This window comes from Archangium violaceum (assembly GCF_016887565.1).
Taxonomy (GTDB): domain Bacteria; phylum Myxococcota; class Myxococcia; order Myxococcales; family Myxococcaceae; genus Archangium; species Archangium violaceum_B.
In genome coordinates, this window is sequence record NZ_CP069396.1 from 7,588,610 (window position 1) to 7,703,952 (window position 115,343).

Annotated in this window: 88 protein-coding genes and 1 riboswitch (1 of these 89 cut by a window edge); of the genes, 34 read left to right on the forward strand and 54 right to left on the reverse strand. The window is 67.9% G+C overall.

The window, feature by feature from the left end; genetic code table 11:
• From JRI60_RS30100 to gcvA, 3 genes are all read right to left on the reverse strand, one after another.
• Positions 1-52 carry the 5' portion of a DUF1109 domain-containing protein gene (locus JRI60_RS30100; RefSeq protein WP_204219325.1) on the reverse strand. 608 nt of this gene lie to the left of the window's left edge, so 52 of the gene's 660 nt are visible here — the first part of the coding sequence; it begins with the start codon at positions 50-52; its stop codon lies beyond the left edge, outside the window.
• Positions 52-591 carry an RNA polymerase sigma factor gene (locus JRI60_RS30105; protein ID WP_204229152.1) on the reverse strand — a complete coding sequence of 180 codons (540 nt, stop codon included), beginning with the start codon at positions 589-591 and terminating at the stop codon, positions 52-54. Before JRI60_RS30105 ends, JRI60_RS30100 begins: the two co-directional genes overlap by 1 nt.
• Before the next feature lie 104 nt (positions 592-695).
• Entirely contained in the window at positions 696-1,586 is an 891-nt protein-coding gene (gene gcvA, locus JRI60_RS30110; RefSeq protein ID WP_204219326.1) for a transcriptional regulator GcvA, read from the reverse strand.
• A gap of 112 nt (positions 1,587-1,698) precedes the next feature.
• Between gcvA and JRI60_RS30115 the strand changes: the two genes are divergently transcribed.
• A complete protein-coding gene (locus JRI60_RS30115; RefSeq protein ID WP_204219327.1) occupies positions 1,699-2,916 on the forward strand; it encodes an MFS transporter in 1,218 nt (405 codons plus the stop codon).
• Between the two features lie 83 nt (positions 2,917-2,999).
• Positions 3,000-3,929: an alpha/beta fold hydrolase gene (locus JRI60_RS30120; RefSeq protein WP_204219328.1), complete on the forward strand. Its 930-nt coding sequence runs from the start codon at positions 3,000-3,002 to the stop codon at positions 3,927-3,929.
• Here JRI60_RS30120 and JRI60_RS30125 read toward each other — a convergent pair.
• From JRI60_RS30125 to JRI60_RS30155, 7 genes are all read right to left on the reverse strand, one after another.
• Positions 3,892-7,956 carry a protein kinase domain-containing protein gene (locus JRI60_RS30125; RefSeq protein ID WP_204219329.1) on the reverse strand — a complete coding sequence of 1,355 codons (4,065 nt, stop codon included), beginning with the start codon at positions 7,954-7,956 and terminating at the stop codon, positions 3,892-3,894. The genes JRI60_RS30120 and JRI60_RS30125 overlap by 38 nt on opposite strands.
• Before the next feature lie 79 nt (positions 7,957-8,035).
• Positions 8,036-10,840: a cation-translocating P-type ATPase gene (locus tag JRI60_RS30130; protein WP_204219330.1), complete on the reverse strand. Its 2,805-nt coding sequence runs from the start codon at positions 10,838-10,840 to the stop codon at positions 8,036-8,038.
• A 124-nt stretch (positions 10,841-10,964) separates the two neighbouring features.
• On the reverse strand, positions 10,965-11,549 hold the full coding sequence (gene nadD, locus JRI60_RS30135; RefSeq protein ID WP_204219331.1) for a nicotinate (nicotinamide) nucleotide adenylyltransferase: 585 nt from the start codon (positions 11,547-11,549) through the stop codon (positions 10,965-10,967).
• The gene (locus JRI60_RS30140; protein ID WP_204219332.1) at positions 11,546-12,229 is read right to left on the reverse strand and encodes a hypothetical protein; all 684 of its coding nucleotides are present in this window, start codon (positions 12,227-12,229) and stop codon (positions 11,546-11,548) included. Before JRI60_RS30140 ends, nadD begins: the two co-directional genes overlap by 4 nt.
• A complete protein-coding gene (locus JRI60_RS30145) occupies positions 12,226-13,419 on the reverse strand; it encodes an exo-beta-N-acetylmuramidase NamZ family protein (protein ID WP_239469791.1) in 1,194 nt (397 codons plus the stop codon). Before JRI60_RS30145 ends, JRI60_RS30140 begins: the two co-directional genes overlap by 4 nt.
• 13 nt (positions 13,420-13,432) lie before the next feature.
• Entirely contained in the window at positions 13,433-14,659 is a 1,227-nt protein-coding gene (locus JRI60_RS30150) for an adenylate/guanylate cyclase domain-containing protein (RefSeq protein WP_204219336.1), read from the reverse strand.
• 60 nt (positions 14,660-14,719) lie between these two features.
• Positions 14,720-15,418, reverse strand: a complete 699-nt coding sequence (locus JRI60_RS30155; RefSeq protein ID WP_204219338.1) for a hypothetical protein — start codon at positions 15,416-15,418, stop codon at positions 14,720-14,722.
• A 78-nt stretch (positions 15,419-15,496) separates the two neighbouring features.
• Here JRI60_RS30155 and JRI60_RS30160 point away from each other — a divergent pair, with 78 nt between their 5' ends.
• A complete protein-coding gene (locus tag JRI60_RS30160) occupies positions 15,497-17,899 on the forward strand; it encodes an endonuclease MutS2 (RefSeq protein ID WP_204229153.1) in 2,403 nt (800 codons plus the stop codon).
• Positions 17,900-17,930: 31 nt separating this feature from the next.
• Positions 17,931-19,166 (forward strand): MFS transporter, encoded by a 1,236-nt coding sequence (locus JRI60_RS30165; protein WP_239469792.1) that lies wholly within the window; start codon positions 17,931-17,933, stop codon positions 19,164-19,166.
• Between the two features lie 231 nt (positions 19,167-19,397).
• Here the strand turns inward: JRI60_RS30165 and JRI60_RS30170 are convergent, their stop codons facing one another.
• The 7 genes from JRI60_RS30170 to JRI60_RS30200 form a co-directional block, all read right to left on the reverse strand.
• Positions 19,398-20,711 carry a lytic polysaccharide monooxygenase gene (locus JRI60_RS30170; protein ID WP_204219339.1) on the reverse strand — a complete coding sequence of 438 codons (1,314 nt, stop codon included), beginning with the start codon at positions 20,709-20,711 and terminating at the stop codon, positions 19,398-19,400.
• Positions 20,712-20,728: 17 nt separating this feature from the next.
• Positions 20,729-23,734, reverse strand: coding sequence for a glycoside hydrolase family 9 protein (locus JRI60_RS30175; RefSeq protein WP_239469793.1), 3,006 nt, complete (start codon positions 23,732-23,734; stop codon positions 20,729-20,731).
• 127 nt (positions 23,735-23,861) lie between these two features.
• Positions 23,862-26,564 (reverse strand): glycoside hydrolase family 48 protein, encoded by a 2,703-nt coding sequence (locus tag JRI60_RS30180; protein WP_204219340.1) that lies wholly within the window; start codon positions 26,562-26,564, stop codon positions 23,862-23,864.
• A gap of 651 nt (positions 26,565-27,215) precedes the next feature.
• Positions 27,216-28,301: an ABC transporter ATP-binding protein gene (locus JRI60_RS30185; RefSeq protein ID WP_204219342.1), complete on the reverse strand. Its 1,086-nt coding sequence runs from the start codon at positions 28,299-28,301 to the stop codon at positions 27,216-27,218.
• 10 nt (positions 28,302-28,311) lie between these two features.
• Positions 28,312-29,157 carry a carbohydrate ABC transporter permease gene (locus JRI60_RS30190; protein WP_204219344.1) on the reverse strand — a complete coding sequence of 282 codons (846 nt, stop codon included), beginning with the start codon at positions 29,155-29,157 and terminating at the stop codon, positions 28,312-28,314.
• Positions 29,157-30,104 carry a carbohydrate ABC transporter permease gene (locus JRI60_RS30195; protein ID WP_204219346.1) on the reverse strand — a complete coding sequence of 316 codons (948 nt, stop codon included), beginning with the start codon at positions 30,102-30,104 and terminating at the stop codon, positions 29,157-29,159. The genes JRI60_RS30190 and JRI60_RS30195 overlap by 1 nt, the downstream gene beginning before the upstream one ends.
• Before the next feature lie 49 nt (positions 30,105-30,153).
• Complete coding sequence (locus tag JRI60_RS30200) at positions 30,154-31,395, reverse strand: ABC transporter substrate-binding protein (protein ID WP_204219347.1); 1,242 nt, start codon at positions 31,393-31,395, stop codon at positions 30,154-30,156.
• Between the two features lie 261 nt (positions 31,396-31,656).
• Between JRI60_RS30200 and JRI60_RS30205 the strand changes: the two genes are divergently transcribed.
• The 3 genes from JRI60_RS30205 (at position 31,657) to JRI60_RS30215 (ending at position 35,191) form a co-directional block, all read left to right on the forward strand.
• Entirely contained in the window at positions 31,657-32,994 is a 1,338-nt protein-coding gene (locus tag JRI60_RS30205) for a GH1 family beta-glucosidase (protein ID WP_239469794.1), read from the forward strand.
• Between the two features lie 95 nt (positions 32,995-33,089).
• Positions 33,090-34,127 carry a LacI family DNA-binding transcriptional regulator gene (locus tag JRI60_RS30210; RefSeq protein WP_239469795.1) on the forward strand — a complete coding sequence of 346 codons (1,038 nt, stop codon included), beginning with the start codon at positions 33,090-33,092 and terminating at the stop codon, positions 34,125-34,127.
• Between the two features lie 77 nt (positions 34,128-34,204).
• Complete coding sequence (locus tag JRI60_RS30215; RefSeq protein WP_204219349.1) at positions 34,205-35,191, forward strand: lytic polysaccharide monooxygenase; 987 nt, start codon at positions 34,205-34,207, stop codon at positions 35,189-35,191.
• Positions 35,192-35,206: 15 nt separating this feature from the next.
• Here JRI60_RS30215 and JRI60_RS30220 read toward each other — a convergent pair whose 3' ends face one another.
• The gene (locus tag JRI60_RS30220; protein WP_204219351.1) at positions 35,207-36,865 is read right to left on the reverse strand and encodes a M14 family metallopeptidase; all 1,659 of its coding nucleotides are present in this window, start codon (positions 36,863-36,865) and stop codon (positions 35,207-35,209) included.
• 144 nt (positions 36,866-37,009) lie between these two features.
• Here JRI60_RS30220 and JRI60_RS30225 point away from each other — a divergent pair, with 144 nt between their 5' ends.
• Both JRI60_RS30225 and JRI60_RS30230 read left to right on the forward strand, forming a co-directional pair.
• Positions 37,010-37,924, forward strand: coding sequence for an ADP-ribosylglycohydrolase family protein (locus tag JRI60_RS30225; protein WP_204219353.1), 915 nt, complete (start codon positions 37,010-37,012; stop codon positions 37,922-37,924).
• A 249-nt stretch (positions 37,925-38,173) separates the two neighbouring features.
• Positions 38,174-41,401, forward strand: a complete 3,228-nt coding sequence (locus JRI60_RS30230; RefSeq protein ID WP_204219354.1) for a PAS domain-containing sensor histidine kinase — start codon at positions 38,174-38,176, stop codon at positions 41,399-41,401.
• 29 nt (positions 41,402-41,430) lie between these two features.
• On the opposite strand, the gene JRI60_RS30235 is transcribed toward JRI60_RS30230, so the two are convergent.
• From JRI60_RS30235 to JRI60_RS30245, 3 genes are all read right to left on the reverse strand, one after another.
• Positions 41,431-42,849, reverse strand: a complete 1,419-nt coding sequence (locus JRI60_RS30235; RefSeq protein ID WP_204219356.1) for a hypothetical protein — start codon at positions 42,847-42,849, stop codon at positions 41,431-41,433.
• A 323-nt stretch (positions 42,850-43,172) separates the two neighbouring features.
• Entirely contained in the window at positions 43,173-44,423 is a 1,251-nt protein-coding gene (locus JRI60_RS30240) for a linear amide C-N hydrolase (protein ID WP_204219358.1), read from the reverse strand.
• Between the two features lie 168 nt (positions 44,424-44,591).
• Positions 44,592-45,320, reverse strand: coding sequence for a TetR/AcrR family transcriptional regulator (locus JRI60_RS30245; protein ID WP_204219360.1), 729 nt, complete (start codon positions 45,318-45,320; stop codon positions 44,592-44,594).
• Between the two features lie 123 nt (positions 45,321-45,443).
• Between JRI60_RS30245 and JRI60_RS30250 the strand changes: the two genes are divergently transcribed.
• Complete coding sequence (locus JRI60_RS30250) at positions 45,444-46,316, forward strand: SDR family oxidoreductase (RefSeq protein ID WP_204219362.1); 873 nt, start codon at positions 45,444-45,446, stop codon at positions 46,314-46,316.
• A gap of 28 nt (positions 46,317-46,344) precedes the next feature.
• Here JRI60_RS30250 and JRI60_RS30255 read toward each other — a convergent pair whose 3' ends face one another.
• Positions 46,345-47,097 (reverse strand): hypothetical protein, encoded by a 753-nt coding sequence (locus JRI60_RS30255; RefSeq protein ID WP_204219364.1) that lies wholly within the window; start codon positions 47,095-47,097, stop codon positions 46,345-46,347.
• Positions 47,094-48,248: a Kelch repeat-containing protein gene (locus tag JRI60_RS30260; protein ID WP_204219365.1), complete on the reverse strand. Its 1,155-nt coding sequence runs from the start codon at positions 48,246-48,248 to the stop codon at positions 47,094-47,096. Before JRI60_RS30260 ends, JRI60_RS30255 begins: the two co-directional genes overlap by 4 nt.
• A gap of 171 nt (positions 48,249-48,419) precedes the next feature.
• Between JRI60_RS30260 and sseA the strand changes: the two genes are divergently transcribed.
• The 3 genes from sseA to JRI60_RS30275 all read left to right on the forward strand — a co-directional run bounded on the left by sseA (position 48,420) and on the right by JRI60_RS30275 (position 52,824).
• Complete coding sequence (sseA, locus tag JRI60_RS30265) at positions 48,420-49,268, forward strand: 3-mercaptopyruvate sulfurtransferase (RefSeq protein WP_204219367.1); 849 nt, start codon at positions 48,420-48,422, stop codon at positions 49,266-49,268.
• Between the two features lie 23 nt (positions 49,269-49,291).
• Positions 49,292-50,713, forward strand: coding sequence for an RluA family pseudouridine synthase (locus JRI60_RS30270; RefSeq protein WP_239469796.1), 1,422 nt, complete (start codon positions 49,292-49,294; stop codon positions 50,711-50,713).
• 191 nt (positions 50,714-50,904) lie between these two features.
• Positions 50,905-52,824 (forward strand): polysaccharide lyase family 7 protein, encoded by a 1,920-nt coding sequence (locus JRI60_RS30275; protein ID WP_204219370.1) that lies wholly within the window; start codon positions 50,905-50,907, stop codon positions 52,822-52,824.
• A 57-nt stretch (positions 52,825-52,881) separates the two neighbouring features.
• Here JRI60_RS30275 and rnr read toward each other — a convergent pair whose 3' ends face one another.
• Entirely contained in the window at positions 52,882-56,298 is a 3,417-nt protein-coding gene (rnr, locus tag JRI60_RS30280; protein ID WP_239469797.1) for a ribonuclease R, read from the reverse strand.
• 138 nt (positions 56,299-56,436) lie between these two features.
• Entirely contained in the window at positions 56,437-57,792 is a 1,356-nt protein-coding gene (locus tag JRI60_RS30285) for a protease inhibitor I42 family protein (RefSeq protein WP_204219374.1), read from the reverse strand.
• Between the two features lie 237 nt (positions 57,793-58,029).
• Between JRI60_RS30285 and JRI60_RS30290 the strand changes: the two genes are divergently transcribed.
• The 3 genes from JRI60_RS30290 to JRI60_RS30300 all read left to right on the forward strand — a co-directional run bounded on the left by JRI60_RS30290 (position 58,030) and on the right by JRI60_RS30300 (position 60,865).
• Positions 58,030-59,256 (forward strand): molybdopterin molybdotransferase MoeA, encoded by a 1,227-nt coding sequence (locus JRI60_RS30290; protein ID WP_204219376.1) that lies wholly within the window; start codon positions 58,030-58,032, stop codon positions 59,254-59,256.
• A 66-nt stretch (positions 59,257-59,322) separates the two neighbouring features.
• Positions 59,323-59,997, forward strand: a complete 675-nt coding sequence (ribA, locus tag JRI60_RS30295; RefSeq protein WP_204219378.1) for a GTP cyclohydrolase II — start codon at positions 59,323-59,325, stop codon at positions 59,995-59,997.
• A gap of 130 nt (positions 59,998-60,127) precedes the next feature.
• A complete protein-coding gene (locus JRI60_RS30300) occupies positions 60,128-60,865 on the forward strand; it encodes an MBL fold metallo-hydrolase (RefSeq protein ID WP_239469798.1) in 738 nt (245 codons plus the stop codon).
• Positions 60,866-60,889: 24 nt separating this feature from the next.
• Here JRI60_RS30300 and lipB read toward each other — a convergent pair whose 3' ends face one another.
• From lipB to lipA, 4 genes are all read right to left on the reverse strand, one after another.
• Complete coding sequence (gene lipB, locus JRI60_RS30305) at positions 60,890-61,975, reverse strand: lipoyl(octanoyl) transferase LipB (protein WP_204219379.1); 1,086 nt, start codon at positions 61,973-61,975, stop codon at positions 60,890-60,892.
• Positions 61,972-63,390 (reverse strand): ClpX C4-type zinc finger protein, encoded by a 1,419-nt coding sequence (locus JRI60_RS30310; protein WP_204219381.1) that lies wholly within the window; start codon positions 63,388-63,390, stop codon positions 61,972-61,974. The genes lipB and JRI60_RS30310 overlap by 4 nt, the downstream gene beginning before the upstream one ends.
• An 87-nt stretch (positions 63,391-63,477) precedes the next feature.
• Positions 63,478-64,752 carry a dihydrolipoamide acetyltransferase family protein gene (locus JRI60_RS30315; protein ID WP_204219383.1) on the reverse strand — a complete coding sequence of 425 codons (1,275 nt, stop codon included), beginning with the start codon at positions 64,750-64,752 and terminating at the stop codon, positions 63,478-63,480.
• Positions 64,753-64,789: 37 nt separating this feature from the next.
• Positions 64,790-65,728, reverse strand: coding sequence for a lipoyl synthase (gene lipA, locus JRI60_RS30320; protein WP_204219385.1), 939 nt, complete (start codon positions 65,726-65,728; stop codon positions 64,790-64,792).
• A 249-nt stretch (positions 65,729-65,977) separates the two neighbouring features.
• Here lipA and JRI60_RS30325 point away from each other — a divergent pair, with 249 nt between their 5' ends.
• Positions 65,978-66,766, forward strand: a complete 789-nt coding sequence (locus tag JRI60_RS30325) for a DUF72 domain-containing protein (RefSeq protein WP_204219386.1) — start codon at positions 65,978-65,980, stop codon at positions 66,764-66,766.
• Positions 66,767-66,841: 75 nt separating this feature from the next.
• Here the strand turns inward: JRI60_RS30325 and lpdA are convergent, their stop codons facing one another.
• Positions 66,842-68,239: a dihydrolipoyl dehydrogenase gene (gene lpdA, locus JRI60_RS30330; RefSeq protein ID WP_204219387.1), complete on the reverse strand. Its 1,398-nt coding sequence runs from the start codon at positions 68,237-68,239 to the stop codon at positions 66,842-66,844.
• 75 nt (positions 68,240-68,314) lie between these two features.
• Between lpdA and JRI60_RS30335 the strand changes: the two genes are divergently transcribed.
• The 4 genes from JRI60_RS30335 to JRI60_RS30350 all read left to right on the forward strand — a co-directional run bounded on the left by JRI60_RS30335 (position 68,315) and on the right by JRI60_RS30350 (position 73,051).
• A complete protein-coding gene (locus tag JRI60_RS30335; protein WP_204219388.1) occupies positions 68,315-69,466 on the forward strand; it encodes a hypothetical protein in 1,152 nt (383 codons plus the stop codon).
• A gap of 45 nt (positions 69,467-69,511) precedes the next feature.
• Complete coding sequence (locus JRI60_RS30340) at positions 69,512-70,321, forward strand: hypothetical protein (protein ID WP_204219389.1); 810 nt, start codon at positions 69,512-69,514, stop codon at positions 70,319-70,321.
• Positions 70,322-70,389: 68 nt separating this feature from the next.
• Positions 70,390-71,115 carry a WD40/YVTN/BNR-like repeat-containing protein gene (locus JRI60_RS30345; RefSeq protein ID WP_204219390.1) on the forward strand — a complete coding sequence of 242 codons (726 nt, stop codon included), beginning with the start codon at positions 70,390-70,392 and terminating at the stop codon, positions 71,113-71,115.
• Between the two features lie 40 nt (positions 71,116-71,155).
• A complete protein-coding gene (locus JRI60_RS30350) occupies positions 71,156-73,051 on the forward strand; it encodes a ribonuclease R family protein (RefSeq protein ID WP_204219391.1) in 1,896 nt (631 codons plus the stop codon).
• A gap of 2 nt (positions 73,052-73,053) precedes the next feature.
• Here JRI60_RS30350 and JRI60_RS30355 read toward each other — a convergent pair whose 3' ends face one another.
• The 10 genes from JRI60_RS30355 to hisG are packed head-to-tail and all read right to left on the reverse strand — an operon-like array spanning position 73,054 to position 81,772.
• Positions 73,054-74,586, reverse strand: a complete 1,533-nt coding sequence (locus JRI60_RS30355; RefSeq protein WP_204219392.1) for a Ca2+-dependent phosphoinositide-specific phospholipase C — start codon at positions 74,584-74,586, stop codon at positions 73,054-73,056.
• Positions 74,587-74,598: 12 nt separating this feature from the next.
• Positions 74,599-75,213 carry a bifunctional phosphoribosyl-AMP cyclohydrolase/phosphoribosyl-ATP diphosphatase HisIE gene (hisIE, locus tag JRI60_RS30360; RefSeq protein WP_204229159.1) on the reverse strand — a complete coding sequence of 205 codons (615 nt, stop codon included), beginning with the start codon at positions 75,211-75,213 and terminating at the stop codon, positions 74,599-74,601.
• Positions 75,213-75,989, reverse strand: a complete 777-nt coding sequence (hisN, locus tag JRI60_RS30365; RefSeq protein ID WP_204219394.1) for a histidinol-phosphatase — start codon at positions 75,987-75,989, stop codon at positions 75,213-75,215. The genes hisIE and hisN overlap by 1 nt, the downstream gene beginning before the upstream one ends.
• Positions 75,990-76,748, reverse strand: a complete 759-nt coding sequence (gene hisF, locus JRI60_RS30370; protein WP_204219396.1) for an imidazole glycerol phosphate synthase subunit HisF — start codon at positions 76,746-76,748, stop codon at positions 75,990-75,992. It abuts the gene before it with no gap.
• 1 nt (position 76,749) lies between these two features.
• Entirely contained in the window at positions 76,750-77,286 is a 537-nt protein-coding gene (locus JRI60_RS30375; RefSeq protein ID WP_204219398.1) for an imidazoleglycerol-phosphate dehydratase, read from the reverse strand.
• Complete coding sequence (locus tag JRI60_RS30380; RefSeq protein ID WP_204219400.1) at positions 77,283-77,996, reverse strand: HisA/HisF-related TIM barrel protein; 714 nt, start codon at positions 77,994-77,996, stop codon at positions 77,283-77,285. The genes JRI60_RS30375 and JRI60_RS30380 overlap by 4 nt, the downstream gene beginning before the upstream one ends.
• Positions 77,993-78,586 (reverse strand): imidazole glycerol phosphate synthase subunit HisH, encoded by a 594-nt coding sequence (gene hisH / locus JRI60_RS30385; protein ID WP_204219402.1) that lies wholly within the window; start codon positions 78,584-78,586, stop codon positions 77,993-77,995. The genes JRI60_RS30380 and hisH overlap by 4 nt, the downstream gene beginning before the upstream one ends.
• A complete protein-coding gene (locus JRI60_RS30390) occupies positions 78,583-79,623 on the reverse strand; it encodes a pyridoxal phosphate-dependent aminotransferase (RefSeq protein WP_204219404.1) in 1,041 nt (346 codons plus the stop codon). Before JRI60_RS30390 ends, hisH begins: the two co-directional genes overlap by 4 nt.
• Entirely contained in the window at positions 79,620-80,921 is a 1,302-nt protein-coding gene (gene hisD / locus JRI60_RS30395; protein ID WP_204219406.1) for a histidinol dehydrogenase, read from the reverse strand. Before hisD ends, JRI60_RS30390 begins: the two co-directional genes overlap by 4 nt.
• Positions 80,918-81,772: an ATP phosphoribosyltransferase gene (gene hisG / locus JRI60_RS30400; protein ID WP_204219408.1), complete on the reverse strand. Its 855-nt coding sequence runs from the start codon at positions 81,770-81,772 to the stop codon at positions 80,918-80,920. The genes hisD and hisG overlap by 4 nt, the downstream gene beginning before the upstream one ends.
• Before the next feature lie 371 nt (positions 81,773-82,143).
• Here hisG and JRI60_RS30405 point away from each other — a divergent pair, with 371 nt between their 5' ends.
• Together JRI60_RS30405 and moaA are read left to right on the forward strand one after the other, a co-directional pair.
• Positions 82,144-83,478, forward strand: a complete 1,335-nt coding sequence (locus JRI60_RS30405; protein WP_204219410.1) for an HD-GYP domain-containing protein — start codon at positions 82,144-82,146, stop codon at positions 83,476-83,478.
• Positions 83,479-83,645: 167 nt separating this feature from the next.
• Positions 83,646-84,644: a GTP 3',8-cyclase MoaA gene (gene moaA, locus JRI60_RS30410; protein ID WP_204219412.1), complete on the forward strand. Its 999-nt coding sequence runs from the start codon at positions 83,646-83,648 to the stop codon at positions 84,642-84,644.
• An 81-nt stretch (positions 84,645-84,725) separates the two neighbouring features.
• On the opposite strand, the gene JRI60_RS30415 is transcribed toward moaA, so the two are convergent.
• Positions 84,726-85,106 (reverse strand): DUF4870 domain-containing protein, encoded by a 381-nt coding sequence (locus JRI60_RS30415; protein ID WP_204219414.1) that lies wholly within the window; start codon positions 85,104-85,106, stop codon positions 84,726-84,728.
• Between the two features lie 133 nt (positions 85,107-85,239).
• Positions 85,240-87,123, reverse strand: a complete 1,884-nt coding sequence (thiC, locus tag JRI60_RS30420; RefSeq protein WP_343213346.1) for a phosphomethylpyrimidine synthase ThiC — start codon at positions 87,121-87,123, stop codon at positions 85,240-85,242.
• Between the two features lie 35 nt (positions 87,124-87,158).
• Positions 87,159-87,266: riboswitch (TPP riboswitch) on the reverse strand.
• Positions 87,267-87,509: 243 nt separating this feature from the next.
• Here thiC and JRI60_RS30425 point away from each other — a divergent pair.
• From JRI60_RS30425 to JRI60_RS30440, 4 genes are all read left to right on the forward strand, one after another.
• Entirely contained in the window at positions 87,510-87,944 is a 435-nt protein-coding gene (locus JRI60_RS30425) for a CBS domain-containing protein (protein ID WP_204219416.1), read from the forward strand.
• A 21-nt stretch (positions 87,945-87,965) separates the two neighbouring features.
• Positions 87,966-89,306 (forward strand): universal stress protein, encoded by a 1,341-nt coding sequence (locus JRI60_RS30430; protein ID WP_204219417.1) that lies wholly within the window; start codon positions 87,966-87,968, stop codon positions 89,304-89,306.
• A 121-nt stretch (positions 89,307-89,427) separates the two neighbouring features.
• Positions 89,428-89,955 (forward strand): OsmC family protein, encoded by a 528-nt coding sequence (locus tag JRI60_RS30435; RefSeq protein WP_239469799.1) that lies wholly within the window; start codon positions 89,428-89,430, stop codon positions 89,953-89,955.
• A 77-nt stretch (positions 89,956-90,032) separates the two neighbouring features.
• A complete protein-coding gene (locus tag JRI60_RS30440) occupies positions 90,033-91,451 on the forward strand; it encodes a sigma-54-dependent transcriptional regulator (protein ID WP_204219418.1) in 1,419 nt (472 codons plus the stop codon).
• Between the two features lie 7 nt (positions 91,452-91,458).
• Here the strand turns inward: JRI60_RS30440 and JRI60_RS30445 are convergent, their stop codons facing one another.
• The 3 genes from JRI60_RS30445 to JRI60_RS30455 are packed head-to-tail and all read right to left on the reverse strand — an operon-like array spanning position 91,459 to position 94,441.
• Entirely contained in the window at positions 91,459-92,565 is a 1,107-nt protein-coding gene (locus tag JRI60_RS30445; RefSeq protein ID WP_204219419.1) for a sensor histidine kinase, read from the reverse strand.
• Complete coding sequence (locus JRI60_RS30450) at positions 92,562-93,278, reverse strand: response regulator (protein ID WP_204219420.1); 717 nt, start codon at positions 93,276-93,278, stop codon at positions 92,562-92,564. The genes JRI60_RS30445 and JRI60_RS30450 overlap by 4 nt, the downstream gene beginning before the upstream one ends.
• Positions 93,275-94,441 carry a protoglobin domain-containing protein gene (locus JRI60_RS30455; RefSeq protein ID WP_204219421.1) on the reverse strand — a complete coding sequence of 389 codons (1,167 nt, stop codon included), beginning with the start codon at positions 94,439-94,441 and terminating at the stop codon, positions 93,275-93,277. Before JRI60_RS30455 ends, JRI60_RS30450 begins: the two co-directional genes overlap by 4 nt.
• Positions 94,442-94,728: 287 nt before the next feature.
• On the opposite strand from JRI60_RS30455, the gene JRI60_RS30460 reads away from it, so the two are divergent.
• On the forward strand, positions 94,729-95,244 hold the full coding sequence (locus tag JRI60_RS30460) for an OmpA family protein (RefSeq protein WP_204219422.1): 516 nt from the start codon (positions 94,729-94,731) through the stop codon (positions 95,242-95,244).
• A gap of 24 nt (positions 95,245-95,268) precedes the next feature.
• Here the strand turns inward: JRI60_RS30460 and JRI60_RS30465 are convergent, their stop codons facing one another.
• The gene (locus tag JRI60_RS30465) at positions 95,269-95,703 is read right to left on the reverse strand and encodes a hypothetical protein (protein ID WP_204219423.1); all 435 of its coding nucleotides are present in this window, start codon (positions 95,701-95,703) and stop codon (positions 95,269-95,271) included.
• Between the two features lie 163 nt (positions 95,704-95,866).
• On the opposite strand from JRI60_RS30465, the gene JRI60_RS30470 reads away from it, so the two are divergent.
• On the forward strand, positions 95,867-96,931 hold the full coding sequence (locus tag JRI60_RS30470) for an SMP-30/gluconolactonase/LRE family protein (protein WP_204219424.1): 1,065 nt from the start codon (positions 95,867-95,869) through the stop codon (positions 96,929-96,931).
• Positions 96,932-97,260: 329 nt separating this feature from the next.
• On the forward strand, positions 97,261-97,428 hold the full coding sequence (locus tag JRI60_RS30475; RefSeq protein ID WP_204219426.1) for a hypothetical protein: 168 nt from the start codon (positions 97,261-97,263) through the stop codon (positions 97,426-97,428).
• 106 nt (positions 97,429-97,534) lie between these two features.
• Here JRI60_RS30475 and JRI60_RS30480 read toward each other — a convergent pair whose 3' ends face one another.
• Positions 97,535-98,743 carry a hypothetical protein gene (locus tag JRI60_RS30480; RefSeq protein WP_204219428.1) on the reverse strand — a complete coding sequence of 403 codons (1,209 nt, stop codon included), beginning with the start codon at positions 98,741-98,743 and terminating at the stop codon, positions 97,535-97,537.
• Positions 98,744-98,900: 157 nt separating this feature from the next.
• Between JRI60_RS30480 and JRI60_RS30485 the strand changes: the two genes are divergently transcribed.
• Positions 98,901-102,044: a lantibiotic dehydratase gene (locus JRI60_RS30485; protein WP_204219429.1), complete on the forward strand. Its 3,144-nt coding sequence runs from the start codon at positions 98,901-98,903 to the stop codon at positions 102,042-102,044.
• A gap of 27 nt (positions 102,045-102,071) precedes the next feature.
• Here the strand turns inward: JRI60_RS30485 and JRI60_RS30490 are convergent, their stop codons facing one another.
• The 5 genes from JRI60_RS30490 to JRI60_RS30510 all read right to left on the reverse strand — a co-directional run bounded on the left by JRI60_RS30490 (position 102,072) and on the right by JRI60_RS30510 (position 110,123).
• Complete coding sequence (locus JRI60_RS30490) at positions 102,072-104,165, reverse strand: WD40 repeat domain-containing protein (RefSeq protein WP_239469801.1); 2,094 nt, start codon at positions 104,163-104,165, stop codon at positions 102,072-102,074.
• Positions 104,162-105,337, reverse strand: coding sequence for a hypothetical protein (locus JRI60_RS30495; protein ID WP_204219430.1), 1,176 nt, complete (start codon positions 105,335-105,337; stop codon positions 104,162-104,164). Before JRI60_RS30495 ends, JRI60_RS30490 begins: the two co-directional genes overlap by 4 nt.
• Before the next feature lie 28 nt (positions 105,338-105,365).
• Positions 105,366-106,577 carry a hypothetical protein gene (locus JRI60_RS30500; protein ID WP_204219431.1) on the reverse strand — a complete coding sequence of 404 codons (1,212 nt, stop codon included), beginning with the start codon at positions 106,575-106,577 and terminating at the stop codon, positions 105,366-105,368.
• Positions 106,578-108,202: 1,625 nt separating this feature from the next.
• A complete protein-coding gene (locus tag JRI60_RS53620; protein WP_239469802.1) occupies positions 108,203-108,799 on the reverse strand; it encodes a DUF6445 family protein in 597 nt (198 codons plus the stop codon).
• A 199-nt stretch (positions 108,800-108,998) separates the two neighbouring features.
• On the reverse strand, positions 108,999-110,123 hold the full coding sequence (locus tag JRI60_RS30510) for an Ig-like domain-containing protein (RefSeq protein ID WP_239469803.1): 1,125 nt from the start codon (positions 110,121-110,123) through the stop codon (positions 108,999-109,001).
• Positions 110,124-110,769: 646 nt separating this feature from the next.
• Between JRI60_RS30510 and JRI60_RS30515 the strand changes: the two genes are divergently transcribed.
• Genes JRI60_RS30515 through JRI60_RS30525 form a run of 3 tightly spaced genes read left to right on the forward strand, consistent with a single transcriptional unit; the run spans position 110,770 to position 112,799 of the window.
• Entirely contained in the window at positions 110,770-111,225 is a 456-nt protein-coding gene (locus JRI60_RS30515; protein ID WP_204219435.1) for a PadR family transcriptional regulator, read from the forward strand.
• Positions 111,222-111,716 (forward strand): SIP domain-containing protein, encoded by a 495-nt coding sequence (locus tag JRI60_RS30520; RefSeq protein WP_204219437.1) that lies wholly within the window; start codon positions 111,222-111,224, stop codon positions 111,714-111,716. The genes JRI60_RS30515 and JRI60_RS30520 overlap by 4 nt, the downstream gene beginning before the upstream one ends.
• A 42-nt stretch (positions 111,717-111,758) precedes the next feature.
• Positions 111,759-112,799 carry a YncE family protein gene (locus JRI60_RS30525; protein ID WP_204219439.1) on the forward strand — a complete coding sequence of 347 codons (1,041 nt, stop codon included), beginning with the start codon at positions 111,759-111,761 and terminating at the stop codon, positions 112,797-112,799.
• A 12-nt stretch (positions 112,800-112,811) separates the two neighbouring features.
• On the opposite strand, the gene JRI60_RS30530 is transcribed toward JRI60_RS30525, so the two are convergent.
• Together JRI60_RS30530 and JRI60_RS30535 are read right to left on the reverse strand one after the other, a co-directional pair.
• Positions 112,812-113,504: a Coq4 family protein gene (locus tag JRI60_RS30530; protein ID WP_204219440.1), complete on the reverse strand. Its 693-nt coding sequence runs from the start codon at positions 113,502-113,504 to the stop codon at positions 112,812-112,814.
• Positions 113,501-115,306, reverse strand: coding sequence for a flavin-containing monooxygenase (locus tag JRI60_RS30535; protein ID WP_204219442.1), 1,806 nt, complete (start codon positions 115,304-115,306; stop codon positions 113,501-113,503). The genes JRI60_RS30530 and JRI60_RS30535 overlap by 4 nt, the downstream gene beginning before the upstream one ends.
• Positions 115,307-115,343: the final 37 nt, after the last annotated feature.

Sequence of the window (115,343 nt, forward strand, 5' to 3'; positions counted from 1 at the left end):
CGCCACCCGTCCGCGGCTCCTCCCTGAGCAACAGGTCGATGGGCGATTCCATCAGGCGTCCCCCAGCTCGCCCAGCAGCAGCCGGAGCTTCTCGTATCCACGGTGTGCACGCACGCGGGCCGCGCCCACGCGGATGCCTCGCAGCTCGGCGATCTCCTCGAAGGACCAGCCCTCGACCTTGCTGAGGATGACCGCCTCGCGCTGCTCCGGAGGCAACTGCTGCAGCGCGTCCTCGATGCGCTTGCGCATTCCCGGATCTCCCACGCCGGGCGCGACCGACGAGGGCGCGGCGTCGGGCTCCTGGGAGAACGCCTCGCTGTGCTGGCGGCGTCGCAGCGCATCGCGCGCCGCGTTCGCCGCGATGGTCAGCAGCCAGGGCGCGAAGCGGGTGCCCGGCTCGAACCTCCCCCTGGCGCGGATGACCGACAGGAACGTCGTCTGCAGCAGGTCCTCCGCCAGGGGCCCGTCCCGCACCATTCGCGTCAGGAAGCCCTGCACCCGTCCGGAATGCCGGGCGAAGAGGACCTCGAACGCGTCGTGTTCACCGTTGCGGAATCGTTCCATGAGCTCTTCGTCCGTCTGACTCCCCATCCTCGAGCTCACGTACGTTCCACCCCCAAAAACGTTTCCGCGTCCGGCACCGTAGGCCGCTCGGCCCGCAAGGTGGCGAGAAGATTGGGGAAACTGTCCGCCCGCTACCGCGCCGCGCCGAACTGCCGCAGCAGCCACGTCCGGAAGGCGCCCACCTTGGGTTGCCGGTTGCCCCGCGCCGTGGTGAGCAGGAAGTAGCCCCGGCCATCCACGGCCTCACCCGAGAAGGGCCGCACCAGCCGTCCACTCTGGAGCTCGCGCTGCACGAGGGTGCTGCGCGCGATGGCGATCCCCTGCCCCGCCTCGGCCGCGGAGAGCACCGCCGCCAGCTCGCTGAAGCGGGGGCCTCGCGCCGGGTCCACGCCGGTGGCGCCCACGGCCTTCAGCCAGCTCGCCCAGTCGGGCGTGTCGGCGAAGTGCAGCAGGGAGTGCCTCGACAGGTCCGTCACGCTGCGCAGCGGGCGGCCCCCGTGCAGCAGCGAGGGGGCACACACGGGGAACAGCCGCTCCTCGCCCAGCGCGTCCACCACCACGCCCGGCCAGGGGCCCTCGCCGAAACGGATGCTCACGTCCGCCTCGCCCCGGCCGAGCTCCACCTCGTCACGTGAGCTGTCCACCCGGAGATCGATCCACGGGTGGGCCTCGCAGAAGCCGCCGAGCCGCGGCGCCAGCCACCGGATGGAGAAGGCGCGAGGCACGCCCACCAGCAGGGTGGCCGCCGTGGGCTTCGCGTTGACGCGGTCCACCGCCCAGGAGAGGTCCGCGAAGATGCGCGTGGCGCGCTCGGCCAGCTCGCGGCCCCGCTCGGTGAGCTCCAGGCCCCGCCCGACGCGGTTGAACAGCTTGTTGCCCAGGTGCTCCTCCAGGAGGTGCACCTGCCGGCTCACCGCGCCGTGGGTGACGCCCAGCTCGCGCGCGGCACGTCCCATGTGGCCGTGGCGCGCGGCGGCCTCGAAGGCGCGCAGGGCATTGAGGGGAGGCAGGGGCGCGGACATGCGGGGCTCCGGGGGAACGGTGAGAAAAACTCACCACACCCGGGCACCTTAATCGATTGTCGGAACAGGTGCCGGAGCGCATCTTCGCCCGCGACTTCGAGGAGGAACTTCCATGGCGGCGACGATGCGAGTGGCCCTGCCCCGAGACCTGTGGCGGGAGCAGGCCTGGCGGCGCTGGGTGCTGGCGGCGTTCTTCGCGCGACTGCCCGGGACGATGATGACGTTCGCGCTGTTGCTGGCGGGCCGCGAGGCCACCGGCTCCTTCACCTTCGGCGCGTGGATGGCGAGCGCCTGCTCCGTGGGAGCGGCCCTCGCGGCGCCGTGGCGAGGGCGGATGCTGGATCGCGAGCCGCTGCTCGTGGGCCTGCGGCGAGGGCTGCACTGGCAGGCGCTGCTCGCGGTGGGGCTCGGGGTGGCGGCCCTGCTGCACGCACCGGCGCCGGTGCTGCTGGCCGCGTCCCTGCTGCTGGGCGTGATGCCCTCCGGGGTGCAGGGAGGAGTGCGCGCCCTGCTGGCCTCGGTGGCTCCGGCCTCGCGGCTGGAGGCGGCCTTCGCGCTGGACGCGGTGCTCGTGGAGGTGCAGTGGGTGCTGGGGCCGTTGCTGGTGGGAGTGGCGACGGCCAGCGGCGCGCCCCTGCTCGCGCTGGGGATGATGGGGGCGAGCGCGCTCGTCGCGAGCGCACTGAGCCTGGGCCTGCCCGAGCGTGCGCCGGAACCCGCTCCGGTGGCGGTGCGCGAGGGAACGGGGGTGTGGCGCGCGCCCGGTGCGCTGGCGGTGTTCGGCATGGTGGCGGTGCTGGGCGTGAGCTGGGGCGCGCTGGAGGCGGGAATTCCTCCCCGGCTCGAGGAGATGGGAGCGGGCGCCGCGCTGTGGGGCATGCTGGCCGCGCTCCTGTCCGCCGCCAGCGCCGCGGGAGGACTCGGCTACACCCTGCTCCCCGGCGCGAAGGGACGCGAGGAGGGCACATGGCGCGCGAAGCTGCTGCTGGGAGCGTGGGGCCTGCTGCTGCTGCCGCTCGGGTGGATGGCCTCGGTGCACGGGCTGGCCGTGTGGCTCGTCGCGGCGGGCCTGTTCCTCGCGCCGGTGACGGGGACGTTGACCTTCCTCCTCCAGCGGGCGCTCCCGCCCGGGCGACGGGCCGAGGGCTTCTCCTTCTATAGCGCGTGCTGGTCGCTCGGCATCGCCGGGGGCAGCGCGCTGGCGGGAGTGCTGCTCGACGTCGGGGGCGCGCGCCCGGTGCTGGCCACGGCGGCCCTGCTCCCGCTCGGGGCCGTGCTCCTCGTGGCGGGCGTCGTCCTGAGCCGTTTCCGTCCCGTGACACGCGAATAGGTGATTTCCCAGAAATCCTTTGCATCCGGGTTTCGGGCTGTGCATGACTTACCGCGTCACACCCAACCCCCGGGGGGGATTACATGGAAACGCTTCGCAAGGAAGAGACGCGGAAGCAAGCACGCGCGCGGCGCCACGAGCTGAAGGGACGGACCCTTCGCGCCAACGGGTTGAAGTTCTCCGCCATGGAGATGGGAGAGGGGCCGGAGGTCGTCTTCTGCCTCCACGGCTTCCCCGACCATGTGCGCTCCTTCCGTGAGCAGATGCCGGCGCTGGCCGAGGCTGGTTACCGGGTCATCGTCCCCACGCTCCGAGGCTACGAGCCCTCGGCGCAGCCGCGAGATGGCGACTACCACCTCGTGCGCCTGGCGGAGGATCTGCTGGGGTGGATGGACGACCTGGGCGTGCGCAAGGCGCACCTGGTCGGGCACGACTGGGGAGCGGTGATCGGCTACATCGCCACGGCGATGACGCCGGAGCGCTTCCACTCGTTCTCCGCGCTGGCGGTGGCGCAGGTGAAGAACGCGCTCGCGATGTTCGTGCGCAGGCCCGAGCAGCTGCGCAACTCCTGGTACTCGTTCTTCTTCCAGCTGCGAGGCGTGTCGGACGTGGCGGTGAAGTGGAACGACTTCGAGCTCATCGAGAAGCTCTGGCGCGACTGGTCCCCGGGCTGGAAGTGGCCCGAGGAGGAGATGGCGGCGCTCAAGAAGACCTTCCGGCAGCCGGGCGTCCTCCAGGCGGCGCTCGGTTACTACCGCGCCATCTACGCGCTGTGGTCGCCCACCAACTGGCGGACGCACAAGCTGATGCAGTCCACCGTGCGGGTGCCCACGCTCGCGCTCACCGGAGCGAAGGACGGCTGCATGGACACGCGCCTGTTCGACGACATGCGGAAGGAGGACTTCCCGGCGGGCCTGCGCATCGAGCGCCTCCAGGACGCGGGGCACTTCCTGCACCAGGAGAAGCCGGCCGAGATCAACCGGCTCCTGGTGGAGTGGCTCGGTCAGCATTGAGGGAGAACAGAGCCCGCGCCTCCTGGAGATCCACCGAGTCCTCGCCCTCGAATGGGGCGAGGATCCGCTCCAGGAGCCTCCGGGACACCTCCGTCCGTCCCGTGTCCCGCAGCAGGCGGCACAGGCTCACCGTCGCGCGCAGCTCGTAGATGAGGGCCCCCTGCTCACGAGCGACGGCGATGGCACGGAGGAGCTCGTACCGCGCCTCGCGCTCCCGCCCGCTGGCACGCAACAACTCCCCCAGCACGCGGCGCAGCTCGACCTCGAAACCGTGCTCTCCCGTCGTCCACATCAGGACCAGCGCCTCGCGGACCACCGCCAGGCCCTCGCGGTACCGCCCCAGCGTCAGATGCACCTTGGCGAGCATCTCGAGGCAATAGGTCCGCCCGCCCCGGACTCCCTGCGTCTGCCACCGCGCGAGCTCCTGCCTCAGGAGTTCCAGTCCCCGCTGGCCTTGTCCCAGCTCGGCCAGGGCCCAGCCCTGGAGGCACCTCGCCCACGGGGGCCAGAACGACTGACGTCGCTCGCTGGAGATGGCGAGGATCTCCTCCGTCCACCTCGAGACTTCCGCGGCTTCCCGGCGGATCTGACAGGCCATGGCCTCATAGGTCAGCGTCAAGACCAGCAGCATGGGAGAGCCGGTGCGCCGGGCCAATGCCAGCGATTCCCGCTCGAGCTCCCGCGCCCGCGCCAGCCGGCCCGACACCGAATGGGTGCACGAGGCAAGGACGAAGGTCTCCGACAGGAACGTCTCCTTCCTGGGTGGCCCGGAGGTGGGGCGTGTGAGAGCCATCGCGCGCTCGCTGTACTCCAGCGCGGCTCGTGCGTGTCCCCAGTAGGTACAATCGATGGCCATCATCCAGTAGCCCGCCACCGACAGCTCCGGTCTCCGCTGCCGCTCTCCCTGGCGCACCAACAGGCCCGCCAGCTCGTGGCACATCGAGAGCTCCGCTCGTGCCTCGTGATAGGAGAAGAGACTCCAACTGGCCACCGGCACGGAGAGCGGAAGCTTGTCCATGCGGCGTAGCAGCGCCCAGGCCCGGGCATGCGTCCGCGCCACCTCGGGCGAGTCGAAGCCCCACAACAGGGACTGGCAGAAGCCCAGGGTGGCCAACACCTGGAACTCCTCGGCGGGCGCCCAGCGCAACGCGGGCTCCCCACGCGGAGGCTCCAGCGCCCGGGTGAGATGCGCTACCGCCTCCGGGATGGCCATGCGCAGCGTGGCGAGCATTCCAGCCCCGCGCCAGAAGAGGACGGCCAGCGCCTCCTCCCCTCCCTCCGAATAGTGGTGTGCGAGCAACTCGGGCCTGGTCTCCACCACGCCGGGGACCTTCACCTCCAGCACCCGCGCGATGCGCCGGTGGTGCAGCCTCCGCTCGCTCCGAGGCAGGGATTGGTACGCCGCCTCCTGGAAGAGCGCGTGCCGGAACTGGTAGCCGGGCTCGCCCCTCTCATCCACCTTCTCCTGGAGCAATCCCGCCTCCACCAGGTTCGCGAGATCACGCCGCAGGCCCGTGTCCTCCCGGCCCGTCACGGCCGAGAGCAGGGCCAGGGAGAAGTCCCGTCCCACCACCGCTCCCACCTGGGCCAGGGCCTTCTGACGCGAGGGCAGCAGATCCAACCGGGCCAGCAGCAGCTCGTTCAGGGTCACCGGGATGGACGCCACCGCCCCACCCTCCAGCACCCTGCGCGTCATCTCCTCGATGAACAGCGGGATGCCGTCCGTCCTCTCCACCAGCGCCCGGACCGTCTCCTCCGGCAGGGGCGCACCGCGAGCCACCTGCTTCACCAGGGACTCCGCGAGTCCAGCCGGCAGGCGCACCAACGTGAGCGGGTGGAGCCAGGGCCGCGAGGGCCAGGAGGGTTGGAACTCGGGGCGGGCAGTGAGGACGACGAGAACGCGCGCACTCTCGATGCGCTCGAGCAGGAGTCCGAGCAGCTCGAGCCAGGAGGAGTCGGCCCAGTGCAGATCCTCGATGGCGAGGAGCACGGGCCGCTGCCGCGCATCGTGCAGGATCAGCTCCACCAGGGCTTCGTACGTCAGCTCCTGCCGCCGCTCGGGCGTGAGCCGGGACGCCGGGGCGCCCTCGGGCAGGGGCAGTGAGAGGAGCAGGCCCAGCAGCTGCGCGGACTCCCGGGGGAGCTCCATGGCTTCCAGCCGTGACTCCAGCTCCCGCCTGTACCGCTCGGGCGAGTCCTCCGGGGAGAACGGGAGGAGACCCTGGAGCACCTCGGCCATCGGAAGGAGGGCGCTGGCGCCGAACCGGAAGCCGCACTGGAAGCGCGGCCGGGTGGCCCTCTCCGGAGGCACACGCTCGCGCAGTTCCTGGAGGAGCCGGGACTTGCCGATGCCCGCCTCACCCTGGAGCAGGACGAACGCACCCCGCCCGTTCCGGGCCCGCTCCCAGAGCTCCAGCAGCCACCGCAGCTCCCCCTCCCGCCCCACCAGGGGCGTGAGACCACCGGCCATGAGCATCCTGTCGAAACGGACCTGGCCCTCCCACTCGCGCAGCACGCGATGCACTTCCATGCGGACCGGCCCCGCGAGCCCCGGCAGCTCCCGGAAGCCGAGTGCCTCCGTCTCGAAGGCGCCGCGCACCTGCGTCCAGGTCGTCCCGGTGGCGAGCACCTCACCGGGCCCGGCCTGGCTCGCGAGCCGGGACACCACCCGCGAGGCCTCTCCCTGGAGGGCTCGTGCGTCCAGTGCCATCCAGTCCGTATGGAGGCCCACCCTCGCGCCCGGCCCGGTGAGGGGCAGGTGCGGCAACCTCCGGCGGAGCAGCTCCGGCATGTCCCGAACCAGCCGCAGGGCAGCGCGAACCGCGCGCTCCGCGTCATCCTCCCGTACCTGGAGCTGGCCGAAGCAGGCGATCACCTCTCCGCCCATGGACTGGGTGACGGTGCCACCGTGCCGCTGGATGACGTCCGCGCACTCCCGCTGGAAGGCCGTCTCCAGTTCCTCCACGTCCTCCGCGCCGAGCCGCTCCGAGAGTCCGGAGAGGTCCGGCAGCAGACAGGAGAGCAGCACCAGCAACCGGCGCTGCTGGGGCACGGGCCGCGGAGACCCGGCTCCGGGCCCGGCGAGGCGCGCACGCAGCTCGAGGATCACCTCCCGCAGTTCCCGGGCCGTGGGAAGGCGCCGGGCCGGATCCTTGGCCAGCAGGGTCACCACGAGCGACTCCACCTCCCGAGGCACTTCTGGCTGGCGCGCGCGCACCGAAGGCATGGGCTCGCTGGAAGTCACCCGCTCACGCAACTCCATCCACATGGCGTCCGGAAAGGGCAGCTCGCCGGTGAGCATCTCGTACAGCACCACCCCCGCCGCCCAGAGGTCGGTCCGCGAGTCCTGCGCCTCTCCCCTCCACTGTTCCGGCGCCATGTAGCCCGGCGTCCCGGCCCTGGGCAGGTGTGGCGAGTCCGTGCCACTGCCCGCCATCAGGTGCGACAGGCCGAAGTCCAGCAGCTTCACCCCGCCCTGCCGGGTGAGGAAGACATTGCCGGGCTTGAGGTCCCGGTGGACGATGCCGCGCTCGTGGGCGTGCGCCAGACCCGCGGCGATGCCGTCCATGATTTCCAGCGCGCGCGGCACCTCCAGCCGTCGTTCCCGCTTCAGCACCACCGAGAGAGGCGCTCCCTCCAGACACTCCATCACCAGGAAGGGAACAGGGGGCTCTCCGCGCGTGGCACTCCACTCGGACACGTCGAAGATGCGGACGATGTTCTCGTGGTCCAGCCGGGCAATGGCCCGCGCCTCTCGCAGCGCCGCTTCGTCGAAGCCCGTGCGAACCAGGAGGAACTTGAGCGCCACCTCGCGCTGCAGCATCTCGTCCTGGGCGCGGAAGACCTGACCCATTCCCCCGCCTCCCAACCACTCCAGGACATGGTATCGGCGACCCGTCGGGCCTCCGAGCCATCCCCCGGGCACCGGGAGCCGAGGCATTGGCTCGAGCCGCAACTCGCGCAGGAAGGAGTCCTCGAAGTCCGAGGAGACCTCTCGCTCGCCCTCCTGCGTGCTGTCCCTGTTCATCCCGCATCCCCGAGGCACGGCCACTGGGACTCACCCAGTGGCCGTCCTCCAGAATGTAGGGCTCCGGAAGAACCGGGGCTCATCCCACCGTCGCGCGCCGAGGCACGCGCGAAGGGAGCTGTCTGCCGGCTCCCCGCTCCCGACGCGAGCGCTGTGCACGCCGCGAGCGCCACCACTTCTCCACGCTGATGACGGGCAGGACCACGGCCCCCACCAGGGCGCACAGCCCCAGCGCCTCGAGTGTCAGCGGCGCGGTGCCGAACACACGCTGCATGAAGGGCAGGAAGATGAACCCGAGCTGCAGCAGCGCCAGCAACCCGATGCCGAGGTAGACGAAGGGGTTGCTGAAGACGCCGATGCGGAAGAACGAGTCGCGCAGGGAGCGGCAGTTCAGCAGGTAGAACATCTGGAACATGATGACGGTGGTGACGGCCATGGTCTGCGCCTCGCGCAGGGCCATGTCATGGCCCAGGCGAGCAACCTCGGTGTTGTACTCCCAGAGGAAGAGCCCGGTGGCGCCAGCGCACATCAGCACCGCGACCAGCACCGTGCGCATCAGCACGAAGCGGCTGAGCACGGGGGAGTCCGGCCGGCGCGGGGGACGCTTCATCACATCCGGTTCCCGGGCCTCGAAGGCCAACGGCAGTGCGAGCGCCACCGTGGCCACCAGGTTGATCCACAGCAACTGGCTGGGGAGCATGGCCAGCAGGGCCTCGCGCTCACCGTTGATGTGCAGGATGGGGAAGAAGGCCACGCCGACGATGAGGATGAGGGCCAGACCCAGGTTGGTGGGCAGCACGAAGGCGAGCGACTTGATGAGGTTGTCGTAGACGCGCCTGCCCTCCTCCACCGCGGCGGCGATGGAGGCGAAGTTGTCGTCGGTGAGGATGATGTCCGCGGCCTCCTTGGACACGGCGGTGCCGGTGATGCCCATGGCCACGCCGATGTTGGCCTGCTTGAGCGCGGGCGCGTCGTTGACGCCATCCCCCGTCATGGCCACCACGTGGCCCTCCGTCTGGAGGGCACGCACCAGGCGCAGCTTGTGCTCGGGCGCCACGCGGGCGAACACATTGGAGGACGTGGCCGACCCGCGCAGCCGCGCCTCGTCCATCTCCGCCAGCTCCGCCCCCGTCACCGCCCGGCCCCCCTCGAGGATGCCGAGCTGCGCGCCGATGGCCTCCGCCGTCTTCGCATGATCGCCGGTGATCATCTTCACGGTGATGCCCGCGGCGTGGCAGGCCTTCACCGCCTGGATGGCCTCCTCGCGCGGCGGATCGATCATTCCCTGGAGCCCCAGGAGCCGGAAGCCGCCGGCCGCGTCCTCGAGCCGCACGCCCTGCTGCGAGCCTGGAACGGACTTGCTCGCCACGGCCAGCACGCGCATGCCCCGCGAGGCCAGGCGCTCCACCTCCGCGAGTACCGTCCTGGCATCGAGCCCCTCGTGCGAGTCGCAGCGGCGCAGCACCACCTCGGGCGCGCCCTTGAGGAAGAGGGAGCGGGCGCCCCGCTCATCCTCGTTGAGGGTGGCCATGAACTGGTTCTCGGACTCGAAGGGGATGGCATCCACGCGGGAGCGGCGGGAGCGCAGCTCCTCCACGCGCAGCCCGGCCTTCTCCGCGGCGACGAGGAGAGCTCCCTCGGTGGGGTCTCCCGTCAGCTCCCAGGTACCATCCTTGGAACGGACCGAGGCGTCATTGCAGAGCGCGCCGGCCACGAGCAGCTCGCGGGCATCCTCGGGCAGGGAGGCCAGGGGCTGGTCACCGCGGCGCACCTCGCCCTGGGGCGAGTAGCCCACGCCCGAGAGGGAATAGAAGCCGGCGGGCGTCCACAGGGCCTGTACGGTCATCTCGTTGCGGGTGAGCGTGCCCGTCTTGTCGGAGCAGATGACGGTGGTGCTGCCCAGCGTCTCCACGGCGGGCAGCTTGCGGATGATGGCGCGGCGCGCGGCCATGTACTGCACGCCGATGGCCAGGGCGATGGTGACGATGGCGGGCAGGCCCTCGGGGATGGCGGCCACCGCCAGCGTGAGGGCGGCCAGGAGCGACTCGGCCACCGCGTAGCCGCGCAGCAGGCCCACGCCCAGCAGCACGGCGGAGATGATCAGGATGGCGATCGTCAGGTAGCGCCCGATGGAGGCCAGGGCCTTCGTCAAGGGCGTCTGCAGGTCCACCGCCTCGCGCAGCAACTGGGAGATGCGGCCGAGCTCGGTGGCGCTACCGGTGGCAACCACCACCGCCGTGCCCGTGCCATAGGTGACGTGCGTGCCACCGAACGCCATGCTCGTCCGGTCGCCGATGCCCGCGCTCGTGTCGACGGGCGCCACCTTCTTCTCCGAGGGGACGGACTCGCCCGTGAGTGCCGCCTCCTCCACCTGGAGGTTGCGCTCGGCGAGGAGCCGCACGTCCGCGGGCACCTTGTCACCCGAGGCGAGCACCACCACGTCCCCCGGGACGAGCTGCGCGGCGGGCACCGTCACCTTCTGGCCCTCGCGCAGGACGGTGGCGTTCTCCGGCACCATCTGCGTGAGCGCCTCGATGGCCTTGCCCGCGCGGAACTCCTGCACGAAGCCGATGAGGGTGTTGAGCACCACCACCGCGAGGACGATGATGCCGTCCGTCACCTTGCCCAGGGCGATGGCCAGTCCCGCCGACGCGAGCAGCACCCAGATGAGGGGGTTGTTCACCTGGCGCCAGAGCAGCTTCAGGGGGCTCTCCCCGGAGACTCGTTGCAACACATTGGGGCCATGGCGTTCGAGCCGGGCGCGGGCCTCGTGCTCGGAGAGGCCGTCGGGGGTGCCTTGAATGGCTTTCAGCACCGCGTCGGGGGGTAACGCGTGCCAGGGCTGCTGGGACGAAGTCACCGCGGGGGGGTCGTGTGAGTCCATGTCACGCTCCTCGCGGATCAATGTGGGGAGCCCGACAACCCTCGGCCAAAAGAAAATCTGGCCGCTCCCACTTCGAGAAAGACGAAGTGGGAGCTTCAAGCGGAGGAGCGAGGAACCGCCCGGCTCACAGCCCGTAGAGGTGGTGCTCGCGGGCATAGGCGAGCACCGCGCTCGGAACCAGGTCCGAGGGCAGCTCGCCGCGTGACAGCCGCTCGCGGATCTCCGTGGAGGAGACCTCCGCCAGCGGCGGGCCCACGACCTCGAGCGGCGGCTCGATGATCTTGTCGACGCCCGGGTAGCCCGCGCGGTGCAGCACCAGCACGCGCGCCATCCGCCGGATGCGGTCGACGTCCTTCCAGTGCGGCAGATCCTTCAGGATGTCCGAGCCGATGACGAGCGTGTAGCGGTGCTCGGGGTGGCGCGCCTGGAGGAACTCGAGCGTGTCCACCGTGCGCCCGTCCTTGCCCACCTCGCTCTCCACCCGCGAGCACTTCATCCAGCCCGAGGTGTCCCGGCACATCAGCTCGCACATGCGCAGGCGGTGCTCGAACTCCTCGGACACCTTGCCGAAGGGATGGCGGAAGGTGGGCATGAACCACACCTCGTCCACGCCCTGGGTGGCGCGCACGTAGTGGGCCGCCATCAGGTGGCCGACGTGGGGCGGGTTGAACGAGCCTCCGAGAAGCGCGACCTGCACGGGGGGCCTCACTTGATGGTCAGCTTGGAGCGGCGATCCAGCAGGAGCAACTGCGGCTCGAGGATCACCGACCCATCCAGTCGGAAGGCGGAGAAGCGCAGGTTGCGATCCTCGCGCTCCAGCAGGGCGCACGTCTGCTCCGCGGCTCCGGCCAGGCGGCCCGGGGTGAGGAAGTAGCGAGGGCCGATCTGCACCAGCTTCGGCTCGGAGTCCTTGCCGTGGATGAAGACGAGCGCGTTGACCAGGTCGTCCCGGCTCAGGTCGTTTTTGTCATGGACGAGGCAGCAGAGCGTGTCGCCCACCATGTCCAGCATCTTCCGGGGGATGGAGGGATCCCTGTACTGGAGGGAGTCGCGCTCCGGGGTCCGCAGGAAGTGCTCGCGCACGAGCAGCGGATCCTCCTCCAGCTCCTTCAGCGCGTCATCCCCCAGGGACAGCGAGCGCGGGCGGGGCTTCTGCTCGGTGACGGCCAGCCAGCGCGCCACGTCCTGGATGAAGTCCGCCCCCGAGTACTCACGGCCCCCGCGGCTGCGCTCGCGCCGGTCGAGGATCCACTCGTCCAGGTCGGTGTATCGCCCCCCCAGGAAGATGAAGCGCTGTGCGCCCTTGGCCCGCAGCAGCTCATAGGCCGCGTCGAAGGCGGCCAGGTCGCCATGGCTGTCGGACAGGATTCCGATGACGTCTTGGCTCACGAGCCCTGAGCGTACAGCAGGTGACGCTCCCTCCGCTTGGCGAAGTCCCGGGCCTGGGTCTCGAAGCCTTCCAGTAGACGGTCCAGCGGCCAGCCGGCCTCGATTCCCTTGCGCACCTGGTCCGTGCCACAGAGCAGGTCGAAGGCGGGCACGTCGTCCACGAACTCGTAGGCGTCCTCACGCCAGGCGAACTTGCCGCCCCGCCCCAGCTCGTAGAGGGCCTGGAAGATGGCGATGCCCGTGCGCAGGGGCAGGAAGGCCTGCCGGTCCGTGACGTGGATGAAGGCACCGCTGCAGGACTCGCCCTTGTACTTGTCGAAGGTGGGGGTGAAGCCCACGGCGCGGAAGGAGACGCCGGGGAGCTTCTCGCGCTCCAGCCGGGCGAGCAGCGCGTCCGTGTCCACCCAGGGGGCGCCGAACTGCTCGAAGGGGCGGCAGGTGCCGCGGCCCTCGGAGACGTTGGTGCCCTCGCCCTGGCACATGCCCGGGTAGACGAGCGCGGTGTCCGGGGTGGGCATGTTCGGCGAGGGCGGGATGAAGGGCAGCCCGGTGTCGGACCAGAAATGCTCGCGGCGCCAACCTTCCATGGGCACCACCGTCAGCTCGCACCCGAAGCCCTGCTCGTCGTTGAAGAGGCGGGCCAGCTCGCCGGCCGTCATGCCGTGCCGGTTGGGGAGGGAGTACAGCCCCACGAAGGAGCGGTAGCGCTCCCCCACGAGGTTGCCCTCGATGGTGACGCCGTTGAGCGGGTTGGGCCGGTCCAGCACGTAGAAGGGCACCTTCGCCTTGCCGGCGGCCTTCATGGCCAGGGCCATGGTGTAGACGTAGGTGTAGTAGCGGCTGCCCACGTCCTGGATGTCGAAGACGAGCGCGTCCAGCCCCTCCAGCCACTCGGGGCGGGGGGACAGGGACTCGAAGGTGGAGCCGTAGAGGCTGTACACGGGGACATTGGTACGCCTGTCTCGCACATCGTCCACGGCGACCATGTACTGGGCCTCGCCGCGGATGCCGTGCTCGGGGCCGAAGAGGGCCCCCAGCTTCACCCCCGGCGCGCTGGCCAGCAGGTCCGCCAGGTGGCGGAACCGCGAATCCACGCTGGTGGGGTTGACGATGGCCCCCACCCGCTTGCCCTTCAGCGGCGCGAAGCCCTGCTCCACCCAGACATCCAGTCCCGTCTTCACCCGTCTCACGTCTTCCCCCATGTCAGCGGCCGATCCGCTCCAGCGCCTTCTCCGCCTTCTTGCGCGAGTTGCACCCCAACCCCCACAGGGCATCCGGCTCATCGCCCGGGCCACCATTCCTGGCCAGGGCCTCCAGCGAGCCGCGCGCGGACTCCAGCCGGAGCTCGCCCAGCGTGGTCGCGACCTCGGAGCGCACACGGCACTCCTGGTGCTTCAACATGCGGGTGAGCCGCTCCCCGGCCTCGTCGTTCCCGGCCTTCACCGCGACGCGGTAGTGGTCCACCGCCTTGCCGGGCGCCTCCAGGGCCTCGTCGAGCTTGCCGAGGAGCAGGTTCTTCTCCCCCGGCAGCTTCTCCTCGGCGATGAGCTTGCGGGCCTTCTCCGCCAGCTCGAGCTTCTCCTGCGTGGCGGAGGCCTCGGCCACCTCCTCGATGGCGGCCTCGACGGGGCTGGCGCGCAGCACGACGAAGCCGATGCCGAGCAGCAGCAGCACCAGGGCGCCGCCGCCCACCGCCAGGGCCCTGGGAGGGAGCGACAGGCGCCGCCCGGACTTCACAGCCTGGATGACGGTGGCGGCGCGGCTGCCCAGGGCGGCGGCCGTGGCGGCGAGATCCGGGCCCGGCGCGAGCATGGACGAGGGGACGCGCGAGAGCGCCAGGTTGCCGAAGGGGGGCTGCTCGTTCTCCAGCGAGGGCTCGGACGGCAGGTGCACCACGGAGGGTGTCTCCACCCGGTAGGGAGCGCGGGGCACGCGGAAGACACGGATCTTCCCGGGGATGCCCTTGAGCTCGAAGGAGCCCACCTCCTGGGAGGGCACCTCGGCCTTGTTCATGGCCAGGTACACGGCCTCGGTGAAGAACACCTGGCCGGCCTCGGCGATGGACTCCACGCGCGAGGCGATGTTGACGGGCTCGCCGAAGACGTCGTTGGACTCCAGCCGCACCTCGCCCACGTTGATGGCCACGCGCACGTCGAGCCGCTCGGCGTCCGGGACGCCGCGGTTGTACTGCCAGAGCCGGTCCTGGATGGCCATGCCACTGAGGACGGCCTGGGTGGGCGACTCGAAGGTGACGAGGAAGGCATCCCCGATGGACTTGATGATGCGCCCGCCAAACGCCTTGAACACGGGGGCGAGGAGATCATTGTGCGTCCGCAGCAGACGCTGGTTCTCCTCGAGGGTCTGCCGGCTGGTGCGCTCGGTGAACCCTTGGATGTCGGTGAAAACGATGGCGAGGTTGGCGGTCTTCAAGGCGGGCGCAGTGTATGCAGTGGCGCTTTCCGCGCAATCGGACAAGGCGAGAAAGGTTCCCTACCGACGCGAGGGCCTCAGGGGCCGCATCTTCTTCGAGGGAGCGGGCGGTTCCAGGCTCGCTCGCAGCTTCGCGGCCAGCTGGGGCCGGCCGGTGCGCTCGTAGAGCTCGATCAGCCGGCGGATGACCAGGGTGTTGGTCGGCTGCTCGCTCTTGAGTTGTAACAATTCCTTCTCGGCGTCCGGGCCTCTCCCCTGCTCCTCCAGGGCCCGGACGAGCTGTAGGCGCACCTGCACCCACTCGGGGCGGGATCGGGCGAGGTAGCGGTAGTGGAGCTCGGCCTTGAGCCAGTCGCCCAGGGAGGCCCAGAGACCGGCGAGCCGGAAGCGGGCGTCCTCATAAGAGGTTCTGTAGAACACGGCCAGCTCGTAAGACCTGGCCGCGCGCAGGGGTTGGCCGCGCTCCTCCCACAACAAACCCCGCAGGTAGTGGACGCGGGGGTTCTCTGGGGCCATGGCGGAGGCCACGTCCAGGTGGGTCTCCACCAGGTCCAGGTCTCCCCCGAGCTTCAGCAGGAGCCGCGCCGCCTCGAGCCGGGGAAGGGCCTCGGCGGGCCAGGCGCGCACCACGGCCTCCACGGTGGCCAGGGCCGCCGCGCTATCCCCCGCGGCCTCCTGAGACAGGGCCGTTGTCAGGTCCCCGGTGGCGGGGACGTCCATGGCCGCCGCGAGCGTGCCCGCTACCAGAAGCCAGAGCATGTCAGGCAGATAGCAGAGCGCCGCCGACCATCACAATCGCAGTTCCTCTTGACGGCCGACCGGCCGCGCATGAAACCCATGACCGTGCAGATCGCCCAGAGAACGCTCGAGGACCTTGGCTTCGCGGATGTGCTCCGCGCCCTAGCCCATCGCTGTAGGACCGAACCCGGGAGGGAGCGCGCGCTCGCCCGGCCGTTCCTCGACACCGAGGATGAGGTGACGGAAGCCTTGGAGCTGGTCGCCGAGGCACGGCGGCTGGCCCAGGAGCAGTTCTCCCTGCCGCTGGGTGGGGTGACGGACCTGCGGGGCGCGTTGGAGCTCGCCTCGAAGGGAGGCCTGCTGGAGCCCCGGCAGCTCATCGCGTCGGCGCAGTTGCTGTTCGCCTTCGTGCGCACCCGCGAGGCGCTGGAGGAGCGCCAGCACGTGGTGCCCCGGCTGGCGGCCATCTCCCGGCGGCTGCCGATGCTGGAGCAGCTGGCGGTGCGCATCGACCGGAGCTTCGAGGCGGACGGGGAGATCTCCGACCGGGCGAGCCCGGCGCTGCGAGAGGCGAGGGATCGGGTGCGGGGCCTGCACCGGCGCATCAAGGGCTGGCTGGAGGAGAAGCTCCACGACGAGAGCTTCCTGCCGAAGCTGCGGGAGAACTACTACACCATCCGCAACGGCCGGTACGTGGTGCCGGTGGTCTCCAGCTTTCGAGGAGAGGTGCCGGGCATCGTCCACAACGCGAGCCAGACGGGGCAGACGCTGTTCGTGGAGCCCGAGGGGCTGGTGGGGATGGGCAACGACCTGGCCATCGCCCAGTCGGTGGTGACGGAGGAGGAGCGGCGGATCCTCCAGGAGCTGACGAACCAGCTCGGGCGGGAGTCGGACAAGGTGCTCGAGGGCATCGCGGCGGTGGCGGAGCTGGACGAGGTGGAGGCGGCGGCGGTGCTGGCGGGGGACCTGAGGGCCCACGCGCCCGAGTTCAGGGGGGTGGAGAGCCTGACGCTGCTGCGCCTGAGGCACCCGCGGCTGTTGTTGAGGGACACCGAGGTGGTGCCCAACGACGTGGAGATGAAGGGCGAGGCGCGGGCGATGGTGGTGTCGGGTCCGAACGCGGGCGGCAAGACGGTGACGCTGACGGCGGTGGGCCTGTGCGCGCTGATGCTGAGGGCGGGCCTGCCGATTCCGGCGGGCGAGGGCTCGAGGATGCCGCTGTACCGCACGGTGCACTCCACGGTGGGTGACGCGCAGGACCTGTCACAGGGCCTGTCCACGTTCAGCGCGCACGTGGTGATGCTGCGGGACATCACGCTGTCGGTGGGGAAGAACTCGCTGGTGCTCATCGACGAGATCGCCGCGGACACGGATCCGCGCGAGGGAGCGGCGATCGCCATCGCGGTGCTGGAGGAGCTGCTGGAGAAGGGAGCGGTGGTGCTGGTGACCACGCACCTGGAGGAGCTCAAGGCGCTGGCGCACCTGGATCCGCGCTTCCTGAACGCGCGGGTGGGCTTCGATGCGAAGAAGATGGCGCCCACGTACAAGCTGCAGCTGGGCGCGGCGGGAGCGTCGTCGGCGATCGAGGTGGCGTCGAGGATGGGGCTGCCGGAGCACATCTGCACGCGAGCGAGAGACCTGGCGATGAACGCGGGAGGCGCGCTGGCGAAGGCGCTGGCGGCGGCGGAGGAGGATCGGAGGAGGCTGCAGGACGACCTGGACCGGGCGAAGGTGGCGGCGGAGGAGGCCGAGCGGCTGCGTGCGCAGTTGGAGGAGCAGAAGCAGCAGTTCGAGCGGGAGCGCAAGGCGAGGCTGATGCGCTTCAACGAGGAGGTGGCGGCGGCGAGCGACCAGGCGGCGGCGGAGGTGCAGGAGCTGCTGAAGGTGCTGAGGGCGCAGTCGAACGAGAAGGCGGCGTCGGAGGCGCGAGCGCAGCTGCTGCAGCGGGCGGAGGAAGCGAACCAGCGGGCGAAGGCGGCGAGGGCGGAGCTGTTCCAGGTGGAGGCCCCTGTCCCGGCGGAGCTGCGGGTGGGAGCGCTGGTGAGACACTCCGGGCTGAACAAGGACGTGGAGATCCTGGAGCTGCACGGGGACCAGGCGCTGGTGGCGGCGGGCATCATGAAGATGCGCGTGCCGGTATCGGAGCTGTCGGGCTCGCGGACGGCGAAGCCGAAGGACACGAAGTTCCCGGAGCGCAACAAGCAGGCGCAGCAGATCCAGAGGGCGAAGCAGGCGGCACCGGAGGCGGTGGAGGCGACGAACTACCGCTGCGACGTGCGAGGCATGAGAGCCGAGGACGCGCTGGCGGAGGTGGAGTCGTTCCTGGATCGGGGGATGCGCAGTGGAGAGGACTCGGCGCTGATCATCCACGGACACGGAACGGGAGCGCTGCGGCAGGCGATCCGGGACTACCTGGCGGCATCCCCGTACATCCGGATGTTCCGTCCGGGAGAGAACCACGAGGGTGGCGACGGAGTGACGGTGGTGGCCCTGAGGGCCTGAGCCGGCCCGCGAGGAATCCAAGGAGCTCACGGTGGGTGCACTGCAACTGCTGCGCGGTCACCGTGAGTTCCGGGCCCTGTGGTTGGCGCGAGTCATCTCCTTCGCCGGTGATTCGCTCAGCCTGGTCGCGCTCATGCTGCATGTGGCGGACACGACGGGCCAGGCACTGGCGGTTTCCCTGCTGTTGCTCACCGGAGACTTCGCGCCCTCGCTGTTGAGCCCGATCACCGGGGCGATCAGCGACCGGTTCGATCTCAAGCGGGTGATGATCACCTGCGAGCTGGTCCAGGGCGCGCTGCTGCTGCTCATCGCGCTCGCGTTGCCCCCGTTGCCGCTGTTGCTGGCGCTGGTGGCGGCGCGAGCGGTGGCCGGACAGGTGTTCCAGCCCGCGTCCCGGGCGGCGGTGCCGGCGCTGGTGAGCGGTGATGGGTTGGAGACCGCGAACTCCACGCTGGGATTCGGGACGAACGGAGCCGAGGCCCTGGGTCCGCTGCTGGCGGCGGCGCTGTTGCCGCTCGTGGGTATCCGAGGCGTGCTCCTGGTCGATGCGGCCTCATTCCTCGTTTCGGCGGCGATACTCGCATCCATCCGGTCGATGCCGTCGACGCTCGCCGGGGAGTCGAATCCGCCGTCACTCCTCCATCAGGCGAGGAGCGGCCTGGGCTACATCCTGTCGGCGCCCGGGGTGCGGGTGATCGCGCTGGGCTTCTGTGCCGTGGTCGCGTTCAACGGGGTCGACGATGTCGCGCTGGTGCTGCTGGCCAAGGAGACGCTGAGGGCCGGCGACTCGGCGGTGGGGCTTCTGCTGGGCGCGGTGGGAATGGGGCTGCTGCTCGGTTACATCCTGCTGGCGCGTTACGGAGCACGCGCGTCGATGGCGGCGCTGCTGCTCCTCGGGTTCGCGGTGAGCAGCATTGGCAATCTCTTGACGGGGCTGAGTTGGGCCGTCTCCGCGGCGTTCGCGATGCAGGGTGTGCGAGGGGTTGGGCTGGCGGCGATGGACGTCGCGAGCAACACGCTGCTCCAGCGACTGGTGCCGCCGGAGATGCTGGGCCGGGTCTTTGGCAACTTCTACGGAGCGATCGGAGTAGCGGCCGCGTTGTCCTACGTGGGGGGAGGCCTATTACTCGACGCCACCTCGGCGCCGGTGACGTTGCTGATCGCGGGAGTTGGGGGAACAGTGGCAACCCTCGCCACGGCGTTAGCGCTCCCGGCAGCATTGAGAAAAAACAATATCCCCTCTCCCTCTGGGAGAGGGACGGGGTGAGGGTATAAGGATCCCAGGTTGCCCCGGAAACAGACCGCGACTCCGCGGTAGGCACCTGTCCTTCCAAAGCGACTGTGGCCCAACCCGAGCGACCTCACGTCCTTCCTGTTCGGCTTCACGAAATCACCGAGACCCACCCCGGACGAGCAGATCGAGCTCTGGCGAGCTGAGGAACCGACCCTCCTATCTGAGGTGGGTGCGCCTCGACGCACCCACCCCGGAACGTGGCCCTTACGGAGTGGCGCAGAGGGTGCCGTTGAGGATGAATTCGGACGGAACCGGCAGGTGGTGGGCCGCCGGAGCGTTCGCGTTGAACCCGAACGTGACGGAGCCGTTGGGCGGGATGGTACTGGTCCACGCCTCGTTCTCGGCGGTCACCGTGGTGCCCAGCTGGGAGACCTTCGCGCTCCAGCCGTTGGTGACCGTCTGACCGCCGGTGTAGTCCCACAGCAACTTCCAACCGGAGATGGCGCTGGTCCCGGTGTTGGTGATGGTGACGTTGCCGGTGAAGCCGCCGGACCACTTGTTGGGCTCGGAGTATGCGACCTTGCAGTCTCCGGCGGGCGGAGTGGCGGTCGTGGTGAACGAGACCGCCGCCGAGGCGCTGGAGCGGTTGCCCGCGGCGTCACGTGCGACCACGGAGTAGGTGTACGAGGTCGAGGGCGTGAGGCCGGTGAGGAGAACGGTGGTGCCACCGGGCGAGGCCACCCGCTCGCTGGTGGAGCCAACCAGCCGGTACACCTCGTAACCCGTCACTCCCACGTTGTCGCGCGCGGCGGACCAGGTCAGTTGGGCGGTCGTGCCTGTCACGCCACTGACGACGGGCGTGCCGGGCGTAGTGGGCGCCTCGATGTCCGGCTGCTGGCTGCCCCCGTCGAAGACCACGTCGGAGCAGTTGTAGAAGGCCTCCGCGCTGTCCGAGCGCTGCCAGATGGAATAGATGATGTGGCGGCCGCTCTTGCCGGCCGGCAGCTGCGCGGTCCACGTGTACTCGGGGCCCTCCGGGCCGGTGCCGTTGATGGGCGGGTTGGTGACGGTGTCGAAGGGGACCGGCTCCAGGTCGGACCACTTCAGGGGCTGGCTCGGATCCCACCCATCCCGGGTCACGTACTGGTACCAGGTGCCAGGGTGCGGCGCCCAGGCGTTGTACCGGATGGTGATGGTGGAACCGGCCTGCAGTGTGGTGGTGGGCCAGTCCGCGTGGGCCATGTTGTAGGCATCGAAGAGCGCGGTGGGTCCGCACAGCTTGCCATCCGGGATGATCTCCCGGTGCCGGCCGCCCGCGTTGCTGATCAGGTTGCCGAACCAATTCCAGAGCGGGTTCTTGCCACCCTCGGCCACGGCGGCGATGCAGGCGGGGTTGGTGGGTTGCAGATCTCCCCCCTGCCCTCCGGCCTTGCCATCCAGGTAGCAGGCATAGGTCCGGGTCGCGGGGTAGGTCATCCCGCCGTGGGCGAGCGCCGCGTCGAGCGGCGCGAGCATCGCGCCCAGGGTGGTGACACCGATGACAGCGGCACGGGACATTCCAGTGTTAGGCGTTCTCATGGCTCTCTCCTCGATGTTCAAGGCTCGTTGCCCCAGACCAGGACGCCACCGCGGAACACGGTCATCTTGCTCGAGGCGGCGAACGAGGTCTTGGTGGGGTCGAACGAGTAGTCATTGGTTTCGTCGAAGTTGGACCAGTTGCTCTTGTTGAAACGGATCTGGATTTCGCCGGTGTCGCGGCCGGCGGCGATCGAACCGGCACCGGAGGTGAAGCCGAGCTCGACGTAATGCGTGGCACCCGTCTTGGGCGTGGACAGCGCCACCACGGTGGAGGTGATGTTGGCGCAGCCCAGGACGGCGTAGTCACACGCGACCTGGACCGATTCCCCGGAGTCCGGCGTGAAGTAGTAGCGGACCTTCAGCTCGCTGGCGGGAACGCTGGCCGTGCCACCATTGGCGATCTTGAGGTGCGGTCGGATCTGATTGTTGGCCGGCGAGTTGGAGTCGGCATCGCGGTACAGGACCGAGAGGCTGGACGCGGGGGCCTGCTGCGTGGTCGCGGAGGCCTCCACGGACGCGGAAGACTCGTTGCCAGACGTATCGACCGCCGTGAGCTTGAAATAGTAGGGGGTCGAGGCATTCAGGCCGGTGCTGGCGTAGGAGGCCGTCGTGACACCGCTGGCGATCCGGTTGGAGGCGGAGGGAGTGAAGCCGCTCGTCGTGGAGCGGTAGACGTTGTAGCCCTTCAGATCGGCCTCGGTGCCGGCGGTCCAGGTCAGGTTGATCTGGCTGGAGCTGGCAGCGGTGGCCAGCAGGCCCGCTGGAGCGGCCGGCGGCGTGCTGTCCGGGGCGGACGTGGTCGCGGAGGACTGGGAGGAAGCGGAGGACTCGTTGCCGGACGTGTCGACGGCCGCGAGCTTGTAATAGTAGGTGGTCGAGGCGCTCAGACCCGTGTCTGCATAGGTGTTCGCGGTGACGCCGGTGGCGATCCGATTGGAGGCGGAGGGTGTGAAGCCGCTGGTCGTGGAGCGATAGACATTGTAGCTCGCCAGGTCGGACTCCGTGTTCGCGGTCCAGCGGAGGTTGATCTGCGTCGGATTGGCGGCGGAGGCCAACAGACCGACCGGGGGCGCGGGAGGAATCGTGTCGCTCGTGACGGGACCCGGCTCGGAGCCGAAGATCCGGACGCCATTGTCATACACCGGGATGTAGGAAGTCCTGGCCGCGGTGGAGGTCAGGTTCTTGTAGGACGGGTCGTTGGTCGGGTTCCAGGGGATGCCCGCCGGGGTGGCGATGCGGAACTGGGCCTCCTTGCGGTACGCGGACTGTCCACCGGGGTAGATCAGCGTGCCGGTGAAGTCGACCGTGACGTAATAGATGTTTCCGGACCACTGCTTGAGCGGCAGGACCTTCGCACCCTGGCTGTAGTTCATGGTGACGGCCAGGTCCGAGGGCGAACCACCAGCCGAGATGACCTCGGAGAGGTCGACGAAGTACCGCAAGGTGAGCTTGTCGCCCACGCGGGCCGGCCAGGCGGAGATGTTGTGGAGAAACGCCCGGATCTCCGTGAAGTTGGAACCGGACACGTTGATGCCGGCCTCCACGTAGAACTCGTCGGTGTTGGGCGTCTCCCTCTGGGGGAAGGAGGGATCGGGCGTGCCGCCATAGAGGAGGTACATCTTCGCCAGCGCACCGGTGAAGGCGGCGTTGTAGTCCGTGGCGACCTCGTTCGAGACGTAGTTGGAGCGGTCGTCCACGTAGGCATCCGACGCGTCCGGACCGCCGACCAGGGCGCCGTACAGGATGTGCCGGCTCTCGGCGGGGCTGGAGAGGGAGTCGGCCCAGGCGCCGTGCGCGGTGCGGTGGTGCGGGTTGCGGGGAGGATTCACACCGAAGCCCACCACGTAGCTCGAGTTCCGGGGGTTCTCCCCGAGCATGTAGCGGAGCTGCCGGGAGGCGAAGTCACGGTAGCGCGTGGACCGGGAGGGATCGCTGTCGGCGATGTCGTCGGAGTACACGAAGGCCAGGAACGAGGCGTTCGCCGCGTAGCGCAGGCTGCCCCACTGATCCAACCAGGCCAGTCCGCCAGGGGTATAGCGGACCCGCTCGTTGTTGTAGCCGGTGGACCAGTAATCCAGGTTCCGCTCCATGGAAGACTTGTAGACAGCCTTCCCCGTCAGACGGGCGAGCAGCAGCTGGGCACCGAAGTGCTTGTCATCCCAGTTCTGCGTCCACTTGTAGCTCCAGTTGGAAGACTGTCCCTCGGAGCCCCAGTAGGAGGTATAGCCCTCGGCCTTCGTCAGGTAGCTGCTCTCGTTGGTGGCCAGGTACAGCCAGGCGGCGGCCCAGCTCAGCTCGTCCCAATAGCCGCTCCAGGAGTTGTAGTAGGACTGCGCGTCCGTGATGCAGTCCGAGTACTTGCCCCGGTAGGTGTCCGCGAAGGAGAAGAGCTGCCGGGCATGCGTCAGCAGGGTGGCCGAGTAGGCCGGGTCGGACGCCCTGAACACGATGGAGGAGACGGCCATGGCGGCGGCCGTCTCACCGGCCAGATCCGAGCCCGGACAGGAGGCGTCGATCTTGTAGGCGGGCCGGGCCATCTGCATCACCTCGGCCGCTCCCCACCAGGCGTGATCCGTGCCGCCGTGGCCCACCTGGCCATAGAGCTCATTCGGAGCGGTATGAGCCTTGATGAAGTAGTCGTTGACCCAGCGCAGGTTGTCCAGGATGGCGTTCAGCTGTCCGCTCTGCTGATACCCATCCCCATATTCATAGACGGACCAGGCCAGCAGGGTCGCGCTGGCGGCCATGGGAAGGCCGAACTTGACGTGATCTCCGGCGTCGTACCAACCGCCCGTCAGGTCCTTGCCCACGTCGGCGCCGTCCCGCATGCCGGAGTTTCCGCGCCAGCTCACCCGGTTGGTGGCGGGCAATGGACCCGAGCGCTGGGCCTCGTAGAACCAGATGGATTTCTGCAAGGCCTCGCCGTAGTTGAACGTCTCCGCGTGCACGGCCAGCGGACTCACGACGGACGTAAAGCCCATCAGGAGTGCGGCGGGTGTAGCCAGTAAATGCTTGCGCATCATGAATGGCTCCTTCTCAAGGCTGTAGGGTGAAGAAGACAATGGCGCGGCGGCGAGCCGCCCTCCCCCGCCGCCGCGCTGAAAGGAGGAATGCCGCTCGAGGGACAGGAACCCCCGAGCGGCATTCAACTCACTTCACGGTGATGGTGCAGTTCTGGCCTTCCACGCTCACACCGCTGGGCACCGGCTTCGCCCCGCTGTAGTTCGCCACGAAGCCAGCCTCGATGCTGCTGTTGGCGGGAACCGTCGAGTTCCCCTGCGGCGTCACCACGACCGAGCGGCCCGACTTCGTGAAGAGCCCGTTCCAGTAGTTGGCCAGCGTGAAGTCATTGGTGGCCGTCCAGCTGACCTTCCAGTTGGAGATCGGCTGCGTGCCCGAGTTCTGCAGGATGATCCGACCGACGTGACCGGAGCCCCAGTCATTGCTGGTATCCACGGTCAGCGCGCAGGTGGCGGGAGGCGGGATGTCATTGTCGATCTCCGTCGCGTTGACCGACACGCCCGTGTAGCCGCTCGCGGCCAGCCGGAACAGAGAGGTGCCGTGGGTCATGTCCGCGTCCTCGCCCGCCCCGATGGTGACGGTCTGACCCACGTTCCAGTTGGAAGGCGTGAAGGTCAGCGTGGCCGAGGAGGACAGGAACAGATCCGCGTCACCGGAGGCCTTGGTGATGGAGACCGTGACATTGCTCGTCGGCGCCGCGGACAGGCTCACCAGGAAGCTCGTGGAGCCACCCTCGGCCACGTTCAGGTCGCTCGACGAGGCCACGATGGCCGCCGACGTGGAGCCGCCCTCCAGCAGCCGTCCGTAGTCCGCCATGGCCATCGCGATGTCCGCCTGGGCCCAGAAGCGGTGGTAGGTGAACTCGGGCACCGGGCCACCCGCCAGGTAGCTCTGCACCTTCGGCCAGTCCGGATCCTGCTGGTACTTCGGACGCAGGCTGATGAACGTCGAGTTGGAGTTGATCGCCGCGCCCTGGGCGTTCGTCCCGGACCAGCCCGACGGGACGTAGACGCCGTCACCCGTGGTCGGGTTGTAGGCATCGTCGAAGCGCTTGTAGTCCTCGCGCTTCTCGGGGACGGCCACGCCCTTGGGCGTCTGGTAGTTCGCCCACATGCGGTCGAGCAGCTCCTTGGCCAGGGTCTTGGCGGCCGCGTTGCCGCTCTTGGCGGCGTAGAACACCAGCGTGCGCGCGTAGCCGGCGGCGACACCCACGTCGGTGGTGTAGTCCACCACCGTCACGTGCAGGTTGCTGTTGGTGCCCGGGTTGGTGGGATTCCAGGTGTCCGGCTCGCCCGACCACTGCAGGGTGCTCGGAATCTGGTACTTGCCATCCGCGGTGAGCTTCGTGTGCTGGCTGGCCCAGGCCACCCACTTGTCGAGCACCTTCTTGGCCTTGGCATCACCCGTGACGTAGTAGTACTCCGCCACGCGCTGCACCGACCAGGCCTGGAAGCCGAACCACTGGTTGCTCGGCGGGTCGTGGTACACGGGCTGCCAGTCGTAATACATACCGTAGAAGGTCGACGTGCTGGTCGGCTGCCCGTAGCGCCCGTTCCAGCTGTTGGTGGCACCACCCGCGATGCCTCCCTCGGCCGACTGCAGCCACGTGTAGAACTCGATCTGGCGCTGCAAGCTCGTCGCCCAGTCGGCGGCTCCGGTCGCGGACTGGGGCCGCAGGAACGACGTGTTGCTCAGGACGTAGGCCGCCATCGGGTTCTGATACCCGAAGTGGTTGTGGCTCGAGCCGATGCGCCAGGCCCAGCCAGCGCTCGAGTCCAGCGCACCACCCCACGAGTAGTACCAGGACATCAGGTAGTGCATGCTGTTCTTGCCGGAGCCCGCGGGACACGCGGTCTCACCGATGCACTGGCCGATGCGCTTGAAATACTTGTCGAACATCGCGTAGCGCAGGTAGTCACCCATCTTGGCCGCCTTCTTGACGGCCTCGGCGACCTCCGCCTCCTTGCCCTGCTCCCTCGCCCAGACATAGGCCCAGTAGGCAGCCTGCACGGCGCGGGCGTCCGCGTCCGGCGCGTTGGTGTAGCGCCACTGCCGGGAGTAGTTGGCATCTCCCGTGAAGAGGCTCAGGAAGCCCTGCCCCGACTTGCCCCAGGCGAAGTTGTCGCAAGAGGGATGCGGAACCGTCTCCCACACCGACTCCTGCGAGCCGCGCTGGAAGGTGTTGATGTACGACGGCGAGGTCGTCCCATCGCCACAGCGGCCGTACCCATACCAGTTGTCGACGTCCAGCAACCAGTGCATGCCGTAGATGTTGCTGTTGCCATACGTCGACTGCAGCTCACCCGCGATCGGATCATTTCCGACCGCCACATCCGAGCGCAGGGGGGAAGGATACTGGCTGGGCAGATCCCACTCCCCGGCGTACGTGGCAGGCTTGTTCGCCTGGTAGAACGAGTTGGTCGGCTGATCCGCCTGCGCCGGGATGATGTACTTCTCCATGTTGGCCCAGGCGGCGTTGAAGGGCGCCCAGTCACCCGTCACATGGCCATACTCCGCCTCCAGCCACAGCCAGTAGCTGTAGGCCTCCGAGGTGGTCTCGTGCCCATGGTCCGGAGCCTCGACCATCAGCGTCTCCACGGAGTGGTAGGGCACGCCCTTGGAGCTGAAGTACCCATTCGCCGGGTCCTTGATCTTGTTGTACTGCTCGAGGAAGCGCTGCGTATAGGTAGATTCCCCGGCGAGCGCCCTGGCCAGCGTGGTGGGCACGGGCTTGGAGGTGGCGGCAACGGCTTGTGCGGGCGCGGCAACGGCTACCATCAGGCAGAGAGCGTGTTTCACTGCCGATTTGACGGAACGCGAGTCGAAATACATCACTTCCTCCTTGGGTAAGGACTGAACGACACACCACGAGCGGAACGGCTCTCCTGCCCTGCACGAACCGCGGCGATTCTCACTTTGCATGAGAAAACTTCAGGACTTCCCGATGTCACGACAAGACGAGACTGGGGAGATGCCAGCCCGTGAAAAGATGCCGGAAAACATAGAGCCTGATGGAAATGCTCACGGCGCGCCGTGTCGCGGAGGTGAACACGGGCTGGCTGGCGCGCCTCGTGTTTATCTGATTCCACTGATACATCGAAGATTCCGGGAACGCAAACGAAAACGGCTTTTACCGTTTGATGCATATGTATGGGAAAAATGAAGGTTTCGCAGCCGTGAGACAAACTCAAACTCCCATGAACCGAGACAGTTCATGACAATGGACCGAGACGGCCCATGGGCGGTAACCGAGGGCTGTGCCCATGGCAGGTTTTGGAGTCGTCCCACTGACTTCGAGCCGCTCGGCGAAGGAGGCGGATGTGCCATCACCTCGCGTGCGGCCGTCACCGGAGCGCCGGGCCGTGCTGCCCCTGGTCGCTCCTCTACTGCTTCAATGGGGAAAGCCGGCTTCCGGGCGCGAGCTCGAGCAACTGGTCCGATGGTCGGACCAGTTCGAGCCGAGTGCTGCCGGAAGGTAGGCCACTAGGCCAAACGCGCGCCGTCATCCGGCGAGAACAGCGAGACCCGCCGACCGTCGATGCGGATGGGCAGCGGTGCATTGCGCTCCACCTTCTCTCCGCTGGACATGCGGGCCGTGATCTCACTGCCGCCGAGCGCCATCCGCACGAACATGTCGGGCCCGGTCGGCTCGGACATCAACGGCACGGCCTGGATGGTGCCGGCCCCGCCGGCCTCCGCGGTCAGGACGTGCTCGGGCCGGAGGCCGAGCACGATGGGGCGGCCCTCCGCCAGCCCCGAAGGGCCCTCCAGGCCGGGCAGCGGAATGACCGCGTCACGGCACGCGAGCGCCAGGCCGTCCCCGTTCCGGGTCAGACGCCCGTCGAGGAAGTTCATGGTGGGCGCGCCAACGAAGGACGCGACGAAGCGGTTGGCGGGCCTGTCGTAGATGACCTCGGGCTTGTCGCACTGCTGCACCCTGCCCTGCTCGAGCACGACGATGCGCGTGGCCATCGTCATCGCCTCGATCTGGTCATGCGTGACGTAGACCATGGTGCGGCCCAGCCGCTCGTGCAGCTTCTTGAGCTCGACACGCATGTCGGCGCGCAGCTTGGCGTCGAGGTTGCTGAGCGGCTCATCGAACAGGAAGACCGAGGGCTCGCGCACCAACGCGCGGCCGATGGCGACGCGCTGCTGCTGGCCTCCGGACAGGTTGGCCGGACGGCGATCCAACAGGTGCTCGATGCGCAGCAGACGCGCCGCGGTATCGACCTTTCGGTCGATCTCCGCATCGGGAACCTTGCGCATCTTGAGGCCGAACCCGATGTTCTTGCGCACCGTCATGTTCGGATAGAGCGCATAGGACTGGAACACCATCGCGATGTCGCGCTCGTCCGGCTCGAGCCCGGTCACATCACGGCCCCCCATCCAGATGCGGCCCTCCGTCACCGGCTCGAGGCCCGCGATCATGTTGAGCAGGGTGGACTTGCCGCAGCCCGACGGCCCGAGCAACACCAGGAACTCGCCGTCTTCGATCTGCAGATCGAGCTTGTCGATGATGACGAGCGAGCCATAGGTCTTGCGAACGGATTCGAGTCTGACGCCATGCATTGGTGGATCCTCAGCCCTTGACGGCGCCGGCCGCGATGCCGCGCACGAAGAGACGGCCAGAGAAGAGATAGACGAGCACGGTCGGCAGCGCCGTCAGGATGGTCGCGGCCATGTTGAGGTTGTATTCCTGTTCGCCGAACTGCGAGCCGACCAGGTTGTTCAGCGCCACGGTCACCGGTTGGCTCTCCGGGCTGCTGAAGGTCAGCCCCAACAGGAAGTCATTCCAGATGTAGGTGAACTGCAGGATCATCGCGACGGCGAAGACCGGCAGGGACAGCGGCAGCATCACGTACCAGAAGGTGGCAAGGAAGCCGGCGCCGTCGATCCGCGCGGCCTTGAGCAGATCCCCGGGCACGGTCTGGAAGAAATTGCGGAACAACAGCGTGACGAAGGGCAGACCCCAGACGACGTGAACCAGCACCAGCCCGGGCACCGAGCCGTACAGCCCGAGCTCGCGCATCAGCACGATCATCGGATAGAGCGTCACCTGTGGGGGAATGAAGAGGCCGATGAGGAGCGCGCCGAACAGGAGGTTGGCATGGGGAACGCGCCACGAGCTGAGCGCGTAGCCCGTCAGCGAGCCCAGCCCCACGGACAGGAAGAGCGACGGCAGGACGATCCAGAAGGAATTGGCGAACTGTCCCGACAACCCCTCGCAGGAAGCACCGATACAGGCGCCGCTCCAGGCCTTGCCCCAGGCGGCCAGCGTCGGCGCATGGGGCAGAGCGAACAGGCTCCCGTCGCGAATCTCGTCCATCGGCTTGAGCGAGGTCGAGAGCATGAAGAAGAGCGGCGCCAGCATCGCCAGCGCGGCGGAGGACAGCAGGAGGTAGAGGATGAATCGCTGGTAGCGCATCACGCCTCCTTCCGCGGGGACCGCAGCTCGACATAGAGGTAGGGGGAGATGACCGCCGCGATGGTGCAGAGCATCATGAAGGCACCGGCGGCGCCCAATCCCAGCTCCTGGCGATTGAGGATGTGGTCGACGACGAAGCGCGCCGGCAGGTCGGAGGAGAAGCCGGGGCCGCCGCCGGTCAGCGCCACGACGAGGTCGAAGGACTTGAGGACCATCGCCGACAGCAGGACGAACACGGAGAAGAACACCGGCCTGAGCATCGGGGTGATGATGTCGGTGTAGACGCGCCAGGTGGGGATGCCATCGACCCGGGTCGCCTTCCAGATGTTGGGATCGATACCGCGCAGGCCGGCGAGGAAGAGCGCCATGCACAACCCGACCTGCTGCCAGACCCCCGCGATGGCCAGCGTGTAGATCGCCCGGTCCGGCCGGACGATCCAGTTGAAGACGAACTCCGTCCAGCCCAGATCACGCACCGCGTCCTGGATGCCCAGCGTCGGGTTGAGCAGCCATTGCCAGATGGTGCCGGTGACGATGAAGGACATCGACAGCGGCAGCATGAACACGGTGCGGAAGAAGCTCTCTCCGCGGGTCGCGCGGTCGAGCAGGAGCGCGAGCACATAGCCCAGCAAGGTACAGCCCACGATGAACAGCGTGCCGTGGATCGCCAGGTTCTCCATCGCCGTCCACCAACGCTCATTGGCGAACAGGCGTCGGTATTGGTCGAGCCCGACGAAATTATAGACTGGCAGCAGCCGCGAACGCGTCATGGAGATGACGACCGTCCAGCCGACGAAGGCGTAGAAGCAGACAGCCGTGATGACCGCGGCTGGAACGAGCGCGATCTTCGCCGCGGTGCTGGCGGACCACCAACGGCGCCGTCCGGCGGGCGGCGCCTCCGCGCGCGGCAGGGTCACCGCGGACGGCGGCTGTTGTGCGTTCATCATGAAAGGGTCCATGTGCCTTGAATGCCAGGGTGAAGGGGGGGACAGGCCCTCACTTCGCGCCGGCAATCGTCTTGATGAAGAGCGCTCGCCCCTGCTCGGGCGTCATCGACCGGTTGTTCCAGTAGTTCGAGATCGCATCATCGATGGCGCCGGACACCGCGCTGGGCAGGCCGAACAGGCCGGAGCTCGCCAGCTGGGTCTTCGGATCCTTGAGCGTCTCCTGCGCCAGTTTGGCACAGACGTCGAAGGACGGGTCGGTCACGTCGGTGCGCACGGGGATGGAGCCCTTGCGCTTGTTGAAGGCGATCTGCACCGCCGGGTCCATGATGACGTTGGCCATCAGCTTCTGGGCATCGAGGCTCGCCTTGTCCTTCACCTTGGCGAAGGCGAACGCGTCGACGGTCATGATGTAGCCCTTGTCCTTGGCGGGGGCGAGCGCGCAACCGACGGTCGTTCCAGGCTCGATCCCCGCCGCCACCAGCTCGCCCTTGGCCCAGTCCCCCATGAAGTAGAAGGCCGCCGAGCCCTTCATCACCATGTTGGCCGCGATGTTCCACTTGCGGCCCGGGCTGCCCTCGTCGACGAACTCACGCAGCGCCGCGACGGTCTTGAAGACCTCGAGCATGGTGTCGGACTTCATCGCGGCCTCGTCGAGCTGGCCGTAGACCTTGGAGTAGTGGTCGCGGCCACCGACGCCCAGCAGGACGGAATTGAAGAGGATCCGCTCCTGCCACGGCTCACCGCCGAGCGCGATCGGCGTGATTCCGGCCGCCTTGAGCGTCTTGGCGGCCGTGATGAGCTCCGGCCACGTCTTGGGAACCTCGACCTTGGCCTTCTTGAGCGCGGCGGCGTTGTAGAACATCCAATTCTCACCGTGGATGTTCACCGGCGCGGCGATGTACTTGCCGTCGTACTTGGAGGCCTTGGCGATCAGCGGGGGCAGCACGGCGTCCCACTTGCCCGCGGTGGCCGCGTCGTTGACGTCTCCGACCAGCCCCTGCTCGGCCAGCTCGTCCAGCTGCTTGCCAATGGAGAACATGAAGGCCGTCGGCGGCTTGCCGCCGATCATGCGGTTGACGACGGCGGCTCGCGCATTGGAGCCACCAGCAACTGGCGTGTCCTTCCAGGTGCCACCCTTCGCGGCATAGGCGGCGCGCACCTTGTCGAGCGCGGCCGACTCCCCTCCAGACGTCCACCAGTGCAACACTTCAGCCGTCTGCGCCTGGGCGACAGACGACACGCCGAGCAGCAGGGTCACCACCAGGTTCGCGGAAGTCTTGAGCGCTCGCATTACGATCCTCCCCTTGGTCATTGACTCAAAAAATCGTAACGTTTCGATTCCTCGATTGGTCCCACAGACCCGGGCGACAAGTCAATGCCGTTCGTGCGTCGGAAGCGACGAAATAAGCAGTCGAAAAAGGAAAATGACAACGTTACGATCCATTGAGAAGGCAAGCGACGCGCTGCGACAAGGAAACGCCGCCGCGACGCAGTGCGACAAGGAAATCCACTGACGCGGTGCGACAAGGAATGTTGGGCAGGAGCTCCGGAAATGACGATGCGTTTTCCCGAAGGCTTTTTGTGGGGGGTCTCGACTTCCAGCTACCAGATCGAGGGAGGTGCCCCGGACGACGGGCGGGGGCGAAGCATCTGGGACACCTATTGCGCGACCCCCGGCAAGGTCGCCAATGGTGACAACGGAGAGGTGGCCTGCGACCACTATCACCGTTACGCCGAGGACCTCGACCTGATGCGACACCTGGGTGCGAAGGTCTACCGCTTCTCCATCATGTGGCCGCGGGTGATTCCAGACGGCCAGGGCGCGGTGAATCCCAAGGGACTCGATTTTTACGACCGCATCGTCGACAGCCTGCTCGAACGCGGCATGCGCGCCTGGCCGTGCCTCTACCACTGGGATCTGCCGCAGGCGCTGCAGGATCGTGGCGGCTGGACGAATCGTGACATCGCCAGCTGGTTCGCGGAGTACACGGCCATCGTGGCCCGGCGGCTGGGCGACCGCGTCGAGAACTGGGTGACCTTCAACGAGCCGAGCGTCTCGGCCTGGGTCGGCCATGAGGAGGGCCGCCATGCACCGGGGCTGACAGACCCACGCGCCGCCGTGCGTGCCGCGCACCATCTCAACCTGGCGCATGGGCGGGCCGTCGCGGTGCTACGAGACCTGACACCCCGCACCGGCGTCGGCCTGGTGCTCCCGATCCACAAGGCCCGGACCCTGCCACAGTTCAAGGAGCGCGATGGCCACCTGCCGGCGCTCTTCGAGGACAAGTGGAACGGCGCCTTCCTGGAGCCGATCTACCGCGGCCGCTACCCCGCTTCGGTCGCGGAGCGGTTCGCCGAACACGTGCGCGACGGCGACCTCGCGGAGATCCACCGGCCGATCGACTTCCTGGGCGTCAACCACTACTTCCCGAGCTACATCCAGACCTCGACGAAGGGCGCCTGGCCTTTCGAGCACACGGACCCGCCGCTCTTCTTCCGCCGGACCGAGATGAACTGGGCCATCGACGGCCACGCCTTCTATGAAGCGCTCATGATCATCAAGGAGCGCCATGGCAATCCGCCCGTGTACGTGACGGAGAACGGCGGCGCCTTCATCGACGTGGTCGGACCCGATGGCCGGGTTGACGATCAGGACCGCATCGCTTATTACCGCGACTACCTGGCCGGACTGCATCGCGCGATTTCGGAAGGGGCGGATGTCCGAGGATTCATGCCCTGGTCACTGCTCGACAACTTCGAATGGGCGCGCGGCTACGGCAAGCGCTTCGGCATCGTGCATGTGGACTATGGGACACAGAAGCGGACGCCGAAGGCTTCCTTCGACTTCATGCGAAAAGTGATCGCGACAAACGCACTGACAGGCGTTTGAACCCGGGCCGGAATGACGTGAGCACCAAACGACGTAAGCGCCAGGTGAGCGAAGCAACTGGAGGGAAACCCGCGGCTCCCGCGAACCTCAGGACGTTGGCGGCGCATCTGGGACTGTCCATCAGCACCGTGTCGCGCGCGCTGAAGGACGGTCCCGAGGTCAGGCCGGAGACGATCGAGCGGGTGAAGGAGGCCGCCGCCAGGTTCGGCTACATGCCGAACATCAGTGGCCTCCACCTTCGGACCGGCCGGACGTTCAAGGTGTGCTCCATCCTCTACGCGCCCGAGGTCGGTGACTACGGAGAGCCGGGCTTCCTGGCGCAGGTGGAGAGCCTGTCCAATGGCATCGAGACCTCGGGCTACAACCTGATCGTCCTGGCGCAGACCGGTCAGCAGGCGCCGTTGGATCCGATCCGCCGGGTGTACGCGCAACGGCTCGCCGATGCCGTCGTCTTCTCCCGCACCACCCCCATGGACGAGCGGGCCAGGTTCTGCCTGGAGAAGGACTTCCCGTTCGTGAGTTTCGGGCGGACCGAGCTGCAGACGCCGCACGCCTTCGTCGACCATGACGACGAGAGCGCGGTCTTCGACGCGGTCATGCACCTGGTCCGCGACGGGCACCGGAGGATCCTGCTGCTCAACCCGTCCGGGGGGTTCAACTACGCCGGACTGAGGTTGCGCGGCTACCAGCGGGCGTTGGTGGAAGCCGGACTGCCCAGGGACGAGTCCCTGTTGTACCACGGTGACCTCTCGGTGCGGGCCACCCGCGAGACCACGAAGCAGATACTGCAGCGGGATCGCTCCATCACCGCGATCGTCTGTGGAAACCAGATGTCCATCGTGGGCGTGCTGGAGGCGTTGCTCGAGAGCGGGATCGACACCTCCAGGGACGGGGTGAGCGTCGTCGGTTTCGGCGGCATGCCGTTCCTCACGCTCTCCGAACAGCGCCTCACCTACTACTACCAGCCGCAGCGGCGCGTCGGTGCCGTCCTGGCCAAACATCTGATCGCGCTCTTGAACGGCGAGCCCGCGGCGAACCTGCAGACGGTTCTGCCCTATGTGCGGATCGAGGATGTGCGGATGTTCCGCACGCAGGCGGAATTCGATCCGGCCCGAATACTACCGCCTCCTTGAGGGTGGCGGGCTCCGGCTCATTTCCGGTGACCCGAATTCTTTCCTCATACGCTCAGTACGAGCCGGAGGAAGAAAGAATGACCCCTGCCACCCGGAAGACCCTCGCGACGTGTCTCGCAGTGCCGTCCCTGTTGTCCGCCAACGTGGCCCTGGCGCACGGCTCCATGGAGGTGCCCCTCAGCCGAGTCTACAACTGCTACAAGGAAGGGCCGGAGAACCCCCAGTCCGCCGCGTGCAAGGCGGCCATCCAGGCCTATGGCACGCAGGCCTTCTATGATTGGAACGGGGTGAGGCAGGGGAACGCCAATGGACAGCACCGTACGCTCATCCCGGACGGGAAGCTGTGCAGCGCGGCCAACGAGAGCCACAAGGGCCTCGACCTGGCTCGGACGGACTGGAAGGCGACGCAGATCGCCCCGAATGCCAGCGGCAACTTCGAGTTCGTCTTCTATGCAACCGCGGTCCACGCCACCAACTACTTCCAGTTCTATGTGACCCGGCCGGGCTACAACCCCGCGCTGCCGCTGAAGTGGTCGGACCTGGAGGCGGCCCCCTTCTGCACGGTGAAGAGCGCCACGGCCGTGAACAACCGCTACCGGCTGAGCTGCCCGTTCCCTCAAGGGCGGACGGGCTCCCATGTCATCTATGCCATCTGGCAGCGCTCGGACAGCCCCGAGGCGTTCTACGCCTGCGTGGACGTCAAGCTCGGCACCACGGCCCTCGCCCCGACCTCCTCCTGGAAGGAGCTCGGCCAGGTGCAGGCCCGCACGGACCTGCCCGCCGGAAGCACGGTCACCTTCCGCCTGTTCGACAGTGATGGAAGGGACGCGGAGACCCATCCCCTCCTGCTGGATCGCGCGGCCCCGGCGGCGGACTGGCTCGCCCGTCTCGCCGAGCGGGTGAACGCGAGCTCCACCCACGTCAGGCTCGGGGCGCTTCAGTCCTCCGGGGAGATCGCTCCCATCAAGGACCGCCAGGGCAACAGCGTCTACGGCCTGGATTCTGGATACACCTTCCAGATTGACATCCAGAAGCCAGCGGCCGACGAGGCTTCCTCCAAGTAGGCGTGGTACCTGAGACTACTGCACGTTCAGGAAGATGGCGGTGGGGACGCCCCAGTTGCCGCTGGCGTCCTGGCCCTCCACGAAGATCGTGTGCCGGCCCGGTGCCAGGCCAGAGGTGAAGACCGTGGCCTGCACCGACTCGGCCGTGCTGTTGAAGCTTCCGTCCACCGCGCTCAGTGCGAACGTGGGCGTCCCCGACACCCAGGACGGCGCATCGATGGAGTAGCGCGCGGCGGCGATGGCCTGTGAGCCTTCCGCGCCCCCGTTCGTGCCGTAGCGGGTGTCATCCGCCCGAGCCGTGAGCGTCACCGGGGTTCCCTGCGCCACGGTGCTCGCCGACAGCGCGAGGTTGATGGAGTCCGGGCCCGCCGCCACCTGATACGGCCGCCGCGCCGCCTTCAAGGCGTAGTAGAGGGCCGGCATGTTCTTGGGGACGATGGTGTTCTCGAAGGTGGTGCAGCTCTCGAAGAAGGCACCTCCCATCTCGAAGGTGAACGCCGCGACGCCGAGCCGCCCGTAGGCGAAGGCGTCCGTGGAGCCCGAGGCCGAATACAGGCACGAGCTCACCTGGCATGCCTGGTAGCCATTGAAGTAGTTGAACTTGCGCCCCAGGGTGCGCAGCTGGGTCGCGTTCGGCGGCGCCGCCGTGGTGGCCGACCAGGGATAGAGCACATAACCGCCGTAGCTGTGGAGACTGAGCATCAGGCCCGTGGCGTCCGCGGGGGCGGGATCCGTAGAGGCGGGCCCGCGCTGATCCGGGAAGAGGGAGAGGATGTAGTTCTCCAGCGTCTTCGTCTCCGGTTCGGAGGCCGCCGAGCGCCCCCGGTAGGTGTCATTGCACGCGCTGCTGCTCGCACCCGCGCCACCCCAGTCGAAGCTGCTGTTGCGGTTGAGATCCACTCCGTACGTCGCCGTGGAGCAGGAGCCCTCGCTGGTGTTGGTGTTCTTGCGCTTGGACACTCCCGTCTCCGCGACGCGGCGACCGTCCGGATTGGACTGCACCACCACGTGCAGCTCGGAGTAGTCGAGCAGCCAGGTGACATCCGGGTCCGTGCCGTAGCGGCTCACGAGTTGCTCGGCGAAGCGCGTGGCCAGCTCCGCCGTCGTGTACTCGCGGGCGTGGATGCCGCCCATCAGGAAGAACCGCGCCTTGGAGCCCGAGCGCGCCTTGTTCGTCAGCACCAGCACCCGCAGGTCATCTCCCGGCTTGCCTCCCGCCGTCGCCTTGTCCCAGGTGTCGCCGATGTCATTCCACGAGGCGAGGTTCGGGTAGGTGATGGGCAGCTGCGCCATGGCGGCGTAGGTCTCGTCCACCGTGCGGTAGCACGAGTAGCCGGGAATCCCGCCGGCCAGGGACACCCACCCCTCTCGCGGCTCGTTCAGGATCCGCGTCTGTTCCTCGAGGAGCTCCACGCGGCGGCCCTCTTTCACCAGCGCGTCGTACTCCTCGGGCGAGAGGACCGCCTCCACGGTCTTCTTTTCATGATCCACCGCCGCGCTGAGGTCCAGCGTCTCGGCGAGTCGATCCAGGTCCACCCGGGACTTGAACGACACCCGGGCCAGGAGGACGGACGGACGGGACGGCCCCTCCTCGGGGGCTCCTGCCCGGGCAACGAGAGGTGAGAGGGCGAGCGCTGCGGCGGCTGCGAGAACTCCAGTGACGGGCGACGGCATGGGGGTTCCTCCACGGCAGGGAAGGAACGCACCTTATTCCTGGAATACTGGATATACAACTTTCACAGCCACACCTTCTCCGCGCAAACCTCAGGGATAGTGTTGGCTTGACACTTATGAGCTGGATGTCGGAGAACCGGGCGTATGAAGACGCCCGGAAAGCCCGCCGACCCCGCGCGCAGGGAGCGCGCCCGCCTCTCGCTCGAAGGACTGTCGGTAGGAGACGCGTTCGGGGAGCGCTTCTTCGTGTCCCCGTCCGTCGCCCAGTCCCTGGTGGAGCAGCGGGCCCTGCCGCGCGAGCCGTGGAACTACACGGACGACACGGAGATGGCGCTCGCCATCGTGCGGGTGCTCGAGGAGCACGGGCGCATCGACCAGGACGCGCTGGCACGGCTGTTCGGCCAGCGCTACCGGAGGAATCCACGCCGGGGCTACGGCGCCACCGCGCACGACATCCTGCAGAAGATCCACCTGGGGTTGCCCTGGCAGACGGTCTCCTCCGAGGTCTTCGAGGGCAAGGGCTCCATGGGCAACGGTGGAGCCATGCGCGTGGCGCCGCTGGGAGCCTGGTTCGCGGATGACCTGGCGCGGGTGGTGTCCGAGGCCCGGGCTTCGGCGGAGGTGACGCACTTCCACCCGGAGGGACAGGCAGGAGCCATCGCCATCGCCGTGGCGGCCGCGTGGGCACACCGCTGGAGGGAGACACGCCCGCCCGCGCGCCAGCTCTTCGACACCGTCCTCGACCACACGCCCCCGGGTGAGACCCGGGAGGGACTGGAGAAGGCGCGCGAGTGGCCGCTCGGGGCGACGCCCACGTCCGCGGCCCGGGCACTGGGCAGCGGGCAGCGCGTCCTCTCCCAGGACACCGTGCCCTTCTCGGTGTGGTGCGCGGCCCGGCACCTGGACAGCTACGAGGAGGCACTCTGGAGCACGGTGGCGGGGATGGGGGACCGCGATACCACCTGTGCCATCGTGGGCGGCATCGTCGCGCTGAGCGCGGGGCGTGAGTCCATTCCCCGGGCCTGGCTCTCGGCGCGCGAGCCGCTCGACGCGACCTAGCGCGCCGCCTCCCCTGCATCCAGCCGAGCTTGAAATGATGTGCGGCGTTGAGCTGTCCACATCACCCTCCAACAGAGGGGGCTCCGGGGACCTGGACCAAACAGAGCCTTTCACGGGTTGCCACGTCATGGAGACCCCCTTTGGTGGATGGGGCGTACGCCCGGTTCGCTGTACCCCTGTCGGGCTGCCGGCGCCCCATCAACGGACGCTCGCCTCCATCCGTGCATGGCGTGAAAGGACCCGTGATTCATGGCTTCCATCGCCCAGGGACCCTCTTGCGTTCCAGTTGCGTCCCTCCTCCGCGAACTGAAGGACCGGGTCATCCAGAACTGGCAGCAGCGGGTGCTTCGGGAAGTCTACGCGGCACAAGAGCAAGACCGCCCGGCACTCATTGACTCCCTCCCTGACTTCCTCGAGCAGCTGGCCCGCACGCTGACGGTTCCAACCTCCCTGGCCCAGGCGGAGCACAACGCCCAGGTGGCGGGAGCGCACGGCGAGGAGCGCTCACGGCTCCCGGAATACACCCTTGGCCAGGTCATCTACGAGTACCAGGTGCTGCGTGAGGTGCTCGTGGAAACCCTCGAGCAGCAGGAGGAGCTCCCCCCGGACGCCCGCCGGGTCCTGAATGCCTGCATCGACCAGGGCATCCGTGTTTCCGCGAGCCGCTTCACGGAGCGAGCCCAGGAGAAGCTCCGACGCGCCGAGCAGTCCGCCAAGGCGGCGGAGCATGTGCTCGCTCAGCTCTTCGCCAATTCCGCCGGGCCGATGGTCTTCTTCGCCGGCGCCGATCTCGTCTATGAGCGCGTGAACGCGCGCTACCTGGAGCTATTGCGGGACCGTCACATCGTGGGAAGGCCCATCATGGAGGCGGTTCCTGAGTTGGCCGACTCCGACTTCCCCACCATCCTCAAGGGTGTCTTCGAGACAGGCAAGCCCGTCTTCGTCTCCGAGGGGCGGGTCGATCTCGAGGACCAGCAGACAGGGGTTGTCAGCTCCCGCTATTTCGATGCTGCGTATTCACGCATCGTGGACCTGGAGGGAAGACCCTCGGGCATCTTCCACTCCGCCACGGAGGTGACGGAGCGGGTCCTCACCCGCCAGGAGGCCCTGCGCACCGCGCAAGCCCTGCGCATCCGTGAGCAGCGCCTGGCGGAGGCGCTCACCATCACGGGCGCGGGCACGTGGGAGGTGGATCTCCGCACCCAGGAAGGTCTGGCGGACCGCCGCTTCCGCGAGATGTCAGGGCTGACGCGGGACGAGCCGTTCAGCGTCGCGAAGGGGCTTGCCCGCATCCACCCCGAGGACAGTCCCGCCGTGGCGGCCGCCGTGGCAGCAGCCATCGCCGGCGAGAACGGGGGCCACTACGAAGCGGACTACCGGACGGTGCCTCGAGCGGACGGTAGCTACCAGTGGGTGGCCGCACGAGGCCAGGCGTACTTCGACGCCAACGGAAAGGCGCTGCGCCTCATCGGCACGGGCGTGGACATCACCGCACGCAAGGCCGCCGAGGCCGAGCGTGAGAGGATCCTCGCTCGCGAGCGGGCAGCCCGGGCGGAGGCCGAAGCCGAGCGACGGAAGCTCTACAGCCTCTTCATGCAGGCGCCTCTGGCCATCTGCACCCAGGAGGGCCCGGAGCACACGTACACGCTCGCCAACCCCCTCTACCGGGAGCTCGTCGGAGGCCGCGACGTGGTGGGCAAGACGCTGAAGGAGGGCCTGCCCGACATCGAGGGACAGGGCTTCGACAAGCTCCTGGACGGAGTCCTCACGCAGGGCGTGCCCTTCTTTGGAAAGGAGGTGCCGGTGAAGTTCGCCCGTCACGCCGAAGGCAGGTCCGCCATCCTCAACTTCGTCTATGCCCCCATGCGCAACGCAGCGGGGCAGGTGTATGGGGTCATGACGGCGGCCACCGACATCACCGAGCAGGTACAGGCGCGCGAGGCCGCGCTGAAGACCGCGGAGGCGCTTCGCGTGAGTGAGCAGCGGCTCGCCCTCGCGCTGGAGGTCTCTGGCTCGGGCACCTGGGAGCTCGACCTCACGACGCACCAGCTCACCGCGGATGAGCGGATGCGAGCCCTCTTCGGCCTTGGCCCCGAGGAATCCTTCGACTTCGAGCGCGTGCTCTCCATCCTGCCTCCGGAGGACGGCGCGCTCGTGGAGCGCATCAACGCGGACGCACTCGCGGGGAAGAATGGTGGCGCGTCGGAAGCGGAGTACCGCACCATCACCCTGCCCAATGGCAGACGGAGGTGGGTAGGCACACGGGGCCAGGTGTACTTCGATGCCGCGGGCAAGCCCATGCGCTTCCTCGGGACGGGGATGGACATCACCGCCCGGAAGGATCTGGAAGCGGCACGCACGAGCCTGCTCGCCTCCATCGCCAACCAATCCGTCTTCGGCGTGGCCGTGTTGCGCGGCCCGGAGTTGCGTTTCGAGCTCGCCAACGAGGGCTACCGCAAAATCATCGGCAACCGCGAGGTGTTGGGTAAAGGCCTGCTGGCAGCGATACCCGAGCTCGTTGGACAAGGCGCCGACATCCAGCTTCTGGAGCTCATGCATACCGGCAAGCCGGTCATGGGACGCGAGATGCGATTCTGGGTTGACGCCCAGGGTACGGGAAGGCCCGAGCCGCGCTTCTATAATCTCGCGTGGCAACCCATCCGCACACTGGAAGGTACGGTCGATTCCGTTCTCATGCTCGTGCACGATGTCACGGAGGGCGTCCACGCTCGCGAACGCGAGGCGGAGCTCGCACGGACCGCCCAGGCCCGCACGGAGTTCGAGCAGCACCTCATTGGCATCGTCAGCCACGATTTGCGCAACCCCTTGAACGCCATCCTGCTGGGCGCCACCCTGCTGAGTCGACGGGACGATCTGGACGAGCGCGCACTCAAGTCCGTGTTGCGCATCCAGACGTCCGCCGAGCGAGCCATGCGCATGGTGAAGGACCTGCTCGACTTCACCCAGGCGCGGTTGGGAGGCGGCCTCCCTCTCGTGCTTCGACCCGCGGACCTGCACGAGCTGACCCGGGGCGCGGTGGAAGAGGTGGAAATCGCCCACCTGTCCCGCCAGGTGCAGGTGCGGAGCAGCGGAGACGGACGGGGCACCTGGGATGCGGACCGTCTGGGCCAGTTGGTGCAAAACCTGGTCACCAATGCCCTCAAATACAGCCCGGAAGACACCCCCGTCCGGGTCGAGACGCGCGGGGAGGAGGGCGAGGTGACGCTGTCCGTGCACAACCAGGGAACGCCTATTCCACCCGAGAGGCTCGCGCGGATTTTTCAACCCCTGCAACGCGGAACGGAGCCGGTGGACAAGGCGAGCCGCAGCGTGGGGCTCGGGCTCTACATCGTGAAGGCCATCGTGGAAGCGCACCGTGGCGGCGTCACCGTCACCTCCACGTCGGAGGCGGGCACGACCTTCACGGTGCGGCTGCCACGCGTCGTTCCAGGAGACAGGGCCTTTCGTAGCAGATGAACACCCGGGGCCGCGCGTCTCCTTCCGCCCTATCTGTCGAGGCCGATCAGGAAGAGATCATTGGGGCTCTTCTGGGGCCACTCCTCATCGTCGAGGATCAGCGAGCCCGACCTGAAGCTGCCGAGGACGGCGGGGCGGCCATCCTTCGTCGTCACCAGGGACGAGGGCTCGGCGAGGCCAGCGGGGAAGCCGCGCGTCCAGAGGGGCTCGCCATCGATGCGGTCGTACTTCGCGACGAACAGGTTGCTCCTGCCCTCCCCCTTGCCCGGGAGCGGGCCCAGGCCGAGATCATCACCGTCATGGTAGGAGCCCGTGACGACCACGCCGTCCTTCTGGTCCATGGCGATGCGCTCCCCGAGGAAGCCAAAATTCCTCGCCCAGCGCTCCTTGCCCTCGCGGGTGTAGGCCACCAGGAAGGCATCACCCTGGACGGGCCGGCTGGTATCCGAGGTGACGGTGCGTCCCCCGAAGGTGAAGGTGCCCGAGAACGTGCCGGTCAGGACGATCCGGTCTCCATGAGCCGCGACGTCGCTGGCCCGGCCGCTGCCGCCAGAGAAACGGACGTAGCGCTCCCAGCGCAGGTGTCCGTCCGGCGAAATCCGGAGGACGAAGGCACTGGAGCCCTGGGAGCTGACGCTCCCGCACAGCAGGATGTGGTCCTGACTGTCCACGGTGGCGCCCAATCCCTCTCCAAATTGAGAAGAGACGTGGGCATAGGCCCACAGGTTCTCGCCCCCTGGGGTGTATTTGGTGACGAAGGGACTCGGACCGAAGAAGCCCTCGGCCGGGTCCGGCCTCGAGGAGATGGGTCCGCTCCCGAAGTCCACCGTTCCCACCAGGGTACCCGTGAGGAGGATGTTGTCCTGGTTGTCCGTCAGGAGATCGAACACGGAGACGAACCCGGGGTTGGCCTCCCAGGAGCGCTTCCACAGCAGCTGTCCGTGACGGTCGAACTTCAACAGGTACTCCCCCTCCCAGACGGGGCCATCTCCGAAGTCCACGCCCAGCGCACCGACCGCGATGAGGATGTTGTGCTTCGAGTCCACGGCGAGGTTGCGGCCGAAGACACCGCCATCCACGCCGGGGCCAGGACCGAAGACCTTCACCCACTCCAGACGTCCCTTCTTCTGGTCATAGCGCGCGAGCGCGAGCGCGCTGCTGGTGGGACCTCCCGGTGCCCTCACGACCCTGTCGCCCAGGTCGATGTTCCCGGTGAAGCTATACAGGGCGAGCAGGTGCTCCTCCCCATCCTTGACGAGCCTTCCATACTTCTCCGCGGGGAACTCGCCGATGATGACCGGCTCTCCGGAGATCTGCCGGGCCCACCGGATGGCGCCGGTGAGCGGCCCCTGATCGTGAGCCTGCTCCATCCTCGCGAGCGTCCCGGACTCGTCGAGCGTCGGCCCACCGCACGCGGCGAGTCCCACGACCCACAGCAGAGACAGCACACCCCTTCTCCAGCTCGAACGTCCCATGGTGAATCCCCCTCCGTCGTGCCGGGACATTGCATCCCGGCGAGGAGGAACCGTGCTCACCACGGGGGACGTTGCCTCTGTCCAACAGGAGGAGCTCAGCGTCCACCAGAAGACGCTGAAGCCCGGCTGCCCGGAGGGCTCCCGACCCATGAGCCGCCCTCCGCGCCGCACGCCCCACGCGCATCGTGTCGCGCCAGCTCACCGAGGGCGGGCCCGGAGCCATCTCCCTGAACGCCATTGGCAAGGAGCGCCTGGCGGTACATTTATGCGCCACGGCCGCTCGAGGGTCTGTCAGCTCATCCAACGTTCAGGAGCGGATCCTGACCCGTTGCCGGCGTGAGCAGCTTCGTCGCATCCACACGCCACGGCGCATCCCCCTGCGGCATGACTGCGATGCTCGCGCTGTTCGGGTACGCCGGTGTGGTGGCGAAGTTCAGCGAGCTCAGATCGATCATCGTGAGGAGCCCGCTGAACGCAGACATGAAGTAGTACTTGCGATGGGTGTGATCGCGCACGCTCGTCCACATCGTGTAGTCGCCGTACGTGGTCGTGTACGAGGGCGGCGTCGTTGCTGGGGTGCCCGTCGTGGACGGCGAGTTCTCCACCGTCTGCAGCAGCATCCCGTACGGCGTCCCCATGCAGATCTGCGTGAGCTGCAGCGCGACCATGACCGCGGTCTGCTCTGAACCGGCGAAGCCGGGCGGGGTCTTCGACGGCGGCGTCGTCGGAAAGACGCCTGGTGCCGGCAGCCAACCCGTACCGTCCGCCGGGAGCTGGCTGATGCCCTGGGAGAGGATCGTTGCCCTGACGAATCGCGAGGCGGACAGCGAGTCCCCGGGCAGTCCGACCAGACCGCCTCCGACGGGATTGCCGGCACCCGAGGTGGAGGTGCCGTTGCCGACGAGCGTCAGATTGAAGTAGTTCTTGACGTTCGTCAGCTGCCAGTCGTAGGTCGGCCAGTTGGTCAAAACGGCGTTGGTGCTCGTGTAGACGTTGGTCTTGCCCCCGATGAACTCGATGACGACGCTCTGACCGGTGCTGTCCGTCACGATGTAGTGCAGCGGGACATAGAAATGACTTCCCTGCGGAGGCCCCACGACGGTGATCGTCTTCAGGGCTGCCTGGAAGTCATTGACCGACGCGAAGTTGCCGAGGATCCACGCGGGAAAATCCAGGAAAGACACCTGGTTCCCCTGCGTCCCAATGGGTGGGTACTCGGTACCGGGGGCGAGCCACAGCGCTCCGACGGACAGCCCCTCGCTGTTGATGCCGTCGTTGAAGGTCGGCAGAGATTTCCAACTGCTCCCGGAGGGGGCGATTCCCACGAAGCCATAACGATTGGTCCACTGGAGCGTCGTCCACCCCTTGACTGCCCCGACGGGATTGACCGCTTGCAGCGGCCAGGACTGGTTGCTCGGCATGACGTAGACGCTCTGCTCGATCACTCCCGGCATCTCCAGCGCTCTCGCGCTCACGAACGTCTTCGTCAGGTCTGGGGGGCTCTGACTGGGATTGGAGGGAACGCTGATCAGCAGGTTCGTGCACATTTTGGGGCCTCTTTGGGTGATCGTTCGCCGCTATGCGCGGCTCCCAATCGTATGTTTGTGTGGGCCGCCCTGCACGAGAATAGCCGCGGCTCCTCCCCGATCCGGCTTGATAAAAACATTATGATATAGGTATTCCCCGCACCGAGCACCTCGACGCCGAGTTGCTCGTCATCCCGGCTCGGCGTCCGCGATGCGATCGAGCAGTTCGCTCAACAGCGCACTCTCGCCTTTCGTGAGAACGGTGATCCGGTCCATCGAGGCACGCAGCGCCGCGGCCACCGCGCGGACATCCGCGTTCGCCGGTGTAGCCGCCTCGCTCGTGATCGCGGCCACGACCGCCTCGCGCGCCGCATCGGCGAGTCCGAGGTCGCGTTGCCCTTCGGGCTGGCGCAGCAGCGTGAGCACGGCCCCGGTGCCCATCGCCGATACGATGCCGAGCGCCCGCTCTTCACTGACCCGCAGCCGACCCGCACGCGCGATGTTCCGGATGCGCCGCCGCAGCACATCGTTCCCGTCGCTGACGGCAGGAGACTGCCACGCCAGGTGCGGATCGCTGCTCATGATCGCGAACAGCCCTGGATGGCTGAGACCGAACGCGACGTGCATGTCCCAGCCATCGCGAAAGTCCTGAAGCGGATCGGGGTGTGGCGTGCGCGCGGACTTCTTCGACACGTAGCTCTTCAGCACGTGCTCGATGACGGCCGCGAGCAGGCCCCGCTTGTCGCCGAAGAGCCGGTAGATGGTCGGCGCCTGCACACCGGAGGCGGCGGCCACGGCCCGCGTGGTCGCGGCATCGGGACCTCCGGAGGAGATGAGCTCAGCGGCGGCCGCGATGATGCGCGCGCGCACATCGGAGCCCTCGGCGTCTTCGGCGGCGGACTTCTCGCGATCCTCCATGGGGCCGACATAGCACGTGGCGACTGGAACGCCGATAACAGCGACTTGATAACGCCGTTATCCATCGCTATGTTATCGCCGATAACGGAATATCGTTTCCGCTGCTACATCAAGGGGCGTTTCATGATCGTCGTGACTGGAGCGACAGGGCAACTCGGCCGTCTCATCGTGGAGAAACTCGTCAGCCGCATCCCGGTGGACCAGGTCGCCGTCAGTGTCCGAGACGTGCGGAAGGCCCAGGAACTGGCGGCACGCGGCGTCCGGGTGAGAGGAGGCGACTTCACGGATCCGAAGAGCCTCGCGCACACCTTCGAGGGCGCGTCCCAGGTCCTGCTCGTCTCGTCGAATGCGGCTGCGCATGGTGGCGATCCCCTCGCCCAACATCGCTCCGCCATCGACGCCGCACGGTCCGCCGGCGCGCGGCGCATCGTCTACACGAGCCACATGGCCGCGAGCCGTTCGTCGGCGTTTCCCCCGATGCTCGACCATGCGGCGACGGAGCAGATGCTTGGCGAGTCCGGTCTGGCGTGGACCGCGCTTCGCAACGGTTTCTACGCCGCGAGTGCGATGTTCCTGCTGGAGCGGGGCCTGCGGACGGGAGTCTTCGAGGCGCCCGCGGACGGAAAGGTCTCCTGGACCACGCACGCCGACCTCGCGGAGGCGGCAGCGGTGGTTCTGACGAACGAGGGCCGGTACGACGGGCCCATGCCGCCGCTCACGGCAGCGCGGGCGCTCGACTTCGGAGAGCTGTGCGACATCGCGTCGAGCGTCCTCGGACGTCCGATCCGTCGAAGCACCGTGTCGGAGGACGAGATGCGCGCGAAGCTCGTGGCGTCCGGCATGCCCGCGCCCGCGGTCGCCATATCGCTCGGCCTCTACCGCGCGAGCCACAACGGCGAGTTCGCGGCCGTCGATCCCACGCTGCAGAAGTTGCTCGGGCGTGCGCCGACGAGCATGCGCGAGGTGATTGCCGAGAAGATGGGCCGAACGGCTTAGCCTGGGCTCGCCTCGGAGCACACCGCGCTCATTCCGCAGGCGGAAGATCGAACTCCTTCTTCGTTCCCGTCGTCTGAAGACCTTTCGGCGTGAGTTTGAAGACTTCCGCCTTGAAGTGGTAGTTCTCCGGACCGGAATCGCGCCTCAGCGCCAGGAATCCCACGTCTTCACGCTCGCCCAGGGCGCCGAAGAGCGAATGGGTGAAATCCGTTGCCCACGTCTTGATCGGACCGCGAGTGATCCGGCCCTTCGCATCGACCGGGAAGATATAGAAGAAGCGAAGTCTCGAGGCGGAGCCGGAGACCGAGCCCAACCCATTGGCGAGGACGAGATAGCGCTCCTGGCCCCGTTTGAGCTCGAACGCCTCGTGTCCTTCCTCGAGCCACCCCCCGAATGGGTCCTCGTGTGTCACCACGCGAAAGACTTTCGCTCCGATGGTGAAGGACTCTCGCTGTTTGTCCGAGCCTTGATGGCGGACCTCATACCGATAGGAATGAGGTCCCGCCTTGACGACCAGGGCCCGGCGATCATCGGGAGAGTCGTACCGGAGGGATTCACCCGCCGTGGGCAGACAGGTCACGGTCAAGCCCTCCCGGCTCATCAGCGCTTCCGTGGCCTTGCGTACCGCGGATTCCCACGCCGAGCTCTGAGAGCAATCGGCCGGGTGGTCGAAGCGACTGCCCGACACGGGGTTGTCGGAAGCCGATTGAGCGGTGGCGGCGGTGTACAGGAGGCCCGTGCACACCGACACCAGGGCAACAAGGGAGCCGGTCACTTTCATGGCGTATACCTCTCGGTGTTCCAGAGGAGGCCCGCGTGACCCTCACCGCCCGTCACCAGCACCTCCCCCGTCTCCAGCAGTGTGGCGGTGTGGAGGAACCTGGGAAGAAGCATGTCGTCCACCAGCGTCCAGGTGTTCGTCGCCGGATCATACAACTCGGAGGAGGGCTCGTAGTCATGGGGTGAATCGGCCCTGCCCCCCGTCACCAGCACCTGTCCCGAGTACAGCAGCGTCGCGGTGTGCTCCCGGCGCGGCCGATTCATCGGTGGAGCGGAGAACCATCGATCGTTGTACGGGTCGTACACGTCCACCGAGCGCAAGGCCTTCCAGTTCGCGTCCGAGCCGCCCGCCACCAGTACATATCCGGAGTAGAGCCGCGTGGCGGTGTGGTTGGCACGGATCACCGGCAGGGGTTGCACCTGCCGCCACGTGTTCGTGGACGGGTTGTACAGGTCTACCTTCCGGGTGTACGGCTGCCCGCCCGTCACCAGCACCTCGCCCGAATAGAGCCGTGTCGCGGAGTGCGCGCTGCGGTAGGAGGACATGGGGCCCGTGAGGCTCCACCTGCCCGTGGCCGGGTCGTACAGCTCCGCGCCAACGGGCTGACTTCCGAAGGGCGTTTCACCCCCCGCCACCAGCACCTGGCCCGAATCGAGCAGCGTGGACGAGTGGGAGACGCGAGGCACCACCATGGGGCCCGTGAGGCTCCACGTGCCCGTGGCAGGGTCATACAGCTCGGAGATGCTGGAGGGGACCGGCTCGACCGAACCGTAACCACCCGACACCAGCACCTGGCCAGAGCCAAGCCGGATCGCGGTGAATAGCTCGCGCGGTGCGTTCATCGAGCCCGTGCGAGTCCACGTATCCGTGTAGGGGTTGTACAGCTCCGCGCTCTGGTGGAATTTGTAATAGTCCGAGCCGCCCGCCACCAGCACATCCCCCGATTCGAGCAGCACCGCCGAGTGTCGCATGCGCATGGTCAGCGAGGAGTCACCCTGGGTCCAATGCGTCGCGTCCGTGGCGAGCGCCTTCGCCTCGGAGGACCGGATCCCCCCGGCAGCCGGAGGGAACGGCGCCTCCGCGCCACCGCAGCCACCCGCGACAGTGGCGACTCCCGCCACCAACAATGACAGACGAATCCTCTTGAGCATGGAATCCCTTGACCTGGTTGTGTGCCGTCCGAGCCCGACCTCCGGGGACATGCGGCACAGTACAAAGGGGGGCTGACAACGGCTCATCGCGGTGTGCCTGACGAGAAGCATCGGAGCGCCTCGCGGTTGGGCTACTCTTCTGGAGCCTCGCCGACCCTGGAAAGGTCTCACATGACACAAGACCCGCTCGTCACCACTGCCTGGCTGCAAGAGCATCTCGGGGATGCTGACGTGAAGGTCGTCGACGGCACCTGGTTCATGCCCGCCGACCAGCGCGACCCCAGACGCGAATACGCCCTGGCCCATATTCCCGGCGCGGTGTTCTTCGACATCGACGAGATCGCGGATACGGACAGCCCTCTGCCGCACATGCTGCCCTCCCCCGCCAGGTTCGCCGCCTGCGTCCAGGCGCTGGGGCTCGGCGATGGCTCGCGGATCGTCGTCTACGACGCCAAGGGGGTGCATTCGGCCGCGCGGGTGTGGTGGACCTTCCGGGTCATGGGGCACGAGAACGTCGTGGTGTTGGACGGCGGCCTGCCCAGGTGGATCGCCGAGGGGCGTCCCATCGAGAAGGGCGTGCCTGTTCCGAGGGAGCGTACCTTCACGCCGCGTTTCACCGCCGAGCTGGTGCGCGACAAGGAGCAGGTCCTGGGCGCGCTCACGAGCGGCCGCGAACAACTGGTCGACGCCCGCCCCGCCAACCGGTTCACCGGCGAGGCCCCCGAGCCGCGCGCCGGCCTGAGGGGTGGCCACATGCCGGGCGCGCGCAGCGTCCCCTCCTCCCGTGTCATCGCGCCCGACGGCACGATGTTGCCGGCCGACAAGCTCGCGCAGGTGTTCGAGGCGGCGGGCGTGGACCTCGATCGGCCCATCGTGACGACCTGCGGCTCGGGGATCACCGCGTCGATCCTGGCCCTGGCCCTCGCTCGCCTCGGCCGAACGCGCACGGCGGTCTACGACGGCTCCTGGACGGAATGGGGCGGGTTGGCCGACACACCCGTCGTCACCGGTCCAGCCTGAAGTCCGAAGCGGGAGAGGCCTCCTTGCGAGATGTCGTGACGTATTTCGATCCCCAACCCGCTCCAGCCGAGCTGCCGGTGCGGCTCTCGAGCCCGTTCGCGCACGGCCCTCCTCATCCCCTGGCGTGCCGAGCCGCCGAGGAGTTGCGGTTGAACCTGCGCCACGGTGACCTCGCATGCGAGCTCGGGCTCGGCGCTCTCGAGGAGCCGGGGGGCGGCAAGATGTTCGGTGTGCTGGTCGTCGCGGCGCCGGATGGCCGCGTCGGCTACCTCCGCGCGTTCTCGGGCATGCTCGCTGGCCATTGGCAGGTCGATGGTTTCGCGCCTCCACTCTTCGATCAGGTCGCGCGTGACACATTCTGGCTCGCTGGCCAGGCCGAGCTGTCCGCGCTCGACGAGCGCCATGCCGCGCTACGCGAGGGTGCCGAACCCGTCGCACCGCGTGCGAGCCTCGCCGAAATCGAGCACCTGCGTGCCGAGCGTTCGAGGCAGCTCTGGCAGCAGCTCTCCTATACCTACGTCATCCCCAATGCGCGGGGCGAGGAGCGGCCCCTGGGCGCACTGTTCGCGCCCGCGCCTCCACCGGGCGGAGCGGGTGACTGCGCCGCGCCGAAGCTCCTCGCTCACGCCTACCGCCACCACCTGAGACCTCTGGCTCTCGCCGAGTTCTGGTGGGGCGCGCCCCCCGTCACGGGAGAGCGACACGCGGGCGAGTATTACCCGGCATGTCGCAGCAAGTGTGGCCGGGTCCTGCCGTACATGCTCGAGGGGCTGCCCGTCGATGCGTCGCCGCTCCTCGTCGAGGCAGCGGGTGCGGTGGAGGACCCGCGGGTCGTGTACGAGGACGAGTGGGTGCTCGTCATCGACAAGCCTCATGGCCTCCTGTCGGCGCCCGGCCGCCACTCCCCGGGACGTGACTCGGTGCTCGTCCGCCTCCGGAAACGAGCCCCGGAAGCATCCGGACCGCTCCTCGTGCACCCTCTCGAGTCAGAGACCTCCGGGCTCCAGCTCGCGGCCAGGGATCCGGAGACCCATGCGGCGCTCCAGCGGCAGTTCGCGCGGCGCGAGGCCCACGAGCGCTACGTCGCCCGGCTCGACGGCCACGTCCCTGGAACCCAGGGGGTCATCGAGCTGCCGCTTCGGATCGACCCCGAGGATCGGCCTCGCCACATCGTGGATCCCATCCACGGCAAGCGCGCCATCACCGAGTGGCGCGTCACCCAGCGGACCGACGCCTGGACGCGGGTGTCGCTCGTCCCACGCACCCATCGCACGCACCAGCTCCGGGTCCACGCCGCACACCCGCTCGGCCTCGGTGTCCCGATTGTCGGCGACCACCTTTACGGTGGTGACGGCACGCGCCTGATGCTTCACGCCGAGGCCGTGACGTTCATCCATCCGCGCACGGGCGAGCGCCTCGACTTCGAGTGCCGTGCTCCGTTCTGAGACTCGCGCCACCGTGAGCCATCGCGGGGAACGGACTGTCCTTCACTCTCCTGTCTTGCCAGTATTCCCATGAAGGGGTGTTTTCCGTGAGGTGCGTGTCATGCTACGGGTATGAGGGCAACTGCCCCTCCCCCGTCTGGTTGGACATGGACCTCAAACGCCTTCTCCCTTCCCTCGTTCTCTCGCTCCTCGTGGCAGCCGAAGCCTCCGCCCAGTCGGCCACGAAATTCGCCGTTCCAGGCTCGGCGGTGACCGCCAGCACCTATGACGTGGCGAACAACGCCGTCCCCGCGAATGCGGTCGACGGCAGCCTGACCACCCGCTGGGCGGGCCAGGGCGATGGGGCCTACATCACCTTCGATCTCGGCACCACACAGAGCGTGCAGCTCATCAAGATCGCCTGGCATCAGGGTGATACCCGCACCACGACCTTCGACGTGCTCGCCGGTGCCTCCACGAGCGGCCCATGGACGACGCTGATCAACCGCGGCGTGAGCAGCGGAGCAACCACCAACCCCGAGACCTACGATGTCGCCGATACCAACGCCCGCTACGTCCGGATCGTGGGACACGGCAACAGCTCCGGCAACGGCTGGAACAGCATCACCGAAGTCGAGCTCTGGGGAGCATCGGCAGGCACGGGCGGACAGCTGCCCGTTCCGGGCTCGGCGGTGACGGCCAGCACCTATGACGTGGCGAACAATGCCATCCCCGCGAATGCGGTCGACGACGATCAGACCACCCGCTGGGCGGGTCAGGGCGATGGGGCGTACATCACCTTCGATCTCGGCACCACGCAGGGTGTGCAGCTCGTCAAGATCGCCTGGTACCAGGGCAATACCCGCACGACGACCTTCGACGTGCTCGCCGGTACCTCCACCAGTGGCCCGTGGACGACGCTGATCAACCGCGGCGTGAGCAGCGGAACGACCACCGACTTCGAGACCTACGATGTCGCCGATACCAACGCCCGCTATGTCCGGATCGTGGGGCACGGCAACAGCTCCGGCAACGGCTGGAACAGCATCGCCGAAGTCGAGCTCTGGGGAGCATCGGCAGGCACGGTCGACCAGGTGGCGACGCCCACGTTCAACCCCGCTCCCGGCACCTATACCAGCGCGCAGACCGTCTCCATCAGCTCCGCCACCGCTGGAGCCTCGATCCGGTACACCACCGATGGCAGCACCCCTACCTCCACCACCGGCACGCTCTACAGCGGCCCGCTCTCTCTCGGCACGACGACCACGTTGAAGGCGATCGCGTACCAGAGCGGGCTCACCCCCAGCCCGGTCCGGAGTGGCACGTATACGATTGGGGCGGGTGGCCTCGATCCTTCAGCGCCACCGAGCGGCAACTTCGATCTCTCGCACTGGAAGATCACGCTCCCGGACGCCAGCGAGGTCAGCGCTTCCACGCTGAGCAACGGTTACGAGCTCGAGGACACGTTCTACACGGACCCGGTGACGGGCGGCATGGTCTTCCGCTGTCCGAACCTCGCCGAGACGACCACCAACTCCAGCTACTCCCGGACGGAGCTGCGCGAGATGCTCGCTCCGAGTGGAAGCGCGAGCGCTCCCGCCAACAATTGGGTGATGTCGACGTCCTCCTCGTCCGCCAAGGCCGCCGCGGGCGGCGTGGATGGAACGCTCAGGGCCACCCTTACGGTGGATCGTGTCTCCACCACTGGGGACAGCGGGAAGGTCGGCCGGGTGATCGTGGGCCAGATCCATGGCCCGGACAGCGAGCCCATCCGGCTGTACTTCCACAAGCGCCCCTCCGACTCGCGAGGCGCCATCTACTTCGCCCACGACACACCCTCCAACAGCACCACCTACTACCCAATCATTGGAGACCCGAGCAACTTGAACCCCGCGAACGGAGTTCTGCTCGGTGAGACCTGGAGCTACGAGATCAAGGTCGTTGGGCAATCCATGACAGTCAAGGTCACGCCAGCGGGCCGTGCGACCGTCACGGCGACCTTCACCCTGGAGTCCGGGTACAACAACCTGGGTATGTATTTCAAGGCCGGGGTCTACAATCAAAACAACACCGGCACGGCGGCGGATTACGTGCAGGCCACGTTCTACAGCGTGACCCACACCCATCCTTGAGCACTCCCGGGACGGTCCGCGGCAACCTGTCAGCGGACCGTCCTCACCAACACGGTCCTACCTACCCGACCGCTTCTTCGCCTTGCGCGCGGAAGCGGTCTTCTTCGCGCTCCCCTTCGCCTTGGCCCCACCCGGTGAGCGAGCCTTCGACGCGGACTTCTTCGCGACGGCCTTCTTCACGGCCGCCTTCTTCGTGGTGGCCTTCTTCGCGACCGGAGCCTTCTTCGCGGCAGCCGGAGCCTTCTTCGCGGCCGGAGCCTTCTTCGCGGCCGCCTTCTTCACGGCCGCCTTCCGGACCGGAGCCGCCTTGCGAGCCCCGGCGGCACGCTTCGCACGCGTCGGCTTCTGCTCGGCCGCTGCGGCCTTCTTGCGCCGCTTGGGAGGCACGGCCCGAGGCGCCTCGCTCTCCTCGCCCCCTTCACGCGCGTCCAGCGCCGCCAGGGCGCGGATGCGATCGAAGCCCGCGGGAGCCGTCGGGGTGAGCCGCTCCACGATCTCCACGGACTCGGTCTGCCGCTCCACGGTGGGAGGAGCCACTTCCGCGGTCTCCGCCCGCTCCGCCGGAGCCTCTTCCACGGCAGCCGTCTCGGCGGCCCGATTCCGCACTGCCTCCGCTTCGGCCATCGAGAGCTCGCCGGCGTCGACCCCGCGCTGGGGCCGACCCCACCGCTCCTCGCGGGCCCGCTCGCGCGAGGCACGGGAGGCCTTCTTCCGCTCCTCACGGGCCTGCTGCTTCTGGGCCTCCTGCTCCACCCTCTCCACGTCCTGGATGGACCGCACGGTCCTGCCAGCGATCTCCAGGGCCTCGAACTCGATCCGCCGCAGGGACAGGTTCACGTTGACCAGGCGCACCCGGGTCTTCTGTCCCACCCGCACGCGGAAGCCACCCGGCAGCGTGAAGGTGTGCAGCGTCTTGTCGAAGCGCGTCCCGAACCCGAGCGAGTCGGCGCGGACGAGCCCCTCGACGTGCACCTCGTCGAGCTCCACGAAGAAGCCGAACTCGACGAGGCCCGCGACGGTGGCGGCGAACTCCTCGCCCAGGCGGTCCTTCATCATCAGGGCCGCGTAGAAGGAGACCACCTCGCGCTCCACCTGCATGGCGGCGCGCTCGCGCTCGGAGCTCTGGGAGGCCATGTCCTCCAGCCGCTGCTCCTCGCGCTCCAGCTGGGCGGGAGACCGCTCCTGCCCCTCGCGCTCCCAGTGCGCCTTGAGCAGCCGGTGGACGAGCAGGTCCGGGTAGCGGCGGATGGGCGAGGTGAAGTGGAGGTAGAACTCGGCGGCCAGTCCGTAGTGGCCGACATCCGAGGCCGTGTAGACGGCCTGCATCATGGAGCGCAACAGGAGCTGGTTGAGGGCGCGCTCCTCGGGGTGGCCCTGGAGCTGGGCCATGAAGGCATTGAGCGCCTTCGGGGTGATGTCCTCGGCCACCATGCGGAAGCCGTAGGCCTGGGCCAGCTGGGCGAAGACGGCCAGCTTCTCCTCGTCGGGCTCACCGTGGTAGCGGTACACGCTGGGCAGGCCCTGATCGGCGAAGAACTTCGCCACCGCCTCGTTGGCGGCGAGCATGCACTCCTCGATGAGCCGGTGGCTGTCCTTGCGCTCGCGGCGCTCCATGCGGGCGGGCAGACCGTCCTCGCCCATCACCACCTTGTGCTCGGGCAGGTTGAAGTCGATGGCGCCGCGCTCCTTGCGCATCTGCATCAGCACGCGGGCCAGGGCCATGAGCCGCTCGAAGTGGGGCTTGAAGGCGTTGCGGTGCGGGACGTCCTTGCCGTCGAGCACGTCCTGCACCTCGTTGTAGGTGCAGCGGGCGTGGCTGCGCATGACGCCCGGGTAGAGCTCGCTCGAGACGAGCTTGCCGCGCGTGTCGAGCACCATGTCCGCCACCATGCACAGCCGGTCCTCGTCGGGGCGCAGCGAGCAGATGCCGTTGCTGAGCCGCTCCGGGAGCATGGGCAGCACACGGTCCGGCAGGTAGACGGAGGTGGCGCGGCGCAGGGCCTCGGCGTCGAGCGAGGTCCCCTCGCGCACGTAGTGCGTCACGTCGGCGATGGCCACCACGAGCCGCCACCCCTGCGGGTGTTCCTCGGTGTAGACGGCGTCGTCGAAGTCACGCGCGTCCTCGCCATCGATGGTGACGAGCGCCATCTGCCGCAGGTCGCGGCGACTCTCTCCGCGGGCCTCCTCCTCGGAGACCACCGGGCGGATGCGATCCGCCTCGTCCATGACCTCGGGGGGGAACTCGTCGGAGAAGCCCTGCGAGTAGGCGATGGAGAGCACCTCGGCGCTCGGATCGCCGGGCTTGCCGACGGAGCCCGCGACCTCGCCATAGAGGCCCTCGCCGGGCTCCAACAGCTCCGCGCCGATGCCCAGGCGCACCCTCACCACGTCTCCGTCACGCGCCATCTGGGTGGGCGGGACGCGGATGGGCCCCTGCGTCTGGAGGTTCTTGTCGTAGGGAATCACCAGGGCGTCGCGCCGGCCGCGCTCCACATAGGTGCCGATGGCGAGCTGCCGCGTCCGGTCGAGCACGCGGACGAGGCGGCCCTCCATGCGCCCGGGGCGCCCCCAGGACTCCACGATCACCCGATCATTGTCGAGCGCCCGCGCGGCCTCCTGGGGCGGAAGGAAGATGTTGTCTCCCTCGCCCGAGCTGGGGTGGACGAAGCCGTAGCCATCGCGGTGCACGTGGAGGATGCCCTCCACCGTGAAGGTCTCCTGTCCCGCCTCCGCCCCACGCTCGCGCCGGCCACCCCGGCCTCGCGGCTCGAAGCGCTCCTCACGCGCGAAGCCTCCTCCGCGTCCGGAGCGGCGATCCTGCTCGAAGCGGCCGCGGTTGTCGGACCGGCCCTCGAAACGGCCCGCCTGCCCGGCGCGGCCCCCTCCCGGCTTGTCCCGCCGGGCGTCGAAACGGCCACCGCCGGGCCTCTCCTGCCGGGCGAAACGGCTCCGGGGCTCGGCGGTCCCCCGCTCCTCGAAACGGCCGCGCGGCCCAGGTGCGCCCCGATCCTCGAAGCGCGCCTGGGGCTGATCCCTGCGGCCCTCGCGCACGAAGCGGCCCCGTGGCTCGGGACGGCCCTCCCGCGAGAAACGGCCCCGGGGAGCGAAGCGCTCATCGACTCCAGGCCGGGCCTCCTCGCGCGGCGGACCCCCGGGCCGGCGCTCGTCTCGAGTCCCCTGGCGCCAGGCTCCTGGAGGGCGGCCCTCACGCTCGTGCCCTCGCGGCTCCCCACGGGCCTCGGGCTCGCGCCGGACGAAGGGAGGCCGTGCCCCCCCGTTCCCATCGGTCCCATTGGAGGCCGGCCGCTCGCCCCGCAGGCGGAACCGCTTACCCTCCTTGAGCAGCTCGCCGTTGCGCACCAGATCCCGCAGGGCGCGCTTGAGCTGGGTCTGCTGCCCGGGGTGCAGTCCGGTGAGTCGCAGGAGCTCCTTGACCCCGAGGGGGTGCTTGGAGTCGGACAGGTGTCGCTTCACGTCTTGAAGAATGTCGGTCACGAGAGGTCCCAGAGCAGGGAGCCAACGGGCCCTGAAAAAAGTAAGCCCGGCAGGTCCCACTGGGGACCCCCGGGCGAAAGACTTCGATGCGGAGTGCCTTGGAGCGTAGAGGGTCTCTCAGGGCTTGACGTTCACGGTGAGCTTGAACGAGCGCTCCACCTGACCGGGGTTGAACGCCTTGGCGAGGAAGAACTCGACCTCGGACGTTCCGGGGTTGCGCGGGGTGAAGAAGAACTCGCGGGTGGCCGAGCCGTCGGTGCCCGGCTCGAAGTTGGCCTCCCGCAGGCCCACGCGCTTGGCCGCCGTGGGCTCGATGGCCCACGTGAAACCCGGCTGCTCCTGCAGACGCACGGTGATGGCGTGGTTGAGCTTCGCATCGATGTTGGCGGGCTGCTCGCCCTCCACCTGGACGATCTCCATGCCCTCGCGGGAGATGGGCCGGGCCTCGGAGGGACGCGGCTCCACGTTCTCCACCTCGATGCGACCACCCCAGCCCGAGGACTTGTCCACCACGCCGGTGACGGCGAGCGTCTGGCCCAGGTGCTTGCGCAGCCCCTTGGCGCCCTTGCCCTCGAGGATGTAGGACACCTGCTGCCGGGTGCCGCCGTTGGAGACCACCAGCACGAACTCCTCGCCGGTCATCTCCAGGTTGCCGCGCAGCGAGGCGAAGCCCTTCATCCCCGCGCCCATGCCGGCCGACACCACCTGGGACACCTCGCCGGGAGACAGGTAGCGCAGCCGGGTCTCCACCTCCACCGGCGCCACCACGGGCTCCTCGACCTCGGGCTTCTTCGCGGAGAACTTCCGCACGTCCACCGTGCCGCCGTAGTTGGTGGTCTTCTTGATGAGACCGCTGACGGACACCTTGTGGTCCATATAGGCCGGCAGCACCTCCTGATCCGGCCCCTGGAGGATGAAGGTCAGCTCGCGCTTGTCGCGGCCCACCACCATGAGGGCGGGCAGACCGTCGACCATGGACAGGCGGCCCTTGAGGCTGCCCTCGCCCACCACACCCCGGCCCTGGCCGGCGGTGAGCAACTGCTCCATGTCGCGCTTGTTGAGCGGCTCGCCCGGGGGAGGCAGCTTGGTGGCGCGGGGACGCGGCTTCTCGGCCGCGGGCACCACGGGGGCCTCCGCCCTGGCGGACTCCTTGCCCCGGGTGGCCTCCTTCACCTTGCCCGCCACCTTCGTGGCGACCTTCGAGGCCGCCTCGGCGACCTCCTTCACCTTGGTCGCGGCCTTCGCGGCGACCTTCTTCGCGGCGGGCGCTTCCTTCTTGGCCGCAGCGGGCGCTTCCTTCTTCACCGTCGCGCCCTTCTTCGCCACCTTCGCGCCCTCCGCCGCCTTCGTCACCAGTTTCGCGGCGGCCTTCGCCACGCTCTTGGACGCGGTCTTGAGGACACCCGGTTTCGTCGACTTGACCTTCTTCTCAGCGGGAGTCGCCTTCTTGGCCCCGGACCTGGGCTTGGCCATCGACGCTGTCTCCTTGGATTTCCCGTGTCTTCTCAACGGGTTGGCGCGCCAGCACCCAACCGGACGCAGGCCTCGCGATCACCGGAACTTGTAACGATGATCAGCAGGAGTGTCAAACAAAGTCTTGAATTTCCTAGGGACTTTGATCCCAAAAACAGCCTGTCGCTACACACCTGTTTCGCCCTCCCCTGGTAAAGCCGAACATCCCTGGGAGATCACCCCAACGGAGCCCGACCCATGAAGGAAGATGACGCGCTGCTGCCCGTGGAGGAAGCACGTGCTCGCACGCTCGCCCTGGTGTCCCCGCTGCCCCACGAGTGGGTGCGGATGGAAGAGGCCCTCGGGCGGGCCCTCGCGGTGGACGTCCGCGCGCAGCGCACCCTGCCCCCCTGGGACAACTCGGCCATGGATGGCTTCGCGGTGCGCAGCGCCGATCTGACGGCGCCCCCGCCCATCCGCCTCCAGGTCCGGGAGACGATCTACGCGGGCCAGACGCCCCGGGAAGAGGTCCGGCCGGGGAGCTGCGCGCGGATCATGACGGGGGCCCCCCTGCCGGCGGGCGCGGACGCGGTGGTGATGCGCGAGCGCACCCGGCTGGCTCCCGGGGGCGAGACGGTGGAGATCCTCGAGGCGGTGGGGCCGGGAAACTTCGTGCGGCCCCGGGGTGAGGACGCGCGCGAGGGCGAGGTGCTGCTGGCGCGGGGCACGCCCCTGGGGATTCCGGAGCTGGGGCTGCTGGTGGGCCAGGGAATGCTGACGGTGCCCGTGCCGCGCCGCCCGCGGGTGGCCATCCTCTCCACCGGCGACGAGCTGTGCCGGGCGGACGCGCCCGCCGAGGGCCGCATCGTGGACGCCAATGCCCCGGCGCTCTCCCTGGCCGTCCTCCGGGCTGGCGGGGTGCCCTCGGTGCTCGGCATCGCCCGGGACACGCTGGAGGACGTGTACCAGCACCTGGCGGCGGCCGAGGGCTACGATCTGGTGCTGACGAGCGCGGGCATGTCCGTGGGCGAGCACGACTTCGTGCGCGAGGCCCTGGAGAAGCTGGGCGTGGAGCGGGACTTCTGGCGCGTGGCCATCAAGCCCGGCAAGCCGCTCGCCGTGGGCCGCAAGGGGAACACCGCCTACGTCGGACTGCCGGGCAACCCCACCTCCTCGCTCGTCACCTTCGAGCTCTTCGTCCGCCCCGCCCTGCGGCGCATGCTGGGGCACTCGGAGGTGGAGCCACCTCGGGTGGGCGGCCGACTCGCGGGCGAGCTCAAGAAGCCAGTGGGGCTGGCCCACTACGTGCGCGTGACGGCTGCCTGGCAGGACGGTGAGCTGTGGGCCCGGCCCCTGTCCACCCAGACGTCGGGTGTGCTGCGCTCCGCGGCCTCGGCCACTCACCTGCTCCACTTCCCACGCAATTCAAGTAGGCTGGCTAATGGTGACAGCGTGGAATTGCTCCCTCTTTCCTGGGGGGCATGAAGAACGAACCACGACGGTTCGCATCCAACTTGTGCCTTCAGATGTTGTGCGAGAGAAGGGATCATCATGTCCGATTCACGTACACCCCAGGTCCTCCCTACCCGCAAGAGCACTTCTCTCCTGGAGAGATTTTCGGAAGCGGATGTCCCCACTGGACGGGGCGTGCTGCGGACGGTCGTCTTCCGCGAGAAGCGCAACGGACGGGAGCACGTGGCGCTGGTGGTGGGTGAGGTGCAGGGGATGGAGGGCGTGCCCGTCCGGGTTCACTCCGAGTGTTTGACCAGCGAGGTGTTCGGCAGCCTGAAGTGCGACTGCCGGGAGCAGCTGGACCGGGCGCTGGACTTCGTCACCCAGCACGGGTGCGGCGTGGTGCTCTACCTGCGGCAGGAGGGCCGGGGCATCGGCCTGGGCAACAAGATCAAGGCCTACGCGCTGCAGGCCCAGGGCCTGGACACCTACGAGGCCAACCGCAAGCTGGGCTTCCCGGACGACCTGCGCAGCTACGACATCGCCGCCGAGATGCTGCGCCTGCTCGGGGTGCGCTCGGTGGACCTCATCACCAACAACCCCCTGAAAATTGCAGGCCTGGTGGAAGAGGGGATTCCAGTTCGTCGACGCATTCCCTCGCGTACGGAGCACAATCCGCATAACGTCGACTACCTGAAGACGAAGCGTGAGCGGACGGGGCACCTGATTGAGCTCTTCGCCGAGGACGACGACACGGAAGCGAAGGTTGGCTGAGGACGAACAAGGGGAGAAGCACGCGCAGGCGCGGGTGCCCTTCCATGTCCGATTCTGGGGAGTGCGCGGTTCGATCCCTGCACCGGGACCGAAGACGCAGCGCTATGGGGGCAATACGCCTTGTGTCGAGATGCGATGCGGGGAAGAGCTGCTCATCTTCGACCTCGGAACGGGCGTACGCGTGCTGGGAGAGGAGCTGTGCGCATTGGGTGGACCGGTGCGCGGGACCATCTTCCTGTCGCACTACCACTACGATCACCTGCAGGGGCTGCCGTTCTTCACCCCCATCTTCAACCCGATCCATAGCTTCACGGTGTACGGGGCGCCCCGGAAGGGGCAGTCGGTGAAGGAGGTGCTGGCCGGGCAGATGGTGCACCCCTACTTCCCGGTGACGGCGGAGCAGGTCTTCAAGGCCCAGCTGACGTACCGGGACGTGGAGTCCAAGCAGGTGCTGGAGGTGGGCCCCGCGAGGATCCGCACGCTGGACATGAACCACCCGGGAGGCAGCCTGGGCTACCGGGTGGAGTGCGACGGCAGATCCGTGGTGTACGCGACGGACGTGGAGCACGGGAGCGCGAAGGACCCGGAGCTGGTGGAGTTCGCGCGCGACGCGGACATGCTCATCATCGACGCGATGTACACGGAGGATGAGTACCGGGGCCTCAAGGGCGCCGCGAAGCTCGGCTGGGGCCACTCGACGTGGGAGTCGGCGGTGGAGACAGCCAACGCGGCGAGGGCGAAGCAGCTGGTGCTCTTCCACCACGAGACCACGCGCGACGACGATGCGATGGACAGGTTCGTCGAGGAGGTGCGCAAGCACCGTCCCGATGTGATCGCCGCCGTGGAGTCGGAGATCCTGGAGCCGTAGGCCCCAGCCCCGCCTACCGGGTGCTCAACCCCCGAGCACCCGGCGGGCGCGCTGGACGCCCTCGCGCAGCCCGCGGAACGGCAGCCGGGCGAGGGCGGTCGGTACGTCCACCCACTCGTGCGCATCGTGCTCGTCGCCGAGGTGGACCTGGAAGTCGTCGGAGCACCGGGCCGCGAACCCGTTCTCCTCCACGAGCCTCGGAGGCACCACGCTGCCGACGGCGAAGGCGTGGCGGTACTCCAGGTCGACCACGTCGGTGCGCAGCCCCGTCTCCTCGAACAGCTCGCGGGCGGCGGCCTCCCGGGGCTGCTCTCCCGGCTCCAGGCGGCCGGTGACGATCTGCCAGAAGCCACCGCGCTCGGGGCGGCGGCGGAGCAGCAGCACGCGCGCCTCCGGCCCCCTGCCGCGCATCAACGTGACGCACACGGTGCGCGTGAGGGGCTTGGGCTCGGCGAGCTGGAGCTCGAAGACGTCGGCGAAATGCCGGGCCACCTTGTCCTCGACCTCGGCCAGGGGCACGGGGCGGCCGAGCTCCTTGCGCATCGAGGTGACCCCGGCCTCGCGGATGCCGCACGGGACGATGAGCTCGAAGTGCGGCAGGTGCGTGTTGACGTTGAGCGCGAAGCCGTGACTGGTGAGCCAGCGGGAGAGGTGGACGCCAATGGCGCAGATCTTCCGGACGTCCGGTGAGTCCTCCTGGCCCAGCCACACACCGGGCCACTTGGGAATGGTGCCGGAGGAGAGGCCGTACTCGGCGAGGGTGCGGATGATGCACTGCTCGACGTCGCGCACGTAGCGGCGCACGTCGTGGCGCTGCTCGGGCAGGAGGAAGATGGGGTAGCCGACGAGCTGCCCGGGCCCGTGGTACGTGACGTCCCCGCCGCGATCGGTCTCGAAGATCTCCACGCCCTCGGAGGAGAGACGCGCGTCGCTGGCGACGATGTTGGAGCGCTTCGCACCACGGCCCAGGGTGAGGATGGGCGGGTGCTCGAGCAGGAGCAGGGAGTCCCCGCACAGCCCCTGGCGCCGGGCCTCGCCGAAGAGCTTCATCAGCTGGAGGCCGTCCTCGTATTCGACCCGGCCGAACCGGTACACCGTCAGCGTGTTCACGACTTTCCCTTCCGCCGGCCACGACGGGCCGGACTCGCCTTCCCCTTCCTCGTCCCCTTCTTCACCTCCAGGCGCCAGGTACCGGGAGGCACCCGGGCCAGGAGCGCTCGCAACTCATGCCCGGAGCGGGGTGAGCGGGAGGCCTCGGTAGCGAGGGCGGTGAACGCCTCGTCGGAGAGTTGGCGATCCTCGCGCGAGGCGAGCTGGCGCCGGGCGATCTCGATCAGATCCTCGACGGTCGGCGTTTCGAGCGGAATGAGGCTCTGCACCTGTTCCAACAGGACGAGGGGCAGCGCGCCCTGAACGGCCGCGGAGAGCGTGGCGGTGGTGGGCACGGGCAGACGCCCGGAGTCCGAGAGCAGCACGAGCCCCGGAGCCGCCGGATCGCCCCGGGCGGTCATCAGCACGGTCCGCTCGGAGTGGCGGGCCAGGAAGGCGCCCAACGAGGCCTGCTCGGCGGCCGGGAGCCGGTCCACGTCCTCCACGAGGAGCATGGCGTCCAAGGGCGCCCGGTCCAGGGAGTCGGGAGTCACGAGCACGCCCCTGCCCTGCTCCGCGAGAGCCCGCATCCAGGTGCTCTTCCCGGAGCCCTCGGGCCCGAGCAGCAGCACGCGGCGCACCCCCGCCGCCAGGCCGCGCTCGAGACCTTCACGGGCCGCCTCCTGCCCCACCAGTTCGAACGAGACAGGCCGGGAGGCCCCCCTCACCCTGCCCCGCGCGGCCGACGGTGGCACCGGGGCCACGCCGCCGAGCAGCACATTCGACTCACCGATGCAGGCCGAGCAGATGAACGCTCCGGCGGGACCCGCGACGAGCGGACCCACCTCCGCACGAGGCCGGCAGCAGAAGGAGCACCAGGCCTCGAGGGAAGGATCCGCGCGAGTCGGTCCCCGCTCGATGAAAGCCCCCTCTCCCTCTGGGAGAGGGTTGGGGTGAGGGTCAGCGGGAGCAGCCACGGGAGGAGCCACGGCCTCTGGCGGCTCGACCACCGGCCCCGACACCTCGGCGCCGAGCACGGCGGAGCGTACGGCCGCCACGGCGGCGGCAACCGGATTGACCCGGCGGTCCACGGCCAGCTCGGCCTGACGCAGGGCCTCCGTGAGGGAGCTCGAGGTGTCCTCCTCGATCTCCCACGTGTCCGGCTCGGGCTCATCCTCCGGATCGGAACCGGAAGGCGGTGGCACGACCGCGTCGGCTCGGGCTCCCGCCTCCAACTGACGGATCTCCTCTTCCAGCTCGGAGCGGGAGGGATCCAACTTGAGGGCGTAGCGCAGCAACTGCGCGGCCCGATCCCCGCTGCCCGAGCGCCGATACAAGGCGGCGGCGCGGCGGAGCAGCTCGATGGCACGGGGCTTGTCCCCCCCGAGCTCCGCGGCCTGGGCGGCGCGGATGACGTCGCGAACGTTCTCGGCCATGGGGCAGCGTAACCTCCTCGGAGGCCGGGAGCGCGGTTGCGCGAACGCTCCCGGCGAGGCACGCGCCCCCGGCAGGCGGCCCGGCCGTCAGGCCATGGCCAGGAACAGCATGTCCGGATGCTCCAGGTACTTGATGACCTCGTAGACGAAGTTTGCGGCGACCTGGCCGTCGATGACGCGATGATCGGCGGAGATGGAGACGTTCATCATCTCGCGCACGACGATCTGATCGTTCTTGTCCACCACGGGGCGCTTGCGCATGCGGTGGATGCCCATGATGGCCACCTCGGGGTGGTTGATGATGGGCGTGGCGAAGATGCCACCCGTCTGGCCGAGCGAGGTGATGGTGAAGGTGCCACCGGTGAGCTCGTCCATCTTCAGCTTGCGCTCACGCGCCGCGTTGCTGAGGCGGACGATCTCCTCGGCGAGCTCGCGCAGGGTGAGCCGGTCCGCGTGCTTGATGACGGGGACGGTGAGACCCTCGGGGGTGGCCACGGCGATGCCGATGTTGAACTCGCCCCGGACGACGAGCTCCTGGGCGGCCTCGTCCATGTTGGCGTTGACCTGGGGGAACTTCTTCATCGCCGCGATGACGGCCTTCACGATGAAGGGCAGGAAGGACAGCTTCGCCTTCTCGCCGGCGGCGGCCAGGGTGTCGTTGAGGCGCTTGCGGAGGGCCACCAGCTCGGTGGAATCCACCTCCTCGACGAAGCCGAAGTGCGGCGCGGTGAACTTCGAGCGCACCATCTTCTCGGCGATCTTCTTGCGCAGGCCGCGCAGGGGAATCCGCTCGTCGCCACGGCCCGACACCACCGAGGGGGCGGCCGGACGGGCCTGGGCCGGAGCGGCCACCTCGTTGCGCGCGGAGCGGCCACCCTCGAGGGCGGCCACCACGTCGGCCTTCATCACGCGGCCCTGGGGACCGGAGCCGGGGATCTCCGCGAGGTTGAGGCCGTGCTCGGCCGCCATGCGGCGGGTGAGCGGCGTGGCCAGCACCTTGGAGGCGGCCTGGGGACCCGTGGCCTGGGCGGCCACGGCCGCGGGCTGGGCAGCGGGAGCCGCGGCCGGAGCGCCATGGGCGGCGGGGGCACCATGACCCGAGGCCTGGACCGGAGCGGCGCCCTCGATCTCCATCGTGACGAGGAGCTGATGGACCTTGGCGATCTCGCCTTCCTTGCCGTGCGTCTGCACGACACGACCGGCCTTGGGGCTGGGCACGGTCACGGTGGCCTTGTCGGTCATCACCTCGGCGAGCGTCTGGTCCTCCTTGACCAAATCGCCGGCCTTGACGTGCCACTTGACCAGCTCGCCCTCCTGAACACCTTCGCCCAGGTCGGGCAGCTTGAACTCGAAGATCGCCATTCGCGGATCCGTATCGGGTGTGGGGTAGAAAAAGGCGTCAGGTGCCGCTGCTGGCGAGCCCCAGGCGCTCGCGCTCCATGAGTCCCTTCATGAAGAACTCGGCGGCGCGGTAGCTGGAGCGAACCAGCGGCCCGGAGGCGACGTAGAGGAAGCCGTAGGACTCGGCGAGCTTCTTGTAGTCCTCGAACTGCTGAGGAGTGACGAAGCGCTCCACGCGCAGGTGGTACTGGGACGGCTGCAGGTACTGACCGAGCGTGAGCACGTCCACGCCCACCGCGCGCAGGTCCTTGAAGGTCTGATCCAGCTCGGCGTCCGTCTCACCCAGACCGACCATGATGGAGGTCTTGGTGTAGAGCCGCTCCGGCCGCTGCTTGAGGTACTCGAGCACCTTGAGGGACTGGCGGTAGGTGGCGCGCCGATCGCGCACGGTGGGGGTGAGGCGCTCCACCGTCTCCACGTTGTGGGCCACCACGTGCGGGCGGGCCTCGGCCACGGTGGTCAGGTCGCGCTCCACGCCCTTGAAGTCGGGGATGAGCACCTCGACGATCGTCTTCGGCGAGTGCTGGCGCAGCTCGCGGATGGCCGAGGCGAAGTGGCTGGCGCCGCCGTCCGGCCGATCATCCCGGTTCACGGAGGTGACCACGATGTACTCGAGATCCATCTCCTTGACGGCCTGGGCCAGGTGGATGGGCTCCATGGGGTCCAACGGAGGGGGCGCGCCCACCTTCACGTGGCAGAAGCGGCACGCACGGGTGCACACCTCGCCCATGAGCATGACGGTGGCGGTGCCACCACCCCAGCACTCGGCGATGTTGGGGCAGCGGGCCTCCTCGCACACGGTGGCCAGCTTCGTGCGGCGGACGATGGATTTCACCCGCTCGTACCCCTCCCCGTGGGGGAGGCGCACCTTCAGCCACTCGGGCTTCCGGGTGGACTCGGATACCTGCGGCAGGGGGAAACGATCGGGAGTTGCCATGGGTCGCGGGCCTTGTACGGTTGGGGCGAAAGCAGGGTCAAGCGGGAAGCCTTGACGCGAGGCGTCAGCTTCCTCGCACCACGATACTCCTCCCGTTCTAACGTCTCAGCCCTCGGAGGGCAGCGGCGGCGCGCGCAGGGGGGCGAGAGCCCTTCCCGGGGGCTGTAAGCGAATCTTGCTCGACGGATGAGCGGACCCAGGGCCCCGGGCTCGACTCCCTGGCGGGGCGGGAGTGCCCATCCTTGGGGCATGAGGGCCATCCACCTGGGGACGAGTGGCTACGTCTACAAGCACTGGAAGGGACTCTTCTACCCTCCCAAGCTGCCAGCCAGCCGCTGGCTCCCCTACTTCGCCCAGGTGTTCGCGACGGTGGAGCTGAACGCCCCCTTCTACCGGCTGCCCACGGCGGACGCGGTGGACGGATGGAGGGAGCAGACGCCCGCGGGCTTCCGCTTCGCGTGCAAGGGCAGCCGCTACCTGACACACATGAAGCGGCTGACGGACGTGGGAGAAGGCCTGGAGCGCTACTTCAACGTCATCCTGCGCCTGGGCCCGAAGCTGGGCCCGGTGCTGTGGCAGCTCCCGCCACAGATGAAAAAACCGGATCCGGAGCGGGTGGATCGCTTCCTCTCCGCCCTGCCCCGCGACGTCCAGTACGTCTTCGAGTTCCGCGACGCGGCCTGGTACCACGAGGAGGTGCTGGAGGTGCTCGACCGTTGGGGCGTGGCGGTGTGCGAGCACGACCTGGTGCCGGTGCCCCCACCGCGCGTCACGGGGGGCTTCCGCTACCTGCGCTTCCACGGAGCGGGCTCGCGCTATGCCGGGCGCTATGGCCGCGAGGCGCTCTGGCCGGTGGCGTGCGCTCTGGACACCTGGAGACGCAAGGGACGCACGGCCTGGGTCTACTTCAACAACGACCTACACGGGCACGCGCTGCTAGACGCGTTCGACTTGGCGGAGCTGCTGGGCCGAGTGCCAGTGCACCCACCGCCGGACATGCGAAGGCCGTCCGAGACAGAAGAGTCCCGAACGGCCTGATTCCCCCCCACCCCTCTCCCTCCGGGAGAGGGACGGGGTGAGGGTATCTGAACCCACCGGATTACCAGCCGTGGCTCAGATGTGGATCGGGTGACCCAGGGTGGCCTCGGCGCCCTCCTTCATGATCTCGGAGAGCGTGGGGTGGGCGTGCATGGTGTGCGCGAGCTCCTCGGTGGTGATCTCCAGGCGCATGGCGACACAGGCCTCGGCGAGCAGCTCGGTGGCGTGGGGGCCGACGAGGTGGACACCGAGGACCTCGTCATACTTCTTGTCGGAGACGACCTTGATCATGCCGATGGCCTCGTTGGAGATGGAGGCCTTGGTGACGGCGGAGAACGGGAAGATGGCGCTCTTGACGTCGTAGCCGCGCTCCTTGGCCTTCTTCTCGGTGAGGCCGACGGAGGCCACCTCGGGGTAGCAGTAGGTAGCGGAGGGGGTGAGGTCGTAGTTGATGGGAGCGGGGTTCTTGCCGGCGATGTGCTCGACGGCGAGGACGCACTCGGCGCTGGCCACGTGGGCGAGCATGGGCGTGGGGATGACATCACCGATCGCGTACACGTTCGGCTCGGTGGTGCGCATCATGGTGTCGGTCTTGATGAAACCGCGGTCGGGCTTGATGGAGGTGAGCTGCAGCCCGATGTCCTCGGTGACGGGAGCGCGGCCGACGGCGGACAGGACGAGCTCGGCCTCGATGGTGCGGGTCTCGCTGCCGACGGTCATGGTCAGCTTGACGCCGTTGGCGGTGTTCTCGACCTTCTCCACCTTGGCACCTGTGTGGAGGTCGATCTTCCGGCGCTTGAAGTGCTTCTCCAGCTCCTTGGAGGCGTCGATGTCCTCGATGGGGAGCAGGTTGGGCATGTACTCCACGATGGAGACCTGGCTGCCCATGTGGTTGAAGACGGAGGCGAACTCGCAGCCCACGGCGCCCGCGCCGATGACGATCAGGCTCTTGGGGATGCGGTCGATCTCCAGGATGGAGTCGCTGTTGAGGACCCGCTTGTGGTCCACGACGATGTTGGGCAGCGACTTGGGCACCGAGCCGGTGGCGATGATGATGTTCTTGGTGTCCAGCGTCTGCTTGGAGCCACCCTCGAGGGCGACCTCGACCTTGCCCTTGCCGGCGATGCGGCCGTGCCCCTTGAACACGGTCACCTTGTTCTTCTTCATCAGGTAGTCGATGCCGTTGGCACCCTTGGTGACCACCTTCTGCTTGTGCTCCTGGACCTTGGCCCAGTTGACCACCGGAGCCGGCACCTCGATACCGAAGTCCGCGGCCTCACGGATGTGGTTGAGCAGCGCGGCGGACCAGAGGAGGGACTTGGTGGGGATGCAGCCGCGGTGGAGGCAGGTGCCACCCAGGCGCTTGTCCTTCTCGATGATAGCCGTCTTCAGCCCGAGCTGCGCGGCTCGGATGGCACCGACGTAACCGCCAGGGCCCGAACCGATGATGACCACGTCGAAAGTCTCAGCCACGAACGCCTCCGGAGTGGATGTACCCGCGCGGCGCTGATAACCACCCATCCCGGCCGGAATCAAGGAGTTTGCACCGTGCGACGCTTTCCGCTCCGAACGCTGCTGCTGATGGCGCTGGCCCTGGTGGCCTTCGCGCGCCTGTACTACCTCACCCATCTGACCGAGCGTCAGGTCGAGAGCCCCACCCCCGCCCCGGCGAAGACGGACGAGAGGGTCATCGACGTGGAGCCTCGTGGCCCCGAGGCTGGCCCCACCCCGGGCGCCCAGACCTGCCGCACCCTGGATCGCACCCTGGAAGGCGCGGTGCGAGCCCCCACGGACCCGGCCGCCCTCTCCGCGGTCCGGCAACAGCTGGACGCCTGCTCCCAGCCGCCCGCGCGCGCCTGTGAGCTGGGAGCGGCCCTGGATGCCCGCTCCCCGCTCGACTCGGGGACGACGCCCCTGCGGGAGCTGCTGGTGGCCCTGTGCCAACGCTGCCCGGCCGGGACCAATCCCTGTGCGGGTTCCGTCACACGGGCAGTGCTGGGGCTGAACGCCGGGCTTTCAGCCAACCCAGCCAACATGCGCTGGAACCTGGAGCACGCCGGACCGGGGACCCCGACCGCCTGCGCCGAGGTGACACGCTCCTTGTTGGCACCGGCGGCCGTGGCCAGGGACATGCTGACGGCCGCGCAGAAGGAGATGCTCGGACAGCTGGCGCCCACCTGCTCGCGGGCGGGGCAGTTCCCCGCGAACGTGTTGAACGCGGCCGTGGTGCAGGGCCACGTGCCCGCGCTGGCGCAGCTCGTCCAGGCGAATCCGGCTGGAGAGAGCGCCGTGCTGAAGCCCACCCGGACCCTGGGAGCCCAGAACGGAGACAAGGCCTTTGACGGACAAGAGGCCACGAGTGCGAACCTCACGGCGACCCCTCAGGCGCCGCGCTGGGAGAAGGACGGTGCGCTGAGCGCGGTGTTCGACCCTCCCGTGCGCCAGTTGACAGCCCTGCGCGTGCGAGCCAGTGGTGCGGGGACCCTGCGCGCTGTCGTCCGTACCGAGGGGGACCTGGGGCTGAGCGATCCGGACACGAACACGAGCTTCGTCCTTCCGGTGGCCTGCCGCTTCCGTGGCACCGGACAGTGGGAGACCTGCGCGCTGCCGGTGCCGCTGCTGGAGGTGGAGGCGCTCAGCGTGTTCCCCGACAAGGACAAGCTCACGCTGAGCGAGGTAGAGGCGCGCGGAACGCGGTGAGCGGGGTGCAACGGAGCAGGAGGATGGGCATCGAAGGGGCCGCCCATGCGAATCCACCTGCTCGCACTGACCCTGATGGCCACCCCGGCCCTGGCTGAAAGCCCGCTGTCGGCGCTCGTCGCCGAGTACGAAACGGGGCCGGCCTACATCTTCCAGAACGACGGGCGCTACGGCCCGACCGGCACCCAGTACGAGGCCGACGAGCTCAACCAGAAGGCCAATCTGTATCGGACCCAACGGATCGCGCTCGAGGCGAGGCTGGGAGAGCGCCACGGCCTCATCCTGCTGTACGCGCCGTTCGAGATCACCACGCGCGCGACACTGTCCAGGGACATCGACTTCCGCGGCACGGTGTTCCCGGCGGGCACGGCGGTGGACAGCCGCTACCTGTTCGACGGGTATCGGGCCAGCTACCTCTACCGGCTCGTCAACGGCGAGCGCTTCTCCTGGGACATCGGGGCGAGCGTGCAGATCCGCAACGCGCTGGTGGACCTGAGCGCGGTGGACGGAACGCGCTACACGAAGGAGAGCGACATCGGCGTGGTGGGGGCGCTGAAGACGCGGCTGCGCTACGAGCTGCCCTCGCGGGTCTGGGCGGGGCTCGAGGCCGACGCACTGTCCACCTTCGGACTGCTGGGCAACACCACGGGCGGCATCTACGACGTGGCGCTGACGTTGGGCATTCCGCTGAGCGCGAAGGGCGACGTGAGCGCCTACGCGCGACTGCGGCTGCTCGGGGGTGGCGCGGACGTGAAGCGCCGGGACATCTACAACTGGGGCAACTTCGGCTTCGCGCTCGTGGGAGTGCAGGCCGACCTGGTGTCACTGGTCGAACGCGGCCTCTCCAAGCAGTGACCGTGTCCATCCCCTCTCCCTCTGGGAGAGGGTTAGGGTGAGGGTCTTCCCCTTCCGAGAAGACCCCGATGCTCTCCCTATACCTGTGCGCACTGCTCGCCACCACGCCCCCGCCCGTGGAACTGCGAGCAGGCGCGGCCGAGCCCGATGACGAGGTGTTGCTGCACATCACCGGGCTCACGCTGCCGGTGCGCGCGGAGGCGGGCCTGTACCTCTACGGGAAGCTCGTCGCCCCGTCCCACTCACTCCGGGCGCTGTTGCTGCGCAGCACCGACGGAGGCACGCGCTGGACCGAAGTGCTCCCCACCATGGAACACAGCGAGGTGCTCTTCGTGGAGTTCGCGGGCTGCGAGGGCCGCGCCCTGGTGGGCTGGAGCACGGAGGGCCCTGGGGAGCTCACGCTGTTCGCCAGCGCGGACTGCGGAGCGACGTGGAAACGCCGGAGCAAGCTGCCCAAGGAGGTCTGGTCCGAATGGCCAGTCCAGATGGCCTGGGCGGACCGCCAACACGGCACCGTGTGGCTCGAGGACACGAGCCAGGAGAACGCCCCCCTCCACGTGCTCACCACCGCGGACGGGGGCAAGACCTGGCGCACCGTGAAGCAACCACCCCCGGTGCCCCCTACGAGGCCATGGCTCGAAGCGCGAGACGCCACGGGGACACGCTGGGTGGTGTCCTCGGAGGACCAGGGCACACGGCTGGAGCGCCAGGAGCAGGGAGCCCCCGCCCAGGTCCGCGCCGTGCTGCCGCGCTCCTGGCGCCGGGAAGGGAAGAAGCTCGTTCCCGCGCGCTGAAACCCAAGTGCCGCGCAACAGGTAACATGCGCCGCTGTCCATGGACACGCCCGCCCCCTCGCGCACCGTTACCGGCCGCATCGACGTCCACCCTCGCGGCTACGGCTTCCTCGTCGTGCACCCCTCCGGCGCCGACGAGGTGCTCTCCGCCTTCATCCCGCCGCCCGAGCTCAACCCCTACCTCGCCGACGACGTCGTCTCCGCGACCGTGACGGCCTCGGCCGACGGGCGCTGGAACGCGAGCGGGCTGTCCCTCCTCCATCGCCCGCGCCAGGAGGTCTACGGCGAGGTGGTGACGCGCAAGGGGGTGGTGCACCTGCGCATCGACCGGGACGTGGCCAATGGCGACTGGCCGTTGGAGGCAGCCGGCGTCGAGGTGCAGCACGGGGACGCGCTGGTGGCTCGCATCGCCGACGGCAAGGCCTGGCTCCTGCGCAAGCTGGAGCCGGGCGCGGACCGCTCGCTGGAGCGCATCATCGTGCGCCACGGGCTGCGCCGCGACTTCGCCCCGGAAGCACGGGCCGAGGTGCAGCGCGTCCTTTCCACCCCACATGCGCTCGGGGCCCGGCGAGACCTGCGCCAGGTGCCCACCGTCACGGTGGACTCGCCCTCGACGCGCGTCATCGACGACGCCATCTCCGTGCTGCCCGCGGGTGGAGATGGAGCGCTGCGCCTGTTCGTCTCCATCGCGGACGCCGCGGAATTCGTCACCGAGGGCTCGGCGCTGGACCGCGTGGCGCGCGAGCGGGCCACCAGCGTGTACCTCGCCGGCGCCATGCTGCCGATGCTGCCCGAGGAGCTCTCGACGAACTGGATCAGCCTCGTGCCCGGCGAGGACCGGCTATGCCTCACGGTGGAGTTGCGCATCGATCCGGAGGGGCACGTCACCGCCGCGGACGTATACGAGAGCCTCATCCGCTCCTGGGCGAAGCTCAGCTACACCGAGGTGGCGGACTACCTCGACAAGGAAGAGGTGTCCGAACCGATGGCGGTGGTGCGCGAGGCGATGCCGTGGTTCCGCGCGGCGGCGGCGCGGCTGGCGGTGGCACGGGCCGGACGCGGCGGCATCGAGATGGCGCGCGAGGAGGCCCGCTTCACCTTCGACGAGGAGACGGGCGAGGTCTCCGGCATCGAGGCCGTGCGGCCCACGACGGCACACGCCCTGGTCGAGCGCTTCATGGTGGCCGCCAACGAGGCGATCGCGGGGTGGCTCATCGACCGGGGCGTCCCTGCCCTCCTGCGCGTCCAGGACGAGCCGGATCCGCAGCGCGTGGCCGACCTGGCCGCCTTCGCGCAACACTCGGGCTTCGCGGCGGGCTTCGGCCGCAGGCTCACTCCACTGGCGCTCGCCGCGTTCGACCGGCAGATCGCCGGCTGCACCGCGGAGTCGGCACTGCGCTCGGTGCTGCGACGCTCGCTGGGCCCCTCGCGCTACACGGTGGTGCCCGCCATGCACTTCGGGCTCGCGGCGCGCGCCTACGCGCACTTCACCTCGCCCATCCGGCGGTACGCGGACCTCTCCGTCCACCGTGCCCTCAAGCAGTACCTGCGGGGCCGGCGCGACTTCGTGCACGAAGACCCCTCCGTCGAGCAGCTCGCGGTGCACCTCAACGAGCGCTCCCGGACCGCCCACCGCGCCGAGAAGGATCGCCACCGCGTGCTGGAAGCCCGGATCATGGCCGCGCACGTGGGCCGGGAGCACATGGGACTCATCACCCGGGTCAAACCCTTCGGCCTGCTCGTCCAGCTCGACGGCATGCTGGTGGAGGGCTACCTCCCGGCGGACACGCTGCCGGAGGGGCCCTACCAGCCCGATCCTCGGGAGACGTCACTCGTGGGGCCCGCGCGCACCTTCACCATCGGCATGCCCCTGAAGGTGCGCGTGGCCACTACCGACGAACAGCACGGCCGCATCGAGCTCGCGCTCGCCGGGTGAGGTCAGAACACGCCGTCGAAGATCCGCCAGTTGCTCACCCCCCCGCCCACCGCCACCTTGGAGGGGAAGGAGGCCTGGCGGTACGGGGTCGAGCCCCGCTTCACGTTGCCGAAGAGCAGCTTCACCCGTCCGCTGTCATGCGAGCTGGCCGCCAGACCCTGGTGTCCCAGCAGACCGGAGAAGCACCTGCTGCCGATCAGCTTCCACGTCGAGGCGTTCTGCGAGCCGTACCCCCATGCGCACGTCTGCGTCCCGTCGTACTGCACCGTGAGGCGGAGGAACGTGACGCTCTCCTGGTCGACGGTGTCCGCCGGAACGATGTCCACCTCGGCCGAGGACGAGGAGCCGCCCGTGCTCGTGCGGTACTGGATGCGGGGCTTGTGGCTGTCCGCCGGGCGGCATACCGCGAAGTAGCGTGCATTGGACGCCGTGCTCTCGCGGACCATCAGGCACCCCTTGGCCCACTCCTCCACGTGGCTGTTGGGCGTGTTCACCGCCGCCGTCCAGGTGGTCGTCGTCACCGCGCCGTTGTACTCGGAGGCGAACAGGAAGCTGTCACTGCTTCCCCAGATGTCTCCAGAGTCCACCTCGGCGCCGATGACGTCCACGGACTCCTGATAGCCGCCGCACGACCAGGACCCGAAGCACCCGAAGGGCCACCCCAGGGCGTTGTGCGTCACCGCCCACCCGTCCTGGTGGAAGCTCACCTTGTCCGTGGCGATGTGATTCGCCATCGCCGACACCGCCCGGCTCCACGACGCCGAGTCGTTCACGCCCCACACCCGGCTGATGAAGCCCGCCGAGTACACGCTGGAGGCCAGGGAGGAGTTGTCGTTCTGGATGTTGAAGAACACCGCATGGCCCTTCGCGCCAATTGCCGAGGAGCTGGTGAGGTCGGGCGCGATGAAGGCCACGCGGCTGGTGGCCGTGGAGCCGTTGGACACGTAGGTGTTGAGCTTGCTGGTGGGCGAGGACACGTCCCCGCCGGTGAGGGCGATGATGAACCTGCCCTTCAGGGCCGTGGTGGAGGGCCAGCCACAGGCGCCCGTCACCGCCGCTTGCAGGCTGGAGGCACCCGGGCAGGCCGCCATCACATCCGAGGGCTTGAAGAGCCAGGACGCGGGCAGGTGCGCGGTGATGCGGTTGTCCAGGTCCTGTGGCATGCGGCCGGACTCGAAGGCATCCTTGAGATCCACCCAGACCGTCACCACCTCATGCGCGGGATTGGCGAGGTGGAAGGCGCGCAGCTCGTCCAGACAGTCGGAGAGCCGGTGACACGTGGTCTCATGGTCGACGACGTCCGAATGGTAGACGTACCAGTTGCCCGTCACCTCGGACCATCCGCTCTTGCCGTTGTGGATGTCGAACTCGAGTGAGCGGACGCGGTGGTACACGAGCTGATCGATCAGAGCCTCGTCGCGCTGGTACGAGTTGTGCGACGACTTCTGCCGCACCTCGTTGTACGCGGGCTGGGCCAGCGCGGGCACTCCCACGACCGCCAACACTCCGCAAACGATCTTCAGCCAGGCCTTCATGAGCTCTCTCCTTCATCCCTTCGAGGGACGGGCACGGCGCGCGAGCACGTCCTTCACGTCCTCCAGCGTCACGCCCAGCGGGCGCACCGCCACGAGCAGGTGGTAGAGCACGTCCGCGGCCTCCTCCACCGCGCGCTCCTTGTCCCCATCCGCGCACGCCGTCACCAGCTCCGCCGCCTCCTCGCCGATCTTCTTCAGGCGCAGGTTCCGGTCGTCCAGCAACCGCCGCGTGTAGCTCGGCTTCTCTCCCGGCTCCGGTGCCTTCGCCGCCCGCTGGGCAATGGTCTTGTCCAGCTCCACGAGCGCGTCCACCGGACCGATGTCGAAGCAGGTCTCCGCGCCCGTGTGGCACGCCGGACCGGCCTTCTCCACCCGCGCCAGCACCGCGTCTCCATCGCAGTCCGCCGTCAGGGACACCACGCGCTGCACGTTCCCGCTCGTGCCGCCCTTGTGCCACAGCCCGCGCGTGCGAGAGCGGTAGTACATCTCGCCCGTCTCCAGCGTCTTCTCCAACGCCTCGCGGTCCGCGAACGCCACCATCAGCAGGTCGCCCGTGCTCGCGTCCTGCGTCACCACCGTCACCAACCCGTTGCCCTTGGCGAAATCCAGCTTCGACAGATCCAACATCATGCCCTCTTCGTCGCGCCCAGCATCTCGCGCACCTGGCTCGCGAGCGCCGCGTTCGTCGCAATGGCGTTGCCGCCGAACGAGGTCCTCGTCCCCGTCCAGTCCGTGAAAACTCCTCCCGCCTCCTCGACGATGGGCTGCAGCGCCGCCGCGTCCCACGGCGACAGCTCCTCGTCGATCATCACCTCCGCCCGCCCCGTGGCCAACAGCAGGTAGCCGTAGCAGTCCCCCCACGTCCGCGCCAGGTACGCCTTCGCCATCACCTCGCGCCACTTCACCCCGCGCTCCGGATACACCCGGAAGCGCTCGTCCGAGGCCAGCACCAGCGACTTGGACAGATCCGCCTGCTCCGACACCCGCGTCCGCTTCCCATTCCACCAGCACCCCTGCCCCGGCGCCGCCACGAGCAGCTCTCCCACGGGCGGGAAGTACGCCGCGCCCGCCAATATCCGCTCGCCCTCCGCCAGGGCCACCAGCGTGCCCCACAGCGGCACGCCGTGGATGAATGACTTCGTGCCGTCGATCGGATCCAGGATCCACCGGCGCTTCGCCCCGGGCCGCGTCTCGCCGAACTCCTCCCCGAGGATTCCGTCCTCGGGGAAGCGGGATTCGATCCACTCGCGCGCCGTCGTCTCCGCGGTCCGGTCCGCCACCGTCACCGGCGTGCCGTCCCCCTTCATGTCCACCTTGACGCCCTTGCGGAAGAAGTCGAGCGCCACGTCTCCCGCCCTGCGCGCCACTTCCTCCGCCGCCTGCATCAACGACTGCGCGTCCATTCAGAGGCTCCTGATCCCGAGGCCGCTCTCGCGGAGTAGCGATTTGATCGCCCCGACCGTGGTGACGCCATCGTGGAGGATGCCCGCCACCAGCGCCGCGTCCGCCCTGCCCTCCTTCAACGCGGCCCGGACATGCTCCGCGTTGCCCGCACCACCCGAGGCGATGACCGGGACGTCCACCTGCTCGGCGATCGCCCGCGTCAGCTCCAGGTCATACCCCGAACGAGCCCCGTCCCTGTCAATGCTGGTGAGCAGGATTTCACCTGCTCCACGTTTCACGCACTCGCGCGCCCAGGCCACCGCCTCCAGGTCCGTGGCCCGCTTGCCACCATGCGTGTAGACGCGCCACTTGTCCCCATCGCGCTTGGCGTCGATGCTGGCCACCACGCACTGGGCCCCGAAGCGCTCGGCGCACTCGGTGAGCACCTCGGGCCGGGCCACCGCCGCCGAGTTGATGCTCACCTTGTCCGCGCCCGCCCGCAGGGCCCGGCCCACGTCGTCCGCCGTGCGCACACCACCGCCCACCGTCAGCGGGATGAACAGCCGCTCCGCCGTGCGCTGCACCAGGTCCCACAGCGTCGCGCGCTCCTCGTTGCTCGCGGAGATGTCGAGGAAGGTCACCTCGTCGGCACCCGCCTCCTCGTAGCGCATGGCCAGCTCGACCGGGTCTCCCACGTCCCGCAGGCCCTCGAACTGGACGCCCTTCACCACGCGCCCGCCCTTCACATCCAGACAGACGATCAGTCGCCGTGTGAGCATCTCACTTCACCTCCAGGGCGACCGCGCCCTTCGTGCTGAAGACCACTCCCGAGTCCACCATCGCGTCACGCAGCGCCATGCCGAGCGCCTTGAAGGCCGCCTCCGTCACGTGGTGGCTGTCCTTGCCGCGCAGGATGCGCAGGTGCAGCGTCACCCGCGCGTGCTCGCAGAACGAGCGCATCACGTGCTCGTACAGCTTGTTGCGCAGCGGACCCCGGTAATAGAAGCGCCCGCCCACGTCGATGCACGCCTGCACCAGCGCGTCGTCCATGGGGATGGTGCGCTCGCCGTAGCGGGCCGCGGTGGCCGGAATCACCTTCTGCACCGCCGCGCCCAGGGTAATGGCCACGTCCTCCATCAGGTGGTGCCGGAGGTCGCCCCGCGCGTGCAGCGTCAGGTCCAGGCCCGCGTAGCGCGCGAAGGTGGACAGCATGTGATCGAAGAAGGGCAGGCCCGTGTCCACCTTGGTGGTTCCCTTGCCCAGGGCGATCTCCACGGTGACCTTGGTCTCCTTCGTCTCCCGAACGATCGTCGTCATACGAACTCCCGCGCCACTTCGGCCGCATCCAGCTTGCCCGTGTACAGCGCCATGCCGATGACCGCGCCGAAAGCCCCCACGCGCCCGAGGGCCCGCAGGTCCTCCAGCGTCGTCACGCCACCCGAGGCCAGCAGCGGATGGCGGCTCGAGCGAGCCACCTCCTCCATCAGCGGCAGGTCCACGCCCTCCATCTGCCCCTCCTTGTGCACCGCTGTCACCAGCAGGCCTCCCAGGGGCAGGGGCTCCAGGGTCCGCAGCACCTGGGCGATGTCCCGGGAGCTGCCCGCCGTCCAGCCGCGCGTCAACACCTCACGGCCCTTCACGTCCGCGGCCACCACGACCCGGCCCGGGAAGCGCTCGGCCACCTCGCGCAGCCACTCCGCGTCCTCGATGGCCTTCGTGCCCACCACCACGTAGGAGGCGCCCAGTGCGAGCAGCGCCTCCACCTTGGACGTGCTCCGCACGCCACCACCCACCGAGAAGGCCAGTCCCTGCTCGTGGCTCAGCAGCGTCCCGATGGGACCCTCGTTGGAGCCCTTGCCCAACGCGGCGTCCAGATCCACCACGTGGAAGCTCTTGAAGCCGTACGAGCGCCAACGCTTCAGCGCGTCCAGCGGATCCTTCACCCGCACCCGCTCGTCGGCATACGAACCGCCCACCAGTTGCACGCAGGCGCCCTCGCGCAGGTCGATGGCAGGAATGGCGATCACTTGCGCACCTCCTCGAGGAAGGCCTGCAGGAAACGCACACCCGCCCCTGAGCTCTTCTCCGGGTGGAACTGCAAACCGAGCACCTTCCCGCGCCGCACCGACGCCGGGAAACGGTCCTCCTCGTGCGTCGTCCAGCCCACCACCACCCCGGGCTCCTCGGCGCGGCAGACGTAGCTGTGCGCGTAGTAGACGGTGTCCAGCTTCGCGCTCCGCAGCGCGGTGTCCTCCTCCACCGAGTTCCACCCGATGTGAGGCACGTGCCGGGCGCGCAGCTTCGTCACCCGGCCGCGGAAGAGGCCCAGACCCTGGCCCCCACCCTCGTCGCTCGTGTCGAACATCAGCTGCATGCCCAGACAGATGCCGAGGCACGGCAGGCCATCCAACACCGCGCGCCGCATCTGTTCGCGCCCCGGCTCCATCCGAGCCGCCGCCGCGCCGAATGCGCCCACTCCCGGCAGCACCAGCACGTCCGTGTCCAGCGCCCGCACCGGATCCTCCTGCACGCGCACCTCCACGTCCGGCGTCGTGGCCAATGCCTTGGCCAACGAGTGCAGGTTGCCCGCTCCATAGTCGAACAGCGTCACTCTCACGGCAGAGCCTCCCGCAGCGCTCCGAGCGCCGCCTCCATCATGGTCCACGGGCCGCATCCGATCCGGAGCGCGTCCCCGATTCCCGTCAGTCCCTGGAACGCCCGCACATTCACGTCCCGCTGCCGCATCCGCTCCGCCACCGCGGGCGCTCCGGCCAGCGGCACCAGCACGAAGTTGCCCTCGGACGGCAGTGGCTCGAGTCCCAGCTTCCCGAGCTCGGCCTCCAGCCGTGCACGGATGGCCAGGGACTCCGCCGCCCGCGCCTTCATCCACTCCACGTCCTGCGTCAGCGCCACGGCCGCCAGCCGCTCGGACAGGCCCGTGACCTTGTACGGGCCCCGGGCCTTCTCCACCTCGGTCACCAGCGTGGCGTGGCCCACCGCGTAGCCCACCCGCATGCCCGCCAGACCGAAGGCCTTGGACAGGGTGCGAGTCACCAGCACGTTGGGCCGCGTGCGCGCCAGATCCAGGAAGCTCTCCCGGGCAAACTCGGCATAGGCCTCGTCGATCAGCACGACGCCGGACGCGTTGTCCACCAGGCGCTCCATCGAGGCCCGGGGGATGACCGTCCCCGTGGGGTTGTTGGGGGTGCAGACGTAGATGAGCTTCGCCCGGGTGGCCAGCAGCCCGTCCACGTCGATGTCGTAGTCCGGCCGGAGCGGCACCGGGAGAGCCCGCAGGGCGTTCACCTTCGAGAGGTAGGGCACCATCACGAAGGTGGGCTCCTGGAAGGCCAGGGCATCCCCCGGCTCCAGGAAGGCCCGGAGGGCGCTGTCGATGACGTCATCCGAGCCGCACCCGGTCGTGACCTGCGCGGGCTCCATCCCCGTGTACGCGGCCACGGCCTGCCGGAGGTCCGGCGCATAGCCCGTGGGGTAGCGGCTGGCCAGGGAGGCCGTCGCCTCGCGCAGGGCACGCTCGGCGGCCGGAGGCATGCCGAACAGGTTGGTGTTGTCGCTCAGGTCCACGCTGCACTTCAGCTTGGAGGGCGAGTACAGGCGGATGTCCGCGAAGGAGGCGCGCGAGGGCAGGCTCATGACTTCCTCCAGCCGCGAGCGGCATCCGCGTGGGCGAAGAGTCCCTCACTGTCGGCCAGCAGGCCCACGTCGTCGGCGAGCCGAGCCGCCGCGTCGCGCGTCACGCGCTGGTACGTGGTCCACCGGTAGAAGTCGAGCACGCTCAGCCCCGAGTACGCACGGGCCAGGCCGGCGGTGGGCAGCACGTGGTTGGCTCCCGTCATGTAGTCGCCGTAGGCCACCGAGGCGTACTGGCCCACGAACACCGTGCCCGCGTTGCGCGCCTTGGGAAGGTCCGCCAGCGGCGACGTGGTGGCGATGAGCAGGTGCTCGGGAGCGAAGTCCGCCACGAAGGGCCAGGCCTCCTCCAGCGAGTCCACGCTCAGCACGGCGCCCCGGTCGCTCAGGGCCCGCGTAACGATCTCCTGACGCTTCGCCCGCGCCGACGCCCGTCCCACCGCCGCGGCCACCGCGTCCGCGAACACATCGCCCACCGCCACCGTCACGCAGCAGGCGTCCGGATCGTGCTCGGCCTGGGCCAGCATCTCCCGCGCCACCGCCTCGGGGTCCGCCGAGCTGTCCGCGACCACGAGGATCTCGCTCGGACCCGCCGGCGCGTCGATGGCCACCGCGTCCACTACCTGCAGCTTGGCCGCGGCCACGTAGGCGTTGCCGGGGCCGACGATGCGGTCCACCCGAGGCACGCTCTCGGTGCCGTAGGCCATGGCCGCCACCGCCCCCGCTCCACCGAGGGCGAAGACGCGGTCCGCGCCGGCCAGCGCCGCCGCCGCCAGTACGCCCGCCGAGGGCCTGCCATCCGGGCCGGGCGGCGAGCAGACGATGACCTCGCCCACCCCGGCCACCTTCGCCGGCACCACGCCCATGAGCACGCTGCTCGGGTACACGGCGCGGCCACCCGGCGCGTACACGCCCACGCGCCCGAGCGGATCCGGCCGGCGTCCGACGATGATGCCCGGCTCCGTCTCCACCTCGGTGGCCTGGGGCTTCTGCGCCGCGTGTGCCTGGGTGATGTTGCGCGCCGCGCGGGCCAGTGCGTCCCGCAGCTTCGGCTCCAGCGAGGCCAGCGCCGCCTCGCACACCGAGCGCGGAACCTCGAGCGACTTCAGCTCCGCGCGGTCGAACTCGCGCGCCATGTCGCGCAGGGCCTTGTCTCCGTCCCGGCGCACGCGGGCGATGATGTCCGCGGTGCGCTGGGCAACGCGGGTGTCCGACCCGCCCGTGCGGTCCAGCAGACGACGGCGAGCCTCGGGGGACAGCTCCTTCAGACGCCCCCGGTACTTGAGGGTGGGAGCGCTCACGGCATCAGCCTCTCGATTCGGGTGACGAGGATGCCCTCGCAGCCCAGGTTCTTCAGGGCGGCTATGGTGCGGTAGATGCTCTTGGCGGGCACCACGGCGTGCACGGCCACGAAGTCACCGCCCTGCACATCCACCACGGTGGGGCCATTGAGGCCCGGCAGCACCTCGCGCACATTGGGCAGCACACCGCGCGGCACGTTGGCCATCAGGTAGCGCCTGCCCCGGGCCGCCAGCACCGAGCCCAGCGCCTGCCGCAACTCATCCAGCTTCGCGGCCGCCTCGGGCGCGTGGCCCTTGCGAGCGATCAGCCGCGCGCTCGACTGGACCACCGTTCCCACCTCACGCAGACCGTTCATCTTGAGCGTGGAGCCCGTGGACGTCAGGTCCACGATGATGTCCGCGATGCCCAGGTGCGGGGCGATCTCCGTGGCGCCCGAGACCGGCACCACCGTCACCCGATGGCCTCGCTTCGTGAAGAACTCCTGCGTCAGCCGCGTGAAGGACGAGGCCACGCGCACCCCGTCCTGGATGTCCTCGAGCTTCTGGATGCCGCTCTCCTCGCGGGCGGCCACCACCAACCGGCACTTGCCGAACTCCAGGTCCATCAGAAGCTCCAGCTCGCGGCCGGACTCACAGACCAGGTCCCACCCGGTGACGCCCGCGTCCGCCGCGCCATCCGCGACGAACTCGGGAATGTCCTGGGCGCGCACGAAGATGGCCTCGAACTCGCCGCCGAGCGACGCGGTGAGGGCACGTTCTCCTCGAACGCGGACCTCCAGGCCGGCATCGTTGAACAGCTCACGGACCTCTTCGGAGAGACGGCCTTTGTTGGGCAGGGCGATTTTCAGCATCTGAGTACTCGGTAGGTGGGGGGGGACGGGCCCGGAAACGAAAAAAGCCCGTCCTGGGTGGGACGGGCTTCCGTTCACTGCTGCGTTTGCTTCGGGGGGCGTCTCTTACGCGTTCACCCGGGCATGCGCATGGCGAGCGGTCCCGTCAGGGGGCCGATGATGATGCGCGGGGTGATGGTGGATGGACGCGAAACGCACGGTACTCTTAGGTAGCGGAAAGACCCCCATGCCGTCAACCCAACCGTTTCCCCCTCTGCTGGGCCGCCAGGGGGGCCTTTCCGACACCCGGGTACCCGTCCAAGCGACCGTCGACCTCGAAAAACCTCGTTGGGTTGGCCTTCTGGAGCCCGATCCTCCTAGAATCGCTCGCCGTGGAAGCCATTCCTCCCGTACCTCCCCGGATCCTCATCGTCGACGACGACGATTCCGTGCGCGACGTCATCTCCGTCCTCCTCAGGGAGGAGGGATACAACTGCGTGGTGGCCAGTGGCGCCGAAATGGCCCTGGACATCGCCGGTCAGGAAGAGACGCCGCTTGTCATCAGCGACATGAAGATGCCGGGCAAGGATGGCCTGTGGCTGCTCGAGCAGCTGCGCGAGCGCTATCCGGACACCTCGGTCATCATGCTCACCGGCTACGGTGACACCGAATCCGCCGTGGATTGCCTGCGGCGCGGCGCGGTGGACTACCTGCTCAAGCCACCCAAGCTGACGGACCTCATCCGCGCCATCGAGCGGGCGCTCGCCAAGCGGCGCATCGAGCTGGCCCGCAAGCGCTACCAGAAGAAGCTGGAGCGCAAGGTGCGTGACCGCACGACCGAGCTGCGCAACGCGCTCCGGGACATCGCCAACACCTACCAGTCCACCCTGCTGGCGCTGGTGGCGGCCCTGGACGCCCGCGAGCACGAGACGTCGGACCACTCGCAGCGCGTGGTGCGCTACACCAGCGCCATCGCCGAGCGCATGGGCATCAAGGGCCCGGAGCTCGAGGAGATCGGCCGCGGCGCGCTCCTGCACGACATCGGGAAGATTGGCGTGCCCGACGCCGTGCTGCTCAAGCCGGGCAAGCTGACCCCGGAAGAGTGGCAGGAGATGCGCAAGCACCCGGACATCGGCTTCCAGATGATCCAGAACATCCCCTTCCTGGCCACGCCGGCGCAGATCGTGCTGTCGCACCAGGAGCGCTGGGATGGTCAGGGCTACCCGCGCAACCTCCGGGGCCAGGAGATCCACATCGGCGCGCGCATCTTCGCCGTGGCGGACACCCTGGACGCGATGACGAGCGACCGGCCCTATCGCAAGGGCACCACCTTCGCCAATGCCATCGCGGAGATCACCCGCTGTGCCGGCACCCAGTTCGACCGCGAGGTCGTCCGTGCCTTCCTGGATATCGGTGAGCAGGCGCTCATCAAGATCAAGGAGGACATGCACAACCGGAAGCTGACGTTGGTGCAGGCGGAGGCGCAGGCCCAGGAGGCCGAGGCCACCCTCGCGCGGCTCAGCGACGATCTGGACGACATGGACCAGACCATCCCGGGCCCTGGAGGCCCCCCGAGCAGCCCTGGTCCCACGCCACGCGCCGCGCCCACCCCCGCCGCTCCCGTTTCCAGCCCGGCGGTGGCTGCCACGACGGCCACTCCCCGTCCGGAGCAGCCCGTGGTCCTCTCGGTCCTCGCCGGGGGACGCCAGGGCAACTCCCGCGACTGAGGGTCAGGTCTGGTCAACCAGACCCGGCCGTACTTCAGGTCTGGTCAACCAGACCCGGCCGTACCTCAGGTCTGGTCAACCAGACCTCAATCGAGCCCAGATCGAGCGGAGACGGCGACTTCGGGCATGCTCGGCATAGGCTCGGCGGTTAATAGTCGAGCCCCTCCATGACGCCAGCCCCTCCTATAAGGGATCCCCTGACTCCTCCCCTGCTCGACGCTCAGGGGAGAACCATGACCTACCTGCGGCTGTCCGTGACGGACCGGTGCAACTTCCGCTGCACGTACTGCTCGCCAGCGAGCTGGGGTGGGAAGAAGGACCTGCTGACGCCCGAGGAATTCGAGCGCATCGTCTCCGTCTTCGCCCGAATGGGCATCCGGCGGGTGCGGCTCACCGGAGGCGAGCCCCTGATCCGCCCGGACATCGTCGAGGTCTCCCGGCGCATCGCCGCGGTGCCAGGCGTGGAGCGGGTGGCCATCACCACCAACGCCAGCCACCTGGAGCGGTTGGCCGTGCCCCTGCGCGAGGCGGGCGTCACCCAGCTCAACATCAGCCTGGACACCCTGTCCGAGGCCACCTTCCGGCGCATCTCGAAGCAGGGAGAGTTCGCCACCATCCTGCGCGGCATCGACGCGGCCGTGGGGGCGGACTACGCCTCCCTCAAGCTGAACGTCGTCGTCATGCGCGGGGTGAACGATACCGAGGTGCCGGACCTCATCGCGTATGCCCACGCCCGGGGCATGGTGCCGCGCTTCATCGAGCTGATGCCCTTCGGACAGGGCACCCCGGTGCCCACCGCGGAGCTGGTGGACGGGCTGCGCACCACCGGCCTCTCCCTCGTCCCCGAGGACGAGCAGAACAGCGTCACCGCGGGCCCAGCCCGCTACTGGCGCGCGCACGGGGGGCTCGTGGGATTCATCTCTCCCCTCACCCAGAACTTCTGTGGCGGTTGCAACCGCGTGCGCGTGGCCTCCAATGGAGACCTGCGCAGCTGCCTCGGCGGGCGCGCCCAGGCGCCGCTGCACACGCTCATCCGCGGCGGAGCCACGGACGCGGAGCTGGCCCTGGCCATCCGCGGCGCCCTCGGCGAGAAGCCCGAAGGCCACCGCTTCACCGAGCCCGGTGCGGGCGCCTCGCTGCTGTCCATGATGGGCATTGGCGGCTGAGCCCAGAAGACGACGGGCGAGGACCGGACCCCTGGTTGGAGATCCCTCCTCGCCCGTGGCGCGACGCCTTCTCCGCTGCGGTTACTTCACCAGCCGGAGCGTGGCCGGGTAGCGGTACATCTCGCCGTTGTTGGCCTTGATGCCGGCGATGATGGACAGCACCAGCGCGGCGAGTCCCACCAGCGGCAGCAGGAAGATGCCGATCACCGCACACGTCAGGAGGGCCGAGACGACGAGCGCGATGAAGACGGTGATCTGGAAGTTGAGCGCCTCCTTCGCCTGAGCCTCCACCCAGGGCGACTCCTTGCCCTTGGTGAGCCACACGATGAGCGGTCCGAGGAAGGGGAACCCCACCACGGACGCCACCAGCGCGCTCAGGTGCGCGATCATGCCCCACGTCTTCTCGTCCGCCGTGGGCGCCGGCGAACCGGTGATGAAACCGGCCTGCTGCTGCATTTCCATTGCGAGTTCCCCTCAGGGTAGTCAACGGGCGCGGTCACCGCGCCCTCTCCTCCCCATTCTCCGACAGTCCCGGGTCAAATGTCACGTATCAGGCACATGACGGAGGGAAGGGAACTCGCGAGCCGGAGAGACCTCAGCGGTAGAGTTCCCCGCCGGCCTTCTTGAACTCCTCGCTCTTCTCGGCCATGCCGGACTCCAGCACCTTCTGCTCGGAAAGCCCTGTCTTCTCCGCGTAGTCGCGTACGTCCTGGGTGATCTTCATCGAGCAGAACTGCGGGCCGCACATGGAGCAGAAGTGGGCCACCTTGGCGCCCTCGGCGGGCAGGGTCTCGTCATGGAAGGCGCGGGCGCGCTCGGGGTCCAACGAGAGGTTGAACTGGTCCTCCCAGCGGAACTCGAAGCGGGCCTTGGACAGGGCGTTGTCGCGCATCTGCGCACCCGGGTGCCCCTTGGCGAGGTCCGCGGCGTGGGCGGCGATCTTGTAGGTGATGACACCTTCCTTCACGTCATCCCGGTTGGGCAGCCCCAGGTGCTCCTTGGGGGTGACGTAGCAGAGCATCGCCGTGCCGAACCAGCCGATCATCGCCGCGCCGATGCCGCTGGTGAAGTGGTCGTACCCCGGCGCGATGTCCGTGGTGAGGGGCCCGAGTGTGTAGAAGGGCGCCTCGTGGCACACCGCCAGTTGCTTCGTCATGTTCTCCTGGATGAGGTGCATGGGCACGTGGCCCGGACCCTCGATCATCACCTGCACGTCGTGCTTCCAGGCGATCTTCGTCAGCTCGCCCAGCGTCTCCAGCTCGCCGAACTGCGCCGCGTCGTTGGCGTCCGCGATGGAGCCCGGCCGCAGCCCATCTCCCAGGCTGAAGCTGACGTCGTACGCCTTGAGGATCTCGCAGATCTCCTCGAAGTGCGTGTAGAGGAAGTTCTCCTGGTGGTGGGCCAGGCACCACTTGGCCAGGATGGAGCCGCCCCGGCTCACGATGCCGGTCATGCGCTTCGCGGTGAGCGGGATGTAGCGCAGCAGCACGCCCGCGTGGATGGTGAAGTAGTCCACCCCCTGCTCGCACTGCTCGATGAGGGTGTCCCGGTAGATATCCCAGGTGAGATCCTCCGCCTTGCCGCCCACCTTCTCCAGCGCCTGGTAGATGGGCACGGTGCCGATGGGAACCGGGGCATTGCGGAGAATCCACTCGCGCGTCTCGTGGATGTTGCGGCCGGTGGACAGGTCCATCACCGTGTCCGCGCCCCAGCGGATGGACCACACCATCTTCTCCACCTCCTCCTCGATGGAGGAAGTGACGGCCGAGTTGCCGATGTTGGCGTTGATCTTCACCAGGAAGTTGCGGCCGATGATCATCGGCTCCAGCTCCGGGTGGTTGATGTTGGCCGGGATGATGGCGCGGCCACGCGCCACCTCGTCACGCACGAACTCGGGGGTGATCTCCCTGGGAATCGCCGCCCCCCACGAGTGGCCTGGATGCTGCCGGGACAGCTCGGCGAGGGCGGCCTCGCGCTTGAGGTTCTCGCGCAGCGCCACGAACTCCATCTCGGGAGTGATGATCCCCCCGCGGGCATAGTGCAACTGGGTGACATTCGCCCCCTGCTTCGCCACCAGCGGCTTGCGGCGATGGGTGAAGCGCAGCCCGGACAGGCGCGGGTCCGCCTCCCGGGTACGGCCATACTCGGAGGTGACACCGGACAGCTCCTCCACGTCCCCACGGCGGCGGATCCACTCGGCGCGCACGGCGGGCAATCCCGCCCGGAGCTCCAGGGTCGCCTCGGGGTCCGTGTACGGGCCGCTCGAGTCGTAGACGAGAATGGACGGGTTGGGTGTCTCCTTCGCGTCCGGACCGTGGCCATGACGGGTAGGCGTCTGGCTGATCTCCCGCATGGGCACACGGAGGTCCGGGTACCGCACGCCGGGCACATACACCTTGCGCGAGGCCGGCAGGGGCCCCCGGGTGATGCCCTCCAGGACCTTGCCATCCACCTTGAGGCTCTTCGAGGCTCCGCTCACGTCACTTCTCCTCAACGGAAGGACGCGGGCAAGGCGTGGAGCGCCCGCCGCTTCCCTCCGCCGGTACTAACCGGTTCAGGTTCCAAGGGTTGGCCGCTCCACGGCCGTCTCAGCCCCTCTCGGGGGCACCCCTAGCGACAAGGTCACGGTGTAGCGCAGCCGGGGAGCGGGCTTCAACCGTCTGGTGGGACCCCTGTCCAGCAGGTAGCGGACCGAAGGACGGGCGCAGCATCTGCGGTCGGCTCCTCGAAGCACGAAAAGGTTGCACCAGACGATCTGGGTTCGAGCAGCCAACGTGGCGGGCTTCCAGGGCTCCGCGCCCTGGAACCAAACCTGCAATAGCTTCTTTCAGAACCCACGACTCAATCAGGACCGGAGCCACGTTTATGCAGACCGTCGGAGAGCTGATGACCCGCAACCTGGTCACTCTCACGGAGACCCAGAACCTCGCCCTGGCGGAGGAGTTGCTCCGCCTGCACCGCATCCGTCACTTGCCCGTGGTGCGCAACGGGAAGCTCATCGGGCTCGTCACCCACCGAGACCTGCTGCGGGCCGCCGCGCAGCGCGGTGGAGCGGACCCGGCCAAGCAGCCGCTCTGGGCCTCGGACGTGATGGTGCGCGACGTGAAGACGGTTCATGCGGACACGTCCACCCGTGAAGCGGTGAAGCTGATGCTGGACAACAAGTACGGCTGCCTGCCCGTGGTGGGAGCGGACGGACAACTGGTCGGCATCATCACCGAGGCGGACATGGTCCGCTTCGCCCAGCACCTCATCGAGGACATGGACCGCCGAAGCCTCGCGGCCGAATACGAAGCCTGAGCCAAACCACGGGGGAGCACCATGTCGATCGTCTTCGGAACGGACTTCTCGGAGCGGGCGATGACAGCGGCACGGGCGGCGGTGGCGTTCGCCCACCGCAACGGCGAGGTGCTCCACCTGGTCCACGTCACCGAGTATGGAAGCGCGGGGCGTACCACCGCGACCGACGAGGCCCTGCGCCGAGAGGTGTCCGCCCGCCTGGAGGCCCAGGCCGCCGAGCTGCGCGCCGGAGACACGCGGGTGGAGTCGCACCTGCTGGAGGGAGCCCCGGACGAGGTCCTCGTCGAGCACGCGGCCAGCGTCCATGCCTCCCTCCTCATCGTGTCCCACCATGGGCAGCGGGCACCCCGCTGGCGCATCGGCAACGTGGCGGAGCGGGTGGTGCAGACGGCCCGGTGCCCGGTGCTGGTCGTCCGCTCGGCGAGCGCGCTGGAGTCCTGGGCACGCGGGGAGCGCAGCCTGCGTGTCCTCCTCGGCCTGGACTTCTCCCCTCCTTCGGAGGCGGCGGTGGCCTGGGTGCGCAAGCTGCGCACGCTCGGCAACTGCGAGGTGGTGGCTGCCCACCACTACTGGGGTGCGGACGCGCATGTACGCTACGGCGTCCCCCTGTCCACCGAGGCCGAGGTGACGCCCGAGGTGGAGGAGGCGCTGCGGCGCGACCTGACGGCCCGCCTGGGGGACATGCCCGGCACCGGAGCCGTCTGGGTGCACCTGGATCCCGGCCTGGGCCGGCCCTCGGACTCGCTGGTGGCGCTGGCGCGCAAGGAGGAGGCGGATCTCATCGTGGTGGGGACCCACCAGCGCACCGGGGCGAGCAAGTGGTGGTACGGCTCGGTGTCGCAGCGCATCATCCACGAGGCCCCCGTCTCCGTGCTCTGTGTGCCCGCCAGCGCGGCGACTCCCCTCACCATCCCCGAGGTGCGTCGGGTACTGGCCCCCACGGATCTCTCCGAGGTGGGTGTCAGTGCCATCCGTCACGCGTACTCGGTGGTTCCAGCCGGAGGCACCGTCTACCTGCTGCACGTGCTGGAGCCCCTGGGGGGGACGCCCCCGCTCTATGCGCAGTACCTCTCGCCCCAGCCCCCCCAGGTCCGCACGCCCGAACAGGAGCGCGTCGCCGAGGAGCTGCGCGGGCTCATCCCACCCGAGGCGGCCGCCCGGGGCATCTCCACGCGGGTGGAGGTGGTCCACGGCCGCAAGGTGTCCGAGACCATCAGCCAGGCGGCCGAGCGGTTCAACTGTGATGTCATCTGCCTGGCCACCCATGGGCGCTCGGGACTCTCCAAGGCCCTGGTCGGCTCGGTGGCCCAGGAGGTCATCCAGAGCAGCTCCCGGCCGGTCCTGCTCGTCCGTCCCATCTGAGCAGGCGGGCACCCGGCCTTCCGCTCCCATACTCGCGCAGCGGCATGCCGCCCCAGGCGCGGGCCCGCGCGGCATGCACATTGAACGTCTCCTCGTGGGTTGAGACACGCGGAGGTGCGCTGTGACCTACGTTGCCATCACCGAGTTCGAGACGCGGCTCCAGTGGCGGAGCGACTGTGGCGCCCAGCTCTTTGGAGAGCAGACCCCCTCCATTCCCCTGGGTGGGCAAAACTCCGACCTGGAAGGGCAATGGAATCCCGAGGCCCTGCTGGTGGGGGCCGTGGAGGGACGTACCCTGGTGGCCTTCCTGGAGCAGGTACGCGCCCTGGGGGTGGAGGTTCTCTTCTATCAGAGCTCCGCGGTGGCCCGCCGGGTGGACGGGCCGGATGGGCTACCCCACTACACGGACCTGATCGTCCGTCCCCATGTGGCCGTCCGCGACGAGACGGACGCCACCGCCGTACGTCGGATCTTCGACGCGCTCCCGGAGCGCTGTTTCCCCAGCTCCATGCTGCGGCTCACCCCGCGCATCGAGCCCATCGTCGACATCTGGGATGAACAGCACGCCGCCGCGCTGGAGGAGGATCGCCGCCACGGACGGTCCTGGCGTTTCATGGAAGGGGGACGGGCGGCTGGCTATGAACCTTGACGCGACGTGCGGGACATGGTTGCTCACCGTGTCCGGAATCCATCCCTTCCGGGCTCTTGCTTGTTACGGTCCATCCCATGTCCGCTCAACGCATCCTGGTCGTCGATGATGAGGACAATGCCCGCCGTGCCATCGCCACCATCCTCGGCGAGGAGGGTTACGAAGTCGCCGAGGCCTCCAATGGTGAGGAGGCACTCTCCCGGCTGACCGATTTCTCACCGGCCGCCGTCCTCACGGACGTGCGCATGCCGAAGATGGACGGGCTCACCTTCCTGAAGAAGGCGCGCGAGCAGGGCTCGGATGCCACGTTCATCGTGATGACCGCCTTCGCCAGTGTGGAGACGGCGGTGGAGGCCATGCGCGCCGGGGCGGAGAACTACCTCATCAAGCCGCTGGACGCCAACGCCCTGCTGGTGGTGCTGGGCAAGGCGTTGGAGAAGCGGGCCCTGACGCGTGAGGCGGAGACGCTGCGCGAGCAGGTGCGCCAGCGGACGCGCTTCCACAACATCATTGGCGAGTCGCCGCTGTTGCAAGCCGTCTATGACGTGGTCAGGCGGGCGGCGACCACCCGGGCCACGGTGCTCATCCTCGGCGAGTCCGGTACGGGCAAGGAGCTGATCGCCCAGGCCATCCATCAGGAGTCGCAGCGGCGCGACAAGCCTTTCATCAAGGTGCACTGTGCCGCGCTCTCCGAGAACCTGCTGGAGAGCGAGCTCTTCGGCCACGAGAAGGGCGCCTTCACCGGCGCGATGGCCCGCAAGGAGGGCCGCTTCGAGCTGGCCGACGGAGGCACCCTCTTCCTGGACGAGATCGGGGAGATCTCCCCTTCGGTGCAGGTGAAGTTGCTGCGCGTGCTGCAGCAGCGCGAGTTCGAGCGCGTGGGCGGCACGCAGACGCTGAAGGTGGACGTGCGGATCGTCGCGGCCACGCACCGGGACCTGACGGCCGAGGTCAAGGCGGGCAAGTTCCGCGAGGACCTCTACTACCGGCTGAACGTGGTGGCGGTGACGCTGCCGCCGCTGCGCGAGCGCAAGAGCGACATCCCCGCGCTGGTGAATCACTTCCTGGAGAAGTACAGCGACTCTTACGGCAAGGACGTGCGGGGACTGGCGCCGGGCACGCTGCAGTCGCTGCTGTCGTACGACTGGCCGGGCAACATCCGCGAGCTGGAGAACGCCATGGAGCGCGCGGTGGTGCTGGCCGCGGGCTCGGAGCTGACGACGGACGATCTGCCGCCCGTGCTGCGCGGCCCGCGTCCCTCCGGTTCGTCGCCCTCGTCGCTGATTCCAGGCGCCACGCTGGCGCAGATCGAGCGCGAGGCCATCCTGCGCACCATGGAGATGGTGGGGGGCTCCACCACGCGCGCCGCGGAGATCCTCGGCATCAGCGTGCGCAAGGTGCAGTACCGGCTGAAGGAGTACAGCGCCGCGGCGAACGGCAAGCCCCTGCCGAGCACCGAGGAGGAGCAGAACCCGGAGGCGGAGGCCACCGAGTAACGCCCCCTCAGGGAGTCAGGGGCAGGCGCAGGATGAACCGCGCCCCACCCTCGGGCGAGCTGCCGACCTCCAACGTGCCGCCGTGCTGCGTCACGATGGCGTGGACGATGGACAGCCCCAGACCCGAGCCCTGGGCCTTCGTGGTGAAGAAGGGCTCGAAGAGCCGGTCGCGGATCTCCGGCGCGATGCCCGGGCCCGTGTCGTCCACGGTGATCCACGCCACGGAGCCCTCGCGACCCGCGGAGACACGGACGAGCCCTCCGGCGGGCGTGGCCTCCAGCGCGTTGATGGTCAGGTTGATGAGCACCTGACGCAGCCGCTCCTCCTCGCCCGAGATGGGGGGAACCGACGTGCCCCCGTCCCCGTCCAGCTCCAGCCGCACCCGGCGCGCGTCCGCCTGACTTCCCAGCAGATCCACCACGCGGCGCAGCAGCGTCTTCACCTCCACCGGCTCCGGGCGGAACTCGCGCGGCCTCGCGAACTGCAGGAAGTCCTCGAGGATGTGATCCAACCGGCGGATCTCATCCCGCACCAGCAACAGCGGCTCCAGCAGGTTGGGCTGTAGCTCCGTGGAGAGCCGCCGCACCCGCCGCTCCAGTACCGAGAGCTGCAGGGCCGCCGCGTTGAGCGGGTTGCGAATCTCGTGCGAGAGCCCCGCCGTCATGGTGCCCACCGCGGCGAGCTTCTCCGTCACCTGGGCCCGGCGCGCCAGCTCGCGCTTCTCGGCCTGCAGGCGCACCTGGCGCATGGCCTGCTCCAACGTGAGCAGCAGCTCGTTGGGCGCGCAGGGCTTCATCAGGTAGGCGCAGGCCCCCGCGCGCACCGCCGCCACGGCCGTCTCCAGCGTGGCGAAGCCGGTGAGCAGCACCACCTCGGACTCGGGCACCTTCTCCTTCAGCTCTCGGGCGAGCGCCGTCCCCTCCCCGTCTGGCAGCCGCAGGTCCACCAGCGCCACGTCGAAGCCATCCCGGGCCCGCTCACGGGCCTCGCGGCAACTGGAGGCACCCTGCACCAGGTAGCCCGCGTCACCGAGCAATTCCTGGAGGTTGTCGAGAAAGGCCGCGTTGTCGTCGACGACGAGCACGCGGGGGCTATGGGAGAGAGAGACGCTCATGATGTCCGCGGTCGGCGCTCGTCGTGGATTCGCTCCAGCGTCTCCAGCAACGCCGCCGTATCGAAGGGTTTGGAGAAGATGCCCCTGTGCTCCGGCAGGGTCGACGCCACGTCCGGGAAGGCCGTCATCACGAACACCGGCAGCTCGGGGAAGCGCGCCCGCAGCCGGCGCAGCGCCTCGCCGTCCGGACCCCCCGGCATCCGCAGATCCACCAGCGCGGCGAAGGGCCGAACCGAGGCGAGCTGGTCGGCATCCAGCACCGAGCGCGCGGTGACGCACGAGAAGCCGCGGGAGCGCAGCACCTCGGTGAGGTTGTCGCTGAGGGCCAGGTCGTCCTCGACGAGCGCCACCAACCCGTCCCGGCGCGCCTGGGACAGCAGCCCCACGAGCAGGGGAATGGGCACGGGCTTGGGCAGCACCGCCAGCAGCCCCTCGCGCCGGGCCGTCTCCAGGTCGTCTTCCCCGGGGTGGGCGGTGATGACCACGGCGGCGAGCCCCGGATCCACCTTGCGGATGTGGTGCACCGCCGCGGCTCCGCTCATCCCGGGCATCTTCATGTCCGTGAGGAGCACGTCGAAGTGGCGGGAGCGCGCCAGCTCCAACGCCCGAACCCCATCCGTCACCACCGTGGCCTCATCCCCGCCATCCCGGAGGATCTCCGCCAGGTTCTCCGCGAAGGCCTGGTTGTCATCGAGCAGCAGGTAGTTCCTCATGGCGGCACCTGCGTGGAAGCGGTGGGAAGGGGAAGCCTCAGGACGAAACGCGCGCCGCCGCCCTCACGAGGCGCGTAGGCAATGGAGCCGCCATGGCGCTCGAGGATGCGCTTGACGAGCGGCAGGCCCAGGCCGATGCCTCGGGCCTTGGTGGTCATCAGCGGCTCGAACATGCGGCGCCGGATGGACTCGCTGACGCCCGGCCCCGAGTCCTCCAGGTGCAGCTCCACCGCGTCCACGCCCTTCGTCGCCGACAGCGTCACGGAGCCCGCCTCGCCCACGGCATGCACGGCGTTCTCCAGCAGGTTGACGAAGACCTGGCGCATCTGCCCGGGGTCTCCCTGCAGCGTGGGGAGCTCGGACAGGCGCTCGGCGCGAATGGAGACGCCCGCGGGGACCTGCACCGAGGTGAGCGCGTCCTTCCACACCTCGTCGAGCCGCAGGGGCTCTCGCTTGAGCGGACGATCGCGAATCATGTCCAGCAGATCCGTGACGATGCGGTTGGCCAGCGCCACCTGCTCGCCAATGCGCTCCAGGTGCTTGGCGGCGCGCTCGTCGGTGGCCAGGGGCCGGCCCTTGAGGATGAAGAGCGACGTCTCGATGACGCCCAGCGGGTTGCGCAGCTCGTGCCCGATGGAGCCCACGAGCTGCCCGAAGGTGGACAGCCGCTCGCTGCGTGCCTGCTGGGCGAGCAGATCCTCCCGGTAGGTGTGCAGCATGATGGCCACCTCGAGATCGAGGATCTTCCCCAGGGCCGAGCGCGCCGCCCGGAGCGACGCGGGCTGGCCGACGTAGTGCTCGTCGATGACGCGGTTGAACTCCTCCCGCAGGACGTTCATCGCGCCGAACATGTAGTGCTGGGGCAGCGCGATGCGCACATGCATGCGGCCGATGCGGCAGCGCAGGAGGTAGTAGTCCTCGTCCCACGGCCCGCGCAGCAGTTGCTCCATCCACGCCTGCAGCGTGACCTTGAGGTGGCCCACCTGGCTCTCACCCGCCAGGGCGTTGCGTGCGCCCTCGTGCTCCAGGATGCGCGAGTAGAAGACGTGCGCGATGTCACGGAAGTGGGGGCGAGCCACCTCGTGAAGGGCTCGGAGCGCCTGCTCCTCCTCCGGCCCGAAGCCCACGTACCGTTTCAACTCTTCGAACAAGGTCTCCGCCATGTGCAAATGAACTTTTTAGCGCGCTCGAACGCGGAGAACAGCGGGATTCCCCTGCCCTCCTGCTCGGAACTCAACCAACCTGGGGGTGAAGCAAAAGACCGCTCCGGTGAAGCCCTCTGGGAAGGGCAAGAAACACGCCATCCTCAGCTCCCAAGGAGGAAAGTCCGGAAGGAGCGCAAGCCTTGCGGCACGGCGGACGGGGGGACGCAGCCTTTGCGCACGCGAGGCTGGACGCGCCCGGCCCCCCCGTGCAGCCTGGACCTCGTGGTTCCACACAGGAGACGTCCATGAAGGTGAAGGCGCTGTGCATCTCCCTGGCTCTGCTCGCGGTCCCCGCGGTCTCGTTCGCGCAGAGCCCGTTCGACCAGATCAAGAAGGCAGCGGGCGACGCGGGCAAGGGCGCCGTCGAGAAGCGCGTCAACACGAAGCTGACGGAGGAGGCCCGCAAGAACCAGTGCAGCTTCAAGTCGGGCACCGACGTGCTCGAGCCCGGCTGCGACAAGAAGCTCAAGAACCTGGCCAATGCCCTCATCGAGGCGAAGAAGCAGCTCGATTCGGCCGGCGTGAAGAACTTCAAGTTCGAGGTCTCCGGGCACACCGACTCGAGCGGTGACGCGGCCAAGAACAAGGAGCTCAGCGCCAAACGCGCCGAGGTCATCGTCAAGGAGCTGGCCGCCCGGGGCGTGCCCCGCGCGGAGATCATCTCCGTGGGCCGTGGCTCGGAGCAGCGACTGGTGAAGCCGGACGACACGCCGGCCAAGAAGGCGAAGAACCGGCGCTACGAGATCCAGGTCCGGCTTTGATGGGAGATTCCCCGCCGGGATGGCTCAAGCCATCTCGGCGTTGTTCGTGTAGTAGATCTCGATCGACACCGGACCGGTGGCGAGCTGCGCGATGACGGCATCGGCCACGCGGCCCGCCGCCCAGTGAGTCGCGGCAGGACCCGCGAGGGCCCGCAGTCCCAGCCCCGCGCTGTTGGGACGAACCAGGCGCTCCACCCAGGAGGCCCCCCGCAGGTAGGCGTGGAACTTCGCCACGTCGGTGGCGATGTTGTCCTGCAGGTTCAAGTAGCGGTGCGGCGGCAGGCCATCGCGGTTCCCGATGCCGACTCCGGCCAGCGCGTTGGTGAGGACGAGGCGTGAGGCGGTCGTCCACCCCACGTTCGCATGTTGCAGGGCCGACCAGGCACAGTTGTACGGGGTGGCCTGCGCGATCGCCAGCTCGGTGGTGCTGATGTTCTTGAGAATGAAGTGTCCCGCCATGTCACGTCTCCTTCGAGAAGTGGCGACCTCCATGGCCGCCCACTCCCTCCTCGGAGACGACGGAGTCAGCGGCTTGTGACGTGGCCGCCGAACGGATGAGTGGCGAAGGCGTCTCCGCTCCTGCATCTTGCAGGGTCTCATTTCCACCCAGGAGGCCCTCTCCATGCGTCCACTTCTTCTGATTGCCGCCGTCCTCACGACGGCGGCCTGTGTCCGAAACGCGCCCTCTGCCGATGCCACCGAACGCTCAACGGGAAACAAGGCCCCGGCCCTCGAGCTCGTGGCCCAGTCACCGCGGCAGTGGACGGGGATCGCGCTCTCGAAGGAAGGCCGCGTCTTCGTCAACTTCCCCCGCTGGTCCGAGGACGTTCCCGTCTCCGTGGCCGAGCTGAAGAACGGGCAGGTCTCTCCCTGGCCAGATGCCACCTGGAACGAGTGGAAGCCGGGCACGGCCGAACAGAACCGCTTCGTCGCGGTCCAGAGCGTGGTGATCGACGATCAGGACCGGCTCTGGGTCGTGGACACCGGCAATCCCTGGTTCAAGGGGGTCATCGCGACGCCCCGGCTCCACCAGTTCGACATCTCCAGCGGACGGCTGGTGCGCAGCTACGCCTTCCCTCCCGAGGTGTCCTCCGGCGACAGCTACCTCAATGACGTCCGCGTCGACACGGAGCGCGAGGTCGCCTACTTCACCGATTCACAGGCCGGGGGCCTGGTGATCCTCGATCTGAAGAGTGGAAGCTCGCGCAAGGTGCTGAAGGATCATCCCTCCACCCATGCCGAGGTCGACCACCTGATGGTGCTGGGCCGTCGCTTCAACAAGGCGGTCCAGTCCGACGGGATCGCGCTCAGCACGGATCGCAAGACGCTCTATTGGTCCGCGCTCTCGGGTCACACGCTCTGGCGCATTCCCACCGAAGCGCTGCTCGACCCCAAGCTCGACGACAAGGCCCTCGCCAGCCAGGTGGAGCGGGCGCACACCATCGTGGCTCCCGATGGAATCCTCTTCGACGACAAGGGGGTCCTGTGGCTCGGTGGACTGGAGGATGGATCGATCTACCGCTACGTGCCCGGCGGAGCCTACGAGCAGGTGATCCAAGATCCCCGCCTCCTCTGGCCGGATAGCTTCGCGCAGGGCCCCGAGGGGTGGATCTACGTCACCACCACGCAGATCCACCTGCCGCCCGCTGAGCGCGGTCCCTACGGCATCTACCGTTTCCAACCCTGAGCAGGAACAGCCCTCTATGAGGAGAAAGGGAGCGGAGCGCGCCTGCCGGATATCAGTTACATCGAGCAGTCGCACGCAAAGACTCTCGCCCTGCCCTCCTTCAAGACTCGAGTCGAACAAAGTCAACTACACGGGAGGTCGTGTTCGTGGAAGGGAAGCAAGAGGTCGGCTTTCACTCCGACGCATGGGCCGAGGCACTCAGCCCGATGACCGCCCCGCCCCAACCATTGAGTGATTGACACCAGACGGTTTTTCCCTAGACTTCGGGGTTGGTTGTCAGCCGACCAATCGAGGGCGAGCGACGACAGCCAGCACCCCAGGAGAACAACATGTCCGACACCAAGAAGACCAACAAGCCCCTGCCGAAGCTGCGCCCCATCCTGACCGAGGAGGAGCTGGCGCAGGTGATGGGCTCGAAGGGCACCACCGTGGCGATGGCTCCGCCCGAGCAGTCCCAGTCTACCGGCGACACCGGCGCGACCGGCTGCCCGGGCTAGACGCAAGCCACCTGCTGTCTGGCGCGCGGGACTTCCAGGTCCGCGCGCTTTTTTTTCGACGAAGCGCAATCGCACCGGTTCGAGCTCGACTCCCCGCGCGGAAGCCTTACAGGAACGCGGAAAACACCAGATGGTGACGCAGTGACTCGCACTGCTCGAGCAACTGCGGGACAGCGTCTCCCACGGCCTCTTCTCCATACACGCGCCCGAGCGCACGCACGGCCTGTTCGGGGTCATCCCCCACGAACAGACGTCTGGCGAGAAACGCGCTCACTTCATCCACTTTCAACTCGTCCCGCGGATACGTCGAGAAGCCTTCGATCCAATCAGCAACCACCTCCTGAGGCGACACCTCCGGAAAATGGGCGGCAACCGTTTTCAATACGGCCTCACGTCCGGGTTTGATGTGCGCCAATGTCCATAGGAGCCTGGCCATCGAGTCCTTCGCGGCTCGTTTCTCCCCGAGAATCAGCCGGTCACGCAACCGCACCTTGAACGACTGCATGAAGGTCTGGATGACCTCGCCGAACCGCGCTTCGGCCATCTCGGCCGCACGGACGAGCTGATCCGCGAACCGATGGCTCGCTTTCGCGAGATTCTCGAGCACCCGATAAACGGTCTCCACGTCGGCCGTCCGAACGAGAGCGAACGCCATGCGGAGGTACAGCGGCTCCGAGGTCTCCGAAAGGATCGTCAAGGTCTGGAGCTGGCGCTCGACAAGCGGCTCTCTGTAGAACGGATCCACCGCCACACCAGGAGGACAATACTCATACGCGGGGCCTGAGCGCAGCGCAGCGTTCGTCCTCGCGACAAGGACCACCGACAGCTCATCCAATGAGTAGAGCGAATGGATGTCTTCTGGCGCCTGCGTCGTCAGTGAACCCGGGGTGAGGTTCCGGATTCCGGAGAAGGTGAGGTCCCCCCAGAGAAGATGAGAATTGAAATAGGTCTCGGACCGTTCGAACGCGTAACGGGCCTCCAGGCAACGTCCACTCAGTACGCCATACACATCATAGGCATTGGGACGATGGATGGTCGTCACCAGATCGCGCCAGAAGTACAGGCCAAGGTAGAAACGCCCGGATTCGAAGACGATGAGGGGCGTCTGGTCGAGTCCCGCCTTGAAGTCGCCCTGAGGAGGAAGACTGTCGAGACCTTGCAGCCAGGTCACATAGTCCTCCAAGGAGAAGTCGCGCACCCAACTGCTTGACCGCCGCAGGGTCTCCACAACGATGTCGGTGAAGCACTGTTCGTTGTAGTTCCGTGCGTGCCATGCTCGCTGGATCTGTTCGCCCAATTCCTTGAACACCCGCATGCATCACCTCACACGACCATCCATGGCGTCTACCGTGAGCGACTGGTGCGGCTCGCGAACGGATTGACCACGGCGATGGATGAACTACAACGTGACCGCCATCGCCACAAGGTAATCCTGGAACCTACTTCCCTTGTCCGCCCCTGTGACCGCCCCCATGCAGCGCCTCGTTCCCTTGGGACACTTCGTCGTTCGAACGCCACTGCTCGGGTTCGAGGAGCTCGCGGCCAGGGTCGAGGGTGTCGATGCGGCGTCGCGCGAGTCCGTGTATCGCAAGCGACTCGACGATCTGTTGTCTGTTCCGAGGGTGCGAGAAGCCCTGAGCCTGGGTTCACCAGCACTCAGCGGGGACATGGATGTCTGGCGGAGTGCACCCGACAGCGGCCACGGACTGAAAGTGGAGCGGGCCCTGGTGAAGTACGTGTCGCGGATGATTGGAAAGCCCACGCCTCTTGGGCTGATGGGGGGATACACTCTCGGTCAAGTGGGCGGAGAAACCAGGCTCGAGCTCGAAGCCCCCGGTGCCTATCTCCGCCAGAGCCGCCTGAGCTACGAATACCTTCATCAGCTGGCGGGCGCGCTCTCCAGGACGTCCGAGCTCGAACCAGAGCTCCTCCTCTTCCCAAACACCAGCCTCTACACCATCGCCGGCTACATTCGATACGTGAGAACGACGACGAGCCATGGCTCGCGTCGGTATGAGTGGGTGGCCCTGGAAGACAATGAGTACCTCCAGCGGGCGCTCCTGCGTGCCGGGAGTGGAGCGACACGCCAGGAGGTGGCGGAGGCCATCGCGGGAGAAGAAGTGGATGCATCCGAGGCCATGGCGTTCGTCCGAGAGCTCGTCGCGCTCGAGCTCCTGGTCCCCACCCTGGCACCGCCCCTGACGGCGCTGAATGGGCTCGAGCGGCTGGCGGAGGCCGTTGCTCGCACCTCTTCGGGCAAGCCCTTCGCTCGGCGGCTTCATTCGGTCAGAGAGGCGCTTGCCGAAATCGACCGGGTGGGCATGAGTCGCGAACCCGCGGGTCATGGCAGGGTGATGAGTCTGCTCGAACCACTCCCGGCGCCAGTAGACCCACGCCGTCTCGTCCAGGTCGATCTGTTGAAACCGGGCCGTCAGGTGCGGCTTGGCACCGAGGTGGTAGAGGAGCTGAAGAGGGGAATCACCCTCCTCCATCGCATCGGTGCCTTTCCGCTCCCGATGCCTCTCGAGCACTTTCGAAATGCCTTTGTTCAGCGATTCGGAACGCGCGAGGTCTCCCTTCTCGAGGCGCTCGATCCGGAGTTCGGCGTCACCTTCGGGCCCACGGGTGGGCCGGATGACCTCGCGGGTGCCCAGAGGGAGGAACGCTCCTCGGAATGGCATCGGGCCATGGAGGCGCGGGAGGACTACTGGCTCGGCAGGATCACCGACGCCCTGCGGCGAGGTCTTACCGAGCTCGAGCTCACGGACGCTGAGATTCAGGCGCTCCCTTCGTCCGCTCCTCCCCCACTCCCTTCGCTGATGACCGTCGTCGCCGCCGTGGCCGCTCGTTCCAAGGAGGAGCTCGCGGCAGGACACTTCCGGATCCGGCTGGATCATGTCAACGCAGGGGGGCGGCTTCTCTCACGAGCCGCCCATCTGTTCCCAGAGCTGCGAGAAGAGCTCCGAGACGCGCTGTCCCGCGAGGAGCTCGCGTCCCCCGGTGCGGTCCATGCGGAGATCGTCCACCTTCCGGGAGGCGCGGTCGGAGACATCGTCGCGAGAGAAGCGCTCCACGAGAGGGAAATCGTCTTTCTTGGCCAACCGAGCGCTCCTCCCGAGCACCAGATTCCGGCTTCGGATCTCAGGGTATCGGTGGTTGGAACGCGGATCGTCCTTCGCTCCGCCCGGTTGGGACGCGAAGTGATTCCAAGGCTCTCCAATGCCCACGACTATTTCGGTTGGAACCTGGCGGTGTATCGGTTCCTGGCGACCTTGCAACACCAGGACTCGACCTCCGCCCTGGTCTTCAACCTCGGGAGGATGAGACGTGCCCGCTTCGTTCCGCGAATCGTCTCGGGACGGCTGGTTCTCTCCGTCGCCCGGTGGACGGTCTGGCGGGAAGACCTGGCCCGAGCAGCCGGCGACGAGGCTGGGGGCTCCTCGGAAATCGAAAGACTGAGGACCACACTCCGACTCCCCAGGTTCGTCTACCTGGAAGAGAGCGAAGGCCCTCTCTTGATGGATCTGGACAATCCCCTGTCCGCCGAAATCCTGCGACGGGCGATCAACAAAGAACCCAGCACCACCCTGACGGAAGTCTTCCCCAGTCCCGAGGAGCTGAGCGTCAGGGACAGGGAGGGGCGCCACTTCAACCATGAGCTGTACGTACCGTTCATGACCGCGGCCGCCGCTCCGTCCCGGCCACGGGCTCTGGTACAGGCGGGCGCATCACGGACGGCTCCGCGATCGCATCTCCCTGGTTCGGACTGGCTCTACATCAAGCTCTACACCGCACCGATGTTGTTGGACCCCGTGCTGAGCCGCTTGGCTCCCGTGATCGCTCGGGGCCGGGAGTCCGGGGTCATCGACCAGTGGTTCTTCGTTCGTTACGCGGACCCCGAGTGGCATCTCCGCATCCGGTTCCACGGAACGCCTTCGCGAATCCGCTCGGAGCTCCTCCCGCTCCTCGAAGAAGCGGCCGGAAGCCTGCACGCGTCGGGTCAGCTCTGGAGGCTTCAATACGACACGTACGAGCAGGAGCTCGAACGCTACGGTGGCCCGGAGGGAATGGCTTGGGCGGAGAAGGTCTTCCATCGCGACAGCGAATTCGCGCTTGCCGCGTGCGCACTGAGCGAGGATGGCGGCGAGAGCTCCCAGCGATGGTGGGCCGCCTTGCGCGCCACGCATGCGCTCCTCGTGGATCTGGGATTCGATCTGGGTGAGCGCTGGGAGCTCGCGAAGGGACTGAAAGACGAAGCCCTGTCCGGGATGAGCCATGAGCTGGCCCGGGAAGTGCTCTCCCATCGGTACCGCCAACTTCGCGCCACCGTGCAACAGGTGCTCGAATCCGAGGACGCGGGCGGACGGTTCGACCTGGCCATCCTGGAGCACCTGAACACGCGCTCCGAGCGGCTTCGCCCTCAAGTGGAATCAGCTCGACGAGAGGCAGCCGCACAGAACTGGAGCATCCGCGCACTGGCGGGCAGTTGCGTTCACATGCAGCTCAACCGGCTGCTGCCGCGAGACGTGAAGGCGCGGGAAGCGAGCATCTACGACTTCCTGGCCAGGTACTACGGTTCCGCGCTGGCCCGGAAGCCCGAGGAGCGACAGGCTTGATTCGAGCCTGCCACCCTCCCCCTCTCCTCAACGGTTCTGGAGGAGCAACCGCTCTTCGTTCCAGGTGAGCCCATATCGAAGCATCGCCTCGGCGAGTCCCGTCTGTATCGGCGGTGGATGAGCGAGGTCGTCGAACTTGATCAGGCGGATCGTCTTGTCGGCCCCCGCCGAGGCCAGGGCCGACATACCGGGCGAGAATGAGACGGCGGTTGGCATTCCTTGATGGCCAGCGCTCCTGCCCATCAGCTCCCCGGAAGGAAGGCTCCAGACCTTGACCAGCAGGTCCATTCCACCCGAGGCCATGAACCTCCCATCCTGTGACATGCCAATGGACAGAGCTCCGACAGCCCCCTCGTCCAGCGCTTTCACCAGGCGGCCGTCCATGGCATCCCAGATACGAATGGGTTGATTGATGCCCGCCGTCACCAGGCGGTTGTCGGAGGGGGTGAAGGCAACCGCTCGGACCAGCCCCCCCGTGTCGAGCTGGAGAATCTGCTGACGGCGATTCAAATCCCAGAGGCGCACGGTGTTGTCCGCGCCGCCAGATGCGAGACGATTCCCCGCTGGCTCGAAGGCCAGGGACCAGATTTTTCCCGTGTGACCCGTGAGCTGACCGAGGACGGAGCCAGAGGGCAGCGACCAGAGGAGGATGTCGCGATCTCCGCCTGCCGCGAGGGACTTCCCATCCGGAGCAATGGCCAATGCGCGAACGGACCCGGTCACGCCGGACAGGGCGAGCAACTGCCGGCCAGAGCCTGCCTCCAGGACACGCACCGTCCCATCCAGTCCGCCCGCCGCGATGAGCTTGCGATCCGGGCTCACCGCGAGGGAGGAGATCCCCGTTCCGAGCGAGCGCGGCTCCAGGGCGTTCCCTTCCGGGAGGCTCCACAGGCGCAATCCATCCTCCCCGCCCGAGACGAGCGCCTGGTCCTCTGAAAACGCCAACGCCTCCACCCAGACCTGGTGTCCCCGAAGGATCACTTCAGCGGGAGTCCTGGGCCGGGACCAGACGTGCAACGAGCCATCCCGTCCGCCTGAAGCAAAGGTGAGCCCGTCTGGAGACAAGGCGACCGTCATCGCGAACGAGCGATGTGCATCCAGACGCTCGAGGAGCTCGCCACTGCGCGCATCGAAGAGCTGAATGCGCCCATCCCACCCCGCCTGGACGAGGAGCCGGAACTGGGGATCGATGATGGTGGCCGAGACGCCGCTCTGGATTCTCAGGACATCGAGGAGCTGTCCGGACCGGGTGCTCCAGAAACGGACCGTGCGGTCGGCAGCCGCGGTCATGATCCGCTGTCCATCGGCGGAGAAGGCCCCCGACTCCACCTTCTCTTCGTGTCCGACGAGGCGGTGGAGCTCCGTGCGCGCACCCAGATCCCAGACCCGGGTACTCCGGTCCATGCTCGTCGAGAGCAGGTGCCTTTCATCTCCGGAGAAAGCGACGGAGATCGCGTACTCGTCGTGCTCGAACCGCATCCGCTCGGTCCCGGCGCCGACGTCCCAGACGCGGACCGTCTTGTCCACGCCACAGGAAGCCAGCATCTTCCCGCCGGGCGAGAACGCCAGGCCACGCACCACGTCCGAATGGCCTTGGAGCAAGGCCACCTGCCTGCCTTGACTCGAGTCCCAGATGCGGATCTCCCCCGGCCGGCCCGCGGAGGCCAGCAGTCGGCCGTCCGGGGAAAAGGCGACGGCATGTACCTCGGCTGAATGGCCCTCGAGCTTCGCCAGCAGCTCTCCGCGGCTCACATCCCAGAGGCGAATGACGGAATCGGTTCCCGCCGAAGCAAGCACCCGGCCATCCGGGGAGAACGTGGCGGTGAGAACGGAGCCCTCGAATGTCTTCGTCCACAATCGGGTGGAGGCACGGCTCCTCGCCCAGGCCTGCCCCCACTGCGCCGCCAGCGAGTCCGTCTCCATGCGGGCGGCCGCGAAATAACCCGCCGCCAGACCCCATTGCCGCGATTCGGCCGCCGCGTCACCCTTCGCCAGGTAGATTCGCGCACGCAGGCTCCGCTCGGTCGTGCCCGCCCCGGAGACTTCACCGGCGGGCCGGAGGGCCGAGCAGGAAGCCAGCAGCAGCGCCAGGCCCACCCAACCCAGCGGCCGAGCCCTCATGTCAGTTCCTCGGTGAACGACCCCGGAACGAAGTGGAAGAAGATGGAGATCGAGCGTTTCCCGGGAGAGAGGGCATTGCGCCAGTGGGCGATCTCCCGTCCCTTGTAGATGACCGCATCCCCGATCGCGAGCCGTACCCCGAGGCGATCCTCCCCGGTGGGGGAGAGCCAGAGCGGCCAGGAGCACTTCCCCTCGGGCCGGGGAAGGAAGTCGACCAGGAGGGAGATCGTGAACTCGCACTGAGGGCGGTCCACATGCCGCTTGAGCACCGCGCCTGGCATGTACTCCGCGATGTAGCAGTACGAGGGCTTCACCGGGCAACCCACCAGAGAGGCCACGAAGGGCGGGAGCTGCCGGTGCAGGAACGAGGTCACGGTCTCTCCATGGAGGACGTGCCTCAACGGCACTTGACCGTCACCCGCCTTGAGGAACCCCTGGGCGCGCAGCTCCCGGAAGTACGTGGAGAGCGCGAGGCAGAAGGAGCGGGAGAAGAGACCTTCGACGATGGCGTACCCGTGCTCGCGAAAGGACCGGCGCTCGTCCGAGCTGGGACCGGCGGGCGACTCCCGTGAATCGGACCGGGGCAGCAGAAGACCCGCCGCCTCGAGCTCCGCGACCAGCGCGGGCGGATACCGGCCCTGACGTGCCTCGGAAGAACCAGACAACCGGCCGAGGAGCTCGCGGTGGCGTGCGCCCAGATGCACCGGGACCAGGACCCCCGTCCTGCGTTCCGGAACCCAGGCCAGCGAATGCTCGGAGGAGAGCCGCTCTCCGAGCTCGGGGTCCTGTTCGGAGCCAAGGACTTCCTCGCGCCCTCCGAACCGGGCCGCCGGGTTCAACTGGAGAGCGCCCGCGGGAGCGGCGCGGCGGGGCGCACGGGTGAGCCCACGCTTGGGGAGGTGCATCAGTTGCACACTCCGGGACACCTCTCGTGGAGGAACGAAGATGCCAAGCCGTCGAAGCGCCCGCTCGTGCGCGTCGGTGAGCTCGACATGCCCCGCACCGGTCCGGCCCAGCAGGCGCTCGAGCAGCTCGAAGAGCTCGCGATGACGCGCCCGCGAGATGATCTCCCCTCGCAGGCCACGACCCTTCACTGGCGCGGAAATGGCGTATGCGGGCCCCTGCTCGTCGATCGGCGTGATGCGCAGATTCGGATTCAGGACGAGGTCCATCGATCGTTTCTCGCTTGTTGAAAGGCGCTCAACGCTCTTGAAGGAGGGGCGCCAGAATCGGATGAGCTCGCAATTGAGCGAAATGCCTCAGCAACTCCTGACGCTGGTTGTCGATATCCTCCGGGGAGAACGTCTCGCCGAGAGCGCCAAGAACCTTCTTGTCGTCCAGCCCCAGGATCATCAGCCGAACGATTTCCCCATTCAGCTCGTCGAACTCGACTCCCATCATCAGGCGTTCTCCAAGCTCGGAGACCCACTCCGCGGCCTTCTGCCTCGGGTCGGCATCGGGGAACCGTTGACGGATCATCTCGAAGATCGCGCTTCGCTCGGGAAGGACGAGGAGCAACGCGAGGAAGAAGCGATGACTCGCATCGGTAATGCTGCTCCGCAGACTGACGATGGCGCGGTCGCGCCGCTGCTGTGCGAACACCGCGTCGAAAGTCGAAGTCACCTCGCCATGCCGCCGGCTCGCCAGGGAGAGCGCCTCGTCCCAGAAGGGGCGCTCGGGGGCGATCTCCGCGAGTTGCTGCAGCACGAGGAAGGTCTCGTGTAGCCCGGCTCCCTCGAGGAGGGAGCGGGTCCATCGCTGGTGTTCGGCGGGCCGGGTCCTGGCCAGGAACTTCAGATACTGGAGCCGGCGGACCATCAGCGGATCGCGAACGAAGGGATACACCGCGATGGACGGCCGATGGTGGTCGAGCTGTGGCCCCTCGGAGCCGGAGCCCACCGTGCGCACCACGATCGAGATCGAGGGGAAATCGAGGTGGAACAGCGAATGGATCAACCCCCGCCCCGTGATTCTCCTGATGTCACCGCGGCGCAACAACTCCACCTGCTGCAGGGCGTGCGTCCCCACGAGGAAATGCGGATTGATGGTGTGGGTGGGCGTGAACTGGTAACGGGCGTGAACGCTCGAGCCCTCGAGGACGGAAAAGGCACCGAAGAACCCATGCTCGTGGATCGAAGTCGTGCCCACGACCCAGTGCAGCAGTTGGATGAGCAACCGCCCGTCATTGAAGACGACGAGTGTGGGTTCCCCGAAGGCGGAGGAGAGATCGCCTTGGGGTGGAAGGCTCGCCGCCGACATCAACCAGCTCGCCACCTGGTCGACGTCGATGTGTTCGTGGCATTGCGCGGCCCGCAGGAACTGTTCGGCTATCTGGGGAAGGGCATGCTCATCATAGCTGGCGGCAGACCACGCCTCGTCAATCCGTTGCCCCAGCTTCTCGAAGAATTGCATGTTCTACACACCTCACTGGATGTCCAGCGGAGACGAAACGGGTTGCAATTTCCCTTCGGCGTTGAGGGTCGTGCGGCTCACGATGGGATACCGCTTGGAGAAGAGCGCCTCGTCACCCGCGAAGATCAGCCTGGGCTCGAGGTGGCTCGGCATTCCGTGCTCACGTACGCCGTCCTCCGTGAGCCAGATGAGAAACGCCTCGGCCCGCTGATCCGTCAGGAGAGGAAGCCAGCCGTCCGAGGACAGCGTGCCGATCCTCCCCTCTGGCCACCGTTGGAGAAAAGCACTCTCGAGCTCGGCCCGCGCGAGGGTGCCCCGATCGGCCTCCTCGGTCATCGCCAGCCAGACTGGCACCTTGCCTTCTTGCTCGATGAATCCGGGGACCATCTCCACGAATCCCACCAGCTCATGGTCCGCCGCGGCGGGCTGATCTCCCCGGAGGTAGGTCACTCCACACGGAGAATTGATCTCCAACACAGCGCCACCCTCGGAGAGAGGAGCACCCTCGTCACGCAGGATGACATCGATCCCCGCGCTCGGCTCCCCGAACCGCTCCAACAACCGCTCCAAGGCTTCGCGATCCGCTGGATGCAACGCCTCCAACGGAGCCTTTTCCATCTGCTCACCCGCGGCGGCCGAAACGCGCAGCCGGGCCCCAGCCTCCGGAATCACACGCGAGAGATCCGCCATGGACCGGATGCCATATCCCCAGAGCTGTTGCAGCAGGCGCTGCTGCTGAATCAGCAGCCGGTGTGCTCGCCGGTGCAGCTCGGGTTGATCCCGCTGGAGCAATTCGTCGATCGTGCTCACGCCATCCCCCGTGATCACTCGAGGGTTGGCTCGAAACACGCGGAACAGCTTGCCCCCGATGAAGTGGAGTCGGAGCTCCACTCCCTCCAACATCCGTTCGACCAGCAGGAAGTCGGAACGGAAGAATTGTTCCGCCGCGACCGCCAGATCGGCCGCATTCTGGATGCCCAGGATGACGGACTCGGAGTTCCCTCCAGAGACGGCCTTCAACGCCACCGGATACCCAAGGGACTCCGCCCGCTCGAGGAGATCCTCCTTGTTCAAGGACAGGAAGCCGGGAGCCACGGGAATTCCCGACGTCTTGAGCAGGTCCCGCCCAAAAGCCTTGTTCGTTCCCGCCAACGTCAGGATGCCCGAGACACTCTGATCCAGGTTCATGCTGATCAGACGGCAATGACGCCCGATCCCCAGATAGAGGGACTGAAAGCGGCCGAGCAGCACGGGCAGCGACACCCAGCGCCGATAATCCGCGAGGCGGCGATACAGGCCGTACCCCACGGTGTAGACGTAGCTGTCGTGCGCGATGGGCAGCAGTCTGCGCTGCACGCGATCGGTGTCTTCGGGGTTCAGCGCAAGCACCCTGGAGAGCAGGGCCGGCGAAAAAAACGGGTAGACGCCCGCGTACACATGCGTGATGCCGTCCCCCTCCGGTTCGAGCGTCAATGGCTCTCCCAGGTTGGGTTCCACGATGAGGCGGTGCCATTGCGCGGTCACGGCTTCGATTTCGGACTCCGAAGCCGACAACCATGCATGCATGAGGTCCGTGCCCGGCGTGAAGGACACCCCTTGATGAACGACGATTCTCGAGACCCTCATTACCGGGCTTCGTTGAAGAAGAAGAGCTGTGTGAGACGCGCGTTCTCGATGTGATCGCCGAACGAATTCGCCTGGGAATGGAAGAACTGGCCCCGGAACAGTATCAGCCTGTTGTACTTCATCGGGAGGAAGAAGGACTGCGTCCACCGATCGCGGTGCATCCCTTCCTGGACCACGAAGTAATCCCAGACCGTCTTGCCCTCGAGAAGCGAATAGATGTCGAGGACTTCATCTCGGGTCGGCCACTTCTCCAACCCGGTTTCATTGTGCCGCCAGAAGCAGGTGCCGCCCTCGCACTGCTCCGGGGGATTCAAATAGAGAATGCCCCCCCAGTCGCAGTGGTCGACATGGATGTCCATCGAATGCTGCTCGTTGGCGGCTCGAAAAGCGAAGCGCCCCGTCCCTTCTGGAGCCGCGGGGACGAGGGGTACCCCGAGCAACCTGGAGATCTGCTCGATCTCGGGCGTCGTGGCCCTGAAGTCGGAGTACAGCCCGGTCGAGTTCAGGTTCCGGTACTGGGCACCAAGCGCCTCGCGTCGCTTGCTATCGACGTCGGGGCAGAAGTCGTCCACGACCAAGAAGGAGATTTCCGGCATCGGGTGTGATCTGGAGGGGGGACTGGAGCTTGCGTCAGCAACGCTCTGTTGGCTTTCCGACTATAGCAAGGAGGTCGCGAGGTACGATACGAGGACGTGAGGGCTCGTCTTTCATGGAGCCGACACCCGGATTCGAACCGGCGACCTACGGATTACGAAGAGTGGAGCCCCTTCTGGTCGCCACCGTAACCCACTGGAATTACTGCGAATCGGGCCTCTTTTTGGCCTGACGAGGCACCAGGGGCGCCGCGGGCGTCTCGGGGGCAGGCTCGGAGAGGAAGGGCTTCCACTGGATGGTGTAGTTCGCGGCGCTGTCATCGGCACTGTCGAGGACCAGGGCGTCGATCTCCGCCTCCACGGTCGTTCCCCAGTAATTCCCGCTGAGGTCGAACGTGCCGCCGGTTCGTCCGGCATTGCCGCCTCCAATGGTCAACTGCTGCACCCGGTTCGTCAGGCCGATGAAGGAGTTGCCACGGATGACGGCCCTCGTTCCCTGAGGTGCCACGTAGAGCTTGCCCGCGCGCAGCAGGTTGTTCTCCACGACCAAGGGGTTGAAGTGGTTCGGCCCGAGGATGAGTTGGAGCCCGTGCAGCGTGTTGCGCCGGAAGGTGCCTCCGTCACCGTAGAGCGTGACGCCCGACTCGAGCTCGCAGTCACTCATCGAGCCCGCACCGACGAAGAGGCTCGAGTAGACGGCGAGCGAGCTCCGCATCCAGTCGATGAGACAGTGCTCGTAGGTGACCGTCGCCCCGGTGGGTGCCGAGGTGAAGAAACCCGGGTTGAAGAGCAGGAAGCGCGTGTACTTGAACACGTGGTTGCTCGACGAGGTGCCCCTGAGCAGCCCGTTCCAGAACGTCACCGGCTCCTCGGCCGTGCCGATGGCCTGGATGCTCGTCTCGCCGTCGTCGGTCAGCGAGCCGAAAACGACGACCCCCGGCTCCACCTGGAGTGACGAACCGCGAGTCAGGTGGACCACCTTGTTCGGGTCGAACACATAGGGGCTGCCATCCTGGGTGAAGCGCGCCGCGCCGGACAGATCCTGGGACACCAGGGTGCCCGCCCGGGTCTTGAAGCGGAGCGTCAGTTGCGGCACCGCGTTGCCCGCGCCGTCTCGGAGGCCGGAGAGTTGCACCGTCACGTCCGCGTCCCGCCGCATCGGAATGCCGGGCGTCACGGTCAGCACCCGCTGCTCATACGCGAGCTGAATGGAGGAACTGGCGGAGTCCGCCTGCTCCATCGGCAGGATCTGGACGGTGCCCGGACTGACCGAGGCCGGGTCGAGCTCCTCGTTGAACTCGATGCGGACGGGCGACATGACCGGCACGTCGGCCGCCCCTCCCGCAGGAGAGCTCGAGAGCACTGCCGGCGGGCGGGTGTCCTTCGAAACCACCGAGGCCGACGCGCTGACGGAGGTGTCGGCCTTCAGGACCGCGGTGACGGTCGCGGAGGTGCCATGCGCGGGAGCTGTGAACAGCCCCGTTACATCAATGGTCCCCGCGGAGGTGGACCAGGAGACGTCGGCAAGCTCCTGACCGAGCCTCGCGGTGAAGTGAGTGGTGCTCCCGGGCTCCAACTCCGAGGTGGCCGGTGAGACGGTCAGTCCGGGGGGCGGCGGTGGTGTCTGGGTCCCCTCGCCACACGCGCACCAAAGCGTGGCGAGAAGCGTGAGGGCACACAGCCTGGCGGTCGTGGGAGTCGGAGGAATGCGCGCGGTGGGCAGCATCCCCCAAGTATCAAAGAGCGACGGGCCGGATGGATGAAGTCCTGGGTGGGCAACCGACCGCCCCTCTGAGGCGGCCTTGACGCCGATGCGTCTGAGATATATCTAAGCAACATCTAGATAGCTCTTACGGGGCTCGAAAGGACGCACCATGCGAGGCAGACACGGAAGAAGGCGGGACGAAGCAGATCACTGGCAGAGCGAGCGGGATGACCACAGGGGACGGCATGGACATGGCGGGCGCCACCGCATGTTCGAGGGCGGCGAGCTGCGCCTCGTCCTGCTCCACCTCATCGCCCAGGAGCCCCGCCACGGTTACGACCTGATCCGCGCGATCGAAGGGCTCAGCCGCGGCGAGTATGCACCCAGCCCAGGGGTGGTCTATCCGACGCTCACCCTGCTCCAGGACATGGGCCTGGTCGGCGAGCCGGATACCAACAACCAGCGCAAGCTCTTCTCCATCACGGAGCAAGGCCGAGCGCTGCTCAGCGAGAACGCGAAGGTCGTGGAGGCCCTGCTCCAGCGGCTCGGGGCCGCCGCGGAGATTCGCGAGCGGACTGACGCCGCCCCGGTCCGGCGCGCCATGCACAACCTGAAGAGCGTGCTGTTCGACACGCTGTCGGCCGGCGCCGACAAGAAGATCGTCCTCGAAGTGGCGGCCCTGATCGACGAGGCCGCGCAGAAGATCGAGAGGCTCCGCTCATGAATCGCCAAGACGCTCAGGGCAGACAGAGAGAGGACCGCGCGAGCGCCGCTTCGCGTCCTGCTGGCAGGGAGCAGTTCGCTGGGGCCAACGCCGGCGAACCGGGCACGCCTCACCAGATCGTTCGCGTGCGCCACGAGCTCCGGCGGCGCAAGCTCGTCGTCAGCGGCGTGGAGTCCCTGACCCCCCGCATGCGGAGAATCCGCTTCACGTCGCCCGAGCTCGCGGATTTCCACAGCCCCTCGCCAGACGACCACGAATGGGTCGTGCGCGGGGAGCCGAGCGCGCACGACGGCGAGCTGCTGCGTCGCGCGCTCGCCGGATTCTCTCCTCCCTCGGGGGACGGCTTCGTCTGGATCGCCGGCGAGGCTTCGCTCGTTCACGAGGTGCGGGCTCTCTTCGCCGAGGAGCGCCGACATCCGAGTGAATGGATCAAGGCGGCATCCTACTGGCACCGCGGTGCGCATGACGGGCGCAGCAACCCAGTCAAGTAGGCAAGTATCCAAAGGGAACGGAGCCGTCGCATGCGATCCAGATTGATCGAATCGCTCGTTGTCTGTGTCGTGCTGGTAGCTCTACTTTTCGCCGCGCCCGGAGGAGCCGCGCAGCCCACGCCGAAGCGCGCACTGCTGATACTCTCGAAAACCACCCATACACTGGCGATTGTGGATCCAGCCAACCTGAAGGTCATCGATCGCGTGCCCGTGGGACCGGATCCGCATGAGGTGATCGCGTCTTCGGATGGAAAAACGGCCTACGTTTCCAACACCGGGTTCGGCCGCTTCCACGAGCTCAATGTCATAGACCTCATCGCGAGGAAAGCGCGGCCCAGCATCGATACCGCACCGCTGATCGGCCCACACGGATTGGCATTCGTTGGCGGAAAGCTGTGGTTCACGGCCGAAGGTGCGAAGTCCATTGGCCGCTATGATCCGACAACGGCCCGAGTCGACTGGCTCATGGGCACCGGCCAGAACCGGACGCACATGCTCCACGTCACCGCGGATGAGAAGCAGATCTACACCACGAACGTGGACTCCGGGAGCGTCAGCATTCTGGAGAATGTCCTACTCCAGCCGACGGTACCTCCAACGGGAGTCCTGCCTCCCGGGGCTCAACCCCGCATGGACTGGATCCAGACCGTCATTCCGGTGGCCCAGAGCTCCGAGGGTTTCGATGTCTCACCCGACGGGCAGGAGTTGTGGACAGCGAGCCCGACGGGAGCGCTGTCGATCATCGACATCTCGGCCAGGAAGGTGACGGCCACCGTTGACGCGAAGCTCCCCGGTGCGCACCGGCTGAAGTTCACCCCGGATGGCAAGCGTGTGCTGATCGTGAGTGTTCGAACTGGAGAGCTGGTCATCTTCGACGCCGGATCGCGTCAGGAAGTAAAACGGCTGAACATCGGCCGTGGCGCGGCCATGTTGGTGGACGCCGAGGGCGCACGCGCATTCGTGTCCTGCACTCCTGACAACTACGTCGCCGTCATCGATCTCGAGACGTTGGAAGTGACCGGCCGCCTCGATGTTGGCGGACGGCCGGACGGTCTGGCCTGGGCGGTGCAACGTCCAGAGTAGCCGCTCACCCCGTCAGTTCATCCGCTGCGCGGGGGCGCACAGCCTCGCGCTCAGCGTGGCCACGGGGGTCTCCCAGTGGTGTTCGAACCGGAAGCCGAGGAACTGCTGGGACGCGCGGCCACGGCGGTACGCGGCCCCCACCCGCCGCAGGAACTCGGACCGCCCGACGCCGGACTGCGGAGCCTTGAAGTGTTCGACCGCGCTGAACAGCAGGATGAGCTTCGCGGTGTGGATACCCAGGTTGCCCAGGGCGTACGCCTGCAGCTCCATCTCGCCCATCACGTCCGTGGCGTAGCCCGTCAGCACGTGCAACAGGTCATGCGTCTCGCGGTAGCGCTTGCCGATGAAGTCGATGTCGTTCTTGAGCTCGAGCGTCGTCTCGAAGGGCGAGATCTTGTTGTCGCGGAAGTAGCGCGCGAACCCATGGCCGAGCGTGCCCTCGGGCAGGCGCTCGAGCGCGTCCAGGTCCAGTTCCTTGCCCTGCAGGGAGGGACGCTCGGACAGCATGCGGCGCCCCTCCTCGCTGCGCCGGAGTTGCTGGGCCAGCGATGCGTAGACGTTGAGGTCCAGGCAGATGTTGATCAGCTGGCCGCAGGTAGGATTCGTCGGGTCGTCCTTGAGCACCTCCAGGCACTGGCGCGCCACGCGCAGACGGGTGAACAGGGAGGCGTTGTCGGGTAGCGACAGGGTGTTGGGATCGCTCATGGGGTTCCTCCAAGCGTGACTTCCAGGCCCGCGAGATCGTCGCCCTTGCGCCAGTTCCGCAGGACTTCGATGAACTCGAGCGTGCCGCCTCCGAAGGGGGCGTTGCGCATCGCGCTCGGGGGGGGCAGGACTCCCTCGTTGTTGAAGTAGCCGGGCGTGCATTCGACACCACCGACGGCGGCCATCTTCGAGAAGTGGCCGAGGATCACCTCCCACCACTGCTGCTGCGCCTGCTCCGTCGCTTCGATGGTCCCGATGCCCTGCTTCAGGCAACGCCCGATGATGTAGGCGGCGTGTTGCGACTGCTCGTTGAGGATGTGAACGAAGTTGATCGCATGACCGCTCTGGGTGAGGCTGAACATCAGGAGGTTCGGATAGCCGCGGCTGTGCATGCCGTGCAGCGTCGCCGCGCCCTCGGCCCAGCTGTCGCGCAGGGACTTGCCGCCGCGCCCGCGAATGTCGAAGCCCAACCGACGGGTGTATTCGCCCGACAGCTCGAAGCCCGAGGCGTAGACCAGGCAGTCGACCTCGTATTCCCTGCCCTTCACCACCACGCCGGTGGGAGTAATCCGCTCCACGCCCTTGCCCTCGGTATCCACGAGCTGGACGTTGGAACGGTTGAACGTGTCCAGGTACTCGTCGTGGAAGCAGGGCCGCTTGCACATCTGGTTGTAGTAGGGCTTGAGCGCCTCGGCCGTCACCGGATCCTTGACGACGGCGTCCACCCGCGCGCGGATCTCCTCCATCTTGCGGAAGTCCACCATCTGGCGGAGCTCGGCCGCCGCCTCGGGGGTCTCGGCGCGGCGGAGCTCGGTATCATCGAAGATGTAGGTCCATCCGTCCCGCACCATGTCCACGTCCTGCTGGTTACCAGTGACGATCGAGGTGAAGTTGAGGATGCGCTCCTGCTGCCAGCCGGGCTTGAGCGTCTTCACCCAGGCCTCGTCGGTCGGCTGGTTGTTGCGCACGCCGACGCCCGAGGGCGTGCGCTGGAAGACATACAACTGTTTGGCCGAAGCCCCGAGGTGGGGGATCGCCTGGACCGCGGTCGCGCCCGTGCCGATGATGCCCACGCGCTTGTCGGCCAACCGGGTCATGCCGCCCATGGGGCCGCCGCCGGTATAGGCATAGTCCCACCGGCTCGTGTGGAAGCTGTGGCCCTTGAAGGTCTCGATCCCCGGGATGCCGGGCAGCTTCGCCTTGTGGAGGATGCCGCCGGCGATGATGACGAACCGCGCCGCGAGCCTGTCGCCCCGGTTGGTGGTGACGCTCCAGCGCCGGGCGTCCTCATCCCAGTCCATCTGCTCGACCTGGGTCTGGAACAGCGCCGCCTTGTAGAGGTCGAACTGCCGGCCGATCCGCTGGCAGTGGGCGAAGATCTCCGGCGCCTTGGCGTACTTCTCCTTCGGCATGTAACCGGTCTCTTCGAGCAGCGGCAGGTAGATATAGGATTCCACGTCGCAGGCGGCGCCCGGATAGCGGTTCCAGTACCAGGTGCCGCCGAAGTCGCCCCCCTTCTCGACGAGGCGCAAGGACTCGACCCCCGCCTGGCGCAGCCGCGCCGCCGCCAGCAGGCCGCCGAAGCCACCGCCGACGATCAGCACATCGATCGTCTCGGTCACCGCCGGACGGGTGAAGCCGGGCTCGACGTAGGGGTCCTTGTCGAAGTCCGCGTAGACGCCGCTGAGGTCGCGGTACTGGGCGTTGCCGTCAGGACGCAGCCGCTTCTCGCGCTCGAGCAGGTACTTCTCCTTCAGCGCTTCCGGAGAGAACGAGGCCTCACCCTTCTTCGTCGCATTCATCCGTGCACTTCCTTTCCAACCGACTGTCGCGGCGCAT

What these genes read in the sequence shown, in the direction of transcription:
- JRI60_RS30105 (WP_204229152.1), bottom strand. Translation starts at nt 591, where the DNA reads ATGGGGAGTCAGACGGACGAAGAGCTCATGGAACGATTCCGCAACGGT.
- gcvA (WP_204219326.1), bottom strand. Translation starts at nt 1,586, where the DNA reads ATGTCCGCGCCCCTGCCTCCCCTCAATGCCCTGCGCGCCTTCGAGGCC.
- JRI60_RS30115 (WP_204219327.1), top strand. Translation starts at nt 1,699, where the DNA reads ATGGCGGCGACGATGCGAGTGGCCCTGCCCCGAGACCTGTGGCGGGAG.
- JRI60_RS30120 (WP_204219328.1), top strand. Translation starts at nt 3,000, where the DNA reads ATGGAAACGCTTCGCAAGGAAGAGACGCGGAAGCAAGCACGCGCGCGG.
- JRI60_RS30125 (WP_204219329.1), bottom strand. Translation starts at nt 7,956, where the DNA reads ATGAACAGGGACAGCACGCAGGAGGGCGAGCGAGAGGTCTCCTCGGAC.
- JRI60_RS30130 (WP_204219330.1), bottom strand. Translation starts at nt 10,840, where the DNA reads ATGGACTCACACGACCCCCCCGCGGTGACTTCGTCCCAGCAGCCCTGG.
- JRI60_RS30155 (WP_204219338.1), bottom strand. Translation starts at nt 15,418, where the DNA reads ATGCTCTGGCTTCTGGTAGCGGGCACGCTCGCGGCGGCCATGGACGTC.
- JRI60_RS30160 (WP_204229153.1), top strand. Translation starts at nt 15,497, where the DNA reads ATGACCGTGCAGATCGCCCAGAGAACGCTCGAGGACCTTGGCTTCGCG.
- JRI60_RS30170 (WP_204219339.1), bottom strand. Translation starts at nt 20,711, where the DNA reads ATGAGAACGCCTAACACTGGAATGTCCCGTGCCGCTGTCATCGGTGTC.
- JRI60_RS30175 (WP_239469793.1), bottom strand. Translation starts at nt 23,734, where the DNA reads ATGATGCGCAAGCATTTACTGGCTACACCCGCCGCACTCCTGATGGGC.
- JRI60_RS30180 (WP_204219340.1), bottom strand. Translation starts at nt 26,564, where the DNA reads ATGTATTTCGACTCGCGTTCCGTCAAATCGGCAGTGAAACACGCTCTC.
- JRI60_RS30185 (WP_204219342.1), bottom strand. Translation starts at nt 28,301, where the DNA reads ATGCATGGCGTCAGACTCGAATCCGTTCGCAAGACCTATGGCTCGCTC.
- JRI60_RS30190 (WP_204219344.1), bottom strand. Translation starts at nt 29,157, where the DNA reads ATGCGCTACCAGCGATTCATCCTCTACCTCCTGCTGTCCTCCGCCGCG.
- JRI60_RS30195 (WP_204219346.1), bottom strand. Translation starts at nt 30,104, where the DNA reads ATGATGAACGCACAACAGCCGCCGTCCGCGGTGACCCTGCCGCGCGCG.
- JRI60_RS30200 (WP_204219347.1), bottom strand. Translation starts at nt 31,395, where the DNA reads ATGCGAGCGCTCAAGACTTCCGCGAACCTGGTGGTGACCCTGCTGCTC.
- JRI60_RS30205 (WP_239469794.1), top strand. Translation starts at nt 31,657, where the DNA reads ATGACGATGCGTTTTCCCGAAGGCTTTTTGTGGGGGGTCTCGACTTCC.
- JRI60_RS30215 (WP_204219349.1), top strand. Translation starts at nt 34,205, where the DNA reads ATGACCCCTGCCACCCGGAAGACCCTCGCGACGTGTCTCGCAGTGCCG.
- JRI60_RS30220 (WP_204219351.1), bottom strand. Translation starts at nt 36,865, where the DNA reads ATGCCGTCGCCCGTCACTGGAGTTCTCGCAGCCGCCGCAGCGCTCGCC.
- JRI60_RS30225 (WP_204219353.1), top strand. Translation starts at nt 37,010, where the DNA reads ATGAAGACGCCCGGAAAGCCCGCCGACCCCGCGCGCAGGGAGCGCGCC.
- JRI60_RS30230 (WP_204219354.1), top strand. Translation starts at nt 38,174, where the DNA reads ATGGCTTCCATCGCCCAGGGACCCTCTTGCGTTCCAGTTGCGTCCCTC.
- JRI60_RS30240 (WP_204219358.1), bottom strand. Translation starts at nt 44,423, where the DNA reads ATGTGCACGAACCTGCTGATCAGCGTTCCCTCCAATCCCAGTCAGAGC.
- JRI60_RS30245 (WP_204219360.1), bottom strand. Translation starts at nt 45,320, where the DNA reads ATGGAGGATCGCGAGAAGTCCGCCGCCGAAGACGCCGAGGGCTCCGAT.
- JRI60_RS30250 (WP_204219362.1), top strand. Translation starts at nt 45,444, where the DNA reads ATGATCGTCGTGACTGGAGCGACAGGGCAACTCGGCCGTCTCATCGTG.
- JRI60_RS30255 (WP_204219364.1), bottom strand. Translation starts at nt 47,097, where the DNA reads ATGAAAGTGACCGGCTCCCTTGTTGCCCTGGTGTCGGTGTGCACGGGC.
- JRI60_RS30260 (WP_204219365.1), bottom strand. Translation starts at nt 48,248, where the DNA reads ATGCTCAAGAGGATTCGTCTGTCATTGTTGGTGGCGGGAGTCGCCACT.
- sseA (WP_204219367.1), top strand. Translation starts at nt 48,420, where the DNA reads ATGACACAAGACCCGCTCGTCACCACTGCCTGGCTGCAAGAGCATCTC.
- JRI60_RS30285 (WP_204219374.1), bottom strand. Translation starts at nt 57,792, where the DNA reads ATGGCCAAGCCCAGGTCCGGGGCCAAGAAGGCGACTCCCGCTGAGAAG.
- JRI60_RS30290 (WP_204219376.1), top strand. Translation starts at nt 58,030, where the DNA reads ATGAAGGAAGATGACGCGCTGCTGCCCGTGGAGGAAGCACGTGCTCGC.
- ribA (WP_204219378.1), top strand. Translation starts at nt 59,323, where the DNA reads ATGTCCGATTCACGTACACCCCAGGTCCTCCCTACCCGCAAGAGCACT.
- JRI60_RS30300 (WP_239469798.1), top strand. Translation starts at nt 60,128, where the DNA reads ATGCGATGCGGGGAAGAGCTGCTCATCTTCGACCTCGGAACGGGCGTA.
- JRI60_RS30310 (WP_204219381.1), bottom strand. Translation starts at nt 63,390, where the DNA reads ATGGCCGAGAACGTTCGCGACGTCATCCGCGCCGCCCAGGCCGCGGAG.
- JRI60_RS30315 (WP_204219383.1), bottom strand. Translation starts at nt 64,752, where the DNA reads ATGGCGATCTTCGAGTTCAAGCTGCCCGACCTGGGCGAAGGTGTTCAG.
- lipA (WP_204219385.1), bottom strand. Translation starts at nt 65,728, where the DNA reads ATGGCAACTCCCGATCGTTTCCCCCTGCCGCAGGTATCCGAGTCCACC.
- JRI60_RS30325 (WP_204219386.1), top strand. Translation starts at nt 65,978, where the DNA reads ATGAGGGCCATCCACCTGGGGACGAGTGGCTACGTCTACAAGCACTGG.
- JRI60_RS30340 (WP_204219389.1), top strand. Translation starts at nt 69,512, where the DNA reads ATGCGAATCCACCTGCTCGCACTGACCCTGATGGCCACCCCGGCCCTG.
- JRI60_RS30345 (WP_204219390.1), top strand. Translation starts at nt 70,390, where the DNA reads ATGCTCTCCCTATACCTGTGCGCACTGCTCGCCACCACGCCCCCGCCC.
- JRI60_RS30350 (WP_204219391.1), top strand. Translation starts at nt 71,156, where the DNA reads ATGGACACGCCCGCCCCCTCGCGCACCGTTACCGGCCGCATCGACGTC.
- JRI60_RS30355 (WP_204219392.1), bottom strand. Translation starts at nt 74,586, where the DNA reads ATGAAGGCCTGGCTGAAGATCGTTTGCGGAGTGTTGGCGGTCGTGGGA.
- hisIE (WP_204229159.1), bottom strand. Translation starts at nt 75,213, where the DNA reads ATGTTGGATCTGTCGAAGCTGGATTTCGCCAAGGGCAACGGGTTGGTG.
- hisN (WP_204219394.1), bottom strand. Translation starts at nt 75,989, where the DNA reads ATGGACGCGCAGTCGTTGATGCAGGCGGCGGAGGAAGTGGCGCGCAGG.
- hisF (WP_204219396.1), bottom strand. Translation starts at nt 76,748, where the DNA reads ATGCTCACACGGCGACTGATCGTCTGTCTGGATGTGAAGGGCGGGCGC.
- JRI60_RS30375 (WP_204219398.1), bottom strand. Translation starts at nt 77,286, where the DNA reads ATGACGACGATCGTTCGGGAGACGAAGGAGACCAAGGTCACCGTGGAG.
- JRI60_RS30390 (WP_204219404.1), bottom strand. Translation starts at nt 79,623, where the DNA reads ATGAGCCTGCCCTCGCGCGCCTCCTTCGCGGACATCCGCCTGTACTCG.
- hisG (WP_204219408.1), bottom strand. Translation starts at nt 81,772, where the DNA reads ATGCTGAAAATCGCCCTGCCCAACAAAGGCCGTCTCTCCGAAGAGGTC.
- moaA (WP_204219412.1), top strand. Translation starts at nt 83,646, where the DNA reads ATGACGCCAGCCCCTCCTATAAGGGATCCCCTGACTCCTCCCCTGCTC.
- JRI60_RS30415 (WP_204219414.1), bottom strand. Translation starts at nt 85,106, where the DNA reads ATGGAAATGCAGCAGCAGGCCGGTTTCATCACCGGTTCGCCGGCGCCC.
- JRI60_RS30425 (WP_204219416.1), top strand. Translation starts at nt 87,510, where the DNA reads ATGCAGACCGTCGGAGAGCTGATGACCCGCAACCTGGTCACTCTCACG.
- JRI60_RS30430 (WP_204219417.1), top strand. Translation starts at nt 87,966, where the DNA reads ATGTCGATCGTCTTCGGAACGGACTTCTCGGAGCGGGCGATGACAGCG.
- JRI60_RS30440 (WP_204219418.1), top strand. Translation starts at nt 90,033, where the DNA reads ATGTCCGCTCAACGCATCCTGGTCGTCGATGATGAGGACAATGCCCGC.
- JRI60_RS30445 (WP_204219419.1), bottom strand. Translation starts at nt 92,565, where the DNA reads ATGAGCGTCTCTCTCTCCCATAGCCCCCGCGTGCTCGTCGTCGACGAC.
- JRI60_RS30450 (WP_204219420.1), bottom strand. Translation starts at nt 93,278, where the DNA reads ATGAGGAACTACCTGCTGCTCGATGACAACCAGGCCTTCGCGGAGAAC.
- JRI60_RS30455 (WP_204219421.1), bottom strand. Translation starts at nt 94,441, where the DNA reads ATGGCGGAGACCTTGTTCGAAGAGTTGAAACGGTACGTGGGCTTCGGG.
- JRI60_RS30460 (WP_204219422.1), top strand. Translation starts at nt 94,729, where the DNA reads ATGAAGGTGAAGGCGCTGTGCATCTCCCTGGCTCTGCTCGCGGTCCCC.
- JRI60_RS30465 (WP_204219423.1), bottom strand. Translation starts at nt 95,703, where the DNA reads ATGGCGGGACACTTCATTCTCAAGAACATCAGCACCACCGAGCTGGCG.
- JRI60_RS30470 (WP_204219424.1), top strand. Translation starts at nt 95,867, where the DNA reads ATGCGTCCACTTCTTCTGATTGCCGCCGTCCTCACGACGGCGGCCTGT.
- JRI60_RS30475 (WP_204219426.1), top strand. Translation starts at nt 97,261, where the DNA reads ATGTCCGACACCAAGAAGACCAACAAGCCCCTGCCGAAGCTGCGCCCC.
- JRI60_RS30480 (WP_204219428.1), bottom strand. Translation starts at nt 98,743, where the DNA reads ATGCGGGTGTTCAAGGAATTGGGCGAACAGATCCAGCGAGCATGGCAC.
- JRI60_RS30485 (WP_204219429.1), top strand. Translation starts at nt 98,901, where the DNA reads ATGCAGCGCCTCGTTCCCTTGGGACACTTCGTCGTTCGAACGCCACTG.
- JRI60_RS30490 (WP_239469801.1), bottom strand. Translation starts at nt 104,165, where the DNA reads ATGAGGGCTCGGCCGCTGGGTTGGGTGGGCCTGGCGCTGCTGCTGGCT.
- JRI60_RS30495 (WP_204219430.1), bottom strand. Translation starts at nt 105,337, where the DNA reads ATGGACCTCGTCCTGAATCCGAATCTGCGCATCACGCCGATCGACGAG.
- JRI60_RS30500 (WP_204219431.1), bottom strand. Translation starts at nt 106,577, where the DNA reads ATGCAATTCTTCGAGAAGCTGGGGCAACGGATTGACGAGGCGTGGTCT.
- JRI60_RS53620 (WP_239469802.1), bottom strand. Translation starts at nt 108,799, where the DNA reads ATGCCGGAAATCTCCTTCTTGGTCGTGGACGACTTCTGCCCCGACGTC.
- JRI60_RS30515 (WP_204219435.1), top strand. Translation starts at nt 110,770, where the DNA reads ATGTTCGAGGGCGGCGAGCTGCGCCTCGTCCTGCTCCACCTCATCGCC.
- JRI60_RS30520 (WP_204219437.1), top strand. Translation starts at nt 111,222, where the DNA reads ATGAATCGCCAAGACGCTCAGGGCAGACAGAGAGAGGACCGCGCGAGC.
- JRI60_RS30530 (WP_204219440.1), bottom strand. Translation starts at nt 113,504, where the DNA reads ATGAGCGATCCCAACACCCTGTCGCTACCCGACAACGCCTCCCTGTTC.
- JRI60_RS30535 (WP_204219442.1), bottom strand. Translation starts at nt 115,306, where the DNA reads ATGAATGCGACGAAGAAGGGTGAGGCCTCGTTCTCTCCGGAAGCGCTG.